Genomic DNA, 112,833 nt, shown 5'->3' with positions numbered 1-112,833 from the left:
GGCACCGTCGTCGAACTCGCCCGCGAGACCGGCTACTCCGGGCTGCCCGAGACCGACCCCGACACGCTGGGCCGCTGGTTCCGCCGGGCCGCCGACTCCGGCTCCCTGGAGCGGTACCTGGAGACCTTCTCGCACACCGTCGGCGTGATGCAGACCCGCGACGCCCTGGTCCGGGTGGCCGCCGAGTGCGCCGAGGACCTCGCCGAGGACGGCGTCGTCTACGCCGAGGTGCGCTACGCCCCCGAACAGCACCTGGAGGGCGGGCTGAGCCTCGAAGAGGTCGTCGAGGCGGTCGACGAGGGCTTCCGGGAAGGGGAGCGGCGGGCCCGCGAGGCCGGCCACCGCATCCGCGTCGGCGCCCTGCTCACCGCCATGCGGCACGCCGCCCGCTCCCTGGAGATCGCCGAACTCGCCAACCGCTTCCGGGACCTCGGCGTCGTCGGCTTCGACATCGCCGGCGCCGAGGCCGGCTACCCGCCCACCCGGCACCTCGACGCCTTCGAGTACCTCAAGCGCGAGAACAACCACTTCACCATCCACGCCGGCGAGGCGTTCGGGCTGCCGTCCATCTGGCAGGCGCTGCAGTGGTGCGGCGCGGACCGGCTCGGGCACGGGGTGCGGATCATCGACGACATCCAGGTGGCCGGGGACGGCACGGTGAAGCTGGGGCGGCTCGCCTCCTACGTCCGGGACAAGCGCGTCCCGCTGGAGCTGTGCCCCTCCTCCAACCTCCAGACCGGGGCGGCGGCCTCGTACGCCGAGCACCCGATCGGGCTGCTGCGGCGGCTGGGATTTCGCGCCACGGTCAACACGGACAATCGTCTGATGTCCCACACCAGTATGAGCGGAGAATTCGAGCGCCTTGTCGAAGCGTTCGGTTACACGCTCGACGACATGCAGTGGTTCTCTGTCAATGCGATGAAATCAGCGTTCATTCCTTTCGATGAACGACTGGCCATGATCAATGACGTGATCAAGCCCGGTTATGCGGAGCTGAAGTCCGAATGGCTGTTCCGGTAGGACGCTTCTACCTGCGGTTCCGTGGGGGGTGAGGGGTGGGTGGAGAGGAATGGGGGCCGTGTGCGCGGACCGGCTTTCACAATCCGTTCGCATTTCGATGTTTGCGGCGGGCGACGGTGCGTGTTTACGGTCGAGGACCGCTCAGATCCCCGACCTCCCATTTCGAGGACGCATTTCATGAAGCAGTCTGCTGCCAAGACCCTCGGTGCCGCCGCCCTCGGTGCCGCTTTCGCCGCCGCCGGCGCGGGCGCGGCCAACGCGGCCCCGGTCGTCCCGGAACTCGGCCCGACGGTCGACGGCGTCGTCCGTACGCTCCCCGCCACCGAGCGCCTCACCCAGGCCGCGCCCGGCGCCCAGGCGTCCGGCGCCCAGGCCGCGCCCGGCGCCAAGGGGGCCGACGCGAAGGGGACCACCCCCGGCGCCGACGCACGTCCGGCCGCCGCGCAGTCGGTCGCCGACACGCTCACCAAGGGTCCGGTCGCCCCGGTCACCCGGCTGATCGGCGGCCTGCCGGTCAAGGGCCTGTCGCTCGGCTGAGCCGCGCCCGTCACGACGCGCCGACGGGGCGCACCCGGTACTGCCGGGTGCGCCCCGTCGGCTTTCCAGAGGGAGATCCAGAGGGAGGGAACCAGAGGGAAAAGGGATGCGGAGGGAGATCCGGGCGCGGCCGTCGGCCGTCGTCACCAGGCCGTGCGGGCCGCCTTCTCCTCCGACGGGAGGAGTATCCACAGCGCCAGGTAGAGCAGGAACTGCGGGCCGGGCAGCAGGCACGAGGCCAGGAAGACGACGCGCATCGTCGTCGCGGAGGTGCCGAAGCGCCGCGCCAGCGCGGCACAGACTCCGCCGATCATGCGGCCGTCGGTGGGGCGGGCAAGGCGGGACATGGCGGCTCCTTCGTGAGCGTCGGTCCGAGGCGCCCCCGTCGGTCGCCTCATCTGCCCTCCACGCTACGGGGACGAACAGGGGCGAAGCGTCGCTCTACGGGGCGATCCCGACCCTGGGAATCGTCGGGGTACGACCCTGAGACGGCTCCTCCTGGAGGAGGTCTCCGTTCCGCCCCGCCTCGGACCTGCGGCGGAGCCAGGCCCGGCCCGCCGGGACCACCGCGAGGTGCGCGAGGGCCACGCCCGCGGTGTTCAGCAGCAGCGAGTCGATGTCGGCGACCCGGCCGGGCACCCCGGTCTGCAGCAGCTCGATGCCCAGGGACAGCAGGGCGCCCGCGGCGGTGCTGCGCAGCAGGGAGGCCGGCGCCGAGACGACGGTCCGGCCGTTCACCATCGGCAGCAGGACGCCCAGCGGCGCCAGCAGGCCCAGCCCGCCGCCCACGCACCGGACCGCCTGCGGCCAGCCCAGCGCCACCTCGGCCCGGATGCCGTCGAAAGGGTGCAGGTTGGGCGGCGTCACCCAGGGGACGTCCAGGGGACGCAGCGTGAGCCAGGCGACGACCACGAGGTGCGCGGCCAGGAGGACGCCTCCCGTCGCACGGATGCGGAGCGCGGCGCTGCCGCCGAAGAACCCTTGACGCTGCACGCCCCCCTAGACGCGACCCCCGGCGCGCGCGGTTCCGGGCTCTCCCCCACACGGGTGAGTCATGCGCCACACCCGGGCGAACCGGGCGCGACGGTCAGTCCCGGGTGACCTCGCTGGACGGCGGTTCGTTGCTGCCCGGCCGGGTGCGGACCTCGTCCGTGCACACGTACCGGCGCGGCGCCCGCTCGTCCGGTCCGCCGAGGACCACGGATCCGTCGTCCTCGGCCACGGCCGACTCCGCGAAGGTGCAGACGGTCTGGGCGAGGGCGTACGAGGTGAGGTCGCCGGGCGCGGTGCCCAGCCGCAGGGCGGTGTCCGGGTCGCCGTCCCGCGGCCCCGACACCGTGATCCCGCCGGGCACGTCGGTGGTGTACCGGGCCTCCGTCTCGGCGGCGGAGGGCGGCGCGGCGAGCTGGCTCAGCAGCCCCCTCGCCACCGCCACCCGGCGCGCGGTCCCGGCCGAGCCCTGCGGCACCCGTACCGTGCGGTCCACCGTCACCAGCGACGAGCCGCACAGCAGGGACACCCGCACGGCCACGTCCCGCCCGGACCCGGTCGGCGCCTCCGGTTCGGTGAGCGAGCAGCGCACCCGCGAGGGCGCGGGGCCGAAGTCCGTCGGCACCTCCGTGGCCCGGATACCGCATCCGGTGAGCAGTGCGGCGAGCACGGGGAGCGCCAGCAGGCGGCGTACGGTCATCAGCCCTGTCCCTTCGCGTCCGTGCCCTTGCCCTTGCTCCCGGAGCCCTCGGCGTCCGCGCCGGCGTCCGTCAGCGACGACGCGTCCTGCGGCAGCCGCAGGGTGAACACCGCCCCGCCGTCGGGGGAGTTGCCCGCGGTGATCTCACCGCCGTGGATGTGCGCGTTGGCCAGGGCGATGGACAGGCCGAGCCCGCTGCCCTCGGAGCGCGGCCGGGAGGCGCTCGCCTTGTAGAAGCGGTCGAAGACGTGCGGCAGGACGTCCTCGGGGATGCCGGGCCCGTGGTCGCGCACGGCGATGACCACCGCGTCGTCCACCGCCGTCACCGACACCCGCACCGGCGACCCGCCGTGCTTGAGGGCGTTGCCGATCAGGTTGGCCAGGATGACGTCGAGGCGGCGCGGGTCGAGGCGGGCGTGGATGCCGCGCTCCGCGTCCAGGTCGACGGCGTCCAGCCAGGCGCGGGCGTCGATGCAGGCGGTGATCTGGTCGGCGACGTCCACGTCGTCCAGGACCAGCCGGGCGGTGCCCGCGTCGAAGCGGGTGACCTCCATCAGGTTCTCGACCAGGTCGTTCAGCCGCCGCGTCTCGCTGACCACCAGCCGCACGGCGGGTTCGATCATCGGGTCGATGGACCCCGACTCCGCCTCCAGCTCGTCCTCCAGCACCTCCGTGACCGCCGTGATCGCGGTCAGCGGCGTACGCAGCTCATGGCTCATGTCCGCGACGAACCGCCGGGACGACGCCTCCCGTGCGGCCATGTCCTCGACCCGCTTCTCCAGCGACTCGGCCGCCTTGTTGAACGTCCGGGACAGATCGGCCAGTTCGTCGGTGCCGGAGACCCGCAGCCGGGTGTCCAGCTTGCCCTCGCCGAGCCGGCGCGCGGCGCTGCCCAGCCGGTGCACGGGCTTCAGCACGGTCGTCGCCAGGGCCTGCGCGAGCAGCGCGGAGCCGATCAGGGCCAGCGCGGTCGCGATCCCCAGCGACCAGGCCAGCGAGTCGATGTCCTTGGCCTCCGGCTCCAGCGACTTGAGCATGTAACCGGTCGGCCCGCCGCCGACCACCCGGCTGCCGGCCACCAGGTACGGGGTGTCGTCGACGACGATCCGCTGCCAGTACAGGTGATACGGGGACTTGTTGGCGTCGGTGACCTTCTGCTTCTTGTTCACCGCCGTACGCAGCGACTCGGGCACGTCGGACAGGGCGAAGCCGTCCGGCCCGCCCGCGCTGCCCTGCACGGTGCCGCCGTCGGTGTCCTCGGCGACCAGCAGTACGCCGAAACGCTGGCTGCTGTTGGCCATCTGACCCGCGGTGTGCTGGAGTTCGTCCTCGGTGGGGTGCTGGGGCAGCGACCCGGCCCGGTTGCGCATCTCCTGCTCGAAGTCGCCCAGCACGGCGTCCTGGGCGCGGGTGAGCACGGCCTCCCGGTTCAGCCAGTACGCGATCCCGGACGCGGACACGGCGGCGGTGAGCGCCACCAGTCCGAAGACGACGACCAGCCTGAGCCGCAGGCTGGTGAAGCGCAGCCGCGACCAGACTCCCTTGCGTGCCGCGGACCAGCCGCGGTGACCCCCTGGGTGTTCCTGTGTCACTGAGGCGGATCCAGCCGGTAGCCCACGCCCCGCACGGTACGGATCAGCGTCGGGGAGGACGGCACGTCCTCGACCTTGGCGCGCAGCCGCTGGACACAGGCGTCCACGAGCCGGGAGTCGCCGAGGTAGTCGTGCTCCCACACCAGCCGCAGCAACTGCTGCCGGGAGAGCGCCTGGCCGGGCCGGCGGCTCAGTTCGAGCAGGAGCCGCAGCTCGGTCGGCGTGAGCTGGAGGTCCTCCCCGTTCTTGGTGACGGTCATCGCGGAGCGGTCGATGACCACGCTGCCGAAGGTCGCCGAGTCGGTGGACTCCCGCTCCCCGCGGCGAAGCACCGCCCGGATACGGGCGTCCAGCACCCGCCCCTGCACCGGTTTGACGACGTAGTCGTCGGCGCCCGACTCCAGGCCGACGACCACGTCGATGTCGTCGTCGCGCGCGGTCAGCAGAATGATCGGCAGCTGGTCGGTGCGCCGGATGCGCCGGCACACCTCGAAACCGTCGATGCCGGGCAGCATCACGTCCAGCACGATCAGGTCCGGCCGCTGCTCGCGCAGCAGCTTCAGACCGTCTTCACCGCTGGCCGCGGTGGCCACCCGGTGGCCCTGGCGCGTCAGGGAGAGCTCCAGGGCCGTGCGGATGGCGTCGTCGTCCTCGATCAGCAACAGGGAAGGCACGGGTCTCATTCTGGCCCATGGAGGGGGCGGGGTTCGACCGGCGGGTGGCGAAGCGGGCCTTTCTACCGCCGAACCTTGTGAAGGGCCTGTGGTTCCGCCGTGACCGGGCGCTGTGACAGGTCTGTGACAGTCGGCGGACACGGCCATGAAGTGGCCTCGGCAGGATTCTCGGCACAGGGCAACACCGCGACACCGCAAGACGGACACCGGTAACTCCACGACGGGGGGCGCATGATGAACACGCTGACTCGCACCAGCACCAGCGCAGTGATCACGCGTCTGCACGACGTGAACGGGCACCGGGGTTGTGAGAAGTCCGGCTCCGACGGGGGTCCCTCCCGCGCGAGCATGTCCGAGCGTGGGGGAGGGCGGGGGTGCGCTCGCGGAGCCGGGCGTCAGCACCCGACGACGTACATGTCGGTGGTCGACGCCCCCACGGGGGAGTCCCAGGGGGGGACGGCGTACGGGGAGGAGCCGGGGGAGCGACGCTCGCTGTCGGAGGCGGAGTTCACCGCCTACGTCCAGGAGCGCCGCGCCTCCCTGTACGCGACCGCCTACCACCTGACCGGCGACCGCTTCGAGGCCGAGGACCTGCTGCAGAGCGCGCTGTTCTCGACGTACCGGGCGTGGGAGCGGATCAGCGACAAGGCGGCGGTCGGCGGTTACCTGCGCCGCACCATGACCAACCTGCACATCAGCGCGTGGCGCCGCCGCAAGCTGAACGAGTACCCGACCGAGGAACTGCCGGAGACGGCCGGCGACACGGACGCCATGCGCGGCACCGAACTGCGCACGGTCCTGTGGCAGGCGCTGGCCCGGCTGCCCGAACTCCAGCGCACCATGCTGGTCCTGCGCTACTACGAGGGCCGCACGGACCCGGAGATCGCCGACATCCTCGGCATCAGCGTCGGCACGGTGAAGTCCAGCATCTGGCGCTCGCTGCGCCGGCTGCGCGAGGACGAGGTCCTCAGCTTCGGCCGTGACCGTCAGGACGCCTTCGGCGAACTGGTCGCCTGAGGGGCCCGAGGGGGCGGAAAAAAAGTATGGGCCCGGGTGTATCAGGGGGAGGGTGCCGGGCTCTTACTCACGGGGGAAACACCCCGCGGGGGAACACGGGGGAACGGGGAACACGGGGGAAAGCACGGGGGACACGGGGGATCACGGGGGAAGAAGCGGGACTGGAGGGCCGGGGGGTCCGTCCAGTCCCGTTTCGCCGTGTGGCCCTCGGGGCCTGTGCGACACGTCCGTCAGGCCGCCGTACGCGCGCCCGCGCACCGTCCCGCCGCCGCGGCGGCCAGCCGGCCCATCGCCTCGTCCCGGTCGCAGGCGTGGGCGCCCAGCGCCGTCTGCCGGGCGACGATCGACCGTTCCAGCCGCATCAGCCGCCAGCCGCGGCGCAGCAGGAACGGCACCGACTTGCGCCCCTCCTTCAGGTCCCGCAGGAAGCGGCGGCGGAACGTGGTCAGCGGGCCCCGGCTCAGGCAGAGCGCGTCGGCCAGCACGCCCAGTTCCCGGCAGCGTGCCACGATCTCCGCGGCGAAGACGCCCTCCGCGATGAACAGCGGGGTCCGCCCGATGTCGACCGTGCCCTCGCCGGTGCGGGCGCTGAGCGCGATGTCGTAGACGGGCACGGACGTACGGCCCGTACGGCACAGCTCCACGATGGCGGCGACGGCCGTGTCCGCGTCCCAGGAGGCGGGATGGTCCCAGTCGATGTCCGGACTCCCCGCCACCAGTGGCAGCGTCGGGTCGGTGCCCTCTTTGTAGAAGTCGTCGAGCCGCAGCACCGGGAGGCCGGAGCGGGCGGCGAGGAGGGACTTGCCGGAGCCGGAAGGGCCGCAGAGCAGCACGACTCGGGTGGGTATGGGCGGATGGGAGGTCACGGGACACCAGTGTGCGGCATCGACCGGCCACGGGCCGACCCGGCGGGGCGGGTTTGCCGTGCGCGTCACACCGCCCGCAACGCGGCGGATCGACGCGGTCACGCCGCGCGGTGCGCCGACGTCCGCCGGACGTCGGCGCACCGCGGTTCCCGGGCGGGCGCAGGGGTCAGTACGACGAGCCGGAAACACCCAGGGCCCCCGTCGGGTGCCACACCGTCTTCGTCTCCAGGAACGCCGTCATGCGGTCCGGGCCCGGGGTCGCCGACCAGTCGTCCACAGGCTGTGGACGCAGGACGCGCTTCAGGTTGTCCGCCGCGGCGATCTCCAGTTCCGTCGCCAGTTCCGCGTCCGCGCCCGCGAGGTCGATCGCGTTGACGTCCTGGTGGGCGGCGAGGGTCGGGGCGATCTCCGCCGTACGGCCGGAGAGGAGGTTGACGACCCCGCCGGGGACGTCGGAGGTGGCCAGGACCTCGGCCAGGGAGAGGGCCGGGAGGGGGGACTTCTCGGAGGCGACCACGACCGCCGTGCAGCCCGTCGCGATCACCGGGGCGACGACCGAGACCAGGCCCAGGAGCGAGGACTCCTGCGGGGCCAGGACCGCGACCACGCCGGTCGGCTCGGGGGAGGAGAGGTTGAAGTACGGGCCCGCGACCGGGTTGGCGCCGCCGGTCACCTGGGCGATCTTGTCGGTCCAGCCCGCGTACCAGACCCAGCGGTCGATCGCCGCGTCCACCCGCTCGGCCGCCTTCGACTTCGACAGGCCCTCGGCGTCCGCCACCTCGTGGGCGAACTGGGCCCTGCGGCCCTCCAGCATCTCCGCGACCCGGTACAGCACCTGGCCCCGGTTGTACGCCGTCGCGCCGGACCAGCCGCCGAACGCCTTCCGGGCGGCCACCACCGCGTCCCGGGCGTCCTTGCGGGAGGCGAGGGGCGCGTTCGCCAGCCACTTGCCCTTGCCCGCCGCGGCAGCGGCTGATGTCTGCGTCGTCACCTCGTACACCCGGCCGCTCTCGGAACGCGGGAACTTCCCGCCCACGTACAGCTTGTAGGTCTTCAGGACACTCAGTCGGTCAGACATCGAGGTACGCCTCCAGGCCGTGACGGCCGCCCTCGCGGCCGAAGCCCGACTCCTTGTAACCGCCGAAGGGCGACGTCGGGTCGAACTTGTTGAACGTGTTGGACCAGATGACGCCCGCGCGGAGCCTGCTCGCCACCGCCAGCATGCGCGAGCCCTTCTCGGTCCAGATGCCCGCCGACAGGCCGTACGGCGTGTTGTTGGCCTTGGCGACCGCCTCGTCGGGCGTACGGAAGGTCAGCACCGACAGGACCGGGCCGAAGATCTCGTCGCGGGCGATGGTGTGCGCCTGGGTGACGCCGGTGAACAGCGTCGGGGCGAACCAGTAGCCGGAGGACGGGAGTTCGCAGGCCGGAGACCAGCGCTCGGCGCCCTCCGCCTCGCCCTGGTCGGCCAGCGCGGTGATCCGGGCGAGCTGCTCGGCGGAGTTGATCGCGCCGATGTCGGTGTTCTTGTCGAGCGGGTCGCCGAGGCGGAGCGTGGCGAGCCGGCGCTTGAGGGAGTCCAGCAGCTCGTCGTGGAGCGACTCCTGGACGAGCAGGCGGGAGCCCGCGCAGCAGACCTGGCCCTGGTTGAAGAAGATGCCGCTGACGATGCCCTCGACGGCCTGGTCGACGGGGGCGTCGTCGAAGACGATGTTGGCGCCCTTGCCGCCCAGCTCCAGCGTGAGCTTCTTGCGGGTGCCGGCGACCGTGCGGGCGATCTCCTTGCCGACGGCCGTGGAGCCGGTGAAGGCGACCTTGTCCACGTCGGGGTGGGCGACCAGGGCGGCGCCCGTGCGGCCGTCGCCGGTGACGATGTTGACCACGCCGCGGGGCAGGCCGGCCTGGCGGCAGACGTCCGCGAAGAACAGGGCGGAGAGCGGGGTCGTCTCGGCGGGCTTCAGCACCACCGTGTTGCCCGTCGCCAGCGCCGGGGCGATCTTCCAGGCCAGCATCAGCAGGGGGAAGTTCCAGGGGATGACCTGGCCCGCGACGCCCAGCGGGCGCGGGTCCGGGCCGAAGCCCGCGTGCTCCAGCTTGTCGGCCCAGCCGGCGTAGTAGAAGAAGTGCGCGGCGACCAGGGGGAGGTCGGCGTCGCGGGTCTCCCTGATCGGCTTGCCGTTGTCCAGCGTCTCCAGGACGGCCAGCTCGCGGCTGCGCTCCTGGATGACGCGGGCGATGCGGAAGAGGTACTTCGCGCGCTCGGAGCCGGGCAGCGCCGACCACTTCTCGAACGCCTTGCGGGCGGCCTTGACCGCCCGGTCGACGTCGTCCTCGCCGGCCTCGGCGACCTCGGAGAGGACTTCCTCGGTGGCGGGGGAGACGGTCTTGAAGACCTTGCCGCCGGCCGCCTCGGTGAACTCCCCGTCGATGAACAGGCCGTAGGACGGCGCGATGTCGACGACCGCGCGGGACTCCGGCGCGGGCGCGTACTCGAAAACAGGTGCCATGGTGATCAGTCCACCGTCACGTAGTCGGGACCGGAGTAGCGGCCCGTGGCCAGCTTCTGACGCTGCATCAGCAGGTCGTTCAGGAGGGAGGAGGCGCCGAAGCGGAACCAGTGGTTGTCCAGCCAGTCCGCACCGGCCGTCTCGTTGACCAGGACCAGGAACTTCACCGCGTCCTTGGCCGTCCGGATGCCGCCGGCCGGCTTCACGCCGACCTGGACGCCGGTGGCGGCCCGGAAGTCGCGTACCGCCTCCAGCATCAGCAGGGTGTTGGCGGGCGTGGCGTTGACGGCGACCTTGCCGGTCGACGTCTTGATGAAGTCGGCGCCCGCCAGCATGCCGAGCCAGCTCGCGCGGCGGATGTTGTCGTACGTCGACAGCTCGCCGGTCTCGAAGATGACCTTGAGGCGGGCGTCCGTGCCGCACGCCTCCTTCACGGCCGTGATCTCCTCGTACACCTTGAGGTAGTTCCCCGCGAGGAACGCGCCCCGGTCGATGACCATGTCGACCTCGTCGGCGCCCGCCGCCACCGCCTCGCGCACGTCGGCCAGCTTGACGGCGAGGGAGGCGCGGCCGGCCGGGAACGCGGTGGCGACCGAGGCGACCTTGACGCCGGAGCCGGCCACGGCCTCCTTGGCGGCCGGCACCATGTCCGGGTAGACGCAGACGGCGGCGGTCGACGGGGTGGCGCGGTCGGTGGGGTCGGGGCGGACGGCCTTGGCGCCGAGCGCCCGGACCTTGCCGGGGGTGTCCGCGCCCTCCAGCGTCGTCAGGTCGACCATCGAGATGGCGAGGTCGAGGGCGTACGCCTTCGCGGTCGTCTTGATCGAACGGGTGCCGAGCGCGGCGGCGCGGGCCTCCAGGCCGACCGCGTCGACGCCGGGCAGTCCGTGCAGGAAGCGGCGGAGCGTGCCGTCGGACGCGGTGACGCCGGCGAGTCCGGGTGCGGGTGCAGTGGTGGGCATGGTCACCAGCCGAGCATATCTACGCGCGTAGCGGCTGTACAGCCCCCGGCCCGGGACCGATCCGCCCGGGGCGCGTCGGGCACAATCGGCACATGACGACCCCGGAGCACCCCTCACCCGCACCGCAGCCCCCGGTGCCCGAAACCAAGGACCGGATCCACCGCTCGCCCGCGGGCATCGCCGGCGGGGTGCTGCTGCTCGCCGTCGTCCTGTGGCTGGGCCTCGACGCGGTGATCGCGGGCGAGGGCCGCACCCCGTGGCTGGCGCTGGCCGCGATGCTGCTGGTGGTGCCGCTGGTGGTCGCCTACACCCTGCGCCCGGCCGTCTTCGCGGGCGAGGACCGGCTGCGGGTGCGCAACCCGCTGCGCGTCGTCGTGCTGCCCTGGGGGCGCGTCGCCTCGCTGCGCTCCGGTTACTCCAACGAGGTCGTCGCCGACTCCGGCACCAAGTACCAGTTGTGGGCCGTGCCCGTCTCGCTGCGCGCCCGCAAGAAGGCGGCCCGGCGGGAGGCGCGGCGGACCGCCGGGGACGGGCGGCCGGCGGCCGGGCGCGGCGGCTTCGGGCTCACCGGACAGCGGACGGCCGCCGCCGGGGTCGCGGACGGACCGGTGCGGGCGGAGACCGACAAGGTGATGGACGAACTGCGCTCCCTCCTGGCGGCGCGGCAGCAGGCCGACACCGCGCAGGGCGAGGTGACCGTGCGCTGGGCCTACGAGATCCTGGCACCGGCGGCGGCCGGGGCGGTGCTGCTGGCCGTACTGCTGGGCATCGGGTGAGGAGCCGGGCGGACGGTTTCCCTTTGCATTGCCTACGGGTTGCCTAGGGGATACTTCGATATGAAGCGTGGCCCCGGTGACCGGATTGGTCTGTCTGCCGTCACCGCCGTCTCACTAGATTGCTTCTGTCGCCCGTAGCTCCTTACCTGCACATTTTCTCGTTCTCGGGCGACGGGGGTGGGGAAGTTGGAGCGGTCAGAGGAGACGGCGAGACCCGCCGTCCCGGCAGCGGGCATGAGATGTCTCATCGACATCGACGGCGCGGGCGGATTCGGCTGGCGCCTGGTGGCGCCCAACGGGCGGCCCGTCGCGGTGTCGCTCACCTCGCACGACACCCACGACCGGTGTCGCGCCGCCTTCGAGCGGCTGTGCGAGCGGTACGCCGAAGTCGGCGGAGGGGTGCAGCACAGTACCGAGGGCGGCTGGGTGTGGGCCGTCTGGGACCGGTCCGGACGCCATGTGGCCGGTTCGGCGCGGACCTACGAACGGCACGCCACGTGCCGTACGTCGTACGAGCGGTTCCGGGTCACGCTGCCTCAACTCCGTTACTCGGGGCCCGAGTTATGGGGTGATGCCTGACCGGACACGCGGGACCGATGTTGCCCCCAAGGCACCTCTGGTTCACCCTTCGGGCCGGGCGTGGCCACCGGGGGCCCGGAGCGTCGGGAACGTGCGTTCGCTGAGAAGAACCAGACAACCGCGGCTCGCGACGGTCGGCCCCGCCCCCGAGGCAGGGGCCGACGTACCGAGACGGCTGTACGCCGATCCCGGCCTGCCCGACCGGCTGTTCCGGCTGCTGCTGCGCTCCGGCGGCGGCCTGGTGCTGACCGTCATGCTGCTGGTCGGCGGATTCCTGCTGTACCGCGCCTGGCTGGCCCTGGACCGGGCCGGCTGGTCGTTCCTGACCACCGCCGAATGGGCGCCGGACGCCGGCCGGTTCGGCATCGCGGCGGTGCTCGTCGGCACGGTCCTGATCGCGGCCGTCGCGGTCTGCGTGGCCGTGCCGCTGGCCACCGGCGCGGCCCTGTACATCTCCGAGTACGCCCCCGCGCGGCTGCGCCAGACGCTGATCAGCGTGGTCGACCTGATGGCCGCCGTGCCGTCGGTGGTGTACGGCCTGTGGGGCGTCTTCTTCCTCCAGGACAAGGTGCTGCCGACCGCCCGCTGGATCTCCACGTACGTCGGCTGGATCCCGGTCTTCGACGTCACCGGCGCCGACCCGGACGACCCGCTGGCCCCGGAGAGCCTCTACACCTCCTCCACCTTCATCGCCGGACTGGTCGTCGGCATGATGATCGCGCCGATCGTCTGCTCGATCATGCGGGAGGTCTTCTCCCAGGCCCCGGCCGGTGAACGGGAGGGCGCCTACGCGCTCGGCGCCACCCGCTGGGGCATGATCCGCTCGGTCGTCCTGCCGTTCGGCAAGGGCGGCATGATCGGCGGCACCATGCTGGGCCTGGGCCGCGCGCTCGGCGAGACCATCGCCGTCTTCATGATCATCTCGCTGACCTTCGACATCCAGTGGCACGTCCTCCAGTCCGGCAGCAGCTCGGTCTCCTCGCTGATCGCGCTGCGCTACGGCGAGGCCGGCGGCTTCGGCATGTCCGCCCTGATGGCGGCCGGTTTCGCCCTGTTCGTGATGACGCTGATCGTCAACTTCGCCGCCTCCTCGATCGTCGCCCGCTCCCGCTCGGGCGCCAGCAGCGACGCCTGAGCCCGCCCGCACTCCCCGCACTTACAGGAAAGAGCGACCATGACCGTTGCCCCTGAAGCGCCCGGTGCGCGTCGGGCGCCGCGACCACCGCGTACGACACTGCCCGGCCCGCGGCGCACCACCGACCCGGGCGGCGAGCGGCGCCGCACCCTCGGCTCGCTGCGCGACACCGACGTGTACGCCGTGCTCGGCGCCCTGGCCGCCGCGCTGTCGCTGACCTGGCTGCTGTTCCGCTGGCTGCTGCCGTTCGACGGCGTGGTCGGGTTCGTGGTCATGGCGTACGGCTTCTTCCTGCTGCTGTACGCGCTGCTCGTCTCCTTCGACGAGAGCGGACCGGCGGTCGTGGACCGGATCGCGGCGGCCGTGGTGCGGTCGATGGGCCTGCTGATGGTCGCGATCCTCGCGGTCGTGGTGGTGTACGCCCTGGTCGAGGGCCGCAAGGCGCTGGTGCACCTGAACTTCTTCACCCAGGACATGGAACTGGCCGGTCCCCTGGAGCCGCTCAGCGTCGGCGGCGCCCTGCACGCCGCGGCCGGCACCCTCATCATGATCGTCCTCGCGCTGGTCATCACGGTGCCGCTCGGGCTGGTGTGCGCGGTCTTCCTCAACGAGGTGCCGGGGACCTTCGCCCGGTTCGTGCGCACCATCGTCGAGGCGATGACCGCGCTGCCGTCGATCGTCGCCGGCCTGTTCGTCTACGCGACCGTGATCCTGGGCATCGGCATGGACCAGTCCGGCCTCGCCGCCTCCCTCGCGCTGTCGGTGATGATGCTGCCGATCATCATCCGCGCCGCCGACGTGGTCATCCGGCTGGTGCCGGGCACGCTGCGGGAGGCGGCGTACGCCATGGGCACCTCGCGCTGGCGCACCGCCTGGCACGTGGTCCTGCCGACCTGCCGCTCGGGCCTGACCACCTCGGTGATCCTGGGCACCGCGCGCGGCATCGGCGAGACCTCCCCGGTGCTGCTGACCGCCGGTTTCACCTCGGAGATGAACCTCGACCCGCTGTCCGGGCCGATGGTCTCCCTGCCCCTGGCCACCTTCGAGTTCGTCAAGTCGCCCGAACCGACCATGGTCTCGCGCGGCTTCGGCACCGCGTCCCTGCTGATGGTGATGGTGCTGCTGCTGTTCGTCGCCGCGCGCGTCCTCGGCGGGCGCGGGCCGGGGCAGCTCACCCGCCGCCAGGAGCACCGCCGGGTCACCGCGTCCCGGCGTGACGCGCGCCGCTACGCCGAGCGGGCGGGGCGGGCCGTACCCGGCGCCCCCGTGGCCGGCGCCTCCGCACCCGGCGCCTCCGGGTCCGCCGGCACCCGTACCCGTCGTACCCGTAAGGGGAGATCCTCGTGAAACCCGCCACCCGCTTCCGTCTGGCGGCGACCGTGCTGTCACTGCTGTGCGCGTTGCTGGCCGTGCACACCCCGCCCGCCGCCGCGGCCTCCTACGCCAAGATCACCGGCTCCGGCTCGACCTGGTCCTCCAACGCCGTCCAGCAGTGGATCCGCAACGTCAAGGCCAACTACGGCATGACGGTGAACTTCACCGCCAACGGCTCCTCGCAGGGCCGCGAGCAGTTCAAGAACAACACCGTCGACTTCGCCGTCTCCGAGATCCCCTACGGGCTCAAGGAGCAGGGCGTCACCGACCAGCCGCCGGGGCGCGGCTACGCCTACATGCCGATCGTGGCCGGCGGTACGGCCTTCATGTACAACCTCAAGATCAACGGCAAGATGGTCACCAACCTGCGGCTGTCCGGGGCCACCGTCGCCAAGATCTTCACCGGCGCCATCACCCGCTGGAACGACCCGGCGATCCGCGCCGACAACCCGGGCCTGACCCTGCCGGCCCGGGCCATCGTCCCGGTGGTCCGCTCCGACGGCTCCGGTACCAGCGCGCAGTTCACCACCTGGATGTCCAAGGAGCACGGCTCCATCTGGTCCACCTACTGCTCCCGCACCGGGCGCGGCAGCGGCAACTGCGGCATGACCTCCAACTACCCGCTGCTCAGCGGCTCCGCGATGGTCTCCAAGTCCGGTTCGCTGGGCGTCTCCGGCCACGTCCGCCAGGCGTCCGGCGAGGGTGCCATCACCTACGTCGAGTACTCCTACGCCAAGAACACCGGCTTCCCGGTGGCGAAGATCCTCAACAAGGCCGACTACTACGTCGAGCCGACCGCCGCCAGCGTGGCCGTCGCCCTGACCAAGGCGCAGATCAACAACAACAAGAAGTCGGTCAACTACCTGACCCAGATCCTCGACGGCGTCTACGACAACGCCGACGACCGCACCTACCCGCTGTCGAGCTACAGCTACATGATCCTGCCCACCGCCGTGGAGGCCGGCTTCACCAAGGCCAAGGGCAACTCGCTGGGCACCTTCAGCCGCTACTTCCTGTGCGACGGACAGCAGCAGGCGGAGGACCTCGGCTACTCGCCGCTGCCGAAGAACCTGGTCCAGGCGGGCTTCGACCAGATCCGCAGGGTGCCGGGGGCGCCCACCGGCTCCATCGACATCAACGAGTGCCGCAACCCGACCTTCTCGGGCGGCACCAACACCCTGATCCAGAACGCGCCGCACCCCAAGAGCTGCGACAAGAAGGGCGCGACGCAGTGCACCGACGGCACCGCGGGCGCGGCCGGCACGGACACCCCGGTGAAGCCGGGCGCGCAGGGCGGCGACGGTTCCGGCGGCGGCTCGGGCTCCGGTGACGGCGGCGGCTCGGGCTCCGGCGGCTCGGGCTCCGGCTCCGGCTCCGGCGACGGCTCCGGCGCCGACGCGGACGGTGACGGCACGCCGGACGCCGAGGAGAGCGCCGCCGCCGACGGCTCCTCCTCCGGCGGCGTGATCGACCCGGACACCGGCGAGGTGATCGGCGACGGCGCCGGCACCGGGGACAGCTCCGTCGTCGCCAACCCCGTGAGCCTCGCCTCCGCCGACGCCTTCGGGATGCGCGGCGCGCTGATGGCGCTGTCGGCGGTCCTGCTCGTCGCGGTGGTCGTCGGGCCGCCGCTCACCGCACGTGCCCTCGCGGCACGCACCCGCCGCAGAGGAGAGGGCCGATGAGAGTACGTGTACGCGGCTGCGCACCGGGGGCCGCCGACGGCCGCCGCCGGGTGAGGCTGGGCGTCGGCAGTCTGCTCGCCGCGGTCGTCATCGCCCTGGTGCCGCTGCCCGACGGGGCGGACCGGGCGCGGGCCGCGACGGACGGCGCCGCGACGTCCTCCGCGGTGACCAAGAGCGGGCCGAAGGGGAAGTACGACGACTTCTCGGACCTCGAGGTCACGGTGCACCAGACGGAGGGGCTGCGCTGGCAGGGCGTCAAGGTGTCCTGGACGGGCGGCAAGGCCGCCCCGAAGACCGCCGTCAAGGCCAACTTCATGCAGATCATGCAGTGCTGGGGCGACGACCCGGAGAAGGGGCCGGAGCGTACGCAGTGCGAGTTCGGCAGCGAGGCCAGGATGCCGCCGGGGACCTCCCGGCTGGTCTACCCGTCCTCCGACCCCGGGGAGGCGGACACCGACGACACCGTCCTGGACCCGTACAAGCGCCCCTACGTTCCCTTCCGGCCGGTGTCCGGGGACACCACCACCTCGCCGGACGACACCACCTACTTCGGCCCCGAGGACACCAACTCCCTCTCCTACCTGCCCAATGACGGCAACGGCGGCGGCGAGACGGTCTTCGAGCTGAAGTCCGCCTCGGAGGCGGAGTACCTCGGCTGCGGCGCGCGCACCACGTCGAGCGGCGAGATCCAGCCCTGCTGGCTGGTCGTGGTGCCCCGGGGCGAGCACGAGGCGGACGGCACCGCCGACCCCGCCCGGACGGTCATGACGTCGGCGCTCAGCAAGACCAACTGGGACCAGCGGATCGCCTTCCGCCTCGACTTCGAGCCGATCGCGGAGAACTGCGACCCGGACAAGCCGGAGCGGGTGATCTCGGGCTCCGAACTGGCCACCGACGCCGTGACGTCCTGGCAGGCCGCGCTCTGCAAGAGCGGCAGCCACCGGTACACCTACACCCAGTCCGGTGAGCCGGCCGCCCGGGAGGGCCTCATGTCACCGGGCGCCTCGTCGGCGGGCCTGACCATGACGGTCGACCCGGTCCAGCCGGCCGAGGGGGCATCACCCGTGGTGCACGCGCCCGTCGCGGTCAGCGGCGTGACGATCGGCTTCGTCTGGATGTACGAGAAGTCCGCCTTCGACTACCAGCCGCTGAAGGCCGTCAGACTCAACCAGAGACTGCTGGCCAAGGCGCTCACCCAGTCCTACGGAAGCAGCCTGGTCTCAGGACAGGAACCGGTCCCCGAATATCTCGGCGACAATCCGAAATACATCGCCGCGGACCCCGAATTCAAAAAGCTCAACCCGGATTTCGCGGGGCAGGACTTCCATGCGCCGATCGGTCTGCTCATCACGTCCGAGAATACCGACTCGGCCCGCATGATGTGGAAGTACATCATGGCCGACCCCGACGCGAAGAAATTCCTGGACGGGAAGGAGGACCCCTGGGGCATGAAGATCAATCCGGAGTACACCAAGACCGGGGTGATCACCGAGGGCCTGGACTACTTCCCCATGACGGACCTCACGCCCACCGCGGTCCCCTGCAGCCCGGCCGGCACCGGACTGACGATGAACCGCACCGGGGCCGAGGTGGTCCCCTACGCCCTCGACCTGCACGAGGCGGCGGTCAAGGTCCGCCGGGGCACCCTCGGCAGCGTCTACGAGTGCACCGTCACCGTCAACCAGACGAGCTGGACCAAGACCGAGCGGCCGACCCCGGTGGACCTGCGGCAGTACGGCATCGTGGACCTGGCCTCCGCCGCCCGGTACCAGCTGAACACCGCCGCCCTGCCCAACGCCGACGGGGACTTCGTGCAGCCGACCGAGGCGTCCCTGCTCAAGGCGGTCGCCAGGATGCCCGACTCCCAGGTGGCCGGCGTCAGGACGTCCGACCCCGCCAGGATGACGGACGGCGCCTACCCGCTGACCGCGGTGGTGTACGCGGCGGCCCCGCTGGACCAGGCCGCGGACGCCCGGCAGGAATACGCCAGGGTGATCCGGTACGCGGCCGGTGACGGTCAGACCCAGGGCACCGCCAGCGGCGAGCTGCCCGCCGGGTACGCCCCACTGCCGACGGCCCTGCGCCGGCAGGCGGTCGAGGCCGCCGACCAGCTGGTCAAGGGCGTGGCGGACACGGACGAGCCGGCCTCCGGCACGGGCGGGCCGGACGGCGCGGCGAGCGGCGGCGGCGCCGGCGGCTCCGGGACCGGCGGCGACGGCGGCACGGGCACCGGCACCGGTGGTGTGACCGGCGGCGGATCGGCCGGTACGGACTCGGGCGGCACCTCCGGCGCGGGCACGGCGGACGCCTCCCCCGCCGCCGCGCCGACGGAGACCGACCCGGCGAAGCAGAACGTGGCGCGGTCGGGCGGGGTGACGCCGGCGGAGGTGCTCGGGCTCATCCGCTGGGTGCTGCTCGGCGTGCTGATCGCCGGCGGTGCGGCCGGACTCGCCGGCCCCGTCATGCTGCGGCTGTCGGCCCGCCGGGCGGCCGGTACCGGCTGACCCGGCCGGAATTCCGAATTCCCCGGGGCGCCCCCTGCCCCGGGGAATCGGCGCACCGTCCCGGGAATTGCCTTGGATTCACTTAGGAAACAGTTGCTTAACCTGATCAACGACTGGAATTGGTGGCCGTCGGTGTACGTCTCTGGAATTGTCTTTCCCGGCCGGTCGACGGGTCGGCCGGAAAAAAATCCGGATTCTGCTTGACCGCTTGACCGCTTGACCGCCCTTGCTCGTAATCCGTTGCCACGGAGGAGAACAGAAGTGAACGTCAAGTCCCGCGCTCTCGCCGGTGCCGTCGTCGGTGCCGCCGCCCTCAGCCTCACCGTCCTCGCCCCGGTCGCCTCGGCCGACCCGGCCGACGGCTCCTACCGCGTGCTGGCCGGCGTCGGCTCCGACACCACGGAGGACGTCGTCAACGGCCTCGGTGAGTCCATCGACGGCGGCACGCTGATCGCGTCGTACAACGCGACCGGTTCCACCCAGATCACGACCCGTGAGAACAACGCCAACTGCACCATCAACCGCCCGAACGGCTCCTCGGCCGGCATCACCGCGCTCGTCAACGACATCGCGGCCGGCACCGACTGCCTGGACTTCGCCCGCTCCTCGCGCGGCACCGCGACCGCCGGCACGAACCTGACCTTCGTCCCGTTCGCCGCGGACCAGCTGAAGGTGGCCGTCCGTGAGGACAGCCCGCTGAACGACGCCGACGGTCTGAACGTCACCACGGCCCAGCTGAAGGCCATCTACGAGTGCACCCAGACCACCCTGAACGGCCAGCCGGTCACCCCCCTGCTGCCGCAGAGCGGCTCGGGCACCCGCAGCTTCTTCCTGGCCCAGATCGGCAACCCGGCCCTGGGTTCCTGCGTCGGCACCATGCAGGAGCACCGCGGCACGGACCTCACCTCCACCGCGCACATCGCCCCGTACTCCGTGGCGAAGTACATCTCCCAGACCGGTGAACTGATCGAGGACGTGCACGGCGACACCGTCCTGGGCACGATCGACGGCGGCCAGTACAGCCGTCCCGTCTACAACGTCGTGGAGACGGCCCGCCTGACCGACACCGACATCGCCGAGACGTTCGTCGGTCCCGACTCGAAGGTCTGCCAGGACGAGGCCACGATCACCGACTACGGCTTCAGCCCTGTCGCCGACTGCGGCAGCACCACCCTCAAGGGCAACAGCTGACCGCCATGCGATGACCACGCGCGACGGCCGGGCACCCAGCGGGTGCCCGGCCCGGCGGCGTTCCACCACGCCGCCCGGCCCCGGGCGGCGTGACCATCCTCGACCGAGAACCCCGTGGGGGGACCACCACATGAACCACCGACTCGCACCACTGAGATCACCCGTGGCGCTGCTGTCGAGCATCGCCGTGCTGTGTGCCGCGCTGGCCGGCGTACTCACCTTCGCCGCCAAGGCCGGAGCGGTCGTCACCAACCTGGGCTCGTTCACGCTCACCCCGGAGACCGGGAAGCTCGCCGACCCGCTCATGGCCACGTCCGCGACCACGGGCACCGGCTGTCCTGACCCGGCCGAGGGCCAGAGCGCCAACTCGCCGTCTCTCTGGCTCTACAAGCCGGGCAGCACCACCTCCGGCACCAACATGGGATCGGCCACGGCGGCGATCCCGAACAGCGCGGCCGGCTTCACCGTCGGCCTGAAGTCGCCCACGACACCGGTGAGCCTGGAGACGGCGCTGAAGAAGTACGTCACCACGGAGTCCTTGGACGGCACCTACACGATGGCCCTGCTGTGCCGCAGCGGTATCACCACCGCCGCTCGCTTCCACGCCAAGATCACCGTGGTGGGCGACACCTGGACCGCGCTCAAGCAGCAGGCCACCACCCTGACCCTGGCCGCCTCCGACGGCGTCTCCGTCAACGGCGACCTCAAGCTCACCGCCACGGTCGTGCCCGCCACGGCGGCCGGCTCCGTCGAGTTCAAGGACGGCGACACCTCGCTCGGCACGGCGGACGTGACGGGCGGCACGGCCGCACTCACAGTCAAGGCACCGGCCATCGGCGGCGCGCACCCCTACACCGCCGCCTTCACGCCCTCCGACCCCGACGCCTACACCGGTGCCGAGGGCAAGGTCACCGTGGGCATCGGCTACCTCGTCACCGCCAAGGACGCCGACGGCAACCCCCTCGGCGACAAGCCCACCCTCGCCATCGGCGAGAGCGCGAAGATCACCATCCAGGGCTTCACACCGGGATCGACCGTCGAAGTGAGCCAGACGAACGCGACCGGAGCGACGTTCCAGGACGCCACCGCGGGCGCCGACGGTACGGTCCTCGACTACGCGTTCACCGTGCCCGACCGCACGATCAGCGGGCAGACGACCCTCCAGTTCCGGGAGGGCGGTTCGCTCCAGAAGCAGGCACTGTTCGTCTTCGACGCCACCGACGAGGAACCCACCGACGACCCCACCGAACCGGCGGGCCTCGAAGTGACCGACGAGGACGGCAACGCCCTCGACGCCGACCCGAACCTCGCACCCGGCCAGACCGTGAAGATCACCGCCGCCGGCTACACCGCGGACGCCACGGTCGAGGTCACCCTCGCCGACAGCGAGGAGACCTTCGAGGACGCCAAGGCGAACGCCGAGGGCACCGTGGAGGAGTACGAGTTCACCGTCCCGGAGAAGATCGAGGACGGTGACCACACGCTGACCCTCGCCGAGGCCGGCGACAAGGAGGACGCGCACTCCGTGGACTTCGCGTTCACCACCGGCGCGGAGAGCAGCGAGAGCCCCGACCCCTCCGGCTCCGAGTCGGCCTCCGGCGACACCTCCGGCACGACGGGCGGCGGCACCGGCGGCGACGGCAGCGGCGGCGCGGGCGGCACCGGCGGCGACACCACCGGCACCGGCGGCACGATGGCCTCCACCGGCGCCCAGGTCGGCGCCATCGCCCTGACCGCGCTCGCCCTGCTGTGCGCCGGCGCGGCCCTCGTGCTGCACATGCGCCGCAAGGGCCTGCTGGCCTTCGGCGGCACCACCCCGCAGCACCGCTGAACGCCTGAGCAGCCGAACGGCTGAACCGCCGACCGGCCCGGCGGTCCGGGGGCGCACACCGACGCGCCCCCGGGCCCGCCCCGGACCCACGTACTCACGTCCCGCCTCCAGGAGCGCACCCCGTGACCACCCTCGCCCCACCCGCGGCCGTCCCGCCGGCCGAGGCCGGTCCGCCCGCCGTACCGCCGCCGCCCGCCCCCCTGCCGCCGCGCAAGCCGGACGAACGGCCCCCCGCCCGCCCCGGGCTCGCACTCGCCGGGGCGGCCCTGTGCGTCCTGGCGGCCGTCCTGTTCGGGTTCGCCGCGAACCTCACCGTCGTCGGCCACCTCCAGCACGCCCGCGACCAGCAGACCGCCTACGACGAACTGCGCCGCCAGCTCGCCCTCGGCACCGCCCCCGTCGGCCAGCGCGACTACGAGGGCGAGCTGCTGGAGCCGGGCGCGCCCGTCGCCCTGCTGAAGATCCCCGCGCTCGGCCTCGAAGAGGTCGTCGCCGAGGGCACCACCTCCGAGGTGCTGATGTCCGGCCCCGGCCACCGCCGCGACACCCCGCTGCCCGGCCAGGCCGGCACCTCGGTGATCATGGGCCGCCAGTGGGCGTACGGCAGCCCCTTCAACGACGTGCACCAACTGCCCGCCGGCGCCCGCGTCGAACTCACCACCGGCCAGGGCAAGGCGGTCTACGAGGTCACCGGCGTGCGCCGGGCCGGCGACGACCTGCCCGAGCCGATCGCCCAGGGCCAGGGACGGCTCACCCTCATCACCGCCGACGGCGGCCCGTACACCCCCAAGGGCGTGCTGCGCGTCGACGCCGAACTGCTCACCGACGTCCAGCCCCACCCGCCCCGCGACCTCGCCGCCGGCTGGATCGGCGACTCCGAGCAGGCGCTCGGCACCGACGGCCGGGCCTGGCCGGCGGTCTTCCTGTGGTCGCAGGCCCTGCTGCTCGCCGCGCTGCTCACGGTGGCCGCGCACCGCTTCTGGGGCTACTGGCAGACCTGGATCTGCGCGGCTCCCGTACTCGCCGCGCTCGGCCTCGCCGTCTCCGGCGCGCTGACCGCGCTGCTGCCCAACCTGCTCTGAACACCGCGTACCCGTACGGGAGTTGATCCACCCATGACCACTGACAGCACCGCCACCGCCGCCACCGCCGTTCTGCCCCGGATCGCCACCGGGCAGCCGCTCGCGAGCCCCGCCACCCTGCGCGCCGAGGACGTCTCCGCCTGGTTCGGCGACCACAAGGTCCTGGACCGGGTGTCGCTGACCATGCCGGCCCGACAGGTCACCGCGCTGATCGGCCCCTCCGGCTGCGGCAAGTCGACGTTCCTGCGCATCCTCAACCGGATGCACGAGCTGATCGGCTCGGCGTCGCTGGCCGGCCGGGTCCTCCTCGACGAGCAGGACATCTACGACCGGGGCCGCCGCATCACCCACGCCCGCCGCGAGATCGGCATGGTCTTCCAGAAGCCCAACCCCTTCCCCGCCATGTCGATCTACGACAACGTCCTGGCCGGCCTCAAGCTCAACGCCATCAAGGCCACCCGCGACGGCAAGGACGACCTGGTCGAGGAGTGCCTGACCAAGGCGGGCCTGTGGAAAGAGGTCAAGGACCGCCTGCGGCAGCCCGGCGGCGCGCTCTCCGGCGGCCAGCAGCAGCGCCTGTGCATCGCCCGCTCGCTGGCGGTACGTCCCCGGGTGCTGCTGATGGACGAGCCCTGCTCGGCCCTGGACCCGACCTCCACCCGCCGCATCGAGGAGACCATCGCCGAACTGCGCTCCGAGGTCACCATCGTCATCGTCACCCACAACATGCAGCAGGCCGCCCGCGTCTCCGACACCTGCGCCTTCTTCCTCGCCTCGCACGGCACCCCCGGCGTCATCGTCGAGCACGGCGACACCGAGGCGATGTTCGGCTCCCCGCAGGACGAGCGCACCTCCGACTACGTGAACGGGCGCTTCGGGTGACGGGGTGGCCAGGGACGTGCGCCTTGGCGGTGGCGGCCGTACTCCTCGTCGCCGGGTGCGGCGCGTCCGGCGGCACCGGAGCCCCGCCCGCCGCGGCGGCCCGGGGCGCCGGCTCGCCGCCGCCCTCCTCGCAGACGGTGCCGTACGGCGGCCAGGGCGACGACGACCCGGCGCCCGCACCCGCGCCGGACGCCACCACCGCCGTACCGCCCCTGCCGTCGAACCCCGCCCGCGACCGGGCCCGGACCCCGTCCGCCACCCCCTCCTCGCCCGGCGCCACGGCGAGCCCCGCCCGCCGCGGCCCCGACCTCTCCCGGAAGCCGAGTCCGTCCCGTGGGCGGACCCCGGCCGCCGCGCCGTCCCCCACCGCCGGGCGGGCCGTTCTGCGCATCGGGGACTGGACGTCGTACGTCCGGCGCGGGGGCCAGGCCGAGGTGGACGCCTGCGAGGACGCCGTGCAGTGGACCGGCCCCGAGATCGGGCGGGAGGACGGCTACGAGATGCGGACCCTGGTCATCGTCGGCCACGACTACTGCAACGGCTTCGACCGCTTCGCCCAGCTGCCCGTCGGCACCCGCGTCACGCTGACGACCGTCGACGGCACCTGGACCTACCAGGTGTACGCCACCTACCTCACCCCCGGGCGGGGCGTCCCCGCCGCCGGCCTGTACTGGGGCGACCTCACCCTCCAGTCCTGCGTCGGCCCGGACACCGGGTTCAGCTACCTGGTCCGGCTCTGACCACCTTCACCCACCCCTGACCGCCAGGAGCACTCGCCATGCCTGCCCGATCGCTGACCATCCCGCTGAAAGGTGTGCGCGGCCTGCGCGGCGCGGCCCTCGCCACCGTCGTCACCGCCCTGCTCACCGCCGGCTCCCAGGCACCGGGGACCGGTGACACCGCCCCGGTGGCGCAGGACGACGACGTGACCGTCCCCGGCGGCTTCGTCCCGCCGGACGCGCCCCTGCCGGACGTGCCCTCCCAGGGCGACGACTCGTACCACGTCGAACTGCCGCCGCTGAAGGCCGTGCGGGCCGCCGAGAAGGTCTTCGGCAAGGCGGCCGTCGACGCCACCGAGGAGCGCGCCGCCTCCGAGGCCGGCCTGCCCGCCAGTGTCTTCGCCGCCTACCAGCGGGCCGAGACGTCCGTCGCCCGCACCGACCCGGGCTGCGGCCTGCCCTGGGAACTCCTCGCCGGCATCGGCAAGGTCGAGTCCGGCCACGCCCGCGGCGGCGCCGTCGACGCGGACGGCGACACCCTCACCCGGATCACCGGCCCCGCCCTCGACGGCAACGGCTTCGCGCTGATCCTCGACAGCGAGGGCGGCGCCTGGGACGGGGACGCGGTCTACGACCGTGCCGTGGGCCCGATGCAGTTCCTGCCGACCACCTGGAAGACCTGGGGCGCCGACGGCAACGGCGACGGCGAGGCGAACCCCGACAACATCTACGACGCCGCCCTCGCCGCCGGGCACTACCTGTGCGCCGGCGACCGCGACCTGCGCACCGGCGCGGACCTGGACCGCGCGGTCCTCAGCTACAACTACTCGCGCGACTATCTGAACCTGGTCCTCGGCTGGATGCAGTTCTACCTGCGCGGCGTGCACACCGTCCCCGACGGAACGGGTGTGGTCCCCGAGAGCCCCGGCGCGGGCGGCGACACGCCCGCCACCCGTCCGGTGACCCGGGGAGGCACGGGCGGAACGGGCGGCACGGGCACCGGCAAGGGCGACGGCGGCAGCGGCAGCGGCGATGGTGGCGGTGGCGGTGGCGGTGGCGGTGGCACCGAGGGCGCCGGGAAGCCCACCCCGACCCCGACGCCCGGCAGGACCCCGACCGCGCCCCCGGCCCCGACCCCCGCCCCGTCCATCACCCCCACCCCGGAGCCGACGCCCACCACGTCCCCGGAGCCCACCCCCGCCGACTCGACGTCCCCGGAGCCCACGCCCACCCGGACCACCACCCCGGACCCCGACCCGACGACCGGGACCCCGGCGAGCCCCGACCCCACCGGCTCGCCCACGCCCACGCCCTCGGTGGCCCCCTCCGACAGCGCGTCCCCGTCGGCCGAGGAGACGGCCACGACCGGCTGAGGAGCCCCCGGGCACGGAAAAAAGACCGGGGACGGGTCAGGGGACCCGTCCCCGGCCGGGGGCTCGGCGCCCCGCGATGCAAAGGGGGGCTGCGGGACGCCGGCGCGAACGCCTCCCAAGGGGGGGAGGAAAGCGTCCGCGCTCTGCTCCACCGTGCGACGGCCGTGCCCGCGGCGGACGCACGAGACGCGTGCGACAGACCAACTTCCGGTGAAAGAAGGGGCGTCGGAGGCCCGGCGCCGGAGGCTCAGAGACCGGCCGCGGCGGACAGGTCCCGCTTGATCCCCGCCAGCAGCTCGGCCGCCCCGGCCCGGGCCGCGGGCAGCCCGGCACGGTCGGCGACCGGGACGACCACCTCCAGATAGCACTTGAGCTTGGGCTCGGTACCGCTGGGCCGGACGATCACGCGGGCCCCCTCCAGGGTGTACCGCAGCCCGTCGGTGGGCGGCAGCCCGTCCGTGCCCTCGGTGAGATCCTCCGCCCTGGTGACCGCAAGGCCCCCCAGCACGCCCGGCGGACGCTCGCGCAGCCGCCGCATGGCGTCCGCGATGACGGTGAGGTCCTCGACCCGTACCGACAGCTGGTCGGTGGCGTGCAGCCCGTGCGCGACGGCGAGGTCGTCGAGGAGATCGAGCAGGGTCCGGCCCTCCGCCTTGAGCACGGAGGCCAGCTCGGTGACGAGCAGCGCCGCGGTGATGCCGTCCTTGTCCCGCACGCCCTGCGGGTCGACGCAGTAACCGAGCGCCTCCTCGTAGCCGTAGCGCAGGCCCTCGGCGCGGGCGATCCACTTGAAGCCGGTGAGGGTCTCGGTGTGCGGCAGCCCGGCCGCGGCGGCGATGCGGGCGAGCAGCGAGGAGGAGACGATCGACTCCGCGAAGGTCCCGGTCGCTCCGCGCCGCACCAGATGGGCGGCGAGCAGCGCCCCGACCTCGTCCCCGCGCAGCATCCGCCACCCGCCGGCGTCGGGTACGGCCACGGCGCAGCGGTCGGCGTCCGGGTCGTTGGCGATGACCAGGTCCGGTGCGTTCTCGCGGGCCGTCGCGAAGGCGAGGTCCATCGCGCCGGGCTCTTCGGGGTTGGGGAAGGCGACGGTCGGGAAGTCCGGGTCCGGGTCGGCCTGTTCGGCGACGAGGACGGGTTCCGGGAAACCGGCCCGCGCGAAGGCGGCGAGCAGCGTCTCCCGGCCGACGCCGTGCAGCGGCGTGTAGACGGTACGGGCCGTACGAGGGGAGCCGGGGGCGAGGACGGCGTCGGTGCGGGCGAGGTAGGCGTCGAGGACGGCGTCGTCGAGGGTCTCCCAGCCACCGTCCGGGCGGGGTACGCCGTCCAGGCTCCCCACGGCGTCGATCTCGGCGGCGATGTCCGCGTCCGCCGGGGGCACGATCTGCGAACCGTCGCCGAGGTACACCTTGTACCCGTTGTCCCGGGGCGGGTTGTGGCTGGCGGTGACCTCCACGCCCGCGACGGCACCGAGGTGCCGGATGGCGAAGGCGAGCACGGGGGTGGGCAGCGGCCGGGGCAGCACGGCCGCGCGCAGACCGGCACCGGTCATCACGGCGGCGGTGTCCCGCGCGAAGTCGGACGACTTGTGCCGGGCGTCGTACCCGACGACGACCAGCCCCTCGCTCCCGTGCCCCTGCTTCTTCAGATACGCGGCGAGACCGGCGGCGGCCCGGATGACGACCGCCCGGTTCATCCGCATCGGCCCGGCGCCCAGCTCGCCGCGCAGCCCGGCGGTGCCGAACTGGAGGGTGCCGCAGAAACGGGCGGTGAGTTCGGCGACGTCCTCCTTGTCGATGAGCCGGGCCAGCTCGGCCCGGGTCTCCGGGTCGGGGTCCTCGGCCAGCCAGGTCCTGGCCTGTGCGATGACATCGGCGTGCACGGGGGTCCTTTCGGTGCGGGGTGCGGTGCGGGTGCGGTGCGGGTGCGCGTTCAGGGGGCTTCGCCCACCCGCCGCCGGCTCGGCCGGCTGATGGTTCACCTCTCGGCCGACGGCAAACGGGTGGTGAGTGGGCAAAGGTCCGGGGGTCCAGGGGGCGGCGCCCCCTGGTACGGCTGCTACAGCCGACCCAGCACCTGCGTCAGCAGCGACCCCATCCGCGCCGCCGAATCCCGCCCGGCCTGGAGTACTTCCTCATGGTTCAGCGGCTCCCCGGTCATCCCCGCGGCGAGGTTCGTGACCAGGGAGATCCCCAGCACCTCCGCCCCCGCCTCCCGCGCCGCGATGGCCTCCAGGACCGTCGACATGCCCACCAGGTCCGCCCCGATCACCCGGGCCATCCGGATCTCCGCCGGCGTCTCGTAGTGCGGGCCGGGGAACTGGGCGTACACGCCCTCCTCCAGCGTCGCGTCGACCTCCTTGCACAGCGCCCGCAGCCGCGGCGAGTACAGGTCGGTGAGGTCCACGAAGTTCGCCCCGACGATGGGGGAGGTCGCCGTGAGGTTGATGTGGTCGCTGATCAGGACCGGCTGGCCGGGGCGCATGCCCTCGCGCAGGCCGCCGCAGCCGTTGGTCAGGATGACCGTCTTCGCGCCGGCCGAGACGGCGGTCCGCACGCCGTGCGCGACGGAGGCGACGCCGTGACCCTCGTAGTAGTGGGTGCGGCCCAGGAAGACCAGGGCGCGGCGGTCGCCGATGCGGTACGAGCGGATCTTGCCGCCGTGGCCCTCGACCGCCGGCGGCGGGAACCCGGGCAGGTCGGTGACCGGGAGTTCGGCCTCGGGGGCGCCCAGGGCGTCCACCGCCGGGGCCCAGCCGGAGCCCATCACGAGGGCGACGTCGTGGGTCTCGGCGCCCGTGAGCTCGCGCAGGCGGGCCGCGGCGGCGTCGGCGGCGGCGTAGGGGTCGCCCTGGATGTCGTCCGGAAGAAGAGATGCGTTCACGCGGACGAGGGTAGCCGGTCCGGGCCTACGCGCGTAGATGATGAGGTCGGCCGGTTTCCGATTGTTGCGCTGTCGTTTCTGACGTGGCACCCGCCGAGGTAACCGGCGTCAGCACGGCCGCTTGCGCAGTTCCATCACGTAGTCGTGCGGCGCCCCCGCCGATTCCGCCGCGTCGGCGAGTTCGCCCAGATAGCGGGCCGAGGGAAGGCCGCCCTCGTAGGCGTTGAGGACGTACGTCCAGGCGCCCTCCTCGCCGTCCAGGGTGTGCGCCCGGACCCGGGTGCGGCGGTAGATGTCCAGGCCCGCGCCCTCCCAGCGGTCGAGCGCGTCCTCGTCCATCGGAGCGATGTCGTACAGCGCGACGAAGACCTGGCAGAGCGGGTCCTCGACGAGCGTGGCCAGCGCGCCCTCCCAGCCGAGCCGCTCGCCCCCGAAGGTCAGCCGCCACCCGTTCAGCCAGCCGGTGGCGCGCAGCGGCGAGTGCGGGGCGCGGCGGGACATCAGCCGCGCGTCGAGGTTGCCGGCGTACGCGGCGTAGAGCGACATGGGGAGAGGGTACGGGGTGTTCCGGATAACGGGGGCGCATCGGGCGGGGCCCCCGGGCGGTGCGCCGTTGAAGCGTGCGGGACAATGGAGTACGTGACTCGGATCGTGATCATCGGTGGCGGACCCGGCGGATACGAAGCGGCGCTGGTCGCCGCGCAGCTCGGCGCGGAGGTGACCGTCGTCGACTGCGACGGTCTGGGCGGGGCGTCGGTACTGACCGACTGCGTGCCGTCGAAGACCCTGATCGCCACGGCCGAGGTGATGACCACCTTCGACTCCTCCTACGAGGAGCTGGGCATCATCGTCGCCGACGACACCCCCCACATCGAGCAGGCCGCCCGGGTCGTGGGCGTGGACCTCGGCAAGGTCAACCGGCGCGTGAAGCGCCTCGCGCTCGCCCAGTCGCACGACATCACCGCCTCCGTGACGCGCGCCGGAGCGCGCGTCATGCGCGGGCGCGGGCGCCTGGAGGGCATGCAGGCCCTCGACGGGTCGCGCAAGGTCGTGGTGCGCGCCGCCGACGGCAGCGAGGAGACGCTGACCGCCGACGCCGTGCTGATCGCGACCGGCGGTCACCCGCGCGAGCTGCCCGACGCCCGCCCGGACGGCGAGCGCATCCTCAACTGGACCCAGGTCTACGACCTCGACGAGCTGCCCGAGGAGCTGATCGTGGTCGGGTCGGGCGTCACCGGCGCCGAGTTCGCCGGGGCGTACCAGGCGCTCGGCTCCCGGGTCACCCTCGTGTCGTCCCGCGACCGGGTGCTGCCCGGCGAGGACCCGGACGCCGCCGCCGTCCTGGAGGACGTCTTCCGGCGGCGCGGCATGAACGTCATGGCCCGCTCCCGCGCCCAGTCCGCCAAACGGGTCGGCGACCGGGTCGAGGTCACCCTCGCCGACGGCCGGGTCATCACCGGCTCGCACTGTCTGATGGCCGTCGGCGCCATCCCCAACACCGAGGGCATGGGCCTGGAGGAGGCCGGGGTCACGCTCAAGGACTCCGGGCACATCAAGACCGACAAGGTCTCCAGGACCTCCGCGCCGGGCGTGTACGCCGCCGGTGACGTCACCGGCGTCTTCGCGCTGGCGTCGGTGGCCGCCATGCAGGGCCGGATCGCCATGTACCACTTCCTGGGCGACGCGGTCACCCCGCTGAACCTGAAGACCGTTTCCTCCAACGTCTTCACCGACCCCGAGATCGCCACGGTCGGTTACACGCAGGCCGACGTCGACGCCGGGAAGATCGACGCCCGCGTCGTCAAGCTGCCGCTGCTGCGCAACCCGCGCGCCAAGATGCAGGGCATCCGCGACGGCTTCGTCAAGCTCTTCTGCCGGCCGGGCACCGGGATCGTGGTCGGCGGTGTGGTGGTCGCGCCGCGCGCCTCGGAACTGATCCACCCCATCTCGATCGCGGTCGACAACAATCTGACGGTCGAACAGATCGCGAACGCCTTCACCGTGTACCCCTCGCTTTCGGGCTCGATCGCCGAGGTGGCGCGGCAGTTGCACACGCGGAAGTCCGGCGCGGAGGGCTGACCTGCGGGACGGGTCCCGCCTGGTCGCCGCTGGTCACGGGGCCGGGCGCGGGCTTATACCACTTCCGGTGGGGCAGTGCGAACAACTTCTGTTATTCGGCGCAAACTGCTGAAAGCAGACGGTCGCTGGGGTTACTGTCAGTTTCGTGTTCGCTGCAGAACGTCGCCAATTGATCCTCGAAATGGTGCGAGCGAACGGGGCCGTGTCGCTCCGTGAACTCGCCCGCGTCGTCCAGACCTCCGAAGTGACCGTACGGCGGGACGTGCGCGCGCTGGAGGCAGAAGGACTCCTCGACCGCCGGCACGGCGGTGCGGTACTGCCGGGCGGTTTCACGCGGGAGTCCGGCTTTCCGCAGAAGTCCCATCTCGCGACCGCCGAGAAGACGGCCATCGCCGATCTCGCCGCGGGCCTCGTCGAGGAGGGCGAGGCCATCGTGGTCGGGGCGGGAACCACCACCCAGGAGCTGGCCCGCCGGCTCGCCCGGGTGCCCGGCCTGACGGTGGTCACCAACTCCCTGCTGGTCGCCCAGGCGCTCGCCCACGCCAACCGGGTGGAGGTCGTGATGACCGGCGGCACGCTGAGAGGGTCCAACTACGCCCTCGTCGGCAGCGGCGCCGAGCAGTCCCTCCAGGGGCTGCGGGTCTCCAAGGCCTTCATCTCGGGCAGTGGGCTGACCGCCGAGCGGGGGCTGTCCACCTCCAACATGCTCTCGGCCTCCGTCGACCGGGCGCTGGTGCAGGCCGCCGCCGAGGTCGTCGTCCTGGCCGACCACACCAAGCTGGGCACCGACACCATGTTCCAGACCGTGCCCACGGAGGAGATCACCCGCCTGGTGACGGACGAGCCGCCCGGTCACGACGACCGCGCGGGCGCCGAACTCCAGGCCCTTGCCGACCAGGGCGTACAGATCGCCGTGGCCGGTGCCTCGGGGGGAGCGGCGGGCCGGCCAGGCCCGGGGGATGAGGCCGGTCCGGCGCGCCAGCAGCGCCGGGACGTGCCCCTGCCCGGCCCGCGCCGCCAGGTCCCCGGGGCGGGTCCGGGACTGCGTACGGCCGCGTCGCTGGACCAGGGCACCGGGGCGGAACAGCGGGCCCGGGTCGCCGACCTGCGGCGGCGCTGAGCCGTCGCCCGGACTCCGGCGGGACGTACGCCCCGGACCCCGGGGCGAGGCCGTCGGGTCCTGCGCCCCGGACCCCGAAGTGAGGTCCGTCGCGTCGCACGACAAGATGTCGCACGACAGGGCGTCGCACGACAGGGCGTCGCACGACAAGGCGTCGCACGACAGGGCGTCGCACGACAAGGCGCCCGGCGGACCGACCGCTGCGGTCCACCGGGCGCCCGGGTACGTGCCGTGCCGTCAGTCCTTGATCTCGCAGATCGCCGCACCGGACGTGACCGACGCGCCGATCTCGGCGCCCAGGCCCTTGACGGTGCCGGACTTGTGGGCGTTGAGGGGCTGTTCCATCTTCATGGCCTCCAGGACGACGATCAGGTCGCCCTCCTTGACCTCCTGGCCCTCCTCCACCGCGACCTTCACGATGGTGCCCTGCATGGGCGAGGCGAGGGTGTCGCCGGAGGCCGCCGGGCCGGACTTCTTCGCCGCCCGGCGCTTGGGCTTGGCGCCGGCCGCAAGGCCCGTACGGGCCAGGGACATGCCCAGCGACGACGGCAGGGAGACCTCCAGCCGCTTGCCGCCGACCTCGACGACGACCGTCTCGCGGCCGGCCGCCTCCTCGTCGGTGTCCGCGCCGGCACCGGCCGCGAAGGGCTTGATCTCGTTGACGAACTCGGTCTCGATCCAGCGGGTGTGGACCGTGAACGGGTCGGCGGAGCCGGTCAGCTCCGGCGCGAACGCCGGGTCCCTGACGACCGCCCGGTGGAACGGAATGGCCGTCGCCATGCCCTCGACCTGGAACTCCTCCAGGGCGCGGGAGGCCCGCTCCAGCGCCTCCTTGCGGGTGCGGCCGGTGACGATCAGCTTGGCGAGCAGGGAGTCCCACGCCGGGCCGATGACCGAGCCGGACTCCACGCCCGCGTCCAGCCGGACACCGGGACCGGACGGCGGGGCGAAGGTGGTGACGGTGCCGGGCGCCGGGAGGAAGTTGCGCCCCGGGTCCTCGCCGTTGATCCGGAACTCGAAGGAGTGGCCGCGCAGCACCGGGTCGCCGTAGCCCAGCTCCTCGCCGTCGGCGATGCGGAACATCTCGCGGACCAGGTCGATGCCGGCGACCTCCTCGGTCACCGGGTGCTCGACCTGGAGGCGGGTGTTGACCTCCAGGAAGGAGATCGTGCCGTCCAGGCCGACCAGGAACTCGACCGTGCCGGCGCCGACGTAGCCGGCCTCCTTCAGGATCGCCTTGGAGGCGGAATACAGCTGGTCGAGCTGGTCCTGGGAGAGGAACGGCGCCGGGGCCTCCTCGACCAGCTTCTGGTGCCGGCGCTGGAGGGAGCAGTCACGGGTGGAGACGACCACCACGTTGCCGTGCTGGTCGGCCAGGCACTGGGTCTCCACGTGCCGGGGCTTGTCCAGGTAGCGCTCCACGAAGCACTCCCCGCGCCCGAACGCCGCCACGGCCTCGCGGACCGCCGAGTCGTACAGCTCCGGGACCTCTTCGAGCGTGCGGGCCACCTTCAGGCCGCGCCCGCCGCCGCCGAAGGCCGCCTTGATGGCGATCGGCAGACCGTGTTCCTCGGCGAACGCGACGACCTCGTCGGCCCCGCTCACCGGGTCGGGCGTACCGGCGACCAGCGGGGCACCGGCGCGCTGGGCGATGTGCCGGGCGGCGACCTTGTCACCGAGGTCGCGGATGGCCTGCGGCGGCGGGCCGATCCAGATCAGGTCCGCGTCGAGGACGGCCTGGGCGAACTCGGCGTTCTCCGAGAGGAAGCCGTAGCCGGGGTGGACGGCGTCCGCGCCCGACTCGCGCGCCGCCTTCAGCACCTTGCCGATGTCCAGGTAGCTGGTCGCCGGAGTGTCACCGCCCAGGGCGAACGCCTCATCCGCGGCGCGGACATGCAGAGCGTCCCGGTCCGGGTCGGCGTAGACGGCCACGCTCGCGATCCCGGCGTCCCGGCAGGCCCGGGCCACGCGGACAGCGATTTCGCCACGGTTGGCGATGAGCACCTTGCGCACGATTGAGGCTCCCTCCTTGAAACAAGCCGAGTTTAGGGACTGCCGACACGAGCCTTCGACCCGTCCCCAGTGGTGAGCTTGCCCACACGGAGTGTGATGCGAGGCTTGCTCGACCCGCGAAAGCCCTTGTCGCATCAGGGTGCGGCGGACTCCTCCGGCAAACCCTAGCCGCCCGATGTGGTCAAGGTCTCTGTGAGAGCGTGCTGCGCCCCACTCCGTTTCTTTGTCGAGTCCCTACGAATGGACCAATGATTCTTTGCCACCGACACGACTCTTGCCCCTGGTTCTACCCGCTAGTAGCGTCCGCGACGAACCGAACGTACTCCGGGTAAGGGTGGCGGTCGCGATGGTGCGCAGGCCGGTGGCGTGGGCGGTGGCGGTCGTGTTCTTCGCCGAGGCGCTCGGCGTCGCGGCGCTGAACTGGTTCCTCGGGGTCGTCGTCGACCGGCAGGAGATGTCCCTGGCCGGGCTGGACGCGGGCGCGATGGCGGTCTCCGCGAAGACCGGCGGTCTCGTCTTCGGGCTCTACTTCGCCCTGTGCGGCCTGGTCGCCCTGCTGGTGGCGGTGCGCGACCGCCCGCCGGCCGGCCTCGGCCGGGCCCTGCTGATCAGCGCGGCCGTGGTGCACGGGCTGCTCGGCGCCCTGTGCTGGGGGCTGGTGGGACCGGCGGCCTTCGTCTTCATGGTCCTGGTCCTCGGGCTGGTCGTGCTGCTGCTGATGACCCACGACGCGCCCGAGGAACCCCGCGACCGGGTCAGCTCTCCGCCGGCGCCCACAACTCCGTGATGCCGACGCCCAGTTCCGCCAGGAGCCGGCGCAGCAGCGGCAGGCTGAGGCCGATCACGTTGCCGTGGTCGCCCTCGATGCCGTCGACGAACGGCGCCGAGCGGCCGTCCAGGGTGAACGCCCCGGCGACGTGCAGCGGCTCGCCGGAGGCGACGTAGGCGGCGATCTCCTCGTCGCTGGGGTCACCGAAGCGGACGACGGTGGAGGCGGTGGCGGAGGTGTGGCGGCCGGTGGCCGTGTCCCAGACGCAGTGCCCGGTCTGCAGGGTGCCCGCCCGGCCGCGCATCGCCTTCCAGCGGGCGGTGGCCTCCTCGGCGTCGGCGGGCTTGCCGAGGGCCCGGCCGTCCAGGTCGAGGACCGAGTCGCAGCCGATCACCAGGGCGCCGTGCACCTCCGGCCGGGCGGCCACGACGGACGCCTTGGCCTCGGCGAGGGCGAGGGCCAGCTCGGCCGGGGTGGGGGCGGTGACGGCGTCCTCGTCGACACCGCTGACGATCACCTCGGGGGTGAGTCCGGCTTGGCGCAGCAGGCCCAGCCGGGCGGGGGACTGGGAGGCGAGGACGAGTCGGCGGCGGGGCTGATCAGTCATGCGGTCAGGTTAGTCACGCGGGGGCCTCCGGCTCACCTCGTGCAGACCACGTCACCTCGTGCGGATCGTCACCTCGTGTGGATCGTCACCTCGTGTGGATCGTCACCTCGTGCAGATCGTCATCTCGTGTAGATCACGACCATCGCCGCGATCATGGCCAGGGCCATGAGCAGACCGAGCCGCCGGAGCATGGCCTGCGCGTCGCGCAGCTCCTTGGGGGGCTTGTCGTCGGGGTCGGACCAGAGCATGCCACCAGCGTGGGGCTTGAGCCGGGAGGGCGCCTGAGTAGGGGTACTCAGATCGGCGCCCTGTGCTGTCCTGCTGTGCGCGGTTCCCCGCGCCCCTCAAGCACCCGGCCAGTACGTGCGGGACCAGGCAGCCGGGCCCGGGTGGGGGAGTCTCGTCCTCGCTATGCGGGACGGGTCGGACCAGGCGTCGGCCGTCGGCTCCGGGGGCGGTTCGGGGGGCGGCGTCGCGGCGCGGGCCCTGACCACCGCCAGGGCGGCGGCCAGTTCCTCCGGGGACGGGTTGCCCCGTATGACCTTGATGGTCACAGCGGCTCCTCACAGGGCTCAGAGGGGGATGTTGCCGTGCTTCTTCGGGGGGAGGGACTCGCGCTTGGTGCGGAGCTGGCGCAGGCCGCGGACGACGTGGGCGCGGGTGTCGGACGGCATGATCACGGCGTCGACGTAGCCGCGCTCGGCGGCGGTGTAGGGGTTGAGGAGGGTGTCCTCGTACTCCCGCATCAGCCGGGCCCGGGCGGCCTCGGGGTCGTCGGCGTCGGCGATGGCGCGGCGGTGCAGGATGTTGACGGCGCCCTGCGCGCCCATCACGGCGATCTGGGCGGTGGGCCAGGCCAGGTTGAGGTCGGCGCCCAGGTGCTTGGAGCCCATCACGTCGTACGCGCCGCCGAACGCCTTGCGGGTGATCACCGTGATCAGCGGGACCGTCGCCTCCGCGTAGGCGTAGATCAGCTTGGCGCCGCGGCGGATGATGCCGTCGTGCTCCTGGCCGACGCCGGGCAGGAAGCCGGGGACGTCGACGAAGGTCAGGACGGGCACGTTGAAGGCGTCGCAGGTGCGGACGAAGCGGGCGGCCTTCTCGCTCGCGGTGATGTCCAGGCACCCGGCGAACTGCATCGGCTGGTTGGCGACCACGCCGACCGGGCGGCCCTCGACGCGGCCGAAGCCGGTGAGGATGTTCGGCGCGTACATCGCCTGCGTCTCGAAGAACTCCGCGTCGTCGAGGACGTGCTCGATGACGGCGTGCATGTCGTAGGGCTGGTTGGCGGAGTCCGGGACGATGACGTCCAGCTCGCGGTCCTCGTCGGTGACCGTGAGGTCGGCCTCCTCGGGGAAGGCGGGCGGCTCGGAGAGGTTGTTGGACGGCAGGTACGACAGCAGCTGCTTGACGTACTCGATGGCGTCCTTCTCGTCGCCGGCCATGTGGTGGGCCACGCCGGAGGCGGTGTTGTGGGTGCGGGCGCCGCCCAGCTCCTCGAAGCCGACGTCCTCGCCGGTCACCGTCTTGATGACGTCCGGGCCGGTGATGAACATGTGGGACGTCTGGTCGACCATGACGGTGAAGTCGGTGATCGCCGGGGAGTAGACCGCGCCGCCCGCGCAGGGGCCGACGACCAGCGAGATCTGCGGGATCACACCGCTGGCGTGGGTGTTGCGGCGGAAGATCTCGCCGTACGCGCCGAGCGAGGCCACGCCCTCCTGGATGCGGGCGCCGCCGGAGTCGTTGATGCCGATGACCGGACAGCCGGTCTTCAGCGCGAAGTCCATCACCTTGCAGATCTTCTGCCCGTACGTCTCGCCGAGCGCGCCGCCGAAGACGGTGAAGTCCTGGGAGAAGACGGCGACCGGACGGCCGTCGACCGTGCCGTAGCCGGTGACGACGCCGTCGCCGTAGGGGCGGTTGTCCGCCAGGCCGAAGTTGGTGGAGCGGTGCCGGGCGAACTCGTCCAGCTCGACGAAGCTGTCCTCGTCGAGAAGCAGGGCGATCCGCTCACGGGCCGTCAGCTTGCCTTTGGCGTGCTGCTTCTCGACGGCACGCTGCGAACCGGCGTGCGTCGCCTCGTCGACACGGCGTCGCAGGTCCGCGAGCTTGCCCGCGGTGGTGTGGATGTCGGGCTGCTGCCCTTCCGGCTCGGACATCGGGATGGGGCTCCCTGCCTGGTCAAATGAGCGGTCGGTTGTTCATCGCAGCGTAGTGGGGCGCCTACCGATCGGCAGTGCGGCGTTTGCCACACCTAGGGTGGCTTGCATGACTCCGCGAGATGACGCAGACCGCAGCCGCAGCCGGTGGTCCGACCTGGACCGGCCGCCCCTGAACGCCACCGCCCTGCGGCGCGGCCTGGTGCGGCCGGGCGGGCTGTGGCGCGAGGTGGACGTCGTGCAGCGCACCGGCTCCACCAACTCCGACCTGGTGGCGCGGGCCGCCGCCGGCCGGGCGACGGAGGGCACCGTCCTGGTCGCGGAGGAGCAGAACGCCGCCCGGGGCCGCCTGGACCGGCGGTGGACCGCACCGGCCCGCTCGGGCCTGTTCTGCTCCGTCCTGCTGACGCCCGCCGAGGTCCCGGTCGCCCGCTGGGGCTGGCTGCCGCTGCTCACCGGCGTCGCGGTGGCCACCGGCCTGTCCCGCGCGGCCGGCGTCGACACCGCCCTGAAGTGGCCCAACGACCTCCTCGTCACCGTCGGCGGCGAGGAACGCAAGGCCGGCGGCATCCTCGCGGAACGGGCCGGCGACGGCGTGGTCGTCGGCATCGGCGTCAACGTCACCCTGCGCGCCGCCGAACTGCCCGTCCCGCACGCCGGCTCGCTCGCCCTGGCCGGCGCGGTCAGCACCGACCGCGACCCCCTGCTGCGCGCCGTGCTGCGGTCGCTGGAGGAGTGGTACGGGCGCTGGCGCGCGGCCGGCGGCGACCCGGGCCCCTCGGGGCTCCAGGAGGCGTACGCCGCCGGATGCGCGACGCTCGGCCGCACCGTACGGGCCGAGCTGCCGGGCGGCACCGACCTGGCCGGCGAGGCGGTGGCGGTGGACGGCGACGGACGGCTGGTGCTCGCCACCGAGGACGGGGTGCGCGCACCGGTCGGCGCGGGGGACATCGTCCACCTGCGGCCCGCGTGAGTGTGCGCGGCCTGTGCGCCGACGGCTTGCGGGAGTGAGCTGGCCCACAGCTGTCGTAAAGTTGGGCCCGGTCGATATCTGACCGCGGCAGATCGGAAGGCAGCAGGCGTGACCGTAGACGACACGGGCTCGGGCACGGACGGGAACGGCGAGGTGGACCCCGCCGAACCCGGCGAACCCGGCGACGACCCGCTCGCGCTCCGTCTGGAACAGCTCATCCTGGGCGCCGGGCGCCGCTACACCCCCTTCCAGGCCGCTCGCAGCGCGGGCGTCTCCATGGAACTGGCCTCCCGTTTCTGGCGGGCCATGGGCTTCGCCGACATCGGGCAGGCCAAGGCGCTCACCGAGGCCGACGTGCTGGCGCTGCGGCGCCTCGCCGGACTGGTGGAGGCCGGGCTGCTCAGCGAGGCGATGGCCGTGCAGGTGGCCCGGTCCACCGGGCAGACCACCGCCCGGCTGGCCGAGTGGCAGATGGACTCCTTCCTGGAGGGGCTGACCGAGCCGCCGGAGCCGGGGATGACCCGCACCGAGGTCACGTATCCGATCGTCGAGCTGCTGCTGCCGGAGCTGGAGGAGTTCCTCGTCTACGTCTGGCGGCGCCAGCTCGCCGCCTCCGCCGGGCGGGTCGTGCAGGCCACCGACGACGAGGAGATGGTCGACCGGCGCCTGGCCGTCGGCTTCGCCGACCTGGTCGGCTTCACCCGGCTGACCCGCCGGATGGAGGAGGAGGAACTCGGCGAGCTGGTCGAGGCCTTCGAGACCACCGCCGCCGACCTGATCGCCGCCCGCGGCGGACGCCTGGTCAAGACGCTCGGCGACGAGGTCCTCTACGCCGCGGACGACGCCGGTACGGCCGCCGAGATCGCCCTGCGGCTGATCGAGACCATGTCGGGTGACGAGACGATGCCGGAGCTGCGGGTCGGCATGGCCTTCGGCACGGTCACCACCCGGATGGGCGATGTCTTCGGCACCACCGTCAACCTGGCCTCCCGGCTCACCTCGATAGCTCCGCGCGACGCCGTCCTCGTCGACTCGGCCTTCGCGCAGGAGCTGATCCGCACCGGGGACGCGCCGGCCTCCGAGGCACAGGCGGCCCAGGAGGCCGAGGCGGCGGAGAAGGAGGGCGAGGAGCCGCCGGCCTACCGCTTCGCGCTCCAGCCGATGTGGCAGCGCCCGGTGCGCGGCCTCGGCGTCGTCGAACCCTGGCTGCTGACGCGGCGGGGCGAACCGTTGTAGACGTCTTCAACCGGAGGGGTGTCATGAGCGAGGAGCGGTACGGGGAGTCCGTGCTGGTACGGCGGCACGCGGACGGGCACGTCGCGGAACTGGCGCTGGACCGGCCCAAGGCCATGAACGCCGTCTCGACCGGCATGGCCCGGTCCATCGGCGCGGCCTGCGCGGCGCTGGGCGCGGACCCGGGCGTACGGGTGGTGGTGCTGACCTCGACCCATGAGCGGGCGTTCTGCGTGGGCGCCGACCTCAAGGAGCGCAACTCCTTCACCGACGCCGACCTGCGGCGCCAGCGGCCGGTCACCCGGGGCGCGTACACGGGCGTACTGGAGCTGCCGGTGCCGACGGTCGCGGCCGTGCACGGGTACGCGCTGGGCGGCGGCTTCGAGCTGGCGCTCTCCTGCGACGTGATCGTCGCCGACCGTACGGCCGTGGTGGGGCTGCCCGAGGTGTCGGTCGGGGTGATCCCCGGGGGCGGCGGTACGCAGCTGCTGCCGCGCCGGGTGGGGGCGGCGCGCGCCGCCGAGCTGGTCTTCACGGCGCGGCGGGTGGAGGCGGCGGAGGCGCGCGAGCTGGGCCTGGTCGACCAGCTGGTGGACGAGGGACGGGACCGCGAGGAGGCGCTGGCCCTGGCCGGCCGGATCGCGGCCAACTCCCCGGTCGGCCTGCGCGCCGCCAAGCGGGCCCTGCGGCTCGGACAGGGGCTGGACCTGCGGGCCGGGCTGGAGGTGGAGGACGCGGCGTGGCGGACGGTGGCGTTCTCGGGGGACCGGGCGGAGGGCGTGGCGGCGTTCAACGAGAAGCGGAAGCCGCGGTGGCCGGGGGAGTAGCCGAGAGGTGACCCCAGCGGCGGCGCGTCCCATATGTCCCTAATCTAATGAAATGGGTGAGGACAGACGTCTCGCGGCCGTCGTCGCGCTGGCGCAGGGGATGGCCGCCGCGCACGGCCTGCGGGAGGCGTGGCGGGCGGCGGCCGTCGGCGGCTGCCGGGCGCTGGGCGGCAGCTTCGCCGCGCTGTCGGTGTGGGAACGGGAGCTGGGCCGCCTGCGCGTGCTGGTGAACGTGGGGGAGCTGGCCGAGGGCGAGGAGGAGTTCCCGGAGGACGAGGCCTACCCGGTGCACCAGTTCGCGGAGATCACCGAGTTCCTGCACGAACGCTGGGCCGGCGGCGGCGAGCCCGACGCCTGGGTGGAGACGGCCCGGGGCCCGGCGGCCGGACGGCCGGGCTACGTCCATCAGCGCGTCGCCGCCCTGCGCCGCCGGGGCCGCGGCTGCTGCGTGGTCGCCCCGATCGTGCTGCACGGCCGCGCCTGGGGCGAGCTGTACGTGGCCCGGCCGGTGGGGGAGCCCGTCTTCGAACGGGCCGACGCCGACTTCGCCACCGTCCTGGCCTCCGTCGTCGCCGCCGGGATCGCGCAGACCGAGCGGCTGGAGGAGGTACGGCGCCTGGCCTACACCGACGCGCTGACCGGCCTGGCCAACCGCCGCGCCGTCGACGCGCACCTGGACGAGGCCGTGGAACGCCACCGCCGCGACGGTGTGGTGGTCAGCCTCGTCGTCTGCGACCTCAACGGCCTCAAACGGGTCAACGACACCCACGGGCACGCCGTCGGCGACCGGCTGCTGGAACGGTTCGGCTCGGTGCTGTCGCTGTGCGGCGCGATGCTGCCGGGGGCGCTGGCGGCCCGGCTCGGCGGCGACGAGTTCTGCCTGCTGGCGGTCGGCCCGCCCGCCGACGCGGTGGTCGGGGCGGCCGGGGAGCTGTGCCGCCGGGCCGCCGTGCTGGAGCTGGGCGACGGGGTGGCCTGCGGGGTGGCCTCCACCGGCGACCCGATCGGCCCGGTCCGCTCCGCCCGCCGGCTCTTCCGGCTCGCGGACGCCGCGCAGTACCGCGCGAAGGCGGACCGCGCCGACTGCCCGGTCGTCGCCGGCCGCGAGGGCCCCGACGACCCGGTCGTCCGCCTGGCCGACCAGCCGTCGGGGGAGGAGCGCGACGGGGAGCGCCGCCGCTTCCGCGGGCGGCACGCGCCCTAACTCCTCCTGGTCAGCCGCCGCAGCCAGCCGCGCAGTCCGCCGGGACGCGGCTGCGGCCCGCCGCCGTCGGCCGCGGTGCGGGCGCGGAGGTGGTCGAGGGCGGCGCGGTGACCGAGCGCGGAGGCTTCCGCCACGGTGAGCGCGGCCAGCTCGCAGCCCGGTCCGTGCCGGCGGGTGTGATGGCAGCCGGGGCAGGCGTCCGCCGGGGGCGGCCCTCCCCTGGACGGTACGGCGGCGAGGAGCGCGTGGACGCGGTCGAGCGCCGCGTCGTACCCGAGCAGCGCGGCGTCGTCCACCGGCAGCGGTTCGAGGGCGCAGCCCCGCCGGTGCCTGATCGTGTGGTGGCAGGCGGGGCAGGCCGGGGCCGCCGCGGCCGGTGCTCCCGGGGCCGGCAGGTGCCGGCCGTCGCCCTGCTCCCGTACCCGCGCGACCGCCGCGTCGTGGCCGAGGGCGGCGGCGTCCTCCACGGGGAGGGGGGTGAGGGGGCAGCCCGGCTGGTGCCGGTACGTGTGGTGGCAGGCGGGGCAGGTCGCCGACGGGGGTGGCGGGGCGCCGTACGCCTGGGGGTGCGGCGCCGGTGGAGAGGCGCCGTCGGCGGGCGCGGGCGGTGGTGCCGCACCCTGGTTCTCGTAGTCGCCCCACCACTCCCGCGGATCGCCGCTCGTCATGCGTCCCCCCGAAGCAACCGGCGCCGCCGCACCCGGCGCCTGATCGACGGATACGTGCTCCACACCGCCTCGCCCACCGCCGCGCAGGCCGCCACGGCCGCCGCCGCCCAGCGGAACGGTGTGTCCAGGGAGGTACCCGGCGCGGGCGGTACCAGAACCAGGGACACGCCCAGCCACAGCATGATCAGGCCGCCGCTGTAGGCGACGTAGGTGCGGCGGCGCCAGCCGTCCCACAGTTCGAAGTCGTGGTTCTGCTCCTCGCGCAGCAGGTCACGCCGGTCCCGTACCTCCTCCTCGGTCCACCAGGCGGTGATGTCGGCGTACGAGTACAGGTGCCGGCGGGCGTGGAAGCCGAACTGCACGCAGGTGACGAAGAGCAGGGCCGCCAGGGTCAGGAACAGCAGGACGGGGCCGGGCCAGCGGAACTTGTCGCTGTCCGCGGCGACCACCCCGATCGCGGCGACGGCGAACCCCGCCAGCAGCGGCGCGGCGACGTTGCTCACCGCGTCCACGGCCACCCCGAAACCCAGCGGCGACGGCTTGCGCCACTGCGGCGGCGACGGCCTGTACGGGCTCAACGGGACCTCCGGAGAAGGGTGTTCGGCGCAGCAACCTACCGGTCCGGCGGCCGGCCTCGCGCGATGTAAGGGGTGAACGGCCGCCCCAGGGGTGACACCACCGCATTCACTGCGTACGCTCCTGAATATGGATATGCATACTGTGGTGGTGGGGACGGCCGGAGTCACCGCGTCCGACGTCCTCGCCGTGGCGCGCGGCGGCGCCCGGGTCGAACTCTCCGGGGAGGCGGTGGCGGCGCTGGCCGCGGCCCGCGAGACCGTGGACGCGCTGGCCGCCAAGCCGGACCCCGTCTACGGCGTCAGCACCGGCTTCGGCGCCCTGGCGACCCGGCACATCAGCCCCGAGCTGCGGGCCCGGCTGCAGCGCAACATCGTCCGCTCGCACGCCGCCGGCATGGGGCCGAGGGTGGAGCGGGAGGTCGTCCGGGCCCTGATGTTCCTGCGGCTGAAGACCGTCTGCTCCGGACGCACCGGCGTCCGCCCCGAGGTCGCGCGGACCATGGCGGACGTACTGAACGCCGGGATCACCCCCGTCGTGCACGAGTACGGCTCCCTCGGCTGCTCCGGCGACCTCGCGCCCCTGTCCCACTGCGCGCTGACCCTGATGGGCGAGGGCGAGGCGGAGGGCGCGGACGGGACCGTACGGCCCGCCGGCGAGTTGCTCGCGGAGCACGGGATCACCCCCGTCGAGCTGCGCGAGAAGGAGGGCCTCGCCCTGCTCAACGGCACCGACGGCATGCTCGGCATGCTGGTCATGGCCCTCGCCGACCTCGACACCCTCTACACGTCGGCCGACGTCACCGCCGCCCTCACCCTGGAGGCCCTGCTCGGCACCGACAAGGTGCTCGCCCCCGAGCTGCACGCCATCCGCCCGCACCCCGGACAGGCCGCGTCCGCCGCCAACATGGCCGCCGTGCTGGCGGGCTCCGGCCTCACCGGCCACCACCAGGACGACGCCCCCCGTGTCCAGGACGCCTACTCGGTGCGCTGCGCCCCGCAGGTCGCCGGCGCCGGCCGGGACACCCTCGCCCACGCCCGCCTGGTCGCGGAGCGGGAGCTGGCGGCGGCGGTGGACAACCCGGTCGTGCTGCCGGACGGGAGGGTGGAGAGCAACGGCAACTTCCACGGCGCCCCCGTCGCCTACGTCCTCGACTTCCTCGCGATCGCCGTCGCCGACCTCGCCTCCATCGCCGAGCGGCGCACCGACCGGCTGCTGGACAAGAACCGCAGCCACGGTCTGCCGCCGTTCCTCGCCGACGACCCCGGCGTGGACTCCGGGCTCATGATCGCCCAGTACACGCAGGCCGCGCTGGTCAGCGAGTTGAAGCGGCTCGCCGTACCGGCGTCGGCGGACTCCATCCCGTCCTCCGCCATGCAGGAGGACCACGTGTCGATGGGCTGGTCGGCGGCGCGCAAGCTGCGCACGGCCGTCGACAACCTCACCCGGGTGATCGCCGTCGAGCTGTACGCCGCCACCCGGGCGCTCCAGCTCCGCGAGGGCCTCACCCCGGCCCCGGCCTCCCGGGCCGTGATCGACGCCGTGCGGCGGGCCGGGATCGAGGGCCCCGGTCCGGACCGCTTCCTGGCGCCCGACCTGGCCGCCGCGGACGCGTTCGTGCGGGACGGGCGGCTGGTCGAGGCGGCGGAGACGGTGACCGGACCGCTGCGCTAGCCGCACGAAAGCGCTGTGCCGGTGACAGTTCACTTCACCGGCACAGCGCGTCAAGAAAAAGCCAAGAACGCCAAAAGCTTTGAGAAACCCTCAGAAGTTCCTCGTGACACCCTCGCGAGATGCACGCGAGACCTCCGCGAGTTCCTCAGAAGCCCAGGCGTTCTCGGCGCACCGAATAGACCACGAAACCGGCGCCCAGCCCCAGACAGGCGGTGCCGCCGATGACGTAGGGAGTGCTGTCGAAGCTGCCGGTGTCGGCCAGCCGGGTGCTCCCGTCGACGGCCTCAGGGGCCGTGGCGGCGAGTCTCGCCTGCTCGGTGACCTGCGGAGACGGGCTGCTCGACGGGGTGTTTCCCGCAGCGGTCTCCGGGGTCGCGTTGGCGGACGGGACGAACCACAGGGCGCACAGCAGGGAGCCCGCGGCGGCGGCGGTCAGCAACGGACGGCGAGCGGATGACACTGAATATCGATCCCCTTGTGGCGCTGGTGAATTGGCCGTGTGGGGCGATGTTAGTGAAAGGCGCGGGTCACCGGAAAGCCGCGGGGGTCGCCGGCCGTACGCTCCGGACATGAGCGCTGATGAGACATCACGGTATGTACGGATTCGTGTCGACCTCGTCCTGGAGGTCGAGGACGACGAGGCGGTCACCCGGGCCGCGCTGCGGCGGATCGCCGGGGACGCCGCCCTGCCCGAGGCGGAGCGGACGGGAGCCGAGGGCGCTGTGACGGAGGACACCGCGGAGGCGCTGGCCCATCTCGTCGACCCGTTCGACCTGGTCAGCGAGGTGCCGGGAGTCGAACTCCAGCAGGCGTCCTGGAGCAGCGAGTGGATCGACTACGACCCCGATTCGCCGGACTGGGGTCTCGACGACGATGATGGCCCCCTGTACGACGAATACGGCGACGACGAAGACGGCGGCGACGGCGGCCGCGAAGGCGGTGGCGGCGGGCGTGGCCCGGAAGTGACGGTCGGCTGACGCCCCTTGGGGAAACCGTGACCCCGGGCGGCAACCGCCACCCGGGGTTTCGCCGTCTCACCCGGCGCACGGACCGAAACCGGCGCGGGAGCGTCCGTCCCGCGGACGTGGTGTGGCCCACACCTGGGGGCCATGTGGAACGGGACGAACCGGTCGTAGCGTTGAACAGGTTGACGGGGAATCTCGTGGTTTCCGGAATCGGTAGCGATGGAGAAGCGTGTGATGACGAACAGTAAGCGGCGCAAGGGCCTCGCGGCCGCGTCCGCGCTGCTCGGGGGTGTACTGGTGCTCTCGGCGTGTTCCGGCGGCGACGACGACGCGGCCGGCGGCGGGGGTGAGTCCTCGCAGGCCCAGGTCGACAAGGCGGCGGCCGAGAAGACCTCCGAGGCGCAGATCAAGATCACGCCGAAGAACGGGTCCGACAACGCGTCCATCAACAACTCCGCGACCGTCTCCGTGACCAAGGGCACGCTCACCGAGGTCAAGATGACCACCTCGGACGGCACCGAGGTCAGCGGCGAGATATCCGCCGACAAGACCAGCTGGAAGCCCAGCGCGCAGCTGGAGCGGGCCACCACCTACAAGCTGACGGTCACCGCCGAGGACTCCGACGGCCGCGCGGCGCACGAGAACGCGTCGTTCACGACGGTCGCCCCGGACAACAGCTTCATCGGCACCTTCACGCCGGACGACGGCACCACGGTCGGCGTGGGCATGCCGGTCTCGATCAACTTCGACAAGGAGATCACCGACAAGGCCGCCGTCCAGAAGGGCATCACGGTCAACACCGACAGCGGCCAGGAGGTCGCCTGTCACTGGTTCAGCACCCAGCGCATGGACTGCCGCCCCGACGAGTACTGGAAGGAAGGCTCGACCGTCACCCTGAAGCTCGCGCTCGACGGCGTCGAGGGCGCCGACGGCGTCTTCGGCGTCCAGCAGAAGACGGTCACCTTCAAGATCGGCCGCAACCAGGTCTCCTACGTCGACGCGCAGACCAAGCAGATGAAGGTCACGCAGGACGGCAAGACCATCAAGACCATCCCGATCTCGGCCGGCTCCCCGGAGAACAAGACCTACGAGGGCCAGATGGTGATCTCCGAGAAGTACAAGGAGACCCGGATGGACGGCTCGACGGTCGGCTTCACCGACGACGACGGCAAGGGCGAGTACGACATCAAGGACGTACCGCACGCCATGCGGCTGAGCACCTCCGGCACCTTCATCCACGGCAACTACTGGGGTGCCAAGTCCATCTTCGGCAGCCAGAACACCAGCCACGGCTGTGTGGGCCTGTCGGACACCAAGGGCGCCAACGACTCCAGCACCCCGGCCGCCTGGTTCTACGACAACTCCCTCATCGGTGACGTGGTCGTGGTCCAGAACACCGGCGACGACACCATCGCCCCGGACAACGGCCTCAACGGCTGGAACATGGACTGGGCCGAGTGGAAGGCGGGCTCGGCGATCTGACGCCCCCGCAACTCTCCGCTGCCGCACCGCCGTTCGCCCCTCAGGGGGCGGGCGGCGGTTCGCTTTGGTCACACATCGGCATCTCTCAGCCTTCTCATGCTCCTCTTATCGGAGCCTTATCCGCCCATCACGCGCCGTCCCTACTTTGCGGCCATGTTCTTCACCTACCTGAGGCGCGAACTGCGCCGCCGTAGAAAGGCGGCCCTCGTCGTCGCCTCCGGACTCGCGCTGGGCATCGCGCTGGTCATCGTCGTCAACTCCGTGTCCTCCGGCATGGGCAAGGCCCAGGAGAAGGTCCTGGAGTCGCTGTACGGCCTCGGCACCGACATGACCGTCACCAAGGCCGCCGAGGCGGACAGCGGCGAGAACGGGCAGGGCGAGCGCCCCCGCTTCGAGTTCGACGCGCAGGACAGCGACTCCGACGAGGAGCAGTCCAGCGACCGCGTCATGGTGCAGGGCTTCCAGACGCTGGCCGGCTCCACCGTCGGCAAGGTCGCCGACCAGAGCGGCGTGGCCGACGCGGTGGGCGGGCTCAGCCTTCAGGTCATGAAGGTCAGCGGCCAGTTCACCCGCGGTCAGTTCCAGCAGGGCAGCGGCGGCCAGACGCAGGGTCAGGGCCAGGGCGGCGCCCCCAGCGGCGGCACCGACAACGCGCAGGGCGGCGAAGTCCAGGGCGGCGGCGCCAACTTCGACGTCAACAGCTACTCCGTCTACGGCACCGACGTCACCAAGACCGCGCTCGGCCCGCTGACCTCCTCGAAGATCACCAGCGGCCGGACCTTCAAGACGTCCGAGACCGACGCCGAGGTCGCCGTCGTCGACTCGGCGTACGCCAAGGAGAAGGAGCTGAAGAAGGGCTCCACCCTCACCATCAGCGACACCAAGTTCACCGTCATCGGCATCGCCACCGCCGACAGCGGGGACGCCGCGGCCAACGTCTACATCCCGCTGAAGCAGGCCCAGACGCTGGGTGACGCCAAGAACAAGGTCACCACCATCTACGTCCAGGCGTCCGACTCCCAGCAGATCGACAGCGTCAAGTCGGCCATCCAGAAGAACATCTCGGGGACCACGGTCACCACCTCCGCCGACCTCGCCGACACCGTCTCGGGCTCGCTGTCCACCGCCTCCTCGCTGGCCACCAGCGTCGGCAAGTGGCTCTCCATCCTGGTGCTGGTCGCCGCGTTCCTCGTGGCCGGCCTGCTCACCTCCTCCGCCGTCTCCCGCCGGGTGCGCGAGTTCGGCACGCTGAAGGCGCTCGGCTGGAAGTCCGGCCGGGTCACCCGGCAGGTCGTCGGTGAGGCCGTCGTCAACGGCCTGGTCGGCGGCGTCCTCGGCATCGCGCTCGGCCTGGCGGGCGCGTACGCCGTCACCGCGGTCAGCCCCAGCCTGGAGGCCCAGCTCGGCGCGACCGCCGGCGGCACGGGCGGCGGCCCCGGCGGCGGCATGGGCGGCGGTCCCGGTGGCGGCATGGGCGGCGGGCAGTCGGCGTCCAAGACCCTGGAGGTCGCCCTCACCGCGCCGGTCAGCCTCACCACCATTGCCCTGGCCGTCGTCCTCGCCGTGGCGGGCGGTCTGATCGCCGGCGGCTTCGGCGGCTGGCGCGCCTCCCGGCTGCGCCCGGCGGACGCCCTGCGCCGCGTCGAGTAGGACGCGCCCCGCCCCGCCCCTCCCCTCACGTTTTCCAGGAGTCGGACCACCATGTACGAACTCAGAGGCGTCACCAAGCGCTATACGCGCGGCAAGGACACCGTCAACGCCCTCGACGGCATCGACCTGACCATCCCCGACGGCGACCGGCTGGTCATCCAGGGCCCCACCGGCGGCGGCAAGTCCACGCTGCTCCAGATGCTGGGCGCGCTGGACCGGCCCACCGCCGGCGAGATCATTCTCGACGGCACCGACCTGGCCAAGCTGTCCGAGGCCCGGCTGACCCGGGTGCGCAGCGAAACCATCGGCATCGTCTTCCAGTCGTTCAACCTCATCCCCACGCTGACCGCGCAGGAGAACGTCGAGACCGCGCTCGTGCCGCTCGGCGTCAAGACCAAGGAACGGCGCGAACGCGCCGCCGAGGCACTGGCGTCGGTGGGCCTCGGCGAACGGCTCGGCCACCTGCCCAGCGAGATGTCCGGCGGCCAGCAGCAGCGGGTCGCCATCGCGCGGGCCCTGGTGAAGCAGCCCAAGGTGCTGCTCGCCGACGAACCCACCGGCAACCTCGACGAGTCGATGCGCGACGAGATCATGGACGTACTCGAACGGATGTGGAAGGAGCTGGGCCTGACCTTCGTGTTGGTCACCCACGACTCCTCCATCGCGAAGAAGGCCCCGCGCCTGGCGACGATCCGCAAGGGCAGGATCACGATCCGGGAGAACGCGGAGGCGTGACCCGCGCGGTGCCTGTGACCGCGGGTAATCCATCGGTGAGGTAACGGAGTTCGGGCGGGCGCGTAACAGTCGTCCCGCAGTTCTCTCACCTTTCTCTCATCCGTTGAGGCGGATGATCGCCCCCCGGCATACTGCGTGCACCGGGGAGGTGCGCACTGGCGTACGAGACCACCCCCGGCCGGGTGAACCGAAGGGTTGGCCCGGACATCCGCTAGGGGGATCCTTGCGCAGACACAAGAACAGAGGGCACGCCGCCACGGTCGCCGTGGCGGCTGCCGTCGCCCTCGCCGCCGGACTGACCACCCCGGCCGGGGCGGCCGGAGCGGAGACACCGGGAACGGCCGACACGGCCGGGACCGCGCTCACCGCCAGCCACCACATCACCCTGATCACCGGCGACCGGGTCGTCGTCGACGCCCGGGGCCGGGTCACCGGCCTCGAGCGGGCCAAGGGCCGCGAGCACATACCCGTGCAGGTCCGCCGCGCCGACGGGCACACCTACGTCGTCCCGGCCGACGCCGCCCGCCTGGTGGCCACCGGCAAGCTCGACCGTCGCCTGTTCGACGTCACCGAGCTGAACAAGGCCACGACCCGCAAGGCCCAGAAGAAGGGCCTGAAGGTCATCGTCGGCTACAAGGGCGCCCCGGCGGCGACCAAGGCCGACGTCCGCGAGGCGGGCACCCTGCGCCGCAGCCTCAAGTCCCTGAACGCCGACGCCGTCCAGACCCCGCAGAAGGACGCTCCCGACCTGTGGAAGGCGGTCACGGACGGCGAGAAGACCGCCTCCGGCATCGCCCACGTCTGGCTGGACGGCGTCCGCAGGGCCAGCCTCGACACCTCCGTCCCGCAGATCGGCGCCCCGCAGGCGTGGGAGGCCGGCTACGACGGCAAGGGCGTCAAGATCGCCGTCCTGGACACCGGCGTCGACGCCACCCACCCCGACCTGAAGGACCAGGTCGTCGCGGCGAAGAACTTCACCGCCGCGGCCGACGCCACCGACAAGTTCGGCCACGGCACCCACGTCGCCTCCATCGCGGCCGGCACGGGCGCCAAGGGCGGCGGGACGTACAAGGGCGTCGCGCCCGGCGCCCAGCTCCTCAACGGCAAGGTGCTCGACGACAACGGCTACGGCGACGACTCCGGCATCCTGGCCGGCATGGAGTGGGCGGCCGAGCAGGGCGCCGACATCGTCAACCTCAGCCTCGGCGGCGGCGACACCCCCGACATCGACCCGCTCGAAGCCCAGGTCAACAAGCTCTCCGCGGAGAAGGGCATCCTCTTCGCCATCGCCGCCGGCAACGACGGCGAGTTCGGCGACCAGACGATCGGCTCCCCGGGCAGCGCCGCCGCGGCCCTCACCGTCGGCGCCGTCGACGACAAGGACGCGCTCGCGAGCTTCTCCAGCACCGGCCCCGGCCTCGACGGCCAGCTCAAGCCGGACGTCACCGCCCCCGGCGTCGACATCACCGCGGCCTCCGCGGCCGGCAGCCTCATCGCCCAGGAGGAGGGTGAGAGCCCCGAGGGCTACGTCACCATCTCCGGTACGTCGATGGCGACCCCGCACGTCGCGGGCGCGGCGGCGATCCTCAAGCAGCAGCACCCGGACTGGACGTACACCGAGCTGAAGGCGGTCCTCACCGGCTCCGCCAAGGGCAACGGCGCCTACACGCCGTTCCAGCAGGGTGCGGGCCGCATCCAGGTCGACAAGGCGATCACCCAGACCGTGATCGCCGAGCAGTCCTCGCTCAGCTTCGCGCCGCAGCAGTGGCCGCACGCCGACGACCAGCCGGCCACCGAGAAGCTGACGTACCGCAACCTCGGCACCGAGGACGTCACCCTCAAGCTGTCCTCGACGGCCACCGACCCCAAGGGCAAGACGGCCCCGGCCGGCTTCTTCACCCTGGACGCCGACACGGTCACCGTCCCCGCGGGCGGCACCGCCTCCGTCAACCTCACCGCCGACACCCGTCTCGGCGGCACCGTCGACGGCGCGTACTCGGCGTACGTGACGGCGACGGGCGGCGGCCAGAGCGTGCGGACCGCCGCTGCGGTCCAGCGCGAGGTCGAGTCCTACGACGTCACGCTCAAGACCATCGGCCGGGACGGCAAGCCGAGCACCAACTACAACATCAGCCTGGCCGGCGTCTCCGGCCTGGCCGCCGACGAGTTCTACAGCCCGTACGACGCCGACGGCACCGTCACCGTGCGCGTGCCCAAGGGCGGATACATCCTCGACTCCTCGCTCTACGTCGGCGCCGACCCGGAGAAGTACGAGGGCGCCGACTGGCTGGCCCAGCCCAAGCTGAGCATCACCAAGGACACCACGATCACGCTGGACGCGCGGACCGCGAAGCCGGTCGACATCACGGTGCCCGACAAGGCCGCCAAGCCGGTCCTCGGCTCCGCCGACTACCGCGTGGACACCGCCGGCGGCGGCTTCAGCTTCGGCTGGTTCCTGGACTCCTACGACAACTTCCGCACCCGCCACCTCGGCCCGGAGATCACCGACGGTTCCGTGACCCAGCAGTGGGACGCGCACTGGGCCAAGGGCACCAAAGAGCAGTACGACACCGTCGCCGGCGGTGCGGTCAAGAAGCTCGCCACCGGCTTCACCCGGCACTACAAGGCCAGTGAGCTGGCCACGGTGAAGGCGTCCCTGGGCGCCTCGGCCGGCGGCAAGACGGGCGACGTCAGCGCGGTCGGCTGGCTTCCGGCCAGCGGCGGCGGCTCCGGCACCAGCATCCCGCAGACCCTGCCCGGCGTGCACACCCTGCACCTGTCCACCACGTCGGACGTCCGCTGGGACCTGTCCTTCATGCAGTACGGCGGCACCGACGACGAGGGCTTCCCGATCCCGGAGGCCTACTACGCACAGGACCCGGGGAAGATCTACAAGGGGGGCAAGAGCTACTCGACGACGTTCAACACGGGCGTCTTCTCCCCGCGCGTCACCTCCGAGTACGGCGTCTTCCGTGACGGCAACGGCATCAGCGGCCTCATCCCGCTGTTCGCCGACGGCAAGCGCCACGCGGGTTCGTCGGACTTCTCCGCGGTCACCACGACGCTCTACCGCAACGGCACCAAGGTCGGCTCCAACGACGACCCGCTGTTCGGCGAGAGCGAGTTCAAGGTCCCGTCCGGTGACGCGGCGTACAAGCTGACCACGTCGGTGAAGCGGTCCTCCAAGGTCGCCGCGGCGGCCAGCCGGATCGACGCGACCTGGACCTTCCGCTCCAAGAAGACCAGCGCCCGCACCCAGCTGCCCGCCTCCTCGGCCCGCTTCGGCGCGACCGTGACGCTGGACAGCAAGAAGACCGCCGGCCAGAAGGCGGTCATCCCGGTCACGGTCGAGGGCCCCGCCAAGGGCTCCAACCTGAAGTCGCTGGCGGTCTACGCCTCCTACGACACCGGCAAGACCTGGAAGAAGGTCACCGTCACCAAGGGCAAGATCACCGTCAAGAACCCGGCGAAGGGCAAGGGCATCTCGTTCCGCGCCAAGATCACCGACAAGAAGGGCAACACGTCGATGATCTCGCTGTACAACGCCTACTACGGCAAGTGAGCCGTTAGCCCGCGACGAACGCCGGGGCCCGCCGGAGTCACCGACTCCGGCGGGCCCCGGCCGTATTCCCGGGCCGGCCGGACGGACGACCGGCGGTTCCGCTCGGGGGCCTTCGTCGGGGCGGTGCGGCTGGGGCCGAGTGCTCAGCGGCGCCGAGTGAGGCGGGCGGTCAGGAGGTTGGCGTCGCCGCCTGTGGTGAGGGCGCCGCTGGTGACGTAGGCGGTGGTCCCGGTGACGGCGACGGACGTGGTGTTCTGGAGTCCGTCGCGCGCGTCGAGGACGGTGCGGGCGGGGCGGCCGGGGGTGACGAGCACCACCTCGCTGGGGAGGTTGAGGGCGGCCAGGAGCTGGTCGCCCCGGCCCGTGAAGGCGAAGTCGTCGACGCTGTCCAGGCCCGACGCCTCGACCCGGGGCCGGCCGGCCCCGCCCGTGGCCGTCAGGGGGATGCGCAGGATCGTCCCGCGGTCGGTGTTGGACACCCACACCGCGCCGTCGTGCACCTTCACGCCGTTGGCGCCGAAGAAGCCGGTCGGGGCGAGGGCAGGGCCGTCGGCCCAGACCGTGGCCGTGCCGCCGTGCGGAGGGACCCGCCACACCCTGCCCCGCGTGGAGTCGGTCACGTAGAAGTCCCCCGTGCGGTCGTCCCGGGCGAGCCCGTTGGCGAAGCTCGTCGCGGGGAGAGCCGCGACCCGCGTCGGCTCGCCGCCGCCGGGGGGCAGCTTCCACAGGCCGGTCAGGCCGCCGTCACCGGCGGAGTAGAGGAAGTAGAGGGTGCCGTCCGAAGTGCGCTCGATGCCGGTCACATTGGCGGTGCCGACGACGGGGGTGTTCACCCCTCCGTCCGCCGGCAGCGACATGGTGGCCAGCACCTCGACGCGGCCGTCGAGGGATACGTGCGCGATCTGGCGGGACAGGACGAGGCCGACGTCGGCCGAACCGTCCGGCTCCACGACGACGCTCTCCGCCGCCTGCCCGGCGGGCCGGTCGAAGTGGGCCACGACGTGCGGGCGGGACAGGGGCGGCGTGGCCGCTCCGGCCGGTGCCGGGACCGTGGCGAGCCCCAGGGCCATGCCCGCCAGGGCCAGTCGGACGGCGAGGTGGGTGCGCATGCGTGACTCCGTTCCGGTGGGTCGCTCGCGCTGAGCATCGACCGCCGCGCGCCAGCCGGCCAGTACCCGGCGTAACCCCGGAACCGCAGTACCAGGCTGCGGACGGCCCGGTGGGCGAGACTGGGCCCATGAGCGTGCCGGACAACTCCCTGGGCGAGGCGCTGCGTGCCTGGCGGGACCGCCTGACGACGGACGACGTCGGCCTGCCGGCCACGGGACGCCGGCGGACGGCCGGACTGCGCCGCGAGGAACTCGCCGCGTTCGCCGGGATCTCCGTCGACTACCTGCTGCGCCTCGAACAGGGCCGGGCCCGGCGCCCGTCCCGCCCGGTGGTCGCCTCGCTCGCCCGCGCGCTGCGGCTGACGGACGACGAGACGTGTCATCTGCACCTGGTCGCGGGGCTCCTCCCGCCGGCCCCGGGGCGAATTCCGCAGGAGGTGCCGCGGAGCGTCGACCGGCTGATCAGCCGCTGGGGCGACCTTCCGGTGGGCGTGTTCTCGGCCTCGTGGACCCTGCTGTCCTGGACCCGCTCCTGGGCGGCCCTGCTGGGTGACCCGGCGGCCCGGCCACCCAGGGAACGGAACCTCGTGCGCGCGGTCTTCGCCGAACCGCCGGCCGAGACCGGCCGCGCCCCGCTCTTCCCCTTCGCCGCCGACGGGGCGGCCCTCGTCGCCGATCTGCGGCTCGCTCGCGCCGCGTACCCGGGGGAGCGGGAACTCGACGAGCTGGTGCGGGAGACCTGGCGGGCCAGCGCCGGCTTCCGGGAGCTGTGGGCCACCGCGACGCTGGGCTCGCGACTCGGCGGCGACCAGCGGATCCGGCACCCGCTCGTCGGGGAGATCGTGCTGGACGGTGACGTGCTGAAGGTGCCGGACCACGACGTGCGCATCATGACGTTCACGGCCGAACCCGGCACCCCGGACGCGCAGAAGCTGGACCGCCTGCGGGCCGCCGCCGGACCGGACGCCGGAAAACGGTGACACTCCGGCCGCCAGTGTTCACCGTTCTCCGAGGCGCCTTCCCGGACGCTCCGTCATCCCCGCAGGTCGGCCGGAACGGTGGTGTTCAGCAGGCGGGCGTCGGGTTCGCGGGTCATCGACGCCAGGCCCTTCACCGCCTTGGCCAGCTTGAGCAGGTCGCGCGGGTTCTTGAGGTCGAGCGCCTTGAGGAGCTGGCGGAGCATCGAGAGGGTGTCGAAGTAGACGCGCTCGCATATCAGGCGCTCGTCCTCGTCGAAGAGGAAGTACGCCGTCATACGGACCCGGAAACGGCCGCCGGTGGGCGGGATCCTGCCGAGCGGTCCGCGGTGGGTGCCCAGCAGCCAGAACTCGACGATGACGGCGTCCGCGCTGTGCCGCAGCTCGATGATCTCGTGGTCCTGGTCGGGGAAGGCGACGCGGGTCTCGTGGTAGTAGCCGCGCACCGCGGAGTCGCCGTCGTGCACGGTCATGGTCGGGACCAGCTCGTAGTGCGGGTGCGGGAAGGTCGACAGTACGTCGTCCCACGCGTGGACGACCTCGTCGTGGAAGTGGTCGAGGACCAGCTTCTGCCGGGCCTGGAGGACGTCACGGTCGGGGATGTCGAAACGCGTGCGGGTCATCGCTGGTCTCCCTGGGGGCTGGTGGTCGGGCGGGGCGGGTGAGGTGCCCGCGTGTGAGCCGCACCGTACGGGGGACTGCCGTACGCCGACCAGACATGCTTTCGACCGGCGGCCCGCCGGCAGGCCGACGCGGCCCCCGTCGGGGGGCGGTGATGTCGCACCGGAGGGGCCGGACCAGCCGGGGAGGGCTATTCCGCGCCGAGCGAGCGGGTGGCGCGCAGCGACGCCAGCAGGCGCAGCCGGTCCGCGTCGGGGCTGCCCGGCTCGGCGGTGAAGACGAGCAGGAACGGGCCGGGGGAGCCGGGCAGCGGGTACGTGTCCCAGTCCAGGACGAGGTCGCCGACCTCGGGGACCCGGAAGGTCTTGGTTCCGCTGACCGACGTGCGTACGTCGTGCCGGGCCCACAGCCGGCGGAACTCGGCGCTGCGGATGGACAGTTCGCCGACGATCGCGGTGGCGCGCGGATGGGTGGGGTCGGTGGCGACGGCGGCGCGCATCATGCCGATGTACTCCAGGGCCTGCCGCTCCCAGTCCGAGCAGCTCCGTTCGCCGGTCAGCGTGTCGTCGAACATCAGCAGGAGCATGTTGAGCCGGTCACGGGGACGGTCCCCCGGGCTGCCGAGCAGCGCCTCCGCCATCGGGTTCCAGGCGAGCAGGTCGAGGTGCCGGCCGAGCACGACCGCCGGGGTGTCCAGCACCCGCAGCAGCCGCCGGGTGCCGTCCGGCACCCGTTCCGGACCGTGGTCACCGCGGGCGGGCACGGGCCGGCGGGCGGCGCGGGCCAGGCCGAACAGATGGCGGCGCTCCGCGTCGTCGAGGCCGAGCGCGCCGGCCAGCGCGTCCAGGACGTCGTCGGACGGCCGCACCTCCCGGCCCTGCTCCATCCGCTGGTAGTAGTCGGTGCTCAGCCCGGCCAGCAGGGCCAGTTCCTCCCGCCGCAGCCCGGTGACCTTGCGCCGGCCGCCCGGCTCCAGGCCGACGTCCTGCGGCCGCAGCCTGCCGCGCCGGGCCCGCAGGAAGTCGCCGAGTTCACGGGCGTACGGATGCGTCATGCCGCCAGTGTGCCGCCCGGCCGGGCGGCGAAGGTAGGTCCCGCGGACCTAGGCAGACGGGAACGACGGAACCGGCGCGCGCCGCTCCTAGCGTGGTCGCCCCACGGCACCACCACACCCCAGGAGCAGCGGATGACCGCATGGACCGCCGACCACATCCCCGACCAGCACGGCAGGACCGCCGTCGTGACCGGCGCCAACTCGGGGCTCGGCCTGGTCACCGCGGCCGAACTGGCCCGCCGGGGCGCCCGCGTCGTGCTCGCCGTACGGAACACCGCGGCCGGCGAGGAGGCCGCCCGCCGGATCGGCGGCGCCACCGAGGTCCGCGAACTGGACCTGGCCTCCCTCGCCTCGGTCCGGGCGTTCGCGCAGCGGCTGGCCGCCGACCACCCGGTGATCGACCTGCTGGTCAACAACGCGGGCGTGGTGCTGCTCGGCCCGCGCCGCACCACCGCCGACGGCTTCGAACTGCACCTCGGCACCAACCTGCTGGGCCAGTTCGCGCTGACCGGCCTGCTGCTCGGCCCGCTGGCCGCCGCGCCCGCGGCCCGGGTGGTCAGTCTCAGCTCGATCACCCACAAGACCGCGCACCTCGACTTCGACGACCTCATGTTCGAGCGGGGGTACCGGCCCGCTCCCGCCTACGGCCGCTCCAAGCTCGCCACCACGGTCTTCGGCGTCGAGCTGGACCGCCGGCTGCGCGCCGCAGGCTCGCCGGTCGTCAGCGTGCTGGCCCACCCCGGTCTCACCCGCACCAACCTGACCCCGAGGGCGTGGGAACACCGCGGCCGGCTGGGGCGGCTGATCGCGTCGGCCGGTCTGCTGGCCACCCAGCCGGTGGAGCGGGGCGCGCTGCCGCAGTTGCGCGCGGCGACCGAGCCCGGTGTGCGGGGCGGCCGGTTCTTCGGGCCGGCCGGGCTGTGGGAGACCCGGGGCCGGGTCACCGACGCGCGGCTCAGCGAGGAGGCGGCCGATCCGGCCGTCGGCGCACGGCTGTGGGCGGTGGCCGAGAAGCTGACCGGCGTCAGCTACCTGTGAACCCGGCCGGCCCGCCCGGCGACACCGGTGACGGCCCGGCCGCCGCTACTCCACGCCGCCCGCGAAACTCCACGCCGCCCGGGCCCCCGGCCCGACCACGAGCGTGGAGTTCCCGATCCGCTCCACGTGCCGCTCGGCCACCGGCCGGTCGAGGGCGAAGCCGAGGGACCGCAGCCCCGCCCGATCGCGGGCGACGGCGTCCAGCCGGATCCTCGTGGTGCCGTCGTCCGCGACGACGCCGCCGCCCGCCACCGGACGCACCGCGAACCCGCCCGCGCGCAGCAGCGGCACCGTGTCGGCCAGGTCCCCTTCCGTCACGCCGATGCGGACGGACGTCACGTCCCGCATCAGGTGGTCCCGGTAACCGTCGGAGAGGTACCGCTCCCGGCCGACGTCCCCCGGCCCGCTCGCCGGCTCCGTGTTGCCGCGCGGGTCGGCGAAGTACTCGGGCCGGTACTCCATCCCCCACGCCCCGAAGGCGTCGTACCGGGTGTCGGTGAACACCGCGTCGAACCACGGCACCGGCACCCCGTCCCCGAAGTCACGGGTCTGCTGGAACTCGACCGGCTCGGGGACGCCGTACTGCGGCAGCCGCTCGACGACCTTCGCCAGGTCACCGGCGCGCTCGACGGACACCCCGAGCCCGGCGGAGCCCAGCGTGCCGTCCTGGCCGGGCAGGTCGCCCACCCCGAACAGCTCGACGTACGTCTCGCGCCCCATCAGGTAACGCCCGGTCCACGTCCGCCCGTCCGCCCCGGTCGTGGTCCGCACCTGGAAGTCGGCGAACTCCCGCAGATACGCCGAGCCCTCGATCGCGTCGGCGGTCTCCCGGTCGAGCACCCCGTACGCGTGGTTGAAGTACAGCAACGGCTCCTCGCCCGCCCGCGCCGTCACCCCACTCGCGACCACCCCCGTGAGTGCCACGGCGAATATCATGACTACTCGTAACATTCCGCGAAGCAGCATGGACGCGAGGGTAGTTGACCGGCAGCCGGCGCATCGAAGACATCCGGGATTCCCCGTCCACCTGCGGCCTCACCGGCCGGTACCACCCGACGGCCATGCTGCTGAACGGCATGGACGTGGCCACGTCCCGCAGCACGCTGCGGGGTTTCGCCGTATCGGGAGACCTTGCGCCGGCCCGGACGGACCGACGCGTCAGGCCGGCCGTGCCGCGGTCGTCTCCGCGCTCCAGCTCGCCAGCAGGCGCAGCGCGTCCGCAGACGGGGAACCCGGCTCGGCGTGGTACGTGATCAGGGACTGGTCCGCGTCGTCCACCAGGCGGAACGTCTCGAAGGACAGGGTCAGCTCCCCGACCAGCGGATGCCGCATCCGCTTGACGCCGTGGCTCTTCTCCTTCACGTCGTGCGCGGCCCACAGCCGCCGGAACGTCGCGCTCTTCATCGACAGCTCCCCGACCAGCGAGGCCAGCAGCGGGTCGTCGGTGTGGCAGCCGGCGTCCATCCGGAGGTAGCCGACGATGTCGGACGCCTTCCCGTCCCACTCCACGAACAGCTCGCGGTAGTCCGGCCGCAGGAACACCAGCCGGGCCCAGTTCCGCTCCAGGGCCGGCATCCGGTCCCAGTCGCCGAAGAGGGCCGAGGCCAGCGGGTTGTAGGCGAGGACGTCGGTGCGCCGGCCGGTAATGTACGCCGGGACCGTGTCGATCGAGTCCAGCAGCTGCCGCAGCGCCGGCCGCACCTGCTGGGCCCGCACCGCGTGCCTGCCCCGCTGCTGCTTCGGCTTGGCCAGGTGGGTCAGGTGCGCGCGCTCGGCGTCGGTCAGCCGCAGCGCGCGGGCGATGGCCTCCAGGACCTCCGCCGACACGTTCCGCCCGTTGCCCTGCTCCAGGCGGGTGTAGTACGCCACGGACACCCCGGCGAGCTGTGCCAGCTCCTCCCGGCGCAGCCCCGGCACCCGGCGGGCCCGCCCGTACGAGGGCAGCCCGACGTCCTCCGGCTTCAGCCGGGCCCGCCGGGTGCGCAGGAACTCGCTCAGCTCGGCGCGCTGGTCCAGGCCCGGGACGGCCCCGGGTGCGGGGGAGGGTGCGGATACGGGCGGTACGTCCATGCTCTCCAGTATCCCCGTCCGTATTCCTGGACACGGGCGGTCGTACGCACAGGAGCCTGATCCTGTCAGTGGTACGCACGGCGGACGTACGCAGAACCGTGGTCTGGGTGGCAGCCGCCCCGGGCGGCACGCTGGATGACGCGCCCCGGCCGACCGGCCGGCCGGCGCTCCGCAAGACCCCGCTACGAAGATTCCGGAGAACCCGGCATGACCACTGTCGCCGCGTACGCCGCCCCCGCCGCCAAGGCTCCGCTGGAGCGCACCACCATCGAGCGGCGGGACGTCCGCGAGCACGACGTCCTGATCGACATCCAGTACGCCGGTATCTGCCACTCCGACATCCACCAGGCCCGCGAGGGCTGGGGCGAGGCCATCTTCCCGATGGTCCCCGGCCACGAGATCGCCGGTGTCGTCTCGGAGGTCGGCCCCGGTGTGACGAAGTTCAAGGTCGGCGACCGCGTCGGCGTCGGCTGCATGGTCGACTCCTGCCGCGAGTGCGAGAACTGCAAGGCGGGCCAGGAGCAGTACTGCGTCCGCGGCCAGATCGGCACGTACAACGCCATCGGCCACGACGGTGAGCCCACCTACGGCGGCTACTCGCAGAAGATCGTCGTCGACGAGGCGTTCACGGTCCGCATCCCGGACGGCCTGTCCCTCGACGAGGCCGCGCCGCTGCTCTGCGCCGGCATCACCACGTACTCCCCGCTGAAGCGCTTCGGCGCCGGCCCCGGCAAGAAGGTCGCCGTCGTCGGCCTGGGCGGCCTCGGCCACATGGCCGTCAAGATCGCGCACGCCCTCGGCGCCGAGGTGACCGTCCTGTCGCAGTCGCTGCGCAAGAAGGACGACGGTCTCAAGCTGGGCGCCGACCACTACTACGCCACCAGCGACCCGGCGACCTTCACCGAGCTGGCCGGCACCTTCGACCTGATCGTCTCCACGGTCTCGGCGCCCCTGGACTTCGGCGCGTACCTGAGCCTGCTGACGGCGCAGGGCACCCTCGCCAACGTCGGCGCCCCCGAGGAGCCGATCGCGCTGAACCTCTTCTCCCTCATCGGCGGCGGCAAGAGCCTGGCCGGTTCGATGATCGGCGGCATCGCCGAGACGCAGGAGATGCTGGACTTCTGCGCCGCGCACGGCATCGGCGCGGAGATCGAGCTGATCGAGGCGAGCCAGATCAACGAGGCCTATGAGCGGGTGCTCGCCAGCGACGTGCGCTACCGCTTCGTGATCGACACGGCGACGATCTGACCGACACGGCGACCGGTCCCCCGCGGCTGTTCCCCTCATGGGGACCGGCGGCGGGGGACCGGCCGTATGCCACGCTCTCGGCCGCTCTCGGCCAGGTGCCTCCCCGCGCTCCGGCCGTGCACAGGCCCGCCGGGGACTGAGCCGTTCGACGCCGACCCCGGAGGGTGTCCGGGCAGGCGGCGGTGCGTCAGGTCGAGAGCAGCGGCAGGGACAGGGCGGGGCCGGAGATTCGGAAGCGCTGCGCGAGAGCACCGACCCGCACCGCTGACGCCGCCCGGCGCGGCGGCCCGTGGCTCCGATCAGGAGTGCAGGTGCGCGAGGAGCCCGTCCGCGGCGGGGTAGGGCCGCTCCTCGGGCAGCAGCCGGTGCGCGGCGTCCGGATCACCGGCGGCGAGGTGCTCACGGATGGTGCGGGCGAGCGGGGTCACGTCACGGACGGAGACCGTCCACTCGTCCGCGTAACGCGGTACGGCCTCACCGGAGAGCCCGAGCTGCAGCGACCGGTAGGGCAGCGGCCGCGAACGCAGGTCCCGCTCGGGGTCCCACTGCACCCGGGCCGGCGAGCGCTTCAGCTCGCGCCGCCAGGCGTCGGGGCCGGCGTGCAGCCCGCGTACGTAACTCGACAGGCACGCGTTGCGCAGCGCCCACTCGAACCCGTCCCGCGTGATCTCGACGGCGAGCACGGTCTCCTGCCCGGGCTTCGTGGCCCAGCCGCAGCGGTACATCATCCACAGGAACGACGGCTTGATCCATGTCATGCGGTCGCGCTTCCACGCGGTGGGGAACCTCCCGTCCCGGGCGGCGGGCAGGCCCAGTTCCGGTGGGTAGGCCTGGTAGACGGTGATCGTCGACGGCCCGTAGGCCGCCCGGATCTCGCGCTGCGGTCGTTCCATGGAGTACAGCCTCGACGCGTCCCGCGCCGGTGGCCACCGGTTTTCTTCGCACCCGGGCGCACGTCGCGGTGGGCGGGCGCGGAATCGCGCGGGGTGCTCGTGCGTTGTGACGGGTGGCCGTGGGTGCCCGTGGTGTGTGAGCCGAGGGTCCCGAGTGATTCAGTGACACTGAAGTGACAGAGAGTGGAGGCCGCGATGGCCGCGCAGACGCAGAGGGCCGTGCTGGCGGGCGGATGTTTCTGGGGGATGCAGGACCTGATCCGCAAGCTCCCGGGCGTGACGGCGACCCGGGTCGGCTACACCGGGGGTGACGTGCCGAACGCGACGTACCGCGACCACGGGACGCACGCGGAGGCCATCGAGATCCTCTTCGACCCGGAGCAGACCACCTACCGGGCGCTCCTGGAGTTCTTCTTCCAGATCCACGACCCGAGCACCAAGAACCGCCAGGGCAACGACATCGGCATGAGCTACCGCTCGGCGATCTACTACGTGGACGACGAGCAGAAGCGGATCGCGGAGGACACCATCGCGGACGTGGACGCCTCCGGGCTGTGGCCGGGCAAGGTCGTCACCGAGGTGGAGCCGGTCGGCCCGTTCTGGGAGGCCGAGCCCGAGCACCAGGACTACCTGGAGCGTTACCCCGACGGCTACACCTGCCACTTCCCGCGCCCGGGCTGGCGGCTGCCGGCCCGCGCAGAGGGCTGACGCCTCGGGTCTCCGGCCCGCGCGGGGGCTGCCGGCCCGCGCTGCGGGCTGACGCCGGGGGATGCGCGACCGTCACCGCGCGTCGCGCAGCCGCAGGAGGTACGTCGCGGTGAGCGCGACCGCGCGGTCCGGGTCGGACGACAGCTCCACGAGGGCGCGGGAGGCCGTGGGCCCCGGGATGTCCGCCAGCGCCTGGGTCAGCCGTACCCGGGCGGGCGCCGCGGAGGTGTCCCGGGCCAGGCGGTCGGCCAGCGCGGCGGCGATCCGCTCCGCCGTCGCCGCGTCGCCCGCCAGCACACTCAGCGCGTCGGCCGCGTCGGTGTCGTTCCTGCCGTCCGTGATCATGTCGACGAGCGTGGGGACCGTGTCCGCCGCCCCCCGCGTCCCGAGCGCCAGGGCGGCCTGGCCGCGGACCACGGCGTCGGGGTGCGCGAGGGCCTCCCGCAGCCGGGCGGCGGCCCGGTCGCCGGGCAGCGCGGCCAGGGAGCGGACGGCCCGTTCCCGCACCGCGGCCACCGGTGAGCCGAGGGCGTCGGCCAGCAGCGCCGTACCGCCGTCACCGCCGTCCCCGTCGCCGTCGGCCGACCGGGCCAGCGCCCAGCGCAGGGCTCCGGCGACGTTCGGGTCCGTCTCGCTCAGTACCGCCTCGACCAGGGCTTCCACCGGCACCGGGACCTCGTCGCCCGAGGACAGGGCCGCGCGCTGACGGTCGGCGGCGCTCTTCGAACCCAGCGCCTGGAGGACCGCGACGACCTGGAGGACCTCCTCCCAGTCGGCGGGCTCCGCGGCGTCGATCCGGCGCAGCCGCGTCAGCAGCTCGGTCTCGGCCGCGATGCGCCGGCGTGTCTGCCGGATGAGGTCGTCGACGAGCGCCGAGGGCGTGAAGCCGGAATCGTCGAGCGCCCGCCCGATCTCGCGCAGCGACAGCCCCAGCGACCGCAGGCTCTCGATGTGGAAGATCCGCCGGATGTCCTCGCCGGAGTACTCCCGGTAACCGGAGCCCGTGCGTCCCGACGGCCGCAGCAGGCCCAGCGACTCGTAATGCCTGAGCATGCGGGCGCTGACCCCGGACCGCCGCGCCACCTCACCGATCAACACGCCCTATCGTCCCTCCTGACGGCCGGTTCCGCCCAGGGCCACGACGCGCTTCGCCTCCTCGATCGCGAACTCGAACCCCGCGTCCGGGTCGCGCAGCAGCCGTTCCGTGGCGAGCGCGTGCGCCTGTGCCTCCCGGTCGGAGCCGGCGGCCACGGCGCGCAGTGCCGGCGTCGCCGCCTCCCCCAGCGCGACCAGCGCCCGGCTGAGACTGAGCCGCGTCTCCCGCCCGCCGCGGCCGAGCTGCGTGGCCAGTACGGCGGCCAGCCCTGGCTCCTCGTCCTCCGGCACCAGCAGGACCGCGGTCCGCCAGGCGCTGCGCGCCACCTCGTCGTCGGCGTCGGTCAGCAGTTCCCGGGTGATCGCCGGCCACGCCCGCCGGTCCCCGATCTTGGACAGCGTGTGCAGCGCCTGACTCCGCGCCCGCGGCCGCTCGGAGCGGACCTCGCGGAGCAGCGCGGGGAGCGTCAGGGACACCGGGTGCCGGGTGAGCGCCCAGGTCAGCATGTCCCGGACGAAGAACTCGGGCTCGACCGCGCAGCGCCCGACGAGCGCGTCGACGTACCGCGGATCCGGCGCCGTACCGACGGCCAGAGCCGCGCTCAGCCGTACGGAGGCACGGTCGTCCTCCAGTGCTCGGAGGGCGCGCGGAGCCTCCTCCGTTTCCGGTTCTGTCGTGGCCATCGGGAACGCCTCCTCGGCAAGCGGTGTCAGGTGTCAGGTGTCAGGTGACAGGTGACAGCAGTGAACGCCCTGTCACCGTGTCAAGGTCAACGGGGACCTGCTGCCGATGGCCACAACGCGTCGAGCAGCCCCTCTCGGACCTCCGGCAGCAACCGGGCCGCGGCGTCCGGATCGCCGCCGCTCACGCGTGCGTGGATCTCGTGGGCGAGTGGAGTCACGTCCCGGACGGAGACCGTCCACTCGTCCGCGTACCGCCGGACAGCCTCGCCGGAGAGCCCGATCCGCAGCGACAAAGCGACAAGCCGTGTTCACAGACGTCTCGCGGTACTGCTCTCCTGAGCTTCGAGAAGTTCGTCACCGTGCTCGATCGCCCAGCGTCCGAGCGCCGTCATCGGGCCCTCGACCAGGCTCTGTCCCAAGCCGCTCAGGGCATAGTCGACGCGCGGTGGTGCCTCGGCACGGGCGTGGCGTTCGATCAGTCCGCTCGCGAGCAGACGGTGCAAGGAGTCGGTCAGGACCTTGTCGCTGATGCCGCCGATCGCGGCGTGCAACTCGCGGCGTCGGCAGGGTCCCGAGCGAAGCGCCGCCAGAACGACGGGATCCCAGGTATGGGCGAAGAGATCGGTGGCCGCGCGCAAACGGCAGTCGGCGACCAGCTCGTAGCAGTGGGCGTCGTGATCGGTCATCTCGCCGTCCATCATCGCGCGCCGGTCACGCACCGATCGGTGCGTGACGCCTTCCCTACGGTGGCCATGGCCACCCGACCGACCACTGGGGGAGAAGGTACAGGCAGATGCGCATCGGGATCCTGGGAACAGGGACATTGGCGGCGGCCCTGGGCGAGGGCTGGGCACGTGCGGGACATGAGGTGGTGATCAGCGGACGGTCGCAGGTCAAGGCGGAGAAGCTCGCGGAGCGGCTGGGAGGCGATGTGCTCGCTGTCGCACCGCGTGAGGCGGTCACCGGGCGCGATGCGGTGCTCCTCGCCGTGTCCTGGGACGGTGTCGAGGAGATGCTGGCAATGGTGGGCGCGTCCGACGGCGTGCTCCGAGGGATGCCGTTGATCGATCCCACGAACGCCGTAGCGCACGGCGTCGGCACTCTGCTCACCGGACACGGCGCGACGATGGCGGGGCGGATAGCCGGACTCGCTCCGGGAGCCCGGGTCGTGAAGGCGTTCCATCTCTTTCCCGCCGTCCAGTGGACAAGCCCGACCGGTGGAGGCCGGTCCCGTGTGACGGTGGCGATGTGCGGTGATGACGCGGCCGCCCTGCGCGTCGTCGGTGAACTGGTCCGTGACGTCGGCGGAGTCCCGGCGACCCTGGGGACGCTGGATCGCGTCCGCCAGTTGGAGGAGGTGGCGGGTTTCGTGATCGGCTTGGCCTTCGCGGGCTTCGACCCTGGCTCCGCCGTCCCCCACGTCCCCTCGAACGACAGGCACGCCGGCTCACCGGGGTAGGCGTGTCTCTCCCCAGGGGGCACAGCGTGCGGCCGGCGTATCTCCGTCCGCCATTGATGCACGGCTGCGGCAGCTGCCCCGGGGCAGGGTGCGTACACCGCGGAACTCCGCCTTCGACTTGTGCCGGTTACGCGGCGCCGGGTGGGGGCCGGTCGGACAGGAGACACCCGGCCCCACCCACCGGCAGCAGTCCCGGCGGGATCAGTGCGGCAGCGTCGCCGGGCTGCCCCCGTTGGCCTCGTAGCCCGCCACCGCCAGGGCCCGGTAGACCGCGAACTCGGCCGCCGGGTCGGCGGACAGGGTCCAGGGGAGGGCGCCGACGTGGCCGTCTATGTGCACCAGCTGGTTCATGGCCTCGGCCCAGCGCTCGCCGCGGACCAGGAAGAACAGCAGCAGATGGCGGACGTGCGCCGACATCGGGTCGTCGGGGCGGGCGCCGTGGACCGCGTGCAGCGCTCCGTGGACCGCCTTGGTGACGACCTCGCTCTGGTGGAAACCGCTCACCAGGTTGACCTCGGGCAGGTGCTCGAACACCGCGAACAGCGGCATCGCGGCCAGCAGGGAGCCCCGGGGCGCGCGGGCCGCCGCGGCCTCCGCGAAGGAGTAGGCCAGCTCCCGGGAGCCGTGCCACTTCTCGCACCAGTAGTGCAGAGCCGCCAGGTGCGCCCCCATGTGCGCCGGCGCGCGGTCGAGGATCTTCAGCCAGAGCTGCTCGAACTCCGCGCGCTCGTAGCCCAGGCCGCGGGCCACCGACAGCTCGATGATGTACGGCACCGGATCACCGGGGGCCAGCAGCGCCGCGTCGCCGCACGCCGCCCGCGCCTCCTCCATGATGATTCGGAACTCGTCCGTGCCCGGCGTCGACGTCCGCCACGCCTGCTGCACCAGGAACTCGGCGTGCACCGCCGCGCCGCCCGCTTCCTTGGGGTTCTCCGCCCGCCACACCCGCAGCCACTGGCCGCCCGGCGTGTCCGCGACCCCGCCCGGCCGCTCCTGCAACTCCAGCGCCGCCGCGCCCGCGAACGCCTGCACGCGCTGCCAGCGCCGCTCGCCCTCCGCCTCCGTACCGGCCAGGAGCTGCTGTGCCGCGCGGTAGTCCTGGGTGCGCTGGACCAGGTCGAGGACGTCGACCAGGTCCTGGTCGGGGCCGGGCATCCGGATGTCCAGCTCCTCCTCCAGGACGAAGCCGTAGTGCGCGGGGTCCGCGGCGTCCGGATGACCGGGCGGCACCTGCTCGATCATGCCGCGCCGGCGCCGGAAGACGGGGAGCAGCACGAAGCCGATCATGACCAGCGCCAGCAGGACCCAGAGAATCTCCATGCCTCAAGCGAACCAGACCACGCCGACAATTGGCCAACCTGCCCCCGAGCCTGTGGAAAACCCGCCCGGCCGTACGTCCCCGCGAACGTCGTGGACGCTCGCGGCGCACTACGCTCAGCCCCATGAGCGACAGGCACTTCAGTCAGCACTTCGAGACCCTCGCGATCCACGCGGGCAACACCGCCGACCCCCTGACGGGCGCGGTCGTCCCGCCGATCTACCAGGTCTCCACCTACAAGCAGGACGGCGTCGGCGGCCTGCGCGGCGGTTACGAGTACAGCCGCAGCGCCAATCCGACCCGGACCGCGCTGGAGGAGAACCTCGCCGCTCTGGAGGGCGGCCGCCGCGGCCTCGCCTTCGCCTCCGGACTGGCCGCCGAGGACTGCCTGCTGCGTACGCTGCTGCGCCCCGGCGACCACGTGGTCATCCCCAACGACGCCTACGGCGGCACCTTCCGGCTCTTCGCCAAGGTCGCCACCGGCTGGGGCGTGGAGTGGTCGGTGGCCGACAGCTCCGATCCCGCCGCCGTACGGGCCGCGCTCACCCCGAAGACCAAGGCCGTCTGGGTGGAGACGCCCTCCAACCCGCTGCTCGGCATCACCGACATCGCCGCCGTCGCCCAGGTGGCCCGGGACGCCGGCGCCCGGCTCGTCGTCGACAACACCTTCGCCACGCCCTACCTCCAGCAGCCGCTCGCCCTCGGCGCGGACGTCGTCGTGCACTCCCTCACCAAGTACATGGGCGGCCACTCCGACGTCGTCGGCGGCGCGCTGGTCGTCAGCGACCCCGAGCTGGGCGAGGAGCTGGCGTTCCACCAGAACGCGATGGGCGCGATCGCCGGGCCCTTCGACTCCTGGCTGGTGCTGCGCGGCGCCAAGACGCTCGCGGTGCGCATGGACCGGCACAGCGAGAACGCCACCAAGGTCGCCGACCTGCTCACCCGGCACGCGCGCGTGACGAGCGTCCTGTACCCGGGCCTGCCGGACCACCCCGGGCACGAGGTGGCCGCCAAGCAGATGCGGGCGTTCGGCGGGATGGTCTCCTTCCGGGTCCAGGGCGGCGAGGAGGCGGCCGTCGAGGTCTGCAACCGCGCGAAGGTGTTCACGCTGGGCGAGTCCCTGGGCGGCGTCGAGTCGCTGATCGAGCACCCGGGGCGGATGACGCACGCCTCGGCGGCCGGTTCCGCCCTGGAGGTCCCGGCCGACCTGGTGCGCCTGTCGGTGGGCATCGAGAACGCCGACGACCTGCTGGAGGACCTCCAGCAGGCCCTGGGCTGACCGGTCACCAGCCCGTCAGCGGCGGCGTCGTCCCGGACGGCGGCGCCACCCACGGCCGGGCGGTCAGCACCCAGACCGTGAAGGCCACGGCGGCGGTGAGGAGCAGCAGCCACAGCAGGCGGCGGGCGGCGGTCCGGCGGCGCAGCGCGCGGTCGCCGAGCCGGACGGCGTCGGCGTACAGGCCGGGCGGCACCCGGGGCGGCGACTGCTCCATGATCCGCCGTACCGCCGCCTCCCGCTCGGGCCGGTTCACGGCCGCCTCCCTCCGCCGCCGGTGCCCCCGGGGGCACCGGCGGCCCCGGCGGGAATCCGCCGTACGCGCGCGTGGCTCATGACGTCGCCCGCGCGCGGGGCCGCTCGGGTGCCGCCGCCCGGGCCGGCCGTGCCGCTGCGTGCAGCAGGGTCGCCGTGGCCCGGTCGCAGACCGCGCGGACCCGGTCCCGGTCCAGGCCCAGCAGGGCCGCGGCCTGCTCCTCGGCGACGCCCTCGTACAGCCGCAGGACCAGGATCAGGCGCTCCAGGGGACTCAGCGCGGCCAGTGGACCGGTCGGCCGCGGCCGGGTGCGTCCGGGGAGGCGGTGGCGGTGCCAGGCCCCGCGCGCGAAGCGGGTGGCGAGGTACTGGCGGGCGAGGTCGTAGGGGTCATCGCCGCGCAGCCGGTCCCAGCGCGCGTAGGTGTGGGCGAGGGAGAGCGTCAGGAGGTGCCGGGCGTGCGGATTGTCGTCCGGGGCCTCGGCCGTGAACAGGGTGGCGGCATGCAGCAGCCGCCCCGCCGCGCCCGCGACGAACGCCTCGAACTCCCGGGCCCGGCGGGCACCCCGCGCCGCATGCCGTTCGCGCACCGCGCCTCCCGCCTGCGGGCGACCCCGCCGGTCTCATCTGAGGGCAGCGGCGGCCCGGCGGTCAAGGGCCGGGAGCGCATCGGCCGTACGCGGCCGTGCCATCGGCCGTACGCGGCGTACCGAACGGTGCTCAGGAGACCGGCGGGGTCTCCGCGCCGGCGCTCGCCTGGGGGGCCATACGGGCGGACAGGGCGCCGTTGAAGCGCGTGAGGAGCGCGCAGAACGTCTCGCGCTCCTCCGGTGCCCAGTCCTGGGTGAGTTCGGCCATCAGTTGACGGCGGGAGGAACGCACCTCGTCCAGCCGGGACACCCCGCGCTGGGAGAGCTGGAGCACGACCGCGCGGCCGTCCTCGGGGTGCGAGGTGCGCTTGACGAGGCCGGTGTCGACGAGCGGGGCGACCTGCCGGGTGACCGTCGAGGAGTCGATCCCCATGCTCGCGGCGAGCGCCTTGACGCCCATCGGGCCTTCCTTGTCGAGGCGGTTGAGCAGCAGGTACGCGGCGCGGTCCATGGTGTTGCGCACCTGCCCGACGCCGCCGAGCCGGGTCTGCTCGGCACGACGGGCGAACACCGCGACCTCGTGCTGCAACGTGTCGAGGAGACCGGGGTCACCGGCGGTCGTCATGTCCATCGACATTTCAGGTGTTGTGGGCATGGCCGGAGGCTCACTTCGTGAAGGGCTGCTGGGTTGGGGGACAGGGTACGCGGCCCGGGCCCGGGGCGTGGGGGCGCTGCGCAAAGCCGGTCTCGGACGGTGGTCACGGAAGACGGGCGCGGCCCGTGAACTGCGATGCTGGATGTCATGAGCTACAGCACGGCTGACCTTTCGCGCCCCGTCACCCTCGACGATGTGCGCGGGGCCCAGAAGATGCTCTCGGGTGTGGCGCGGACGACGGCGATGGAAGGCAGCAGGTACCTGTCCCAGCTGGTCGGCGCGCCCGTGCACTTCAAGTGCGAGAACCTCCAGCGGACCGGCTCCTTCAAACTGCGCGGCGCCTACGTGCGGATCGCCGGCCTGCTGCCGGAGCAGCGGGCCGCCGGTGTGGTCGCCGCCAGCGCCGGGAACCACGCGCAGGGCGTGGCCCTCGCCTCGTCGCTGCTGGGCGTGGCCTCGACCGTGTTCATGCCGAAGGGCGCCCCGCTGCCCAAGATCAGCGCCACCCAGGAGTACGGCGCCGAGGTGCGCCTGCACGGCCAGGTCGTCGACGAGACGCTGGCCGCCGCGCAGGAGTACGCGCGGGAGACGGGGGCGGTGTTCATCCACCCCTTCGACCACCCCGACGTCATCGCGGGCCAGGGCACGGTCGGCCTGGAGATCCTGGAGCAGTGCCCCGAGGTCCGCACGATCGTGGTGGGCGTCGGCGGCGGCGGGCTGGCGGCCGGGATCGCGGTCGCGGTGAAGGAGGTGCGGCCCGAGGTGCGGATCGTGGGCGTGCAGGCCGAGGGCGCGGCGGCGTACCCGCCGTCGCTGGCGGCCGGGCGTCCGCTCTCCCTCGCCCAGCCGGTGACGATGGCCGACGGCATCCGGGTGGGGCGGCCCGGCGATGTGCCGTTCGGGATCGTCGGGGACCTGGTGGACGAGGTGCGCACGGTCACCGAGGACCAGCTGTCGGCGGCGCTGCTGCTGTGTCTGGAGCGGGCCAAGCTGGTGGTGGAACCGGCCGGGGCGAGCCCGGTCGCGGCGCTGCTGGCCGAGCCGGGGTCGTTCGAGGGCCCGGTCGTGGCGGTGCTGTCCGGGGGCAACGTCGACCCGGTGCTGATGCAGGGCGTGCTGCGGCACGGCATGGCGGCGCAGGGCCGCTACCTGGCGGTCCGGCTGCGGCTGACGGACCGGCCGGGCGCCCTCGCCACGCTGCTGGGGGTGTTGTCGGCGGCCGACGCCAATGTCCTGGACGTCAGCCATGTGCGGACCGATCCGCGGCTCGGACTGACGGAGGCGGAGGTCGAGCTGCACCTGGAGACGAAGGGTCCCGAGCACTGCGTCGAGGTCGGCCACGCGCTGCGCGACGCGGGCTACACGGTCATGCGGTAGGGCCGCGAGGAGGTTCCGCCGGGGGTCCAGCCCTCCGCACCCGGTCACTCGTCCGGGTGAGCCCATTGTGGGACGCGATACATCGCGATAGTGTGTGTCCGTGCCGCCGGTGCTCGTGGCACACGGTCCCGTGCGAACGCACGCGCGGAAGCGCAAGAACGCATACATAAAGAAAAGCGGGACCAGAACGGCAAATCTAGGCTTTCCGAAGAATCCCCGACGACGTGGAGACTCATATGCCTGGCGCCATCTACGCCGAGGGCCTGGTGAAGACCTTCGGCACTGTAAGGGCTCTGGACGGCGTCGACCTCGACGTCCCCGAGGGCACGGTCCTGGGCCTGCTCGGGCCGAACGGCGCGGGCAAGACCACCGCCGTCCGCTGCCTGACGACCCTGCTGCGCCCGGACCGCGGCAGGGCGGTCGTGGCCGGCCTCGACGTGCTGAAGCAGCCCGACGCCGTGCGCCACTCCATCGGCCTGTCCGGGCAGTTCGCGGCGGTGGACGAGTACCTGACCGGCCGGGAGAACCTCCAGATGGTCGGCCGGCTCTACCAGATGCGCGCGAAGGAGGCGAAGCGTCGCGCGGCCGAGCTGCTGGAGCAGTTCCACCTCTCCGACGCCGCCGACCGGACCACCAAGACCTACTCCGGCGGCATGCGCCGCCGGCTCGACCTCGCCGCCGCCCTCGTCGTCTCGCCGCCCGTGATGTTCATGGACGAGCCGACCACCGGCCTCGACCCCCGCAACCGCCAGCAGCTGTGGGAGGTGATCAAGCAGTTGGTCTCCGGCGGTACGACGCTGCTGCTCACCACCCAGTACCTGGAGGAGGCCGACCACCTCGCCCACGACATCGCGGTGGTCGACCACGGCCGGGTGATCGCCCAGGGCACCTCCGACCAGCTGAAGGCACGCACCGGCGGTGAGCGCGTCGAGGTCGTGGTGCACGAGCGCGAGCACCTCCAGGCCGCCTCGGAGGTGCTGCGCGGCTTCGGCAAGGGCGCGACCACGGTCGAGGACCACATGCGCAAGCTCACCGTCCCCGTCACCGGCGGCGCGAAGCTGCTCTCCGAGATCATCCGCGAGCTGGACACCCGCGGCATAGAGATCGACGACATCGGCCTGCGCCGCCCCACCCTCGACGACGTCTTCCTCTCCCTCACCGGTCATGTGGCCGAGTCCGGGGGAGCCGGCCAGGAGGGCGAACAGGAGACCGCCCGGTGAGCGCCGTCACCGACACCGCCCGCATGCGCCCGAGCCGAGGCAAGGAGTGCCCCGCATGAGCATGGTCGCCGACTCGCTGGTCATCGCCCGCAGGAACCTGATCCGGATGACCAGGATTCCCGAGATGGTCCTCTTCGGGATCATCCAGCCCGTCATGTTCGTCGTCCTCTTCACGTACGTCTTCGGCGGCTCGATGAGCGTCGGGGGGACCACCGACCCGGACATCTACAAGGACTTCCTGATGGCGGGCATCTTCGCCCAGACGGTCACCTTCGCCACCGCCGGCTCGGCCGCCGGCATCGCGGACGACATGCAGAAGGGGCTGGTCGACCGCTTCCGGTCGCTTCCGATGGCCCGGGGTGCCGTGCTGACCGGCCGGACCGTCGCCGACCTCGTCCAGACGTGCGTCACGATGCTCGTCCTCGCGATCGTGGCGCTGATCGTCGGCTGGCGCACGGGCTCGGCGGAGCCGACCAACGCCGGGAAGATCCTCGGCGCCTTCGGCCTGCTCATGCTGCTCGGATACGCCTTCACCTGGATCGGCGCCCTGATCGGCCTGTCCGTCCGTACCCCCGAGGCGGCGACCTCGGGCGGGATCATCTGGCTGTTCCCGGTGACCTTCATCTCGAACGCGTTCGTCGACTCCAGCCAGATGACTCCCTGGCTGCGGCACATAGCCGACTGGAACCCGTTCAGCGCGACCGTGCAGGCGGCGCGCGAACTGTTCGGGAACCCCGGCGTCGTGCAGTCCGACGCATGGCCCATGCAGCATCCCGTCTGGGCCTCGCTGATCTGGTCCGTCCTGATCATCGCGGTCTTCCGGACGCTCGCGGTACGCAAGTACCGCTCGGCCGACGGGTGAGCGCCCGCCCTTCGGCTGACATGGGGCCCGGAGCCGGCGCCGCTCGCGGACACGTGGCGGGGCCGGCGCCGCGGCTGTGCCGGGGGCCAGGCCGAGTGCCGTGGCCCTTTCCTTCCGGTGGCGGGGTTCGGTGAGTCAGGCGCCGGACGGGACGACGACGACCTTGCCGTGCACCGCGCCCTCGGCGGCGCGCGCGTGCAGCGCCGCCAGCTCGGCCAGCGGCACCCGCTCGGCGACGTCGACGCGCAGCTCGCCGCGGTCGATCGACGCCACCAACCGCGCCAGTTGGCCGGCGTCGCTGCGGACGAACAGGTCGATGCCCCGCACGTCGCGCTCCTCGTCGCTGGGGGCGGGCATCCACACCGTGGTGTTCACGACGGCCCCGCCGGGACGGACCAGGGTGACCAGCGCGGCCAGCTCGGCCGGGTCGACCGGTGCGAGGTTGAGGGCGAGGTCGACCGGTGCGGTCACCGCCGCGGCCACGCCGGTGGTGGTGTGGTCGACGACCTCGTCGGCACCGGCGGACCTGACCGCTTCGGCGCTGCGCGGGCTGGCCGTGGCGATGACGTGCGCACCGGCGTTCTTGGCCAGCTGCACGGCGTAGCCGCCGACCGCGCCGCCGGCGCCGTTGATCAGCACGCGTTGCCCGGCTGTCAGCTTGCCGTGGTCGAACAGGGCCTGGTACGCGGTCAGGCCCACCACGGGCAGCGCGGCGGCGTCCGCCAGCGGGACGCTCCTGGGCGCCGGGGCCAGGACCCCGGCTGGCGCGATGACGTACTCCGCGGCGGCTCCGGTGCCGGTCATCGGCAGGAAGCCGACGACGGCGCGTAGCCGCGGCAGCCGCCGGGTGTGCCCCGACGGGGGCAGGAGGCCGAGCCGTCAGGCGGGCCGGCGGGCGAACCGCGCCGGTGTCCGGCGGCCGGCGTGCCGAAGCCCCGGCGTCACATGACGAAGCCCCGGCGTCACGGGGACGCCGGGGCCGGTCACAGGGCCGTGGGGGACCGGATCAGCCGTTGTACGGCTCGGCCTTGAGGATCTTCACGGAAGCCTTCTTGCCGTTCGGCAGCTCGTACTCCGCGTCGTCACCGACCTTGTGGCCGGTCACGCCGGAGCCCAGCGGGGACTGCGGCGAGTAGGTCTCGATGTCGGCGCTCGCGTACTCGCGGGAGGCGAGCAGGAACGTCAGGGTGTCGTCCTCGTCGCCGTCGAAGGCGATGGTGACGACCATGCCGGGCGCCACGGCACCGTTGGCCGCGGGCGCCTCACCCACCTTGGCGGTCTCCAGGAGCTGGGTCAGCTGGCGAACCCGGAGCTCCTGCTTGCCCTGCTCCTCCTTCGCCGCGTGGTACCCGCCGTTCTCGCGCAGGTCCCCCTCCTCACGCGCCGCGGCGATCTTGGCAGAGATCTCCGTGCGCGCAGGACCAGTAAGGTAGTCAAGCTCTTCCTTGAGCTTGTTGTACGCCTCCTGGGTCAGCCAGGTGACGTTCTCGCTGGTCTGGGTCACAGGTGCTCCTCGTCCGTACTGGGAATACAAAGCATCGCCCTACCCAGGAACATGTTCCTCCACGGAAGGGCGAAACCACGAGCCTAACAATTGAGTGGCCAAAGGGGGAGGACATAAGCCACCAGTTTCCCGTCGGCGCAGGTCAGCCACGACGGAAACCGGAGAAGACCGGTCCGGGTCAGTCCGCGTGGCAGCCGAGCAGCTCCGCCGTCGAGCCCGGGGCCTTGGTCCGCAGGGTGACGACCTCGTCGAAGCGGGTCTCGTCACCGGTGAAGCGGAAGTCGGCCCGGCCGACCTCGGCGCCGTCCTCCGCCTGGGACCGCACGGTGCAGTAGCCGCTGACGCCGGCGTCCTTGTGCACCTCCAGGTGCACCTTGACCGACTTCTCGCCGGTCTCGAAGGTGATCACCTCGCCGCTGATCTCGCTCTGCGCCACGTAGTGGTAGCCGAACCAGCCGATCAGCGCGAGCAGGGCGACCCCGAGGACGGCGCCGACGACCTTGAGCGTGCGGTCGGCCTGAGCGTCCGAGGAGCGGCCGTAGCGGCTCTCGGGCGGGCGCGTCGTCGCCGTACTCATGATCGTCCTCTCGGCAGGAGCGGGACGGACGTCCCGGTAAGGGCCCCGGAGCCGGACCCCGGAATTATTCGCCCCCCGATTCGGTCACTATAGAAGCCCCCACCCGCCACCCGACCGCCGCCCCTCACGGACGCCCCTGCGGGGCGGCACCCATTGGACCGCGCCTGAAGACACCGGGGCGCCGACTTAACCGAGGATCGAGTCTTGACTGATCAGCTGCGACTGATGGCCGTCCACGCCCACCCCGACGACGAGTCGAGCAAGGGCGCGGCCACCATGGCGAAGTACGTGTCCGAGGGGGTGGACGTGCTCGTGGTGACCTGCACGGGCGGGGAACGCGGCTCCATCCTCAACCCCAAGCTCCAGGGCGACCCGTACATCGAGGAGAACATCCACGAGGTGCGCAGGAAGGAGATGGACGAGGCCCGCGAGATCCTGGGCGTCCAGCAGGAGTGGCTCGGCTTCGTCGACTCCGGGCTGCCCGAGGGCGACCCGCTGCCGCCGCTGCCGGAGGGCTGCTTCGCCCTGGAGGACGTCGACAAGGCGGCCGGCGAGCTGGTGCGCAAGATCCGCGCCTTCCGGCCCCAGGTGATCACCACCTACGACGAGAACGGCGGCTACCCGCACCCCGACCACATCATGACCCACAAGATCACGATGGTGGCGTTCGAGGGGGCGACGGACACCGAGAAGTACCCGGAGAGCGAGTACGGACCGGCGTACCAGCCGCTGAAGGTGTACTACAACCAGGGCTTCAACCGGCCCCGCACCGAGGCCCTGCACCAGGCGATGCTGGACCGCGGCCTGGAGTCGCCCTACGGGGACTGGCTCAAGCGCTGGAACGAGATCGAGCGGGTGGAGCGCACGCTCACCACGCACGTGCCGTGCGCCGAGTTCTTCGAGACCCGCGACAAGGCGCTGATCGCGCACGCCACGCAGATCGACCCCGACGGCGGGTGGTTCCGGGTGCCGATGGACCTCCAGAAGGAGGTCTGGCCCACCGAGGAGTACGAGCTGGCGAAGTCGCTCGTGGACACGTCCCTCCCCGAGGACGACCTCTTCGCGGGCATCCGGGACAATGCCTGACATGAGCGCAAGCGCAAGCCTGGCAATGACGCACCTCATCACCCTCGCCGAGGTGGACGAGGACAAGGTCACCCCCGGTGTCCTCGGCTTCATCGTCTTCGCGGTGATGGCCGTGGCGGTGTGGTTCCTGATGCGGTCCATGAACCGGCACATGGGCAGGGTCGACTTCAAGGAGGCCCCCGACGCGGAGCCGGAGGCGTCCGGCAAGGGCGGCCCGGGCTCCGGCCGGGCCGAGCCGCAGCGGGGCTGACGGGCGCGGAGTGGACGGCCGGGCGGCGACGCGTCGCCGGGCCGCTCACCCCTGCCTGATCTCCACCTCCACCCCCATGACCTCCCGGGCGTGCCGGTTCGGGACCATGCCCAGGCGCCAGGCCTGCCAGCCGGACTCCAGCTGGACGCCCCGTTCCAGCAGGAGCTGATAGGCGCCCAGGCCCTCCTCCAGACGGGGGTCACGGGCCGGGTGGCCCGCGCGGGAGAGCTGGGCCAGCTCCTCCTGCGCCACCGCCGTGCCGACCTCCACCCCGCCGGGGGCGGCGTACGGCAGCAGGGTGCAGCGCAGGAAGCGGGCCCAGTCGTCGCCGCGCCGGTCGCCGTACGAGGCGAACAGGGTGACCGCCTCGTCGCACAGGGCCAGCGCCTGCGCCGTGCGGCCGTTGCCCGCGTCGACCACCGCCAGCTCCAGACAGGTCCACGCCTCGCCGTGCGCGACGCCGATGCGGTGGAAGTCGGCGCGGGCGTCGACCAGGAGCTGCCGGGCGAAACCGGAGTTGCGCAGTGACCCGGTCTGCGCGGCGCGCTGGTCGCGGGTGACGCGGGCCGAGTGGTGCCGGGCGCAGGCCAGGCCGTACACGTCGCGCATCCGGGAGAACATCGTGCGGGACCGTTCCAGCTCGCGCACCGACCGGTCCAGGTCACCGGCCTCCTCCAGCGCCTGGCCCAGGTAGTACAGCGTCCACGCCTCGCCGCGCGCGTCCTCGTTGTCCCGGTGCCGGCCGACCGCGCGGCGCAGTTCCTCCGCCGCGCGGGACGCCTCGCCCGCGACCAGCCGGGCCCGCGCCAGCTGGGTCAGCGCCCACGCCTCGCCGCGCACGTCCTGGGTACGGCCGTACAGGCCCAGGGCGGCCCGCAGATCGGCCTCCGCGCGCGGTACGTCGCCCCGGCGCAGATGCAGCTGGCCGAGCTGGAAGTGGGCCCACGCCTGGCCGTGCACCGACTCGCCCGCGCGGTGCAGGACCAGCGACTCCTCCAGCAGCCCCAGGGCCTCCGCGAGCCGGGAACGGTCCCGTTGCACCGCCGCCAGGGCGTGCAGCGTCCACGCCCGGTCGGTGGCCAGCTCGGGGGCGGCCTGGAGGTCCAGCGCCTCGTGCAGCTTGGCCGCCGCCCCGGTCAGGTCGCCCTGGTGGTGCAGGGTGATGCCGAGCGAGGTCAGCGCCCGCGCCGCGCCCGCGTCGTGCTGGGCCTCCAGATACAGGTCGACCACGGACGTCAGCGTGGTCCGCGCCTTGTCCAGCTCGCCGAGCTGCCGGGCCGCGATGCCGGTGCGCCACTGCACCGAGCGCAGCAGCAGCCCCTGGTCGACGGCCTGCGCCAGGTCACTGATCTCACCGAGCCGGTACAGGTCGCCGCGGAGCAGGCAGTAGTCGCACAGCGCGCCCAGCAGATTGAGCACCGCGCGCTGGTCGACGCCCTCGGCGTACCTGAGCGTCGCCGTGATGAAGCTGGACTCGTCGTCCAGCCAGCGCAGCGCCTCGTCCAGCGAGGTGAAGCCGTGCGGCCCGAACCGGTCCGAGCGGGTCGACATGTTGCCGTCGACCAGGCGCAGCACGGAGTCGGCCAGTTCGGCGTAGTTGGCGATCAGCCGTTCCTGTGCCGCCGCCCGCTCGGCCGCCTCCTCCTCGTCGAGGAGCCGGGCCTGCGCGAAGGCCCGCACCACGTCGTGCAGGCGGTACCGGCTGCCGCGCACATGGTCGATGAGCCCGGCCCGGGACAGCGCCGTCAGGTGTTTGGCCGCCTCCGGCTCGCCGGTGGCCAGCAGCGCGGCAGCGGCGGCGGTGCCCAGCGAGGTACGGCCGGCCAGCGCGAGCCGGCGCAGCAGCCTGCGGGCGGGTTCCGGCTGGTCGGTGTAGCGCAGCCACAGCGCCCGCTCGACCGGCTCCACCGGACCGTAGGCGCCCAGGTCGCCGGCGAGGGCGCGCGGCGAGCGCGGTCCGAGGGCGGAACCGGCGATCCGCAGCGCCAGCGGCAGCCCGCCGCACAGCTCCCGGACCAGGTCGGCGGAGTCGGCGTCGTAGGGCCCCGACGCGTCCTGCGCGGCGGACGCCAGCAACTCCTCCGCGCCCGCCGCGTCCAGCGGTTCCACCGGCAGGTGGTGCACCCGGGCGGGCAGGTCCGCGGGCAGCTGGAGCGGCCCGCGCGCGGTGACCAGGACCAGGCTGTCGGACCGCTCCGGGATCAGCGTGCGCACCTGCTCCGCGTCGCTGGCGTCGTCCAGGACGACGACGACCGGGACGCCCGTCAGATGCTGGTGGTACAGCTCGCTCAGCCGTCTGACCTGCTGGTCCGCCGAGGACCGCTCCCGGAACAGCAGTTGCTCCCGGGGCGCACCGAGCCGGTTGAGCAGGTGCAGCAGGGCGTCCCGGGTGGGCAGCGGCGACTCCCCGGGGGTGTCGCCGCGCAGATCGACGAGGCAGGCGCCGCGGAAGTGGTCCCGCAGGTCGTGGGCGGCGCGCACCGCGAGCGTCGTACGGCCGCTGCCCGGCGCCCCGTGCAGCACCACCACCGTCGGCTTGGTCTCCGTGCTCGCGCGGGCCGCCTGCACCCACTGCCGCAGCCGGGCCGTCTCCTGCCGCCGGCCCGCGAAGGCGCCCGGCGGCTCCGGGAGCTGCCCGAACGACTGCTCCAGCACCGTCCGCCCCCGCGCCGCCGCGCTCTTGTCCGCGCCGCGCAGCTTCGGCCCCGGCTTGCCGCCGCCGGTGGAGGCGGCGAGCACCCGCTGCTGGTCCAGGAACGGCCGGATGCCCCGTACCTCCAGCGCCGTCAGCCACTGCAACCGCAACTGCTCGGGCCCGCCCGGCTGGTTGACCGCGCCGGCCCGGTGATGGGCGGCGGGCAGATGCACGCCGACCACCTTCACCACCGTCGCCGCCGCGCCCACCACCCCGACCGCCAGGCCCGCGCCCACGGCGGTGCCCGTGCCGGTGCCCAGCGCGACGTCGGCGACCACCGCCGCGACCGCCGCCACGGCAGCCACCGCGAGCGGTGTGCCCGCACCCTCGCGGGCGTAACGCTGGCGGAACGTGAGCTGACCGGCCCCGGCCTCGTCCAGGGCCCGGGTGTAGGCGTCGTACTCCTCGGCGGCCGAGCGCGCCATCGAGTCCAGCGCGCCGCGCGCCCGGGACAGCAGGACCCCGCCGTCCACCCGCCCGCCGGTGCGCCGCACCTCCTCCTCCACGGCCCGCACCAGCAGCCGTTCGGCCTCCACCCGATGACTGTCCCGCATGTCCCCTCCCCCTCCGAGGGCCCCGGCCGTCCCCTGCGTCGCCCGCCCGTCCACGGGTTCTTCCCCGCCGGACCCGCGGTCAAGTGTCCCGCCGTGTGAACTCCCTGGGGAGAGGTGCGGCGGTGTGCTGTCCGGCGCGCTGCGGGTACTGGGGCAGGATGGACCCCATGGCGAACCGACTGGCCCGCGAGACGTCCCCCTACCTGCTCCAGCACGCCGACAACCCCGTCGACTGGTGGCCCTGGTCCGAGGCGGCGTTCGAGGAGGCGCGGCGGCGGGACGTGCCCGTGCTGCTGAGTGTCGGGTACAGCAGCTGCCACTGGTGCCACGTCATGGCCCACGAGTCCTTCGAGGACCGGGCCACCGCCGACTTCCTCAACTCCCACTTCGTCAGCGTCAAGGTCGACCGCGAGGAGCGGCCGGACGTCGACGCCGTCTACATGGAGGCGGTCCAGGCGGCGACCGGGCAGGGCGGCTGGCCGATGACGGTGTTCCTGACGCCGGACGCCGAGCCGTTCTACTTCGGTACGTACTTCCCGCCCGCGCCCCGCCAGGGCATGCCCTCCTTCCGGCAGGTCCTGGCCGGCGTCCAGCAGGCGTGGACCGAGCGGCGCGGGGAGGTCACCGACGTCGCCGGCAAGATCGTCCGGGACCTGGCCGGACGGGAGATCTCCTACGGCGACGCCCAGGTGCCCGGCGAGGAGGAGCTCGCGGCGGCGCTGCTCGGGCTCACCCGGGAGTACGACCCGCGGCGCGGCGGATTCGGCGGGGCGCCGAAGTTCCCGCCGTCGATGGTGCTGGAGTTCCTGCTGCGCCACCACGCCCGCACGGGCGCCGAGGGCGCCCTCCAGATGGCGTCCGACACCTGCGAGCGGATGGCGCGCGGCGGCATCTACGACCAGCTGGGCGGGGGTTTCGCGCGCTACTCGGTCGACCGCGAGTGGGTCGTGCCCCACTTCGAGAAGATGCTCTACGACAACGCGCTGCTGTGCCGCGTCTACGCCCACCTGTGGCGCTCCACCGGGTCCGCGCTCGCCCGCCGGGTCGCCCTGGAGACCGCCGACTTCCTCGTCCGTGAGCTGCGCACCGCCGAGGGCGGGTTCGCCTCCGCGCTGGACGCCGACAGCGACGACGGCACGGGCCGGCACGTCGAGGGGGCGTACTACGTGTGGACGCCCGAGCAGTTGCGCGAGGTGCTCGGGGAGGCCGACGCCGGCCTCGCCGAGCAGTACTTCGGCGTGACCGAGGAGGGCACCTTCGAGCACGGCGCCTCCGTGCTCCAGCTCCCGCAGCACGAGGGCGTGTACGACGCCGGGCGGATCGTCTCCGTACGGGAGCGGCTGCTGGCCGCGCGGGACCGGCGGCCCGCTCCCGGCCGGGACGACAAGGTCGTCGCCGCCTGGAACGGCCTGGCGATCGCCGCGCTCGCCGAGACCGGCGCCTACTTCGACCGTCCCGACCTGGTCGAGGCCGCCGTCGCCGCCGCCGACCTGCTGGTCCGCCTCCACCTCGACGACCAGGGCCGGCTCACCCGCACCAGCAGGGACGGGCGGGCCGGCGCCAACGCGGGCGTGCTGGAGGACTACGCCGACGTCGCCGAGGGCTTCCTCGCGCTCGCCTCCGTCACCGGAGAGGGCGTCTGGCTGGACTTCGCCGGACTGCTCCTGGACCACGTACTGACCCGGTTCCGCGACGAGGCGGGGTCGCTGTACGACACGGCGGTGGACGCGGAACGGCTGATCCGGCGCCCGCAGGACCCGACGGACAACGCGACGCCCTCCGGGTGGACGGCGGCGGCGGGGGCACTGCTGACGTACGCCGCGCACACCGGTTCCGGACCGCACCGGGAGGCCGCGGAGCACGCCCTGGGGGTCGTCAAGGCGCTGGGGCCGCGGGTGCCGCGGTTCGTGGGGTGGGGGCTGGCCGTGGCGGAGGCGTTCCTCGACGGGCCGCGGGAGGTCGCCGTCGTCGGGGACGGGGAACTGCGCCGGGCGGCACTGCTGGGGACGGCACCCGGGCTGGTGGTCGCCTTCGGCGAGGCGGGCAGCGAGGAGTTCCCGCTGCTCGCCGGGCGGGGGCTGGTCGGCGGGGAGGCGGCGGCGTACGTGTGCCGGAACTTCACGTGCGACGCCCCTACGACGGACGCGGAGCGGTTGCGGGCGGCGGTGCGGTGACGGGGGCGGCGGGGCGGCTCGCGTCCCTCACGGGACGTAGCGGCTGACGATCGCTTCGAGCTGCTCGTGGTGGGCGCCCCGCCAGTACGCCCGGCCGCATTCCGTGCACTGGGCGAAGACGTCGTACGACCGTTGCGTGCCGCTCTCCAGCTGGTCGGCGACCTCGTCCTTGGTGGCCGCGCGCAGCAGGCCGTTGCAGGCCGTGCAGCGGGTCCAGGGGCGCAGGTCGGGGGCGAAGCGGTGCAGTACGTCGTGGAGCTGGTCGTCGGGGCGGGTGCTGTAGACGAAGGCGCCGGCCCACAGTTCGCGGCGGCGCAGCAGGCCCCGGTCGCGGCTGAGCAGGACGCGGCGCTCGGCGGCGGAGCGGGCGGCGAGCGCCGGGTCGCCGATGTCGGAGGACTCGTACGCCGTGTCCACGCCGAGCAGGCGCAGGCGGCGGGCGAGGGTGCCGAGGTGCACGTCGAGGAGGAAGCGCAAGGGGGCGCCCGGCACCCGCTGCGGGCGGTCCACGGGGCGTACGGTCACCGACTCGCCGGCCGTCGGGATGTGTCCGGGCGGCACGGTGCGGCCGTCGACGACGAGGCTGCCGACCTCGGTCAGCGGGACGCCGAGGGACTCCACGACGTGGCCGAGGGTGGAGACGCCGTCGACGGCGGCCGGGGTGGCGCCGGACCGGCGTGCCCGGGGGACGAAGAGCAGCAGCTCGGGGGCGAACTCGACGCGGATCTCGGGACCGTTCACTCCGTCAGGATGTCATGATCGCCACCTTTGGGGCCGGTGCTTTTCCGGCGACCGGGGGCGGGAGCGGGGGCGGGAGCGGGGGCGAGGGCTGGGGCGGGGACTGGGGCGGAGGCTGGGCCGGTACGGGGACCGGTGACGGGCTCGGGTGGGGGACTGGCGGAGGGGTCGGGTGGGGGAGCGGCGGCGGGTTCGCGTGGGGTGCGGGCGCCGGTGGCGGGTTCGGATGGGGGACCTGTGGCGGGTCCCTGTGGGGGACTGGTGGCGGGCTCCTGTGGGGGACCGGTGGCGGGCTCGGTCGAGGGGTCGGTGGCGGGTCCCTGCGGGGAACCTGTGGCGGACCCCTGCGGGGGACCGGCGGCAGCCGCCTGCGGGGACCCCGGTGCGGCCAGGTCGCGGAAGGCGTCGAGGGCGCGGTCGGTCAGGTGGGTCAGGTCGTCCCGGCAGTCCCGTTCGGCCCAGTGGACCAGCGCCTCCAGCAGGGCCGCCATCAGGCCCATCGCGTAGACGCGGACCTCCAGGTCGCTCTCGCCGCGGCCGGTGCGCCCGGCCAGGGCGCGGCACATCAGGCGGCCGGTGACGGACATGCTCTCCCTCAGCCGGGTGCGGACGGCCGGGACCTCGGCCATCAGCCGGACGCGGAGCACCGTCTCCTCCCGGCTGCCGGGGTGCGGAGGGTCGCCCAGGGTGAGGGCGGTCGCCCGGCGCAGCGCCCACCGGATCGACTCCGGCACCGGTTCGTCGGCCGGGCGGCGGAGCAGCAGTTCCTGCACCAGGGGCGCGTACTCGTCCGTGAGGACGATGTCCTCCTTGGTGGGGAAGTAGCGCAGCACGGTGCTGGGGGAGACCTCGGCGCGCTCGGCGATCCGCTCGACGGTGGTGGCGTCGTACCCCCGCTCGCGGATCAGGGCGTACGTGGCCTGCCTGATCGCGCGCCGCGTCTTGGCCTTCTTCCGCTCCCGCAGCCCCGGTGGCCGGACGGCTCCGGGAGCGGAGGGGGTGAGGGCATGTGCCGGGGTCATGCCCTCCATTGTCCCGCCCGGCCGGCGGCAGCCCCTAGTAGGCGACCAGCGAGATCCCCACGTAGTGCGCGATGAACGCCGCCAGCGTGAAGGAGTGGAAGACCTCGTGGAAGCCGAACCAGCGCGGGGAGGGGTTGGGGCGCTTGATGCCGTAGACGACGCCGCCGACGCTGTAGAGCACCCCGCCGACGACCACCAGGACGAGGACCGCGATGCCGCCGGCCCGCATGAAGTCGGGCAGGTAGAAGACGGCCGCCCAGCCCATGGCGAGGTAGCAGGGGGTGTAGAGCCAGCGCGGGGCGCCGACCCAGAAGACGCGGAAGGCGATGCCGGCCACCGCGGCGGCCCAGATGCCCCACAGCAGCCACCGCCCCTTGGCCTCGGGGAGCAGCAGCATGGTCAGCGGGGTGTAGGTGCCCGCGATGATCAGGAAGATGTTGGCGTGGTCCAGGCGGCGCAGGACGCCGTCCATGCGGGGGCTCCAGTCGCCCCGGTGGTACAGCGCGCTCACGCCGAACAGCAGACAGGCCGTCAGGACGTAGACGCCGCAGGCGATCCGTCCTCTGGTCGAGTCGGCGAGGGCGGTGAGCGCGAGACCCGCGACGAGTACGGCCGGGAACATCCCGAGGTGCAGCCAGCCCCGGAGCTTGGGCTTGACCGGATGCGGCAGGGAGAGCGCGACGGGACCGCGGCCGGCGGCCGGGGAATCCGTGTGCGCATCGGAGGCGGACGCAGTCATGCGCGGCATCGTACCTACGGAACCGTAAGTTACGCGTCAGTACAACCTGGTGGATCCGGTCACGCGTTCCATGGTCTCACGGTCGACGACCGGTCAGCGAGTAAAGGGAGTGCCAGGTGAACTCCACGTATACGCAAAAAAACGGGCGGCCGTGCGGCGGAAAGACGAGGTGCGTGGCGCTCCTCACGTCGCTCAGGTGTGCGCTCCTCTGGACAGATGGGCGCGGGCGTCGGATGATCAAATGAGTGCGGTCGGCACCGGATGAGCGCTCGGGTGATCCCGGGCAGGCGTCCGGGTCGCAGCCCCCACGGGGCCTGTCAACAACACATCCCCGCCTTGAGGAGCAATCGTGGCGCGCGACATCGCGGCTTCCCCCGTCCCCACCCGGCACCAGGAGCTGGTCTCGTGGGTGGACGAGATCGCCGAACTGACGCAGCCGGACGCCGTGGTCTGGTGCGACGGGTCCGAGGCCGAGTACGAGCGGCTGTGCGAGGAGCTGGTGGCCAAGGGCACCTTCCGGAAGCTCGACCCCGTCAAACGCCCCCACTCCTACTACGCGGCCTCCGACCCCTCCGACGTCGCCCGCGTCGAGGACCGGACCTTCATCTGCTCCGCCGAGGAGGAGGACGCCGGCCCGACCAACCACTGGAAGGACCCCGCCGAGATGCGGGAGATCTTCAGCGGGGAGAACGGCCTGTTCCGCGGGGCGATGCGGGGCCGGACCATGTACGTCGTGCCGTTCTGCATGGGACCGCTGGGCTCGCCGCTGTCCGCGATCGGCGTCGAGATCACCGACTCGGCGTACGTGGCCGTCTCCATGCGGACCATGACCCGGATGGGGCAGCCGGTCCTGGACGAGCTGGGGGAGCGGGGCTTCTTCGTCAAGGCCGTGCACTCGCTGGGCGCCCCGCTGGGCGAGGGGCAGCAGGACGTCCCCTGGCCCTGCAACCGGACCAAGTACATCTCGCACTTCCCCGAGGACCGCGAGATCTGGTCCTACGGCTCCGGCTACGGCGGCAACGCCCTGCTCGGCAAGAAGTGCTACGCCCTGCGCATCGCCTCCGTCATGGCCCGCGACGAGGGCTGGCTCGCCGAGCACATGCTCGTCCTGAAGCTGACCCCGCCGCGCGGCGAGGCGAAGTACGTCGCCGCCGCCTTCCCGTCCGCCTGCGGCAAGACCAACCTGGCCATGCTGGAGCCGACCATCCCGGGCTGGACGGTCGAGACCATCGGCGACGACATCGCCTGGATGCGGTTCGGCGAGGACGGGCGGCTGTACGCGATCAACCCCGAGGCCGGTTTCTTCGGCGTCGCGCCCGGCACCGGCGAGCACACCAACGCCAACGCGATGAAGACGCTGTGGGGCAACGCCGTCTTCACCAACGTCGCCCTCACCGACGACAACGACGTGTGGTGGGAGGGGATGACCGAGGAGACCCCGGCCCATCTCACCGACTGGAAGGGGAACGACTGGACGCCCGAGTCCGGCACCCCGGCCGCCCACCCCAACGCCCGCTTCACCGTCCCCGCCGCGCAGTGCCCGATCATCGCGCCCGAGTGGGAGGACCCCAAGGGTGTGCCGATCTCCGCGATCCTCTTCGGCGGGCGCCGCGCCACCGCCGTACCGCTGGTCACCGAGTCCTTCGACTGGAACCACGGCGTCTTCCTCGGCGCCAACGTGGCCTCCGAGAAGACCGCCGCCGCCGAGGGCAAGGTCGGCGAGCTGCGCCGCGACCCGTTCGCCATGCTGCCGTTCTGCGGCTACAACATGGGCGACTACATGGGCCACTGGATCGACGTCGCCAAGGACAAGGACCAGGCGAAGCTGCCGAAGATCTACTACGTCAACTGGTTCCGCAAGGACGACGACGGCCGGTTCGTCTGGCCCGGCTTCGGCGAGAACGGCCGCGTCCTGAAGTGGATCGTGGAGCGGCTGGAGGGCAAGGCCGAGGGCGTGGAGACGCCGATCGGCGTGCTGCCCGCCAAGGGCGCGCTGGACACCGACGGCCTCGACCTGTCCGACGCCGACCTGGACTTCCTGCTCACCGTCGACAAGGACGTGTGGCGCGAGGAGGCCGCGCTGGTGCCCGAGCACCTCGACACCTTCGGCGACCACACGCCCAAGGAGCTGTGGGACCAGTACCGCGCGCTGGTGGAGCGCCTGGGCTGACACCCCCGCACCCCCCGTACCCCCCGCACCCCCCGCACAGAACTTCGCGGCCGGTCCGGCTCCGCCCTGACCAGCGATGTCGTCACGAAGGCCGGCCGCGAGAGGGCTCCTCCCGCTCCAGTAGCTCGATGTCCCGGAGCAGCCGGAGGCGCCCCGTCCGGGCCGGGTCCCCGCACAACGGCGTGCGACGGACCCGGCCCATACCGCTTCAGTTCGCGCGGTCCTCCAGGTACCGCGTGTGCGTCTCCTGGCGGCGCTCCTCCGTCTCCCGCAGCCGCGCGGCCAGCGCGGACGCCTCCTCGTGGAGCAGGCCGAGCTGGCGTTCCAGATGCCGTTCCGGCGGCTCGCCGCCCGGCGTCATCCGGTGCCACCAGCGGGTGCGCAGATACGCGTCGACGGCCTCGGGGACGTCCTGCCGCACCGCCCGGGTCAGCGTGTGCACCCCCTCCGGGTCCTGGGCCAGCACCCCGGTGACCCAGCCCGGTTCCAGCAGCGCGCCGAGCAGCTCGGTCAGTTCGGTGAGGCGCCCGGCCGCCGCCGGCGGCAGGTCGGCGTCCGCGAGGTAGGCGCCGAGCCGCTCCCAGTCGGCGCGGATCTCGTCGAGCTGGGCGGACGGGTCGGGGAAGGCGGGCGGGGCGGGCCGCTCCGGCGGGGCGATCAGCGCGCCCGCGCCGTACAGACCGGCGACGACCACCGGCCAGTACGGTCCCGCGACCCCCGTGAAGGTCAGCACCAGCCCGGCCAGCCCGCAGGCGCTGCCGGTCAGGTTCTTCCGGGACTCGACGTAGGCCCATGCCTTACTGGTAGCCACGGATCTCCTCGAAGGCGCCGTCCAGCGACCCCTGCTGGGCGTCGAACAGCCGGCCGCCGGTCAGGTCGGCGATGTGCTCCAGCTCCGCCCGGTCGGAGTCGCCGAAGAGGATGGGGAAGACCGGGATGCGCCGCTGTTCGGCGGTGAGCGCGCGGTAGAAGCCGTCGAAGCCGGCGGCGTCGGCGCCGGTGGTGTTCTCGCCGTCCGTCATCAGCACGATCGACGTGAACGTGTCCTCGTCGCCGCCGAGGTGGTCGTACGCCTTCTCCAGCGAGGTGTAGACGGCGGTGTCGCCCGACGCGGTGAGCGCCTCGGTGTCCGCGCGGATCGCCGACAGGCCCCGCTCGGGGTCCTCCGGGTCCACGACATGGGTGCGCACGCTCTTCACCTCCGAGCCGAACGGCATCAGCGTGACCTCCTCCCGTTCCCGGAAGTCGCCGGTCAGGCCGGTGAGCGCGTTCTTCAGGCCCGCCAGGCGGTCGCCCCGCATGGAGCCGGAGGTGTCCAGGACGTACACCGTGCGCGAGGGGCGGCGCAGTTCGTTCTCGTAGGAGTCGAGCAGGCCGTCGGCGACGGAGCGGCTGCCGGGGAAGGGCAGTTCGCGGCGGCGTTCGGTGCCGAGACCGGCGGCGGGGGCGACGGAGGCGACGACCGGGCGGCGCAGGGTGGTGTCGGTGATCCGCCGCTGGAGCCGCTCGGTGCGCAGGGCGTCGGCCACCTTCCGGACGTCCTCGCGGGTCGCGGCGCCCGTGGACGCCAGGGAGGAGAGCGGGTAGTCGGCGGTGACGACGCCGTCGCGGGGGCGGATCACCGTCAGACCGTCGATGCCCTTGAGGACGGACTCGTAGTTGAGCAGCGCGTCGACGTTCCCGCGCCGCTCGTAGGCCGCCGCCAGCCAGCCCGAGGAGCCCGAGGTCAGCTGCTGGCCCTGGAAGAACTCCTTCAGCCGCGGCCGGGCCTCGCGCACGTCCGCGTCGGTGAGCGCCGCCTCGGCGCCGGAGAGCGCGGAGGCCACCGAGACCAGCGTGGCGAAGCCGGAGTTGGAGCGGGCCGGGTCGGTCATGCCGTACGTCAGCTTCCCGTCCGCGACGGCCTGCTCGACCTGGGACCAGGTGACCTCGGCCGGCTTCCAGCCCAGTTCCTTCACCGTGGCGTCCCGTACGCCGATGGCCACCGGGCTGGTCATCACGGGCGTCTCGGAGACGATGCGCTCAGCGGCCTCGGGGCGCAGCCGCAGATAGTCGTTGGACGACAGCCACACCGCGTCGTACTGCCCGTCCGTCTTCCCCGCCGCCAGCATGTCCACCGCGTCCAGCGTGCCCATCGGGATCAGCCGGACGGTGACGCCGGTCTCCTCACGGACCTGCTCCAGCACCGGTGCCATGTCGGTCAGCTCGCTGGAGGCGAGGACGCGCAGGGTGCCGGGTGCGGCGGGGCCGGGGACGCCGGGGGTGGCGATGCCGGCGGTGCCCTCCTCATGCGTCGTGCACGCACTCAACAGGGCGACGGCGGCCGTCAGGCAGACCGCGAGGCGTCTCATGACAGACCGCCGTCCAGCGCGCCCTGCGAGCGGCTGCGCTCCAGGTAGGCGCTGGCCTGCCGGAGTTCGGCGGTCAGCGACTCGACCGTGCTCGCCATCGCCTCCGTCGCCCGCGCCTTGTAGGTGTCGATGGTGTCCAGGGTGCGGTAGATCTGCTGGAACGCCTGGCGCAGGGTGTCCGCGCCGACCGCCGGGTCGGCGGCGATCCGCTGGATCTCGCCGCTCTGCGTGGCGAGCATCTCCGCGTTGCCCCGGATCAGGTCCTCGGTGGTGCCGCGCAACGCGTCGACCTGCTCGACGACCTTCTTCTGGTGGTCGAGCGCGGACGCCAGCATGACGGAGATCCGCAGCGCGGACACGGTGGTCGTCGCCGCCCGGTCGACGCCCTTGATCAGCTCCTCGTTGTTGCGGCGTACGACGTCCATGGCGAGGTAGCCCTGCGCGCACACCGCGAGCTGGGTGAGCAGGTCCTGGTGCTTCTGCCGGACGGGGAAGAGGACGTCGGCGCGGAGCGCGTCGGCCTCCTGGGGGTCGAGGACGCCGGCGATGTGCTCCTCGACGGCGGTGTCCAGGGCCTCGGTGAGGACGACGTACTCCTGGAGCTTGCCCATGGTCTCCCACAGCCGGACCCGCTCGGTCTGCAACGCGGCGTTGTCGCGGCGCAGTTCGTCCTGCCCGCCGCGCAGCGCGCCCACGATCGCGTTGAGCGTGCCCTGCGCGGAGGCGTACTTGGCGAGGTGGTCGCGCAGTCTGTTGCCGCCGGGCAGCCGGGACAGGAACCGGCGGCCCTTGGCGGCCGGCAGGTCGCGCGGGTCCAGGTCCTCCACGGCCCGGCGCAGCTCCACCAGCGAGCCCGCCACCCGCGCCTGGGCGTCCCCGCCCTTGCCGGGCAGGCTGCGCACGGTCCGCTCCAGCATCCGGTTGGACTGCGCGGCGGCGGCCCGCATCTCGCCCGCGCCCAGGCCGGTGATCTCACCGACCTTGCCGGCGAACTCCGGGGAACGGGCGTCCAGCGCCGCGAGCGACTCGACGTAGGCGGCGGCCTTGCGGGCCGTCTCGGCGCGGACGCCGTCGTCCACGGGGACGAGCCCGCCGGCCTTCTCCCGGTCCACGGCGGCCACCGGCTCGGGCGGGGTGAGGACGAAACTGGTGTCGTTGTCGGTCATGCGGGTCCCCCGTCATCCACGGGCCCGGCGGGCGATGTCGCGCAGCACCTCGGAGGTGGGCACGGGCGCCTGCCGGACGCCGGTCAGCTGCTGGTTGAGATACGCGGTGTGGTCCTGGGTCGCCCGGGTGAACTCGGCGGTGGCGCCCTGCGGCCGGAACCCGTGCCGGACGGCGAGCCCGCGCAGCTCCGGGTCGCCGGCGAGCAGTTCGCCCAGCTTCCGGCCGTCCTCGGTCAGCGGTACGACCGTGTGGTCGCTGGTCGCGGTGGTGTCCGGGTAGAGGACGGTGAGGTCGCCGACGTCCCGGTCCTCCTGGAGCAGGGCGGCGACCTGGGACTCGTACACCAGCACCAGCGGGTTGCCGACGCCGCTGACGAAGTCCCGGAACGCGGCGTCCGAGCTGGACTGCTGGGCGCCCTGCACCTGGACCAGCTCGCGCATCAGGGGCGCGGTGCGCGCCACGTCCGCGTCGGAGGCGGCGACCCGGTCGCCGCCCGCGACGTACGAGGCGGCGGCGAGCCACAGGGCGCCGGAGTTGGAGGACTCCGGGTCGGTGGTCGAGACGTAGACCGTCCCGCGCAGCTCCCCGTGCTTCCCGGCGCCCTTGAGCTGCTGCCAGGTGCGGCCGTCGCGGGCGGCGTCCAGGAAAGCACCGGTCCGCAGGGTGCCGCCGTGGGTGCGGCCGAGGGCCGCCAGGCCGTTCGCCGCCAGTACGTCGGCGGCGGCGCGGTGGGCGACGACGACCAGCGGCGAGTAGAAGGGCCGGGGCAGCGGCTCCCGTACGCCGTACCGCCGCGCGAGTTCGTCGGCGGGGGCCTGGCTGGAGGGGAAGGCGAGGTCGTAGCCCTTGAGGTCGAGCCGTTCCATCGCCCAGGACCCGGAGGTCTCGGTCGTCACGGTCCAGCCCTTGGCGGCGAGGGCGTCCACCACGTCCGGGTCGGCGAAGAACTCCGCCTTCTCCGACCCGATCACGGCCCGCACGGTCTTCGTTGCCGTGCTCTGTTCCCCGCTGTCCCGCCCCGCGACGACGGCCGCCACCACACCGCCGACGAGCAGGACCGCGAGGACTATTCCTGCGATACGTCTCACAGGCGGAGCATCCTCGCGGAAGCCGACGTTCCCCGGTGTCCCGGGTGAACGAACGGTGTCCGGGCCATACCGGTATGCAACAGGAACCGGTTGTTCCGCGCGCCACGCCGAGAAATCCCGCCGTGTCGCGGGGAGTTGCGGTGTACGCTCCCGATCTTGCCGGGCCCGAACTGCCGTTCGGGTCATCGACGCATCCTGTGGGGGGAACAGTTGAACACCGTCCGAGGTACCAGACGCGCCGGCCGTGTCGCGGCCCCGCTGCTCGCCGCCGCGCTCGCCGCCGGCGCACTGACCGTCACCGCCGCACCGGCCGCGCACGCCGCCGCCTCCGACCTGGTGGCCAAGCTGCCGATCTCCTCGTTCTCGGCGCTGACCGTCGACTCGGAGCACCAGCGCGTGTACGTCGCCGACAGCAACCTGGGCTATGCGACCAACACCGGTCTCGTCGCCGTCTACGACTTCTCCGGTGTGCGGGTCGCCACCATCACCACCACGCGTTATGTCTCCGGCCTGGCGCTGAACGCCGACAACAGCGTGCTCTACGTCGGCGGCCAGGGGAGCATCCTGCGGTACGACACCACCACGTACCAGGCGCTCGGCAGCGCGTCGGCCAGTTCGGACACCTGCGGGCGCAGCCTGGCCTTCGCGGGCGGCAAGGAGTACCACACGTCGCCGACCGCCACCAGCTACCTCAGCGAGTGCGAGACGACGCTCACGTACCTGGACTACAGCCAGCCCGACAACACCTTGCAGCGCAGCGGCTGGCAGGACTACGGCAAGCTCCAGCTGGAGGCGGGTCCCGGGGACCGGCTGATGATGGGCCAGCCGTCGAACACCAAGGCGGCCAACCCGTTCGTCGCGGTGTTCGACGCGAGCGGGGAGACCCTGGTGCGCACGGCCGGCCGCCGGTTCGCCGACGCCGACGGCAAGGGCGCGCTCAACTTCAAGGACATGGCGTTCTCCGCGGACGGCAGCAAGGTCGCCGTCGCCGACGCGAGCGCGGGGACCCGGCTGCTGAACACCGACGACCTGTCCGACGCCGCGACCGGCTACCCGGCGCTGCCGGCCGGCGCCGCCGCCTCCGCCGTCGCCTTCAGCGGGGACGGGAAGTACCTCGCGCGCGGCGCCTCGGCCTCCGGCGCCACGCCCGACCTGCTGCTCTCGCCCGCCGACCCGCAGGACACGACCCCGCCGCTGGAGTTCGCCTTCGACGGCAGCCTGGACGGCGACCGGGTGGCGCCGCGCGGCCTGGAGTGGTCCGCCGACGGCTCCCGGCTGTTCGCGGTCACCACCAACACCGCCGGGACCCAGTACTGGCTGCACGTCGTCCAGCCGCCGGCCGTCCAGTACGACACCCGCTTCACCGGCGGGCTGACCCACAGCCCCGCCGCGGCGGCCGCGGGCGAGGCGCTGGCGGTGCGCGGCCGGCTGGAGCTGGACGGCCCCGCGCCCACCGAGCCGCTGAAGGTCACGGCGACCCGCACCGACGCGGCCGGTACGCACGAGATCGGCACCGCGACCGTCAAGGCGGACGGCAGCTTCACCGTGCTGGACGAGCCGGACCTGGTCGGCGAGGCCACGTACACGGTGTCGTTCCTCGGCGACCTCACCCACCGCCCGGCCACCGACGTCGTCCAGACGGTGTCGGTCGGCAAGGCGGCCAGCTCGATCGCGCTCACCGCCCCGGCGGAGGCGTCGAAGGCCGCCGGCGTGCACATCACCGGCACGTTCAGCGCGCAGGGCGCGGCGCTGCCCGAGCGGGCGGTGCTGACGGTGGAGCGCACCGACCGGCTCGGCACCGGGACGCTGTCGTCGGTGACGGTCGCCGCCGACGGCACCTTCACCATCGACGACCTGCCGCGCACCCGCCGGGACACGACCTACACGGTCAGCTGGCCCGGCGACGACCTGCACGCCGCCGCCACCGCGGCGGCGACGGTCCGCGTCACGGCCTGACCCCACGCACAGAGGCACCCCGGGCGTATGTCCGGGGTGCCTCCGTGTCGGATCAGCGGGTGGCGAGCGCGGGCGGCTGGAGGGCCGCCGTGTGGGCGTCCATCCGCTCGGCGGCGAGGATCGCCGCCGCCGTGTCCGCGCGGGAGGCCGCCACCACCAGGGCGCGGCCCGCCAGGGTGTGAGCGCGCCGGTGCAGGTCGGCGAGGCGGGCGGGGTTCTCGTCGGCGGTCAGCGGGATGCGGGCCGGAGCCTCGCCTCCCCGCAGCCGGGCCACCTGCCCGGCGAGCCGCTCGGCCGCCGCGTCCAGCTCGTCGCCGGGCGCCAGCGCCCGCAGCTCGTCCGTCACGGCGAGCAGCGCGGCGAGATGGCCCGCGAGCTGGATCTCCAGCTCCTCCTCGCGGGACCGGTGGGGAAAGGCCGGGGTACTGCCGGCCATCGTGCTGTGGACCGACTTGGTACGGATCGGCTCGTACATGGATGGCCTCCTGACTACTTCAGGAAGCCATCCTACATTGGATTGAGTCTAAAGTTGTGTGTTCTCGCGAACCGGACGTCAGGGCTGGCTGTAGCCGTCCAGGAAGCGGCCGATGCGCCCCACCGCGTCCCGCAGGTCCACCGCCGAGGGCAGGGTCACCACCCGGAAGTGGTCCGGCTCGGGCCAGTTGAAGCCGGTGCCGTGCACGACCATGATCTTCTCCTGGCGGAGCAGGTCGAGGACCATCTGCCGGTCGTCCTTGACCTTGAAGACCTCGGGGTCCAGACGCGGGAAGAGGTACAGCGCCCCCTTCGGCTTCACACACGTCACGCCCGGGATCTGGGTCAGCAGCTCGTACGCCGTGTCGCGCTGCTCCCGCAGCCGCCCGCCCGGCAGCACCAGGTCCTTGATCGACTGCCGCCCGCTGAGCGCCGCGACCACCCCGTGCTGGCCCGGCATGTTGGCGCACAGCCGCATGTTCGCCAGGATGGTCAGGCCCTCGATGTAGGACGCGGCGTGCGCGCGCGGCCCCGACACCGACAGCCAGCCGACCCGGTAGCCCGCCACCCGGTACGCCTTCGACATGCCGTTGAAGGTGAGCGTCAGCAGGTCCGGGGCGATCGACGCGGTCGGGACGTGCACGGCGTCGTCGTAGAGGATCTTGTCGTAGATCTCGTCCGAGCAGACCAGCAGGTTGTGGCGGCGGGCGATGTCGGTCAGGCCGCGCAGCAGCTCCGCGTCGTAGACCGCACCCGTCGGGTTGTTCGGGTTGATGATGACGATGGCCTTGGTGCGGTCGGTGACCTTGCGCTCGATGTCGGCGAGGTCCGGCATCCAGTCGGCCTGCTCGTCGCACCGGTAGTGCACCGCCGTGCCGCCGGACAGCGAGACGGCCGCCGTCCACAGCGGGTAGTCCGGCGCCGGGACCAGCACCTCGTCACCGTCGTCGAGCAGCCCCTGCATCGCCATCACGATCAGCTCGGAGACGCCGTTGCCGATGAAGACGTGCTCGACGTCCGTCTCGATGCCCAGGGTCTGGTTGTGCATGACGACCGCCCGGCGCGCGGCCAGCAGACCCTTGGCGTCGCCGTACCCGTGGGCCGTCGACACGTTGCGGAGGATGTCCTCCAGGATCTCCGGCGGGCACTCGAACCCGAAGGCCGCCGGGTTGCCCGTGTTCAGCTTCAGAATGCGGTGCCCGGCCGCTTCCAGCCGCATCGCCTCCTCAAGAACCGGGCCCCGGATCTCGTAACCGACGTTGGCGAGCTTGGTCGACTGGATCACCTGCATGACCGCGAGCTTACGGCCAGGTAACGGTCACCGGGCCGTGTTTTCCGCCACGTGGACCGGGCGGCCCGGCCGGATTCACCGGACCGGGTACGGCGCCCGCCGCACCGACCGCCCCGCCAGGACGTCCGTGCGCCGCCCGTCCTCGATCACGAACCGGCCGTCCACCAGGACGTGCGGGATGCCCGTCGGCAGCCGGCGCGGCTCCTCGTACGTCGAGCCCGCGGCGACCGTCGCCGGGTCGAAGAGGACCAGGTCGGCCCGGTACCCCTCGCGGACCAGCCCCCGGTCGGGGAGGCGCAGCCGGGCGGCCGGGCGTGAGGTGAGGTGGGCCACGCACTCCTCCAGGGACAGCACGCCCAGCTCGCGCACGTAGTGCCCGAGGTAGCGCGGGAAGGTGCCGTGGGCGCGCGGGTGCGGTTTCGCGCCCTGGAGGATGCCGTCCGAGCCGCCGGTGTGCACCCGGTGCCGCATGATCGCGCGGACGTTCTCCTCGTGGCCGACGTGCTGGAGGATGGTGGGCGCCAGCCGGTCCTCCAGGAGCAGCCGGCGGGCGACCGTCCACGGGGTCTCGCCGAGGGCCGTCGCCGACTCCTGGACCGTACGGCCGACGTACGCCCCGAGCGACGGGTCGCCCGTGCCGGAGATCTCGATCGTCTCCCACTCCACGGGCACGCCGTGGCAGCCGTCGGAACCGGTCACCTCCAGGTGGTGCCGGACGCGCTCGGCGGTGTCGTCGTCGGCGAGGCGCTTGAGGATCTCCTCCGGGCCGCCCTCGCTCGCCCAGCTCGGCAGCAGCGCGGCCAGCGTGGTCGAGCCGGGGGTGTAGGGGTAGGTGTCGAGGGTGAGGTCGGCGCCGGCGGCCAGCGCCTCGTCCAGCAGGGCCAGCAGTTCGGGGGCGCGGCCCTTGTTGACGCCGAAGTTCATGGTGGCGTGGGCCAGGTGCAGCGGGCAGTCCGCCTCCCGGGCCAGCCGGACCATCTCCGCGTACGCCTCCAGCGCCCCGGCCCCGTAGGAGCGGTGGTGCGGGCAGTAGTAGCCGCCGTACGACGCCACCACCCGGCACAGTTCGGTCAGCTCGGCGTCCTGGGCGTACATGCCGGGCGTGTACGTCAGCCCCGACGACATGCCGACCGCGCCCTGCTCCATGCCCTCGGCGACCAACCGCCGCATGTGGTCCAGCTCGGCCGGTGTCGCCTCCCGGTCGTCCCAGCCGACGGCGAGCGCGCGGACCGTGCCCTGCGGGATCAGGTAGGCGGCGTTGACGGCGATGCCCCGGTCGAGGCGGTCCAGGTACTCGCCGACCGAGCGCCAGTCGAGGTCGAGGTCGTCGCCGGGGCCGTTCCAGCCCGCGATCGCGCGGCGCACCTCGCCGAGGGTGCGGTCGTCCACGGGGGCGTAGGACAGGCCGTCCTGGCCGAGGACCTCCAGGGTGACGCCCTGCGCGGCCTTCGCGCTGTGGTCGGGGTCGCGCAGCAGCGCGAGGTCGCTGTGCGCGTGCATGTCGATGAAGCCGGGGGCCAGGACCAGGCCCTCGGCGTCCAGCTCCCGGCGGGCGGTGGGGCGCTGGCAGCCCGCTGCCGCCGCCTCCTTGACGATCGACACGATCCGGCCGCCGTCGACCACGACGTCCGCCCGGTAGGCGTCCGCGCCGGAGCCGTCGACGACGTCGGCGTCCCGGATGACCAGCTCTTCCATGCCGGAGTCCTCCTAGAAGTACGTACGGATGTAGTCGACGACCGTCCCGTCCGCCTCCGCGACCGGGATGAGCTGCCACTTGTCGAACGACGTGCACGGATGGGACAGGCCCATCCCGACCCAGTCCCCGACCTCCAGCTCCGCGTCCGGCGCGGTCCGCAGCCAGGCGTGCTGGTCGGACAGGCCGGTCACCGTGACGCCAGTGGCGGGCCGCTCGGCGCCGCCGTCCCGGCGGACCACCTGGGCGAAGGGGAGGTGGAGGTCGTACGCCGCGTCCCGCTTGCCCGCGTTGGTGAACGCCTGCTCGGCGGAGGGGCGGGAGACGACCTGGCTCCACAGGCGGAACGCGGGCTCCAGCGCGCCCTCCTCGGGGACCCGGTTGAAGGGGGTCAGCTCGCGGTAGTGCCCGTCGTCGTGCGACACGTACGCCCCGGAGCGCAGCAGCTTCAGCACGGGCCGGGAGAGGGCGGGGATCTCGGTGAACACGTCGGCCACCGCGTCGAACCAGGCGCTGCCGCCCGCGCTCACCACGATCTCGTCCGCCCCGCCGAAACGGCCCTGCTTGTCCAGGTCGGCCGCCAGGGCCACCAGCCGGCGCAGATACGCCCGCACCCGCTCCGGATCCGCGTCCGGCACCTCGCCCTCGTACCCGGCGACCCCGGTCAGCCGCAGGGCCGGGGCGGCGGCCACCGCGTCCGCGACCGCCGCGCACTGCGCCTCGGTGCGGGCGCCGGTCCGCGCGCCCTCGCCCGCCGCCAGCTCCACGACCACGTCCAGCGGGCGCGCGGCCCCCTCCAGCGCCGCGTCCATCAGCTCCACCCCGCGCACGGAGTCGACGTAGCAGACGAGGCGGAAGTCCGGGTCGGCGTCCTGCTCGGCGGCGATCCAGCGCAGCGCGGCGGCGTCGACCAGTTCGTTGGCGAGGAACACCCGCCGGATGCCGAAGGCCCGCGCCACCCGCACCTGGTGGGGCACGGCGAGGGTGATGCCCCAGGCGCGGTGCTCGATCTGCCGGTGGAAGAGCTGGGGCGCCATGGAGGTCTTGCCGTGCGGCGCGAAGGCCAGGCCGTGCCGGGCGGAGTACGTCTCCATCAGCGCGAGGTTGTGCGCCAGGCGCTCGGCGGACAGGGCCAGCACGGGGGTGGTGAAGCCGCCGGTGAAGAGGTTCCGGCGCTGGGCGGCCAGCTCGGCGACGGTCAGGCCGTACGCGTCCGGCGGGAGGCCCTTGAAGCGGTGGTCGACGTGCTCCTCGGCCAGGCGGGCGAGGGCTTCGGTACCGGTGTCGAGGGCCATCGGGCCTCCAGGTCTCGGGTGCTGCGTTGGTCTGAGGTGCTGCGTCGGTCTGAGGTGCTGCGTCGGGCTGGGGTGTTGCGCTGGTACGGGGCGTTGCGCTGGTACAGGGTGTTGCGCTGATACAGGGTGTTGCGTTCTCTGCAACGCTCATTGCGTATGTCGCTTACCGCTGTCTAACATCTCGGCGAACGCGGGTCAACGGAGCCGCCGCTCGCCGGACACGACAACGTGCCGGACACGACACTCGCCGGACACGACAAGGAGCCTGCCCATGGATGCCGTCGATGTCGTCACGCTCGGCGAGTCCATGGTCACCTTTCTGCCGTCCCGCCCCGGGCGGCTGGCCGACGTCCCCTCCTTCGACCGGGCCATCGGCGGCGCCGAGTCCAACGTCGCCTGCGTGCTCGCCGCCGCCGGACACACCGCCCGCTGGGTCGGCCGGGTCGGCGCGGACGGCTTCGGCGACCACCTGGTGGAGACGATCGGCGGCTACGGCGTCGACGTGAGCGCCGTCCGGCGGGATCCGGCACGCCCGACCGGCGTGTACTTCCGCACCGCCGGGGACCGGGGCACTGACGCGCACGAGGTGGCGTACTACCGGGCCGGGTCGGCCGCCTCCGCCATGTCCCCGCGGACGGTGGACCTGGCCGCCGTCCGCGCCGGGCGCGTGCTGCACCTGTCCGGCATCACGGCCGCGCTCTCCGCCGACTGCCTGCGGCTGATGCGGGAGCTGACCGCGCGCCGCGCGGAACGGCCACCGGTGTCCTTCGACGTGAACTACCGTTCCGGGCTGTGGAGCCGTGCGGCGGGCGGCCCCGAGGTCCTGCTGGAACTGGCGCGGGGAGCGGACATCGTGTTCGTCGGGGACGACGAGGCGCGCGACGCCTGGGGCCTGCGCGGCGCGCGGGCCGTGCGGGACGCGCTGCCGGAGCCCGGACTGCTGGTCGTCAAGGAGGGCGCCGCCGGTGCCACCGCCTTCCACGGCCCGCACGCCACCTCCGTACCGGCCCTCCGCGTCGACGTCGTCGCCGCCGTGGGCGCGGGCGACGCCTTCGCCGCCGGGTTCCTCTCCGCCACCCTGCGCGGACTGCCGGTACGGGACCGGCTGCGCCACGGCCACCTGTGGGCCGCCGCCGCCCTCACCGTCCCCGGCGACCTCGCCCCGCCCCCGGCCCGCGACCTGGCCGACCGCCTGGCCGCCCTGGACGAGCCGGCATGGGGGAGACTGCGACTCGGCCCCGGCTGGACCCGTGCCGAGAAGGCCGACGAGGAGGTACGCACCCCATGAGCCAGACCGTCGACCGCGCGCTCAGCATCCTGCCGCTGCTCGCCGAGGGCCCCGCCGACCTCGGCCGGGTCGCCGACGCGCTCGGCGTCCACAAGTCCACGGCCCTGCGCCTGCTGCGCACCCTGCACGAGCACGGCTTCGTCTACCGCCAGTCCGACCAGCGCTACCGCCTCGGCTCCCGGCTGATCGCCCTCGCCCAGGAGGCGATGGAGAACCTGGACGTCCGCGAGATCGCCCACCCCCACCTCGTACGCCTCAACGAGACCTGCGGCCACACCGTCCACCTCGCCGTCTACGAGGAGAACGAGGTCCTCTACATCGACAAGGTGGAGAGCCGCTACCCGGTCCGCATGTACTCCCGGATCGGCAAGCCCGTCGCCATCACCGTCGCCGCCGTCGCCAAGCTGCTGCTGGCCGACCTCCCCGAGGGCGAGCGGCGCGCGGTCGTCGAGCAGCTCGACTACCCCATGTACACGTCCCGTTCGACACCGAGCGCCGACGCCTTCCTGAAGGAGCTGGCCAAGGTGCGCGAACAGGGCTGGGCCACCGACCTCGGCGGCCACGAGGAGTCCATCAACTGCGTCGCCGCACCCGTCAGGGACGCGGCCGGCCGGGTGGTCGCCGCGATGTCGGTCTCCGCGCCGAACGTCGTCGTCACCGCCGACGAACTCCTCACCCTGCTCCCGCTGGTGCGCCGTACGGCGGACGCCATCAGCGGCGAGTACTCCGGCAGGACCCCCGCCTCAGCCTCAGCCTCAGCCTCAGCCAAGGAAGTCACCGCATGACCGAGAAGACCGCGCTCACCCCCTCCACCCACACCGTGCCGCCGGCGAAGTTCAGCCACGGCGTGAAGAAGGGGAACATCCTCCAGGTCGCCGGCCAGGTCGGCTTCCTCCCGCACGAGGAGGGCAAGGCCCCGACCCCGGCCGGCCCCACCCTGCGCGAGCAGACCCTCCAGACCCTCGCCAACGTCAAGGCGATCCTGGAAGAGGGCGGCGCGAGCTGGGACGACGTGATGATGATCCGCGTCTACCTCACCGACGTCGACCACTTCGCCGAGATGAACGAGATCTACAACTCCTACTTCGGGGAGCAGGGCCTCACCCAGCCCCCGGCCGCCCGCACGACCGTCTACGTCGGCCTGCCCGCCGGACTCCTCATCGAGATCGACGCGCTGGCCGTACTGGGCTGACCGTCCCTCCCCGCTCGTCCGTGTACGGCGCGGCGCTCCCCGCACGGGGCGCCGCGCCGCGATCCCCCCTGCCCGAAAGCTCCATGCACCTCTCCAGAGGACCCCCTATGTCCGACACCCCGCCCCACACCGGCGGCCTGCTCCTGTTGATCGACGGCACGGCCGGTCTGCTGACCGTCGCCGCGATCGGCATCGCGCTGCTGCTGTTCCTCATCATCAAGGTCAGACTCCAGCCGTTCGTCGCGCTGCTGGCCGTCTCCATAGCCGTCGGCCTGCTCGCCGGCCTGTCGGTCACCGAACTCTTCGGCACCGTCCAGAAGTCCGACGCCGTCTCCACCATCGAGTCCGGCATGGGCGGCATCCTCGGCCACGTCGCCATCATCATCGGCCTGGGCACCATGCTCGGCGCGATCCTCGAAGTCAGCGGCGGCGCGCAGGTGCTGGCCACCCGGCTGCTCGGTCTCTTCGGCGAGAAGCGGGCGCCGCTCGCCATGGGCCTCACCGGCCTGATCTTCGGCATCCCGGTCTTCTTCGACGTCGGCATCTTCGTCCTCGCCCCGATCGTCTACGCCGCCGCCAAGCGCTCCGGCAAGTCGGTCCTCCTCTACTGCCTGCCGCTGCTGGCCGGCCTCTCCATGACCCACGCCTTCCTGCCGCCGCACCCCGGCCCGGTCGCCGCCGCCGGACTGCTCCACGTCGAGCTGGGCTGGGTCATCCTGATGGGCGTGGTCTGCGGCGTCCCCGCCGTGCTGGCCGCCTGGGCCTGGTCCGCCTGGATCGGCCGCCGCCTCTTCGTCGCCGTACCGCAGGACATGGTGGAGGCCGCCGAGGAGGCCAAGGCGGCCGTCGTCGCCGAGCAGCGCGCGGCGGGCGTGACGCCGAAGGAGACCCCGGTGCCGCTCGGCACGGTCCTCGGCATCATCGGCACCCCGCTGGTCCTGATCCTCGCCGCGACCTTCTCCTCGATCGTCCTGGACCCCTCCACCGGCCGCTCGGTGATCGAGTTCTTCGGCAACCCGTTCGTCGCCCTCACCCTCGCCCTGTTCCTCGCCTACTACCTGCTGGGCGTCCGGCGCGGCTGGTCCCGCAAGTCCCTGGAGGCCGTCTCGACGTCCTCCCTCAAGCCGGTCGGCAACATCCTGCTGGTCGTCGGCGCGGGCGGGGTCTTCGGCGCCGTCCTCAAGGGCAGCGGCGTCGCCCAGGCCCTCTCCGACACCTTCGACGGCGTCGGCCTCCCGGTGATCGTCCTCTCCTACCTGATCTCCCTGGTGCTGCGGGTCGCCCAGGGCTCGGCGACGGTGGCGATCGTGACGACGGCGGGCATCGTGGCCCCGCTGCTCGCGGAGGGCGACCACTCCCAGGCGTTCACCGCCCTGGTCATCATGGCCATCTCGGCGGGCTCGATCTTCGCCTCGCACGTCAACGACGGCGGCTTCTGGATGGTCGCCAAGTACTTCGGCATCAGCGAACGGGACACGCTCAAGTCGTGGACCGTACTGGAGAGCGTGCTGTCACTGGCCGGATTCGCGATGGCGGCGGTGCTCAGCCTCTTCGTGTAGCCGCATCGGCGAGGTAACGATGCCGGGGGCGGCTGTGTGCGGCACAGGTTCGTCGACCATACTGCCCGCTGTGGAGCAGCGCATTGGATCGAGCAGCCAGCCCCTGGAGGGCGCCGGGTTCGACCCGGCCTTCATCCCCGGGCTCACCTCGCCCGGGTCCGGCGAACCGGAGGACGCGAAGCCGGCGGACACGGGGCGGGAGGAGTCCGAGCCCGAGCCCGAGCCCGAACAGGCTCCCGAACCGGCCGAGGAGGCCCCGGGGACACAGGACGAACCCTCCGTCGACGGCCCGGTCTTCGAGGCGGCCGACCGGCGCGCCCGGATCGTCGCCGACCACCGGGGCGTACGCCTCGCCCTCGACGACCAGGAGTGCGAGTTCCGCTGGGACGAGATCGGCGCGGTCGAGACGGAGACGCCCCGCTTCGGCAAGCGGTTCACCGTGACCGTGCACACGCCGGAGCGGCGCTGGTACTACCTGGAGATCGAGGCCGCCTCCCGCAGCCGCTTCGCGGAGTGGGAGACGGCGCTCGACGCGGTCCTGGACGCGTACTTCGAGGACGCCGAGGACACGGCGGACGCCGAGGACGCCAAGGGCACCGAGGACGCCTAGGAAGAGGCAGCCGCGTCCTAGCCCGGAACAGGCCGTGCGGTACGTGCACGGCCTGTTTCCGACGGGCCGTTGCCCGCGGTCGTGCGAGGCGCGGCCCGGGAGGCCGCGCGGGCCGGGCCGCTCGCAGCAGGCGGCCGGCCTCGGCACGGCGCCGGCCCGGTGAGGGCTCAGCGCAGGGCGTCCCACTCCGTGCTGAGCGCGATCTTCCGCAGCTGCTCCAGGCTCAGCACGGGGGTGTCCCGGGTCGGCTCGGAGTTCGCGGCACCGTTGTTGAAGGCGCTGACCACGACCCGGAAGCCGTCCTCGCCGGCGCGCAGGGTGTCGGCGGTCCACATCACGACCCCGGGAACCCGGCCGTCGCCGGAGCCCTGCCGGGTGGTGACGCGGGTGCCGTCGGCGAGGGTCTCGGCGGAGCCGTAGAGCTGTCCGGCGACGTCGTTCATGCCGTGCTGGACGTTGACCTGGACCAGGCTCTCGCCCTCGCCGTCGTCGACGACGGCATAGGCGAACTCGCCCTCGCCGCCCCGCCGGACCACCTCCAGGCCGTCGGGGAGCAGCGCGGCGAGGGTGTCGCCGACGGCCTCGCCGGAGACCGCCGACGGCATGGCGCCCGGCCCGCCGTCCTCCACGAGCTGCCCGCTCTCCGGCACGACGTCCGCGACCCGGCGCCACACCTCGGCCGAGACCAGTTCCTTCAGCTCGGCCGCCGACAGCGGAGGCTCCTCGCGGCTGACCGGCCGGTCCTTCTGCGCGGGGGCGTTCCACTCGCTGACGCTGATGTGCTGCCCCTCGGCCGTGACCAGGTCGGCGGTCCAGAGCTTGGTGTCGACCCGCCGGTCCGGATACTCGTACCCCTTGAGCACCCTGAGCACGGAGCCGTCGGCCGACCGGTCGCTGGTGCAGTCGTCGTACGCGGTGAAGGTCTGGTCCGGGCACTCGGTGAGCCGGTCGGCCTGCTCGCCGCCCGGCTCGACCCGGGCGAAGCCCACCCCGATCGCGGCGGCGCCGTCCCCGTCGTCGTACACGACCTGCACGTACGGGCCCTCCTTCGCGTTCGATCCCCGCACCACTCCCTGGCCGACCTCACCCGGCGGGAGCAGGTCCTCGAGCGTGTCGAAAAGCTTCTTGGCGGAGAAGCCGGACGCGGTGGGCGAGGGGGAGGGCCGGCCGCTGCTCGGGGAGGCCGCGACGGAGCGCCGGGTGTCCGGCTCGGCTCCCTGCGGCAGCAGCACCGCCCCGCCCACTCCGATCAGCGCGATCCCGGCCGCCCCGCCGAGCACGCCGGCCCGGCGCCGCACCCGGTTCCGGCGCCCGCGCGTCCGTCCGCCGGCGACGAGGGCCGTCCGGTCGGCCTGGAAACCGTCGCCGGTGTCGCGCAGGGCGACGGTGAGCCGCTCCTCGAAGTGATCCGGCGAGTCGTGCTGGTCTTCGGGCATGGCGAACACCCTTTCCACGAGGTGTGAGGCGTGAGGTGAGTGGTGTGAGGTGAGTGGTGAGTGGTGAGAAGGGCGCCCGGCGGGGCGGGTCAGGGTCTGGCGTACTCCGAGAGGTCCTCGCCCAGCAGCGCGCGCAGTTTGCCGAGCGCCCGCACGCAGCGCGTCCGCACCGCCGCCGAGCTGACGTTCAGCGCGTCGGCGGTCTCCTCGACGGAGCGGTCCTCCCAGTAGCGCAGCACGATGACGGCCCGGTCCTTGGCGGGCAGCCGGGACAGCGCGTCGAGCAGGGTGAGCCGCAGCGGCGCGTCACCGTCGGCGGCGCCCGGCAGATCGGGGAAGACGTCGGTGGCGCGCTCCCCGCTGCTGCGCCGCCGCTGGTGGCTGAGGAAGGCCCGGGTGAGGACGGTCTGCGCGTACCCGGCCGGATTGCCGACCCGCGTCATCCGCCCCCAGCGGACGTACAGCCTGCCGAGGGTCTCCTGCACGAGGTCCTCGGCGAGGTGGGTGTCACCGGCGGTCAGCAGACACGCGGACCGGTAGAGGTGCCCGGCCCGCGCCGTCGCGAACGCGGCGTACTCCTGGTCCCGCTCCTGCCGCTTCTGCCACATCCGTGCGCTCCCCCTGTCGTGCCGGCCTCACCTCATTGACGCGGTGGGGGAGGAGGAATGTTTCACGGGAACCTCACAGCCGTGGGCGACGCGGTCACCGGTGAACGGTGACCGCGCCGCCCGTCGTTCCGTCGTCCTCGTCCTCGTTCTCGTTCTCGTCCTCAGCAGTACTGGGCTTCCTTGCCGATGGACCGGTACATGCAGTCGGCGTTCTCCAGGAGTTGCAGCACCGCGTCCCGGTTGCGGGAGGTCTCCCGCTCGATGACCTCGTCGGGCGGGTAGAAGCCGCCGCCGGAACTGGACGACGGGTACATCTCGAAGGTGTACCCGAAGATCTTCTGGTTCCCCCACAGCCAGTCGTCGATCGACCCGTCGGTGATGTACAGGTCGCTGGACTGCTCCGCCGTATAGCCGTTGCTGGCGGCCATCTTCTGCCCGACCGCCGCGAAGGCGCCCCGGTCGTCGGCCGTCATCCCGGTGGTGGTGTCGGCGGTGGTGTAGCCGAAGGGCCACAGCACCAGTTCGCTGTACGTGTGGAAGTCGATGCCCGCCTTGATCTGCTGCACCCCGCCGACGACCCGGCTGCGCACGAAGTCGGCGACGACCTTCACCTCGGGCGCCGACTCACCGGCCGAGCCCCGGTAGGTCTCGGAGGACGGCGAGCCGGAGGAGCCGCCGCAGCAGCCCCAGCGGTAGGCCCAGTTCCGGTTCAGGTCCGTACCGACGTACGAGGAGCCGGAGTTGGGCTGGCGGTTCTTGCGCCAGGACCGGTAGGAGCCGGTGGCGATGTCGTACTCGCCGCCGTCCGGGTTCATGTCCGGCACGATCCAGATCTCGCGGCCGTTCACCATGCTGGTGACCCGGGAGTCGGAGCCGTAGCCCGCCCCCAGCTCGCGGATCAGGTAGAGCGCCATCTCCACCGTCAGGTGCTCGCGGGCGTGCTGGTGGTGGGTGAAGAGCACCTCGGGTTCGTTCTCGTCGGACGCCACGTTGTCGCTGATCTTGACGGCGACGATGTCCCGGCCCTGGTACGACTTGCCGATCACCCGCTTGCTGATGATGCCGGGGTACGCCGCGACCCGGGCGTCGATCTCCGCGGTCATCTCGGCGTAGTTGTGGTAGCCGGAGTCGGCCGAGGGGAAGTCGAGGAGCCGTACGTCGTCCGCGCCGTCCGAGCGGTCGGGGACGGCGCCCAGCGGGGTGACGTCGTAGCCGAGCCGCTTCAGCTCCTTGATCTGGTCGGCGCGGCCCGAGACGAAGACCGAGTGGTCGTCGGCGTCGTCCACCGTGACGCCGGTGCGCTGGATCGCGGTGCGCGAGGCGGAGTCCGAGCGGGTGCGCACCTCGTACGGGCGGATGTCGTCCGCCGACGGGGCGGCCTTCCGGGCGCTGTCGGCACCGGCCTCGGTCGTCCCGGAGAGCGGGGCGGCGAGGGCGAGCGCGAGGAGGGCGGCGAGCGCGGCCCAGTGTCTGCGGCTGCCGGGGCCTCGTGAGCGAAGTCGCATGAAGTCTCCTGAGTTCTCCGGGGCCTCCGGGATCTCCGGAGGCGGGGGAGTGGAGCGGGGGGTGGTCCAGCGACGTGCTGTGCGGATGTGGCGCTCATCCTGGCGGCGTGACATGGTCAGGTCAAGTGCGCCCGTGCGCTCTTGCGCCGCGGTGCTCTTTACGCTTTCTTGATCGGCATGGCGGACGCTACGGGCACCCTCGGCAACACCGGCACTCCTCGTAAATCAAGCTGGCGCTACATCGGCCCCGGCATCGTCGTCGCCGCGACCGGCGTCGGCGCCGGCGACCTGGTCGCCACCCTCATCGCGGGCGCCAACTTCGGCTACACCCTGCTGTGGGCGGCGGTCATCGGCTGCCTGGTGAAGATCTCCCTGGCGGAGGCGGCGGGCCGCTGGCACTTGTCCACTGGCCGCACCCTCTTCGACGGCTGGGCCGGCCTCGGCCGCTGGACGACCTGGTTCTTCGCCTTCTACGTCGTCGTCTGGGGCTTCGTCTACGGCGCGGCGGCGATGTCCTCCAGCGCGCTCCCCCTCCAGGCCCTCTTCCCGGACGTGATGGACCTGAAGTGGTGGGGCGTGGCCTGCGCGGTGGCCGGCCTGGTCTTCGTCTGGTTCAACAAGTACGCCGTCTTCGAGAAGGTCATGACCGTCCTGGTCGGCGTCATGTTCGTGGTCACCGTCTACCTGGCGGTCCGCGTCACCCCCAACCTCGGCGACGCCTTCGCCGGCCTCCTGCCGGTCCTGCCCGACGAGAAGGACTCGATCCTCAACACCCTCGGCCTGATCGGCGGCGTCGGCGGCACGATCACGCTGGCCGCGTACGGCTACTGGGTCAACGCCAAGGGGTGGACGGACACCGGCTGGATGAAGGTGATGCGCCTGGACAACCGGGTCGCCTACCTCACCACCGGCGTCTTCGTCGTCGCGATGCTCTTCGTCGGCGCGGAACTGCTGCACAGCGCGAACATCGCCATCGCCAGCGGCGACAAGGGCCTGGTGCAGCTCAGCGACATCCTGGAGGAGCGGTACGGCACCGCCACGGCGAAGTTCTTCCTGATCGGCTTCTTCGCCACGTCCTTCACCTCGCTGATCGGCGTCTGGCACGGCGTCAGTCTGATGTTCGCGGACTTCGTGGCACGGCTGCGGGCCGGGACGGCGGCGGCGACGGGCGAGAAGATCGCCGCCGGCGAACGCGAACGCTCCTGGCCGTTCCGCGCGTACCTGCTGTGGCTGACCTTCCCGCCCATCGTCCTGCTCTTCCAGGGCCAGCCCTTCCGCCTGGTCATCATCTACGGCGTACTGGGCGCCGCCTTCATGCCCTTCCTCGCCCTGACCCTGGTCTGGCTCCTCAACTCCTCCCGCACCCCCGCCGAGTGGCGCAACGGCTGGCTGAGCAACGGCATGCTGACCGTGGCCGGCCTGCTGTTCCTGGTGCTGTGCGTGAAGCAGATCTGGGACCAGCCGTGGTCGGAGTTCTTCTAGCGGCGGCACGGGGGCACTACCCGTCCGAGCCGTCTGCGGGTCCGTGAGCGGGGGGCGTCTGCCGCAGTGCACCGACCAGGTAATCAGTCAGTTCGGCACGTCCGGCACCGGTCGTCCGTCTGGTGCTCCCACCGGGGGCGGACGCCATGGCGGGCGTATGCCTCACCGCCGGTCCGGGGCCGGCCGTCTCCTCGTACTGCCCGTGGACCAGCGCCGGTCCGGGCCCGCCCGCCTCGCAGTTCCCCGCGGGCTCGGGGGTGTACAGCGGCTCGTAGGAGCTCGGGGGCATCCGCAGCGAGGTAAAGGGCGGGATGACGATCGTTTCCGTCGTGCCCGCGACCGGCGGCCGGTCTGCCTCGTACCAGGGACGCGCGTAGCGGGGCTCGGTGGCCGCCAGATCGTTGCTGGTGAGGTTCAGTCCGGGTGGACGATGTGGATGCTCCGTACCGCCCGCCCGATGGCCCGGGAAGCGGTCACGGTCGGTGTTCGCCCCGCCCCGTCCGCCTTGACGGTCAGTCGCCTGCCGTCGATCTCCTCCTCCAGCACCGACGGTGTGAGGGAGCTCGCGCGCAGGGGGACGTCAGTCGTGAAGCCTTCCTTCCCGGAGTGTTCGAACTTCGTGTCCAGCCCGGACACCACGGTTTCGTGCATCCCGTGATACGTGGCGAGTCGACCCGCTCGCCGATGTCCGCACTGTTGAGGTACTGGTGGTAGGCGGACGTCATGGGGGAGTACCTCCTCCAATCGCCGGGGCGGACGGGCCGCCGCCACGGTGCCGCCGGCCCGCTGGACGGGCACCTCCTTCACCGCCCGCGCCACCGCGGTGTTGCCTGCGAGGCGTTACAGGGACGGCAGGTCGTGCGGGAGGGACGCGGACACGCCCCGCATCGTTTGGCGCGCACGAGAACGACGCATGTGCACGTTTGCCCTCCAGGCCCTCTCGGGTTTCAGCCCGCCCTCATGGCGGCATTCCGGGAGGCGTCCGCAAGGACCGAACGGTCAGAGACGACGGACCTCGAAGGGCGGGTCCGTGAACCTCGGCGCCGGAGCGCCGCGGCTCGGCCCGGCGTTCACGGCGCTGTTGTCGAAGGCGCTGACCGCGACCCGGAACCCCTTCTCGTCGGCGCGCGGGGTGCCGGAGGCCCACACACCAGCCCGGTCGTCACCGGACCTCTGCCGGGCGGTGACGAGGGTGCCGTCGGTGAGGGCCTCCTGCACGAGGTCCTCGGCGAGGCGGTGGCACCGTCGGTCGGGACACCCGCGGACCGGTGGAGACGCCCGGCCCGCGCCCTCGCGAACTCGGCGTACTCGTCCTCCCGCCTGTGCCGATGCTGCCCCATCCTTGTCCTTTCGGCCACCCATCGCTGCCCTCGAAGCCCTGGCCGTGCCACACGGGCTTCGGTAGACAAAGAAGCTCGTGCCACCTTGCCCTGAGGAGGGAGCCCTGTGCGCGCACACGACACCGCCCGTCACCTCGGGGTCAGGAAACAACCGGCACCGGCCGCGCGCGGTGCACGGCCGGGCGGTCTGCTGGCATTGCAGCGGACGGCCGGCAACAGGGCCGTGGCGCGGTCGCTGGACTCCTCACGGGGCGGGCTCCCCGTGCAGCGGGCCCGCCCTGATGTCCAGGACCGGTTGACGGAGAGGTACTGGGCGCAGCAGGCGGTCGGCAAGAACCCGGCCACCCCTGGGAAGCGCGGGAGTAACCGGTCTCTGACTGACATCCTCACGAAAGTCGGGCCCCAGCTTCTGGACGATCTCCGGAGTATGTACGAGAGTGCGGGCAATGAGGCGAGCAAGGCCGGGCAGCTCAAGCTGTATCGGCGCATGACAACGGAGGAGGCCTCCGCCATCCTCGCCTTCTACAACGACGACATGCTGGCACGGACCCGGAAATGGGTGGACAGCCACCGAGATGACGACCCGGGAGAGGTCGCGTCGAGCTGGCACAAAGAAAAGAAGAACGGAGTGATCGGCGCCATGCCGGTCAGTAACCACCTCGGTGACAAGGCGCAGGCGGACAGGTATGACGACGGCAAGAACCGGATGCTGGAGTTCACCCTCAAGCCGGGAGCACATGAGTTCCTGTTCCACCCTGAATACATGGCTGTCGCCGGGCGAACCGGAACCCCGGACCATCTGAGGGCCATCCGGGGCCAGGACGCGTACCGGGAGGCGTCCCAGGGTGAGGGCATCTTGGGCGGTTATATCGGCTTGAAGAATGAGAAGCATGGCGATTTCAGCATCAGCCTCGGAGACAGCGATGCTACGCGACTCCTCTTCCAGTTGCTCATCAGCAGTGTCCGCGAAGTGACCTGATGGTCCCCCGGTGACATTCCGGCTGTCCGCGCTCCTTCCCTTCGAAACGGTGCTCAGAGCAGGTGGTCGGCCTCGTCGGCCGTGAGGCGGTCCATGACGGACCTCTTCACAGGCTGTTGACGACGTCACGGTCTGTCCTGAGCCGGGGCCGGGTCCCCCAGGGAACCCGGCGGCGGGACGCGGACGGGGGCGACCCCGGCAAGGGCGGGCGCGGCGGCGTACGGGGCGGGTTGACGGCGTGCGTCCACCGTGGTGGCAGCGGGTGACCTTCCTCGTACGCGGTACGGGTGAATGGGCGCATGGTTCAGGTCGGCGCAGGTGGCCGGGTCTTCTACGTTCTCCCAGTGGACCCCAGGGCCGAGGAAGGGCCCTGCGGGCGGGGACGGTGAAAGGCCACCTGATGTCGGGGTTGGGGAGCGCGCTGGCGCGGCTGGTGGCCTTCGGGCCGGCCGTCGGCTGCTGCGTGCTGGCGGTCTCGCTGGTGCTCCGTGCGCGGTGGGCGAGCGGGCGGGTGCGGACGCGTCTGCTGCTGTTCGGGGGCTCGGCGGCGACCGGGGGCGTGTACCGGGTGGTGGCGGGCGTGCTGCAGGTCCACCCTCAGGATCCGGGGCAGGGCGAGCGGTCGCTGGTCGAGTCGGTGGTGGTCGTCGGAGCGACGCTGGCCGTCGGCCTGGGCACGGCCGGGCTGGTGGTCGCGGCCGACGCCGGCTCCGGCCGCTCCGTGCTGGCGCGGCGGGTGCTCGACGGGTTCGTCGCGGCGGGGGCCCTGTTCATGACGGGGTGGGTGCTGCTGAACGGGGCCGGTGACGGCTGGCGGCTCGGGGAGGGGATGGTGGGCCTCCTGTGGGCCGCCGACCTGGTGTTCCTCAGCTTTCTGCTGGCCTTGCGCCGGCTCGTGCGCAGTGACCAGCGGGCCGCCCTGTGGGCGGGGATCGCCGGACTCTCCCTCATGCTGATCGGGGACACCGCGCAGCTCTGGGCGGCCGGACCGCACCGCGCCGGGGTCGCGGCCTGTCAGCTGATCGACGGCTGCAAGACCGTGGGCCTGCTGGTGATCGCCGTCGGCCCGTGGCTGCCCGGCGGGGCGAGTGTCCTGGGCGTGGGCCCGCCGACGCTGCGCTGGGGGATGGAGGGCGCGGCGGCGTTCGTTCCGCTGACGGTCTGCACGGTCACCACCCTGGGACACGTGCTGGCTCCCACCGCGCACGACCCGGTTCCGCTGCTGGTCGGCGGGACGGTGCTGCTGGGGCTCTGGGCACGCCAGAAGTTTCTGCCGAGCGGGACCCTGGGAAGGGGCGACTGAGCCCGTGCGGCCGCCGCGGTACGGAGCGACAGCCGCACGGGCCGGCCGGCCCTACGGCAGCGCGTCCACGTGCGGGCCCACCGCGCTCGACCAGCCGTTGCCCGCCGTCGCGTCCCAGTTGGTCGACCAGGTCATCGCGCCCCGCAGGTCCGGGTACGCCTTCGACGGCTTGAAGGAACCGCAGTTCGTCAGCCTGGTCAGGCAGTCCAGGGCGTTGTTCACCACGGACGGCGCCACATAGCCGCTGCCCGCCGCCCGGGTCGAGGCCGGGGTGCCGATGCCCACCTGGGACGGGGACAGGCCGCCCTCCAGCTGGATGCAGGCCAGCGCGGTGAGGAAGTCCACCGACCCCTGGCTGTAGACCTTGCCGTCGCAGCCCAGCATCGAACCGCTGTTGTAGTACTGCATGTTGACGACGGTCAGGATGTCCTTCACGTTCAGCGCCGTCTGGAAGTAGGAGCCGGACGTCGACTGCATGTCGATGGTCTGCGGCGCCATGGTCAGGATCATCTCCGGGCCCGCCTTCGCGGACAGCGCACGCAGGGCCTGGGTCATGTACGTCGGGTTGAGGCCGTTCTCCAGGTCGATGTCGACGCCGTCGAAGCCGTACGTCTGCATCAGCGAGTGGACGGAGTTCGCGAAGTTCGTCGCGGAGGCGGCGTCGGAGACCGACACCGTGCCCTTCTCGCCGCCGACCGAGATGATCACCTTCTTGCCGGCCGCCTGCTTGGCCTTGATGTCGGCCTTGAACTGGTCGACGGTGTAGCCGTTCAGGCCCGCCGAGTCCAGGTTGAAGGTCACCGCGCCCGGCGTCGTCGTCGCGTCCGCGAAGGCGACGGCGATGATGTCGTACGCCGACGGCACGTCGGAGAGCTTCTGGACCGTCGCGCCGTTGTCGAAGTTCTGCCAGTAGCCGGTCACGGCGTGCTTCGGGAGGTCGGCGCCCCCGCTGTCGCCGGACTCGGTCGTCCGCGCCGACACCGCCGCCGACTTCACCGACTCACCGGCCGCGTTGGTGGC

General features: G+C 72.7%; 102 protein-coding genes and 3 pseudogenes (2 of these 105 cut by a window edge). 50 read left to right on the top strand and 55 right to left on the bottom strand.

The features are described 5' to 3' along the window. A protein-coding gene (locus ACIQR3_RS02185; RefSeq protein WP_403532915.1) for an adenosine deaminase crosses the window boundary here: on the top strand, window positions 1-1,020 show its 3' portion. The gene continues 99 nt to the left of window position 1, outside the view; the window shows 1,020 of its 1,119 coding nt (coding positions 100-1,119); its start codon lies beyond the left edge, outside the window; its stop codon occupies window positions 1,018-1,020. 177 nt (window positions 1,021-1,197) lie between these two features. Beyond that, on the top strand, window positions 1,198-1,557 hold the full coding sequence (locus ACIQR3_RS02180) for an ATP-binding protein (protein WP_403532913.1): 360 nt from the start codon (window positions 1,198-1,200) through the stop codon (window positions 1,555-1,557). A gap of 143 nt (window positions 1,558-1,700) precedes the next feature. Here the strand turns inward: ACIQR3_RS02180 and ACIQR3_RS02175 are convergent, their stop codons facing one another. The 5 genes from ACIQR3_RS02175 to afsQ1 all read right to left on the bottom strand — a co-directional run bounded on the left by ACIQR3_RS02175 (window position 1,701) and on the right by afsQ1 (window position 5,513). Beyond that, complete coding sequence (locus ACIQR3_RS02175) at window positions 1,701-1,904, bottom strand: PspC domain-containing protein (RefSeq protein WP_403532910.1); 204 nt, start codon at window positions 1,902-1,904, stop codon at window positions 1,701-1,703. A gap of 94 nt (window positions 1,905-1,998) precedes the next feature. Continuing rightward, window positions 1,999-2,550, bottom strand: a complete 552-nt coding sequence (locus ACIQR3_RS02170; RefSeq protein ID WP_403532907.1) for a VanZ family protein — start codon at window positions 2,548-2,550, stop codon at window positions 1,999-2,001. Between the two features lie 94 nt (window positions 2,551-2,644). Further along, window positions 2,645-3,247, bottom strand: coding sequence for a hypothetical protein (locus tag ACIQR3_RS02165; RefSeq protein WP_403532904.1), 603 nt, complete (start codon window positions 3,245-3,247; stop codon window positions 2,645-2,647). Next, window positions 3,247-4,839, bottom strand: a complete 1,593-nt coding sequence (locus ACIQR3_RS02160; protein ID WP_403532901.1) for an ATP-binding protein — start codon at window positions 4,837-4,839, stop codon at window positions 3,247-3,249. The genes ACIQR3_RS02165 and ACIQR3_RS02160 overlap by 1 nt, the downstream gene beginning before the upstream one ends. Continuing rightward, window positions 4,836-5,513 carry a two-component system response regulator AfsQ1 gene (afsQ1, locus tag ACIQR3_RS02155; protein ID WP_403532899.1) on the bottom strand — a complete coding sequence of 226 codons (678 nt, stop codon included), beginning with the start codon at window positions 5,511-5,513 and terminating at the stop codon, window positions 4,836-4,838. The genes ACIQR3_RS02160 and afsQ1 overlap by 4 nt, the downstream gene beginning before the upstream one ends. A 234-nt stretch (window positions 5,514-5,747) precedes the next feature. Between afsQ1 and ACIQR3_RS02150 the strand changes: the two genes are divergently transcribed. Then, on the top strand, window positions 5,748-6,530 hold the full coding sequence (locus tag ACIQR3_RS02150) for a SigE family RNA polymerase sigma factor (RefSeq protein ID WP_403532897.1): 783 nt from the start codon (window positions 5,748-5,750) through the stop codon (window positions 6,528-6,530). Window positions 6,531-6,760: 230 nt separating this feature from the next. Here ACIQR3_RS02150 and ACIQR3_RS02145 read toward each other — a convergent pair whose 3' ends face one another. The 4 genes from ACIQR3_RS02145 to deoC form a co-directional block, all read right to left on the bottom strand. Then, window positions 6,761-7,396, bottom strand: a complete 636-nt coding sequence (locus ACIQR3_RS02145) for a uridine kinase (RefSeq protein ID WP_403532895.1) — start codon at window positions 7,394-7,396, stop codon at window positions 6,761-6,763. A gap of 166 nt (window positions 7,397-7,562) precedes the next feature. Continuing rightward, window positions 7,563-8,474, bottom strand: a complete 912-nt coding sequence (locus ACIQR3_RS02140) for an aldehyde dehydrogenase family protein (RefSeq protein ID WP_403532893.1) — start codon at window positions 8,472-8,474, stop codon at window positions 7,563-7,565. Next, a complete protein-coding gene (locus ACIQR3_RS02135; protein WP_403532891.1) occupies window positions 8,467-9,903 on the bottom strand; it encodes an aldehyde dehydrogenase family protein in 1,437 nt (478 codons plus the stop codon). Before ACIQR3_RS02135 ends, ACIQR3_RS02140 begins: the two co-directional genes overlap by 8 nt. 5 nt (window positions 9,904-9,908) lie before the next feature. Beyond that, window positions 9,909-10,865, bottom strand: coding sequence for a deoxyribose-phosphate aldolase (gene deoC, locus ACIQR3_RS02130; protein ID WP_403532889.1), 957 nt, complete (start codon window positions 10,863-10,865; stop codon window positions 9,909-9,911). Window positions 10,866-10,957: 92 nt separating this feature from the next. Between deoC and ACIQR3_RS02125 the strand changes: the two genes are divergently transcribed. From ACIQR3_RS02125 to ACIQR3_RS02070, 12 genes are all read left to right on the top strand, one after another. Beyond that, window positions 10,958-11,641 (top strand): PH domain-containing protein, encoded by a 684-nt coding sequence (locus tag ACIQR3_RS02125; RefSeq protein ID WP_403532887.1) that lies wholly within the window; start codon window positions 10,958-10,960, stop codon window positions 11,639-11,641. A 234-nt stretch (window positions 11,642-11,875) separates the two neighbouring features. Next, window positions 11,876-12,220, top strand: a complete 345-nt coding sequence (locus ACIQR3_RS02120; protein ID WP_403532885.1) for a hypothetical protein — start codon at window positions 11,876-11,878, stop codon at window positions 12,218-12,220. A gap of 91 nt (window positions 12,221-12,311) precedes the next feature. Next, window positions 12,312-13,355 (top strand): phosphate ABC transporter permease subunit PstC, encoded by a 1,044-nt coding sequence (gene pstC, locus ACIQR3_RS02115; RefSeq protein ID WP_403532883.1) that lies wholly within the window; start codon window positions 12,312-12,314, stop codon window positions 13,353-13,355. Window positions 13,356-13,394: 39 nt separating this feature from the next. Next, entirely contained in the window at window positions 13,395-14,702 is a 1,308-nt protein-coding gene (gene pstA / locus ACIQR3_RS02110; protein ID WP_403532881.1) for a phosphate ABC transporter permease PstA, read from the top strand. After that, complete coding sequence (gene pstS / locus ACIQR3_RS02105) at window positions 14,699-16,414, top strand: phosphate ABC transporter substrate-binding protein PstS (protein WP_403532880.1); 1,716 nt, start codon at window positions 14,699-14,701, stop codon at window positions 16,412-16,414. Before pstA ends, pstS begins: the two co-directional genes overlap by 4 nt. Beyond that, window positions 16,411-18,918 (top strand): hypothetical protein, encoded by a 2,508-nt coding sequence (locus ACIQR3_RS02100; protein WP_403532878.1) that lies wholly within the window; start codon window positions 16,411-16,413, stop codon window positions 18,916-18,918. Before pstS ends, ACIQR3_RS02100 begins: the two co-directional genes overlap by 4 nt. A 261-nt stretch (window positions 18,919-19,179) precedes the next feature. Beyond that, on the top strand, window positions 19,180-20,109 hold the full coding sequence (locus ACIQR3_RS02095) for a substrate-binding domain-containing protein (protein ID WP_403532876.1): 930 nt from the start codon (window positions 19,180-19,182) through the stop codon (window positions 20,107-20,109). Window positions 20,110-20,239: 130 nt separating this feature from the next. Beyond that, window positions 20,240-21,940 carry a hypothetical protein gene (locus ACIQR3_RS02090; RefSeq protein WP_403532874.1) on the top strand — a complete coding sequence of 567 codons (1,701 nt, stop codon included), beginning with the start codon at window positions 20,240-20,242 and terminating at the stop codon, window positions 21,938-21,940. 122 nt (window positions 21,941-22,062) lie between these two features. Beyond that, window positions 22,063-23,022 (top strand): sortase, encoded by a 960-nt coding sequence (locus tag ACIQR3_RS02085; RefSeq protein WP_403532872.1) that lies wholly within the window; start codon window positions 22,063-22,065, stop codon window positions 23,020-23,022. 33 nt (window positions 23,023-23,055) lie between these two features. Then, on the top strand, window positions 23,056-23,904 hold the full coding sequence (gene pstB / locus ACIQR3_RS02080) for a phosphate ABC transporter ATP-binding protein PstB (RefSeq protein ID WP_403532870.1): 849 nt from the start codon (window positions 23,056-23,058) through the stop codon (window positions 23,902-23,904). 23 nt (window positions 23,905-23,927) lie between these two features. Continuing rightward, on the top strand, window positions 23,928-24,644 hold the full coding sequence (locus ACIQR3_RS02075; RefSeq protein ID WP_403532868.1) for a hypothetical protein: 717 nt from the start codon (window positions 23,928-23,930) through the stop codon (window positions 24,642-24,644). Between the two features lie 38 nt (window positions 24,645-24,682). After that, window positions 24,683-25,996 (top strand): lytic transglycosylase domain-containing protein, encoded by a 1,314-nt coding sequence (locus tag ACIQR3_RS02070; RefSeq protein WP_403532866.1) that lies wholly within the window; start codon window positions 24,683-24,685, stop codon window positions 25,994-25,996. A gap of 247 nt (window positions 25,997-26,243) precedes the next feature. Here ACIQR3_RS02070 and ACIQR3_RS02065 read toward each other — a convergent pair whose 3' ends face one another. From ACIQR3_RS02065 to ACIQR3_RS02055, 3 genes are all read right to left on the bottom strand, one after another. Next, entirely contained in the window at window positions 26,244-27,878 is a 1,635-nt protein-coding gene (locus ACIQR3_RS02065; RefSeq protein WP_403532864.1) for a phospho-sugar mutase, read from the bottom strand. 176 nt (window positions 27,879-28,054) lie between these two features. Continuing rightward, the gene (locus ACIQR3_RS02060) at window positions 28,055-28,879 is read right to left on the bottom strand and encodes a purine-nucleoside phosphorylase (RefSeq protein ID WP_215164574.1); all 825 of its coding nucleotides are present in this window, start codon (window positions 28,877-28,879) and stop codon (window positions 28,055-28,057) included. Window positions 28,880-28,987: 108 nt separating this feature from the next. Then, complete coding sequence (locus ACIQR3_RS02055; RefSeq protein WP_215164575.1) at window positions 28,988-29,425, bottom strand: gamma-glutamylcyclotransferase; 438 nt, start codon at window positions 29,423-29,425, stop codon at window positions 28,988-28,990. An 84-nt stretch (window positions 29,426-29,509) separates the two neighbouring features. Here ACIQR3_RS02055 and ACIQR3_RS02050 point away from each other — a divergent pair, with 84 nt between their 5' ends. Both ACIQR3_RS02050 and ACIQR3_RS02045 read left to right on the top strand, forming a co-directional pair. Then, the gene (locus ACIQR3_RS02050; RefSeq protein ID WP_215164576.1) at window positions 29,510-30,958 is read left to right on the top strand and encodes an NAD(P)H-quinone dehydrogenase; all 1,449 of its coding nucleotides are present in this window, start codon (window positions 29,510-29,512) and stop codon (window positions 30,956-30,958) included. 145 nt (window positions 30,959-31,103) lie between these two features. Beyond that, a complete protein-coding gene (locus ACIQR3_RS02045; protein ID WP_403532861.1) occupies window positions 31,104-32,078 on the top strand; it encodes a DeoR/GlpR family DNA-binding transcription regulator in 975 nt (324 codons plus the stop codon). 237 nt (window positions 32,079-32,315) lie between these two features. Here the strand turns inward: ACIQR3_RS02045 and ACIQR3_RS02040 are convergent, their stop codons facing one another. Further along, entirely contained in the window at window positions 32,316-34,091 is a 1,776-nt protein-coding gene (locus ACIQR3_RS02040; protein WP_403532859.1) for an acetyl/propionyl/methylcrotonyl-CoA carboxylase subunit alpha, read from the bottom strand. Window positions 34,092-34,437: 346 nt separating this feature from the next. Between ACIQR3_RS02040 and ACIQR3_RS02035 the strand changes: the two genes are divergently transcribed. Then, on the top strand, window positions 34,438-34,878 hold the full coding sequence (locus tag ACIQR3_RS02035) for a hypothetical protein (RefSeq protein WP_403532857.1): 441 nt from the start codon (window positions 34,438-34,440) through the stop codon (window positions 34,876-34,878). Here ACIQR3_RS02035 and ACIQR3_RS02030 read toward each other — a convergent pair. From ACIQR3_RS02030 to ACIQR3_RS02015, 4 genes are all read right to left on the bottom strand, one after another. Next, complete coding sequence (locus ACIQR3_RS02030) at window positions 34,847-35,467, bottom strand: nucleoside triphosphate pyrophosphatase (RefSeq protein WP_215164579.1); 621 nt, start codon at window positions 35,465-35,467, stop codon at window positions 34,847-34,849. The genes ACIQR3_RS02035 and ACIQR3_RS02030 overlap by 32 nt on opposite strands. 119 nt (window positions 35,468-35,586) lie before the next feature. Beyond that, a complete protein-coding gene (gene mmpB, locus ACIQR3_RS02025; protein WP_403532855.1) occupies window positions 35,587-35,715 on the bottom strand; it encodes a morphogenic membrane protein MmpB in 129 nt (42 codons plus the stop codon). 96 nt (window positions 35,716-35,811) lie between these two features. Beyond that, window positions 35,812-36,021, bottom strand: coding sequence for an acyl-CoA carboxylase epsilon subunit (locus ACIQR3_RS02020; RefSeq protein WP_403532853.1), 210 nt, complete (start codon window positions 36,019-36,021; stop codon window positions 35,812-35,814). An 18-nt stretch (window positions 36,022-36,039) separates the two neighbouring features. Next, window positions 36,040-37,629: an acyl-CoA carboxylase subunit beta gene (locus tag ACIQR3_RS02015; RefSeq protein WP_403532851.1), complete on the bottom strand. Its 1,590-nt coding sequence runs from the start codon at window positions 37,627-37,629 to the stop codon at window positions 36,040-36,042. Window positions 37,630-37,738: 109 nt separating this feature from the next. Between ACIQR3_RS02015 and ACIQR3_RS02010 the strand changes: the two genes are divergently transcribed. From ACIQR3_RS02010 to ACIQR3_RS01995, 4 genes are all read left to right on the top strand, one after another. Next, complete coding sequence (locus ACIQR3_RS02010) at window positions 37,739-38,602, top strand: biotin--[acetyl-CoA-carboxylase] ligase (protein WP_403532849.1); 864 nt, start codon at window positions 37,739-37,741, stop codon at window positions 38,600-38,602. A 108-nt stretch (window positions 38,603-38,710) separates the two neighbouring features. Beyond that, window positions 38,711-39,838, top strand: a complete 1,128-nt coding sequence (locus tag ACIQR3_RS02005; protein ID WP_403532847.1) for an adenylate/guanylate cyclase domain-containing protein — start codon at window positions 38,711-38,713, stop codon at window positions 39,836-39,838. Between the two features lie 23 nt (window positions 39,839-39,861). After that, window positions 39,862-40,662, top strand: coding sequence for an enoyl-CoA hydratase/isomerase family protein (locus ACIQR3_RS02000; RefSeq protein ID WP_215164584.1), 801 nt, complete (start codon window positions 39,862-39,864; stop codon window positions 40,660-40,662). Between the two features lie 52 nt (window positions 40,663-40,714). Beyond that, on the top strand, window positions 40,715-41,866 hold the full coding sequence (locus ACIQR3_RS01995) for a diguanylate cyclase domain-containing protein (protein ID WP_403532845.1): 1,152 nt from the start codon (window positions 40,715-40,717) through the stop codon (window positions 41,864-41,866). Here the strand turns inward: ACIQR3_RS01995 and ACIQR3_RS01990 are convergent. Together ACIQR3_RS01990 and ACIQR3_RS01985 are read right to left on the bottom strand one after the other, a co-directional pair. Then, window positions 41,863-42,534, bottom strand: coding sequence for a hypothetical protein (locus tag ACIQR3_RS01990; RefSeq protein ID WP_403532843.1), 672 nt, complete (start codon window positions 42,532-42,534; stop codon window positions 41,863-41,865). The two genes, ACIQR3_RS01995 and ACIQR3_RS01990, sit on opposite strands and share 4 nt — an antisense overlap. Beyond that, window positions 42,531-43,112, bottom strand: coding sequence for a hypothetical protein (locus ACIQR3_RS01985; RefSeq protein ID WP_403532841.1), 582 nt, complete (start codon window positions 43,110-43,112; stop codon window positions 42,531-42,533). Before ACIQR3_RS01985 ends, ACIQR3_RS01990 begins: the two co-directional genes overlap by 4 nt. A 133-nt stretch (window positions 43,113-43,245) precedes the next feature. Here ACIQR3_RS01985 and hutH point away from each other — a divergent pair, with 133 nt between their 5' ends. Then, window positions 43,246-44,784: a histidine ammonia-lyase gene (hutH, locus tag ACIQR3_RS01980; RefSeq protein ID WP_403533949.1), complete on the top strand. Its 1,539-nt coding sequence runs from the start codon at window positions 43,246-43,248 to the stop codon at window positions 44,782-44,784. A gap of 145 nt (window positions 44,785-44,929) precedes the next feature. Here hutH and ACIQR3_RS01975 read toward each other — a convergent pair whose 3' ends face one another. After that, the gene (locus ACIQR3_RS01975) at window positions 44,930-45,244 is read right to left on the bottom strand and encodes a hypothetical protein (protein ID WP_403532839.1); all 315 of its coding nucleotides are present in this window, start codon (window positions 45,242-45,244) and stop codon (window positions 44,930-44,932) included. A gap of 109 nt (window positions 45,245-45,353) precedes the next feature. Here ACIQR3_RS01975 and ACIQR3_RS01970 point away from each other — a divergent pair, with 109 nt between their 5' ends. The 5 genes from ACIQR3_RS01970 to ACIQR3_RS01950 all read left to right on the top strand — a co-directional run bounded on the left by ACIQR3_RS01970 (window position 45,354) and on the right by ACIQR3_RS01950 (window position 53,178). Beyond that, window positions 45,354-45,761, top strand: a complete 408-nt coding sequence (locus tag ACIQR3_RS01970) for a hypothetical protein (protein WP_403532837.1) — start codon at window positions 45,354-45,356, stop codon at window positions 45,759-45,761. A gap of 222 nt (window positions 45,762-45,983) precedes the next feature. Continuing rightward, window positions 45,984-47,231, top strand: coding sequence for an Ig-like domain-containing protein (locus ACIQR3_RS01965; protein ID WP_403532835.1), 1,248 nt, complete (start codon window positions 45,984-45,986; stop codon window positions 47,229-47,231). A gap of 153 nt (window positions 47,232-47,384) precedes the next feature. Further along, on the top strand, window positions 47,385-48,881 hold the full coding sequence (locus ACIQR3_RS01960) for an ABC transporter permease (RefSeq protein ID WP_403532833.1): 1,497 nt from the start codon (window positions 47,385-47,387) through the stop codon (window positions 48,879-48,881). 51 nt (window positions 48,882-48,932) lie between these two features. Beyond that, window positions 48,933-49,616 (top strand): ABC transporter ATP-binding protein, encoded by a 684-nt coding sequence (locus ACIQR3_RS01955; RefSeq protein ID WP_403532831.1) that lies wholly within the window; start codon window positions 48,933-48,935, stop codon window positions 49,614-49,616. A 223-nt stretch (window positions 49,617-49,839) separates the two neighbouring features. Beyond that, window positions 49,840-53,178 carry a S8 family peptidase gene (locus ACIQR3_RS01950; RefSeq protein ID WP_403532829.1) on the top strand — a complete coding sequence of 1,113 codons (3,339 nt, stop codon included), beginning with the start codon at window positions 49,840-49,842 and terminating at the stop codon, window positions 53,176-53,178. Window positions 53,179-53,321: 143 nt separating this feature from the next. On the opposite strand, the gene ACIQR3_RS01945 is transcribed toward ACIQR3_RS01950, so the two are convergent. Next, window positions 53,322-54,287 carry an SMP-30/gluconolactonase/LRE family protein gene (locus ACIQR3_RS01945; protein WP_403532827.1) on the bottom strand — a complete coding sequence of 322 codons (966 nt, stop codon included), beginning with the start codon at window positions 54,285-54,287 and terminating at the stop codon, window positions 53,322-53,324. A 128-nt stretch (window positions 54,288-54,415) separates the two neighbouring features. Here ACIQR3_RS01945 and ACIQR3_RS01940 point away from each other — a divergent pair, with 128 nt between their 5' ends. Further along, window positions 54,416-55,267 (top strand): helix-turn-helix domain-containing protein, encoded by an 852-nt coding sequence (locus ACIQR3_RS01940; protein ID WP_403532825.1) that lies wholly within the window; start codon window positions 54,416-54,418, stop codon window positions 55,265-55,267. Window positions 55,268-55,320: 53 nt separating this feature from the next. Here ACIQR3_RS01940 and ACIQR3_RS01935 read toward each other — a convergent pair whose 3' ends face one another. Next, window positions 55,321-55,887, bottom strand: a complete 567-nt coding sequence (locus ACIQR3_RS01935) for an ester cyclase (RefSeq protein ID WP_403532823.1) — start codon at window positions 55,885-55,887, stop codon at window positions 55,321-55,323. 188 nt (window positions 55,888-56,075) lie between these two features. Continuing rightward, window positions 56,076-56,939, bottom strand: a complete 864-nt coding sequence (locus tag ACIQR3_RS01930; RefSeq protein WP_403532821.1) for a helix-turn-helix transcriptional regulator — start codon at window positions 56,937-56,939, stop codon at window positions 56,076-56,078. 132 nt (window positions 56,940-57,071) lie between these two features. Here ACIQR3_RS01930 and ACIQR3_RS01925 point away from each other — a divergent pair, with 132 nt between their 5' ends. Beyond that, on the top strand, window positions 57,072-57,977 hold the full coding sequence (locus ACIQR3_RS01925) for an oxidoreductase (RefSeq protein WP_403532820.1): 906 nt from the start codon (window positions 57,072-57,074) through the stop codon (window positions 57,975-57,977). Window positions 57,978-58,022: 45 nt separating this feature from the next. Here ACIQR3_RS01925 and ACIQR3_RS01920 read toward each other — a convergent pair whose 3' ends face one another. Together ACIQR3_RS01920 and ACIQR3_RS01915 are read right to left on the bottom strand one after the other, a co-directional pair. Then, the gene (locus ACIQR3_RS01920; protein WP_403533946.1) at window positions 58,023-58,928 is read right to left on the bottom strand and encodes a DUF5829 family protein; all 906 of its coding nucleotides are present in this window, start codon (window positions 58,926-58,928) and stop codon (window positions 58,023-58,025) included. 207 nt (window positions 58,929-59,135) lie between these two features. After that, a complete protein-coding gene (locus tag ACIQR3_RS01915; RefSeq protein WP_403532818.1) occupies window positions 59,136-60,047 on the bottom strand; it encodes a helix-turn-helix domain-containing protein in 912 nt (303 codons plus the stop codon). 207 nt (window positions 60,048-60,254) lie between these two features. Here ACIQR3_RS01915 and ACIQR3_RS01910 point away from each other — a divergent pair, with 207 nt between their 5' ends. Beyond that, window positions 60,255-61,295, top strand: coding sequence for an NAD(P)-dependent alcohol dehydrogenase (locus ACIQR3_RS01910; RefSeq protein ID WP_403532816.1), 1,041 nt, complete (start codon window positions 60,255-60,257; stop codon window positions 61,293-61,295). Between the two features lie 299 nt (window positions 61,296-61,594). On the opposite strand, the gene ACIQR3_RS01905 is transcribed toward ACIQR3_RS01910, so the two are convergent. Next, complete coding sequence (locus ACIQR3_RS01905) at window positions 61,595-62,188, bottom strand: DUF4291 domain-containing protein (protein ID WP_403532814.1); 594 nt, start codon at window positions 62,186-62,188, stop codon at window positions 61,595-61,597. 195 nt (window positions 62,189-62,383) lie between these two features. Here ACIQR3_RS01905 and msrA point away from each other — a divergent pair, with 195 nt between their 5' ends. Further along, a complete protein-coding gene (msrA, locus tag ACIQR3_RS01900; RefSeq protein WP_403532812.1) occupies window positions 62,384-62,896 on the top strand; it encodes a peptide-methionine (S)-S-oxide reductase MsrA in 513 nt (170 codons plus the stop codon). 72 nt (window positions 62,897-62,968) lie between these two features. Here msrA and ACIQR3_RS01895 read toward each other — a convergent pair whose 3' ends face one another. The 4 genes and pseudogenes from ACIQR3_RS01895 to ACIQR3_RS01880 form a co-directional block, all read right to left on the bottom strand. Next, the gene (locus tag ACIQR3_RS01895; RefSeq protein WP_403532810.1) at window positions 62,969-63,994 is read right to left on the bottom strand and encodes a MerR family transcriptional regulator; all 1,026 of its coding nucleotides are present in this window, start codon (window positions 63,992-63,994) and stop codon (window positions 62,969-62,971) included. 3 nt (window positions 63,995-63,997) lie between these two features. Beyond that, window positions 63,998-64,675, bottom strand: coding sequence for a HEAT repeat domain-containing protein (locus tag ACIQR3_RS01890; protein WP_403532808.1), 678 nt, complete (start codon window positions 64,673-64,675; stop codon window positions 63,998-64,000). Window positions 64,676-64,761: 86 nt separating this feature from the next. Then, window positions 64,762-64,965 (bottom strand): annotated as a pseudogene (locus ACIQR3_RS01885) (DUF4291 family protein); the annotation flags it as partial. An 18-nt stretch (window positions 64,966-64,983) separates the two neighbouring features. Beyond that, entirely contained in the window at window positions 64,984-65,361 is a 378-nt protein-coding gene (locus tag ACIQR3_RS01880) for a winged helix-turn-helix transcriptional regulator (RefSeq protein ID WP_403532806.1), read from the bottom strand. A 104-nt stretch (window positions 65,362-65,465) separates the two neighbouring features. Between ACIQR3_RS01880 and ACIQR3_RS01875 the strand changes: the two are divergent. Beyond that, a pseudogene (locus ACIQR3_RS01875) lies at window positions 65,466-66,134 on the top strand (NADPH-dependent F420 reductase); the annotation flags it as partial. Window positions 66,135-66,335: 201 nt separating this feature from the next. Here ACIQR3_RS01875 and ACIQR3_RS01870 read toward each other — a convergent pair. Then, window positions 66,336-67,454 (bottom strand): hypothetical protein, encoded by a 1,119-nt coding sequence (locus ACIQR3_RS01870; RefSeq protein ID WP_403532804.1) that lies wholly within the window; start codon window positions 67,452-67,454, stop codon window positions 66,336-66,338. A 122-nt stretch (window positions 67,455-67,576) separates the two neighbouring features. Here ACIQR3_RS01870 and ACIQR3_RS01865 point away from each other — a divergent pair, with 122 nt between their 5' ends. Next, window positions 67,577-68,731 (top strand): cystathionine gamma-synthase, encoded by a 1,155-nt coding sequence (locus ACIQR3_RS01865; protein WP_403532802.1) that lies wholly within the window; start codon window positions 67,577-67,579, stop codon window positions 68,729-68,731. A gap of 4 nt (window positions 68,732-68,735) precedes the next feature. Here the strand turns inward: ACIQR3_RS01865 and ACIQR3_RS01860 are convergent, their stop codons facing one another. The 3 genes from ACIQR3_RS01860 to ACIQR3_RS01850 all read right to left on the bottom strand — a co-directional run bounded on the left by ACIQR3_RS01860 (window position 68,736) and on the right by ACIQR3_RS01850 (window position 70,228). Beyond that, window positions 68,736-68,984, bottom strand: coding sequence for a hypothetical protein (locus ACIQR3_RS01860; RefSeq protein ID WP_403532800.1), 249 nt, complete (start codon window positions 68,982-68,984; stop codon window positions 68,736-68,738). 76 nt (window positions 68,985-69,060) lie between these two features. Next, entirely contained in the window at window positions 69,061-69,573 is a 513-nt protein-coding gene (locus ACIQR3_RS01855) for an RNA polymerase subunit sigma-70 (protein WP_403532798.1), read from the bottom strand. 130 nt (window positions 69,574-69,703) lie between these two features. Then, entirely contained in the window at window positions 69,704-70,228 is a 525-nt protein-coding gene (locus ACIQR3_RS01850) for a MarR family winged helix-turn-helix transcriptional regulator (protein ID WP_215164614.1), read from the bottom strand. 147 nt (window positions 70,229-70,375) lie between these two features. On the opposite strand from ACIQR3_RS01850, the gene ilvA reads away from it, so the two are divergent. The 3 genes from ilvA (at window position 70,376) to ACIQR3_RS01835 (ending at window position 73,687) form a co-directional block, all read left to right on the top strand. After that, complete coding sequence (ilvA, locus tag ACIQR3_RS01845) at window positions 70,376-71,605, top strand: threonine ammonia-lyase (RefSeq protein WP_403532796.1); 1,230 nt, start codon at window positions 70,376-70,378, stop codon at window positions 71,603-71,605. A 236-nt stretch (window positions 71,606-71,841) separates the two neighbouring features. After that, window positions 71,842-72,825, top strand: a complete 984-nt coding sequence (locus tag ACIQR3_RS01840; protein WP_403532794.1) for an ATP-binding cassette domain-containing protein — start codon at window positions 71,842-71,844, stop codon at window positions 72,823-72,825. A 55-nt stretch (window positions 72,826-72,880) separates the two neighbouring features. Then, window positions 72,881-73,687: an ABC transporter permease gene (locus ACIQR3_RS01835; RefSeq protein WP_403532792.1), complete on the top strand. Its 807-nt coding sequence runs from the start codon at window positions 72,881-72,883 to the stop codon at window positions 73,685-73,687. Window positions 73,688-73,822: 135 nt separating this feature from the next. Here ACIQR3_RS01835 and ACIQR3_RS01830 read toward each other — a convergent pair whose 3' ends face one another. The 3 genes from ACIQR3_RS01830 to ACIQR3_RS01820 form a co-directional block, all read right to left on the bottom strand. After that, window positions 73,823-74,491, bottom strand: a complete 669-nt coding sequence (locus ACIQR3_RS01830) for an NADP-dependent oxidoreductase (protein ID WP_403532790.1) — start codon at window positions 74,489-74,491, stop codon at window positions 73,823-73,825. A gap of 202 nt (window positions 74,492-74,693) precedes the next feature. Continuing rightward, complete coding sequence (gene greA / locus ACIQR3_RS01825; protein ID WP_215164619.1) at window positions 74,694-75,191, bottom strand: transcription elongation factor GreA; 498 nt, start codon at window positions 75,189-75,191, stop codon at window positions 74,694-74,696. 178 nt (window positions 75,192-75,369) lie between these two features. Next, window positions 75,370-75,768, bottom strand: coding sequence for a DUF4307 domain-containing protein (locus ACIQR3_RS01820; protein WP_403532787.1), 399 nt, complete (start codon window positions 75,766-75,768; stop codon window positions 75,370-75,372). Between the two features lie 204 nt (window positions 75,769-75,972). Between ACIQR3_RS01820 and mca the strand changes: the two genes are divergently transcribed. Together mca and ACIQR3_RS01810 are read left to right on the top strand one after the other, a co-directional pair. Continuing rightward, entirely contained in the window at window positions 75,973-76,854 is an 882-nt protein-coding gene (mca, locus tag ACIQR3_RS01815) for a mycothiol conjugate amidase Mca (RefSeq protein WP_403532785.1), read from the top strand. Continuing rightward, the gene (locus ACIQR3_RS01810; protein ID WP_403532783.1) at window positions 76,847-77,104 is read left to right on the top strand and encodes a hypothetical protein; all 258 of its coding nucleotides are present in this window, start codon (window positions 76,847-76,849) and stop codon (window positions 77,102-77,104) included. Before mca ends, ACIQR3_RS01810 begins: the two co-directional genes overlap by 8 nt. A 45-nt stretch (window positions 77,105-77,149) precedes the next feature. On the opposite strand, the gene ACIQR3_RS01805 is transcribed toward ACIQR3_RS01810, so the two are convergent. Next, window positions 77,150-80,353 carry a tetratricopeptide repeat protein gene (locus ACIQR3_RS01805; protein ID WP_403532781.1) on the bottom strand — a complete coding sequence of 1,068 codons (3,204 nt, stop codon included), beginning with the start codon at window positions 80,351-80,353 and terminating at the stop codon, window positions 77,150-77,152. A gap of 167 nt (window positions 80,354-80,520) precedes the next feature. On the opposite strand from ACIQR3_RS01805, the gene ACIQR3_RS01800 reads away from it, so the two are divergent. Then, window positions 80,521-82,527 (top strand): thioredoxin domain-containing protein, encoded by a 2,007-nt coding sequence (locus ACIQR3_RS01800; RefSeq protein ID WP_403532779.1) that lies wholly within the window; start codon window positions 80,521-80,523, stop codon window positions 82,525-82,527. Between the two features lie 27 nt (window positions 82,528-82,554). Here ACIQR3_RS01800 and ACIQR3_RS01795 read toward each other — a convergent pair whose 3' ends face one another. From ACIQR3_RS01795 to ACIQR3_RS01785, 3 genes and pseudogenes are all read right to left on the bottom strand, one after another. Continuing rightward, entirely contained in the window at window positions 82,555-83,268 is a 714-nt protein-coding gene (locus tag ACIQR3_RS01795; protein ID WP_403532777.1) for a Mut7-C RNAse domain-containing protein, read from the bottom strand. A gap of 386 nt (window positions 83,269-83,654) precedes the next feature. After that, window positions 83,655-84,287, bottom strand: a pseudogene (locus ACIQR3_RS01790) (TetR/AcrR family transcriptional regulator); the annotation flags it as partial. Window positions 84,288-84,321: 34 nt separating this feature from the next. Further along, a complete protein-coding gene (locus ACIQR3_RS01785; protein ID WP_403532775.1) occupies window positions 84,322-85,026 on the bottom strand; it encodes a hemolysin III family protein in 705 nt (234 codons plus the stop codon). 349 nt (window positions 85,027-85,375) lie between these two features. On the opposite strand from ACIQR3_RS01785, the gene ACIQR3_RS01780 reads away from it, so the two are divergent. Further along, a complete protein-coding gene (locus ACIQR3_RS01780) occupies window positions 85,376-87,196 on the top strand; it encodes a phosphoenolpyruvate carboxykinase (GTP) (RefSeq protein ID WP_403532773.1) in 1,821 nt (606 codons plus the stop codon). A 208-nt stretch (window positions 87,197-87,404) separates the two neighbouring features. On the opposite strand, the gene ACIQR3_RS01775 is transcribed toward ACIQR3_RS01780, so the two are convergent. Genes ACIQR3_RS01775 through ACIQR3_RS01760 form a run of 4 tightly spaced genes read right to left on the bottom strand, consistent with a single transcriptional unit; the run spans window position 87,405 to window position 91,802 of the window. Further along, on the bottom strand, window positions 87,405-88,007 hold the full coding sequence (locus tag ACIQR3_RS01775) for a hypothetical protein (protein ID WP_403532772.1): 603 nt from the start codon (window positions 88,005-88,007) through the stop codon (window positions 87,405-87,407). Next, window positions 87,994-89,547 carry a substrate-binding domain-containing protein gene (locus tag ACIQR3_RS01770; protein ID WP_403532770.1) on the bottom strand — a complete coding sequence of 518 codons (1,554 nt, stop codon included), beginning with the start codon at window positions 89,545-89,547 and terminating at the stop codon, window positions 87,994-87,996. Before ACIQR3_RS01770 ends, ACIQR3_RS01775 begins: the two co-directional genes overlap by 14 nt. Then, window positions 89,544-90,713: a toxic anion resistance protein gene (locus tag ACIQR3_RS01765; protein WP_403532768.1), complete on the bottom strand. Its 1,170-nt coding sequence runs from the start codon at window positions 90,711-90,713 to the stop codon at window positions 89,544-89,546. The genes ACIQR3_RS01770 and ACIQR3_RS01765 overlap by 4 nt, the downstream gene beginning before the upstream one ends. A 12-nt stretch (window positions 90,714-90,725) precedes the next feature. Beyond that, window positions 90,726-91,802 carry a hypothetical protein gene (locus ACIQR3_RS01760; protein ID WP_403532766.1) on the bottom strand — a complete coding sequence of 359 codons (1,077 nt, stop codon included), beginning with the start codon at window positions 91,800-91,802 and terminating at the stop codon, window positions 90,726-90,728. Between the two features lie 210 nt (window positions 91,803-92,012). Between ACIQR3_RS01760 and ACIQR3_RS01755 the strand changes: the two genes are divergently transcribed. Continuing rightward, on the top strand, window positions 92,013-93,758 hold the full coding sequence (locus ACIQR3_RS01755; RefSeq protein ID WP_403532764.1) for an Ig-like domain repeat protein: 1,746 nt from the start codon (window positions 92,013-92,015) through the stop codon (window positions 93,756-93,758). Between the two features lie 52 nt (window positions 93,759-93,810). Here the strand turns inward: ACIQR3_RS01755 and ACIQR3_RS01750 are convergent, their stop codons facing one another. The 4 genes from ACIQR3_RS01750 to ACIQR3_RS01735 form a co-directional block, all read right to left on the bottom strand. Next, window positions 93,811-94,233: a hypothetical protein gene (locus tag ACIQR3_RS01750; protein ID WP_403532762.1), complete on the bottom strand. Its 423-nt coding sequence runs from the start codon at window positions 94,231-94,233 to the stop codon at window positions 93,811-93,813. A 78-nt stretch (window positions 94,234-94,311) separates the two neighbouring features. Next, window positions 94,312-95,523, bottom strand: coding sequence for a pyridoxal phosphate-dependent aminotransferase (locus tag ACIQR3_RS01745; protein ID WP_403532760.1), 1,212 nt, complete (start codon window positions 95,521-95,523; stop codon window positions 94,312-94,314). 75 nt (window positions 95,524-95,598) lie between these two features. Then, on the bottom strand, window positions 95,599-97,218 hold the full coding sequence (locus ACIQR3_RS01740; RefSeq protein WP_403532759.1) for an amidohydrolase family protein: 1,620 nt from the start codon (window positions 97,216-97,218) through the stop codon (window positions 95,599-95,601). Between the two features lie 12 nt (window positions 97,219-97,230). Continuing rightward, a complete protein-coding gene (locus ACIQR3_RS01735; RefSeq protein ID WP_403532757.1) occupies window positions 97,231-98,511 on the bottom strand; it encodes an amino acid deaminase in 1,281 nt (426 codons plus the stop codon). Window positions 98,512-98,782: 271 nt separating this feature from the next. On the opposite strand from ACIQR3_RS01735, the gene ACIQR3_RS01730 reads away from it, so the two are divergent. The 5 genes from ACIQR3_RS01730 to ACIQR3_RS01710 all read left to right on the top strand — a co-directional run bounded on the left by ACIQR3_RS01730 (window position 98,783) and on the right by ACIQR3_RS01710 (window position 103,160). Then, entirely contained in the window at window positions 98,783-99,799 is a 1,017-nt protein-coding gene (locus ACIQR3_RS01730; protein ID WP_403532755.1) for a sugar kinase, read from the top strand. Next, window positions 99,796-100,584, top strand: coding sequence for an IclR family transcriptional regulator (locus ACIQR3_RS01725; RefSeq protein WP_403532753.1), 789 nt, complete (start codon window positions 99,796-99,798; stop codon window positions 100,582-100,584). The genes ACIQR3_RS01730 and ACIQR3_RS01725 overlap by 4 nt, the downstream gene beginning before the upstream one ends. Then, entirely contained in the window at window positions 100,581-100,991 is a 411-nt protein-coding gene (locus tag ACIQR3_RS01720; protein ID WP_403532751.1) for a RidA family protein, read from the top strand. Before ACIQR3_RS01725 ends, ACIQR3_RS01720 begins: the two co-directional genes overlap by 4 nt. Window positions 100,992-101,098: 107 nt before the next feature. Then, window positions 101,099-102,550, top strand: coding sequence for a GntP family permease (locus ACIQR3_RS01715; protein WP_403532749.1), 1,452 nt, complete (start codon window positions 101,099-101,101; stop codon window positions 102,548-102,550). Window positions 102,551-102,620: 70 nt separating this feature from the next. After that, entirely contained in the window at window positions 102,621-103,160 is a 540-nt protein-coding gene (locus ACIQR3_RS01710; protein WP_403532747.1) for a hypothetical protein, read from the top strand. Window positions 103,161-103,327: 167 nt separating this feature from the next. On the opposite strand, the gene ACIQR3_RS01705 is transcribed toward ACIQR3_RS01710, so the two are convergent. The 3 genes from ACIQR3_RS01705 to ACIQR3_RS01695 all read right to left on the bottom strand — a co-directional run bounded on the left by ACIQR3_RS01705 (window position 103,328) and on the right by ACIQR3_RS01695 (window position 106,709). Continuing rightward, on the bottom strand, window positions 103,328-104,596 hold the full coding sequence (locus ACIQR3_RS01705; RefSeq protein ID WP_403532745.1) for a hypothetical protein: 1,269 nt from the start codon (window positions 104,594-104,596) through the stop codon (window positions 103,328-103,330). Between the two features lie 89 nt (window positions 104,597-104,685). After that, on the bottom strand, window positions 104,686-105,204 hold the full coding sequence (locus tag ACIQR3_RS01700) for a SigE family RNA polymerase sigma factor (protein ID WP_403532743.1): 519 nt from the start codon (window positions 105,202-105,204) through the stop codon (window positions 104,686-104,688). Between the two features lie 161 nt (window positions 105,205-105,365). Beyond that, on the bottom strand, window positions 105,366-106,709 hold the full coding sequence (locus ACIQR3_RS01695) for a M14 family metallopeptidase (protein WP_403532741.1): 1,344 nt from the start codon (window positions 106,707-106,709) through the stop codon (window positions 105,366-105,368). Between the two features lie 177 nt (window positions 106,710-106,886). On the opposite strand from ACIQR3_RS01695, the gene ACIQR3_RS01690 reads away from it, so the two are divergent. Then, the gene (locus tag ACIQR3_RS01690) at window positions 106,887-108,191 is read left to right on the top strand and encodes an Nramp family divalent metal transporter (RefSeq protein WP_403532739.1); all 1,305 of its coding nucleotides are present in this window, start codon (window positions 106,887-106,889) and stop codon (window positions 108,189-108,191) included. A gap of 414 nt (window positions 108,192-108,605) precedes the next feature. On the opposite strand, the gene ACIQR3_RS01685 is transcribed toward ACIQR3_RS01690, so the two are convergent. Together ACIQR3_RS01685 and ACIQR3_RS01680 are read right to left on the bottom strand one after the other, a co-directional pair. After that, a complete protein-coding gene (locus ACIQR3_RS01685; RefSeq protein ID WP_403532737.1) occupies window positions 108,606-108,842 on the bottom strand; it encodes a hypothetical protein in 237 nt (78 codons plus the stop codon). A gap of 348 nt (window positions 108,843-109,190) precedes the next feature. Next, window positions 109,191-109,409, bottom strand: a complete 219-nt coding sequence (locus ACIQR3_RS01680; RefSeq protein ID WP_403532735.1) for a hypothetical protein — start codon at window positions 109,407-109,409, stop codon at window positions 109,191-109,193. A 228-nt stretch (window positions 109,410-109,637) separates the two neighbouring features. On the opposite strand from ACIQR3_RS01680, the gene ACIQR3_RS01675 reads away from it, so the two are divergent. After that, entirely contained in the window at window positions 109,638-110,510 is an 873-nt protein-coding gene (locus ACIQR3_RS01675) for a hypothetical protein (protein ID WP_403532733.1), read from the top strand. A 400-nt stretch (window positions 110,511-110,910) separates the two neighbouring features. Beyond that, window positions 110,911-111,813, top strand: a complete 903-nt coding sequence (locus ACIQR3_RS01670; RefSeq protein ID WP_403532731.1) for a hypothetical protein — start codon at window positions 110,911-110,913, stop codon at window positions 111,811-111,813. Between the two features lie 51 nt (window positions 111,814-111,864). Here ACIQR3_RS01670 and ACIQR3_RS01665 read toward each other — a convergent pair whose 3' ends face one another. Next, window positions 111,865-112,833, bottom strand: partial view of a chitinase gene (locus ACIQR3_RS01665; protein WP_403532729.1) — the 3' portion only. Its footprint extends 792 nt past the window's final position; only the last 969 of its 1,761 coding nucleotides appear in the window; its start codon lies off the right edge, out of view; the stop codon is at window positions 111,865-111,867.

The organism is Streptomyces sp. NPDC090994, from assembly GCF_044768905.1.
Classification (GTDB): domain Bacteria; phylum Actinomycetota; class Actinomycetes; order Streptomycetales; family Streptomycetaceae; genus Streptomyces.
The sequence above is the reverse complement of the archived record's forward strand: the minus strand, read 5'-3'. Positions and strand labels throughout refer to the sequence as shown.

Coding starts and splice junctions, on each gene's coding strand:
- ACIQR3_RS02180 (WP_403532913.1), top strand. CDS start 1,198: ATGAAGCAGTCTGCTGCCAAGACCCTCGGTGCCGCCGCCCTCGGTGCC.
- ACIQR3_RS02175 (WP_403532910.1), bottom strand. CDS start 1,904: ATGTCCCGCCTTGCCCGCCCCACCGACGGCCGCATGATCGGCGGAGTC.
- ACIQR3_RS02165 (WP_403532904.1), bottom strand. CDS start 3,247: ATGACCGTACGCCGCCTGCTGGCGCTCCCCGTGCTCGCCGCACTGCTC.
- ACIQR3_RS02150 (WP_403532897.1), top strand. CDS start 5,748: ATGAACACGCTGACTCGCACCAGCACCAGCGCAGTGATCACGCGTCTG.
- ACIQR3_RS02140 (WP_403532893.1), bottom strand. CDS start 8,474: ATGTCTGACCGACTGAGTGTCCTGAAGACCTACAAGCTGTACGTGGGC.
- ACIQR3_RS02135 (WP_403532891.1), bottom strand. CDS start 9,903: ATGGCACCTGTTTTCGAGTACGCGCCCGCGCCGGAGTCCCGCGCGGTC.
- deoC (WP_403532889.1), bottom strand. CDS start 10,865: ATGCCCACCACTGCACCCGCACCCGGACTCGCCGGCGTCACCGCGTCC.
- ACIQR3_RS02125 (WP_403532887.1), top strand. CDS start 10,958: ATGACGACCCCGGAGCACCCCTCACCCGCACCGCAGCCCCCGGTGCCC.
- ACIQR3_RS02120 (WP_403532885.1), top strand. CDS start 11,876: ATGAGATGTCTCATCGACATCGACGGCGCGGGCGGATTCGGCTGGCGC.
- pstA (WP_403532881.1), top strand. CDS start 13,395: ATGACCGTTGCCCCTGAAGCGCCCGGTGCGCGTCGGGCGCCGCGACCA.
- ACIQR3_RS02100 (WP_403532878.1), top strand. CDS start 16,411: ATGAGAGTACGTGTACGCGGCTGCGCACCGGGGGCCGCCGACGGCCGC.
- ACIQR3_RS02090 (WP_403532874.1), top strand. CDS start 20,240: ATGAACCACCGACTCGCACCACTGAGATCACCCGTGGCGCTGCTGTCG.
- pstB (WP_403532870.1), top strand. CDS start 23,056: ATGACCACTGACAGCACCGCCACCGCCGCCACCGCCGTTCTGCCCCGG.
- ACIQR3_RS02070 (WP_403532866.1), top strand. CDS start 24,683: ATGCCTGCCCGATCGCTGACCATCCCGCTGAAAGGTGTGCGCGGCCTG.
- ACIQR3_RS02055 (WP_215164575.1), bottom strand. CDS start 29,425: ATGTCGCTCTACGCCGCGTACGCCGGCAACCTCGACGCGCGGCTGATG.
- ACIQR3_RS02050 (WP_215164576.1), top strand. CDS start 29,510: ATGGAGTACGTGACTCGGATCGTGATCATCGGTGGCGGACCCGGCGGA.
- ACIQR3_RS02035 (WP_403532857.1), top strand. CDS start 34,438: ATGGTGCGCAGGCCGGTGGCGTGGGCGGTGGCGGTCGTGTTCTTCGCC.
- ACIQR3_RS02030 (WP_215164579.1), bottom strand. CDS start 35,467: ATGACTGATCAGCCCCGCCGCCGACTCGTCCTCGCCTCCCAGTCCCCC.
- mmpB (WP_403532855.1), bottom strand. CDS start 35,715: ATGCTCTGGTCCGACCCCGACGACAAGCCCCCCAAGGAGCTGCGCGAC.
- ACIQR3_RS02015 (WP_403532851.1), bottom strand. CDS start 37,629: ATGTCCGAGCCGGAAGGGCAGCAGCCCGACATCCACACCACCGCGGGC.
- ACIQR3_RS02010 (WP_403532849.1), top strand. CDS start 37,739: ATGACTCCGCGAGATGACGCAGACCGCAGCCGCAGCCGGTGGTCCGAC.
- ACIQR3_RS02000 (WP_215164584.1), top strand. CDS start 39,862: ATGAGCGAGGAGCGGTACGGGGAGTCCGTGCTGGTACGGCGGCACGCG.
- ACIQR3_RS01995 (WP_403532845.1), top strand. CDS start 40,715: ATGGGTGAGGACAGACGTCTCGCGGCCGTCGTCGCGCTGGCGCAGGGG.
- ACIQR3_RS01990 (WP_403532843.1), bottom strand. CDS start 42,534: ATGACGAGCGGCGATCCGCGGGAGTGGTGGGGCGACTACGAGAACCAG.
- hutH (WP_403533949.1), top strand. CDS start 43,246: ATGCATACTGTGGTGGTGGGGACGGCCGGAGTCACCGCGTCCGACGTC.
- ACIQR3_RS01970 (WP_403532837.1), top strand. CDS start 45,354: ATGAGCGCTGATGAGACATCACGGTATGTACGGATTCGTGTCGACCTC.
- ACIQR3_RS01965 (WP_403532835.1), top strand. CDS start 45,984: ATGACGAACAGTAAGCGGCGCAAGGGCCTCGCGGCCGCGTCCGCGCTG.
- ACIQR3_RS01960 (WP_403532833.1), top strand. CDS start 47,385: ATGTTCTTCACCTACCTGAGGCGCGAACTGCGCCGCCGTAGAAAGGCG.
- ACIQR3_RS01955 (WP_403532831.1), top strand. CDS start 48,933: ATGTACGAACTCAGAGGCGTCACCAAGCGCTATACGCGCGGCAAGGAC.
- ACIQR3_RS01945 (WP_403532827.1), bottom strand. CDS start 54,287: ATGCGCACCCACCTCGCCGTCCGACTGGCCCTGGCGGGCATGGCCCTG.
- ACIQR3_RS01940 (WP_403532825.1), top strand. CDS start 54,416: ATGAGCGTGCCGGACAACTCCCTGGGCGAGGCGCTGCGTGCCTGGCGG.
- ACIQR3_RS01935 (WP_403532823.1), bottom strand. CDS start 55,887: ATGACCCGCACGCGTTTCGACATCCCCGACCGTGACGTCCTCCAGGCC.
- ACIQR3_RS01930 (WP_403532821.1), bottom strand. CDS start 56,939: ATGACGCATCCGTACGCCCGTGAACTCGGCGACTTCCTGCGGGCCCGG.
- ACIQR3_RS01925 (WP_403532820.1), top strand. CDS start 57,072: ATGACCGCATGGACCGCCGACCACATCCCCGACCAGCACGGCAGGACC.
- ACIQR3_RS01920 (WP_403533946.1), bottom strand. CDS start 58,928: ATGTTACGAGTAGTCATGATATTCGCCGTGGCACTCACGGGGGTGGTC.
- ACIQR3_RS01915 (WP_403532818.1), bottom strand. CDS start 60,047: ATGGACGTACCGCCCGTATCCGCACCCTCCCCCGCACCCGGGGCCGTC.
- ACIQR3_RS01910 (WP_403532816.1), top strand. CDS start 60,255: ATGACCACTGTCGCCGCGTACGCCGCCCCCGCCGCCAAGGCTCCGCTG.
- ACIQR3_RS01905 (WP_403532814.1), bottom strand. CDS start 62,188: ATGGAACGACCGCAGCGCGAGATCCGGGCGGCCTACGGGCCGTCGACG.
- msrA (WP_403532812.1), top strand. CDS start 62,384: ATGGCCGCGCAGACGCAGAGGGCCGTGCTGGCGGGCGGATGTTTCTGG.
- ACIQR3_RS01890 (WP_403532808.1), bottom strand. CDS start 64,675: ATGGCCACGACAGAACCGGAAACGGAGGAGGCTCCGCGCGCCCTCCGA.
- ACIQR3_RS01880 (WP_403532806.1), bottom strand. CDS start 65,361: ATGACCGATCACGACGCCCACTGCTACGAGCTGGTCGCCGACTGCCGT.
- ACIQR3_RS01870 (WP_403532804.1), bottom strand. CDS start 67,454: ATGGAGATTCTCTGGGTCCTGCTGGCGCTGGTCATGATCGGCTTCGTG.
- ACIQR3_RS01865 (WP_403532802.1), top strand. CDS start 67,577: ATGAGCGACAGGCACTTCAGTCAGCACTTCGAGACCCTCGCGATCCAC.
- ACIQR3_RS01850 (WP_215164614.1), bottom strand. CDS start 70,228: ATGCCCACAACACCTGAAATGTCGATGGACATGACGACCGCCGGTGAC.
- ilvA (WP_403532796.1), top strand. CDS start 70,376: ATGAGCTACAGCACGGCTGACCTTTCGCGCCCCGTCACCCTCGACGAT.
- ACIQR3_RS01840 (WP_403532794.1), top strand. CDS start 71,842: ATGCCTGGCGCCATCTACGCCGAGGGCCTGGTGAAGACCTTCGGCACT.
- ACIQR3_RS01835 (WP_403532792.1), top strand. CDS start 72,881: ATGAGCATGGTCGCCGACTCGCTGGTCATCGCCCGCAGGAACCTGATC.
- ACIQR3_RS01830 (WP_403532790.1), bottom strand. CDS start 74,491: ATGACCGGCACCGGAGCCGCCGCGGAGTACGTCATCGCGCCAGCCGGG.
- ACIQR3_RS01820 (WP_403532787.1), bottom strand. CDS start 75,768: ATGAGTACGGCGACGACGCGCCCGCCCGAGAGCCGCTACGGCCGCTCC.
- ACIQR3_RS01810 (WP_403532783.1), top strand. CDS start 76,847: ATGCCTGACATGAGCGCAAGCGCAAGCCTGGCAATGACGCACCTCATC.
- ACIQR3_RS01805 (WP_403532781.1), bottom strand. CDS start 80,353: ATGCGGGACAGTCATCGGGTGGAGGCCGAACGGCTGCTGGTGCGGGCC.
- ACIQR3_RS01800 (WP_403532779.1), top strand. CDS start 80,521: ATGGCGAACCGACTGGCCCGCGAGACGTCCCCCTACCTGCTCCAGCAC.
- ACIQR3_RS01785 (WP_403532775.1), bottom strand. CDS start 85,026: ATGACTGCGTCCGCCTCCGATGCGCACACGGATTCCCCGGCCGCCGGC.
- ACIQR3_RS01770 (WP_403532770.1), bottom strand. CDS start 89,547: ATGAGACGCCTCGCGGTCTGCCTGACGGCCGCCGTCGCCCTGTTGAGT.
- ACIQR3_RS01765 (WP_403532768.1), bottom strand. CDS start 90,713: ATGACCGACAACGACACCAGTTTCGTCCTCACCCCGCCCGAGCCGGTG.
- ACIQR3_RS01750 (WP_403532762.1), bottom strand. CDS start 94,233: ATGTACGAGCCGATCCGTACCAAGTCGGTCCACAGCACGATGGCCGGC.
- ACIQR3_RS01745 (WP_403532760.1), bottom strand. CDS start 95,523: ATGCAGGTGATCCAGTCGACCAAGCTCGCCAACGTCGGTTACGAGATC.
- ACIQR3_RS01740 (WP_403532759.1), bottom strand. CDS start 97,218: ATGGAAGAGCTGGTCATCCGGGACGCCGACGTCGTCGACGGCTCCGGC.
- ACIQR3_RS01735 (WP_403532757.1), bottom strand. CDS start 98,511: ATGGCCCTCGACACCGGTACCGAAGCCCTCGCCCGCCTGGCCGAGGAG.
- ACIQR3_RS01730 (WP_403532755.1), top strand. CDS start 98,783: ATGGATGCCGTCGATGTCGTCACGCTCGGCGAGTCCATGGTCACCTTT.
- ACIQR3_RS01725 (WP_403532753.1), top strand. CDS start 99,796: ATGAGCCAGACCGTCGACCGCGCGCTCAGCATCCTGCCGCTGCTCGCC.
- ACIQR3_RS01720 (WP_403532751.1), top strand. CDS start 100,581: ATGACCGAGAAGACCGCGCTCACCCCCTCCACCCACACCGTGCCGCCG.
- ACIQR3_RS01715 (WP_403532749.1), top strand. CDS start 101,099: ATGTCCGACACCCCGCCCCACACCGGCGGCCTGCTCCTGTTGATCGAC.
- ACIQR3_RS01705 (WP_403532745.1), bottom strand. CDS start 104,596: ATGCCCGAAGACCAGCACGACTCGCCGGATCACTTCGAGGAGCGGCTC.
- ACIQR3_RS01700 (WP_403532743.1), bottom strand. CDS start 105,204: ATGTGGCAGAAGCGGCAGGAGCGGGACCAGGAGTACGCCGCGTTCGCG.
- ACIQR3_RS01695 (WP_403532741.1), bottom strand. CDS start 106,709: ATGCGACTTCGCTCACGAGGCCCCGGCAGCCGCAGACACTGGGCCGCG.
- ACIQR3_RS01690 (WP_403532739.1), top strand. CDS start 106,887: ATGGCGGACGCTACGGGCACCCTCGGCAACACCGGCACTCCTCGTAAA.
- ACIQR3_RS01685 (WP_403532737.1), bottom strand. CDS start 108,842: ATGCACGAAACCGTGGTGTCCGGGCTGGACACGAAGTTCGAACACTCC.
- ACIQR3_RS01670 (WP_403532731.1), top strand. CDS start 110,911: ATGTCGGGGTTGGGGAGCGCGCTGGCGCGGCTGGTGGCCTTCGGGCCG.